This is a genomic window from Microbulbifer celer (assembly GCF_020991125.1).
Lineage (GTDB): Bacteria > Pseudomonadota > Gammaproteobacteria > Pseudomonadales > Cellvibrionaceae > Microbulbifer > Microbulbifer celer.
The window spans coordinates 2,396,333-2,511,675 of sequence record NZ_CP087715.1 but is presented as its reverse complement, the minus strand read 5'-3'; the positions used below and the strand labels follow the sequence as shown (position 1 = coordinate 2,511,675).

Annotated in this window: 87 protein-coding genes and 3 pseudogenes (1 of these 90 cut by a window edge); 62 read left to right on the top strand and 28 right to left on the bottom strand. The window is 58.3% G+C overall.

Features of this window, described 5'->3' with window-relative positions:
* On the top strand, positions 1 to 1,956 hold the 3' portion of the coding sequence (locus LPW13_RS10495; protein WP_230435221.1) for an efflux RND transporter permease subunit. 651 nt of this gene lie to the left of the window's left edge; the window shows 1,956 of its 2,607 coding nt (coding positions 652–2,607); the start codon falls outside the window, past its left edge; the stop codon is at positions 1,954 to 1,956.
* A gap of 232 nt (positions 1,957 to 2,188) precedes the next feature.
* The gene (locus LPW13_RS10490; protein ID WP_230435220.1) at positions 2,189 to 2,788 is read left to right on the top strand and encodes an esterase/lipase family protein; all 600 of its coding nucleotides are present in this window, start codon (positions 2,189 to 2,191) and stop codon (positions 2,786 to 2,788) included.
* Between the two features lie 260 nt (positions 2,789 to 3,048).
* Here the strand turns inward: LPW13_RS10490 and LPW13_RS10485 are convergent, their stop codons facing one another.
* Both LPW13_RS10485 and ypfJ read right to left on the bottom strand, forming a co-directional pair.
* Positions 3,049 to 3,330 carry a peptidylprolyl isomerase gene (locus LPW13_RS10485; protein WP_230435218.1) on the bottom strand — a complete coding sequence of 94 codons (282 nt, stop codon included), beginning with the start codon at positions 3,328 to 3,330 and terminating at the stop codon, positions 3,049 to 3,051.
* Positions 3,331 to 3,442: 112 nt separating this feature from the next.
* Positions 3,443 to 4,354 carry a KPN_02809 family neutral zinc metallopeptidase gene (gene ypfJ / locus LPW13_RS10480; RefSeq protein ID WP_230435216.1) on the bottom strand — a complete coding sequence of 304 codons (912 nt, stop codon included), beginning with the start codon at positions 4,352 to 4,354 and terminating at the stop codon, positions 3,443 to 3,445.
* A 204-nt stretch (positions 4,355 to 4,558) separates the two neighbouring features.
* Between ypfJ and LPW13_RS10475 the strand changes: the two genes are divergently transcribed.
* From LPW13_RS10475 to LPW13_RS18250, 24 genes and pseudogenes are all read left to right on the top strand, one after another.
* Entirely contained in the window at positions 4,559 to 5,137 is a 579-nt protein-coding gene (locus tag LPW13_RS10475) for an LON peptidase substrate-binding domain-containing protein (RefSeq protein WP_230435214.1), read from the top strand.
* A 47-nt stretch (positions 5,138 to 5,184) separates the two neighbouring features.
* Entirely contained in the window at positions 5,185 to 7,890 is a 2,706-nt protein-coding gene (locus tag LPW13_RS10470; protein WP_230435212.1) for a DUF2339 domain-containing protein, read from the top strand.
* Positions 7,891 to 8,022: 132 nt separating this feature from the next.
* Positions 8,023 to 9,312 (top strand): glutamate-5-semialdehyde dehydrogenase, encoded by a 1,290-nt coding sequence (locus LPW13_RS10465; RefSeq protein ID WP_268932634.1) that lies wholly within the window; start codon positions 8,023 to 8,025, stop codon positions 9,310 to 9,312.
* A complete protein-coding gene (gene nadD / locus LPW13_RS10460) occupies positions 9,309 to 9,956 on the top strand; it encodes a nicotinate-nucleotide adenylyltransferase (protein WP_230435211.1) in 648 nt (215 codons plus the stop codon). The genes LPW13_RS10465 and nadD overlap by 4 nt, the downstream gene beginning before the upstream one ends.
* A 32-nt stretch (positions 9,957 to 9,988) precedes the next feature.
* A complete protein-coding gene (gene rsfS / locus LPW13_RS10455; protein ID WP_230435209.1) occupies positions 9,989 to 10,351 on the top strand; it encodes a ribosome silencing factor in 363 nt (120 codons plus the stop codon).
* Positions 10,352 to 10,362: 11 nt separating this feature from the next.
* Positions 10,363 to 10,839, top strand: a complete 477-nt coding sequence (gene rlmH, locus LPW13_RS10450) for a 23S rRNA (pseudouridine(1915)-N(3))-methyltransferase RlmH (protein WP_230435207.1) — start codon at positions 10,363 to 10,365, stop codon at positions 10,837 to 10,839.
* 295 nt (positions 10,840 to 11,134) lie between these two features.
* Complete coding sequence (mrdA, locus tag LPW13_RS10445; RefSeq protein WP_230435205.1) at positions 11,135 to 13,093, top strand: penicillin-binding protein 2; 1,959 nt, start codon at positions 11,135 to 11,137, stop codon at positions 13,091 to 13,093.
* On the top strand, positions 13,086 to 14,231 hold the full coding sequence (gene rodA / locus LPW13_RS10440) for a rod shape-determining protein RodA (protein WP_230435203.1): 1,146 nt from the start codon (positions 13,086 to 13,088) through the stop codon (positions 14,229 to 14,231). The genes mrdA and rodA overlap by 8 nt, the downstream gene beginning before the upstream one ends.
* Before the next feature lie 133 nt (positions 14,232 to 14,364).
* A complete protein-coding gene (mltB, locus tag LPW13_RS10435) occupies positions 14,365 to 15,354 on the top strand; it encodes a lytic murein transglycosylase B (RefSeq protein WP_230435202.1) in 990 nt (329 codons plus the stop codon).
* A gap of 140 nt (positions 15,355 to 15,494) precedes the next feature.
* Positions 15,495 to 16,385, top strand: a complete 891-nt coding sequence (locus LPW13_RS10430) for a septal ring lytic transglycosylase RlpA family protein (RefSeq protein ID WP_277611215.1) — start codon at positions 15,495 to 15,497, stop codon at positions 16,383 to 16,385.
* A gap of 94 nt (positions 16,386 to 16,479) precedes the next feature.
* Positions 16,480 to 17,628 (top strand): D-alanyl-D-alanine carboxypeptidase family protein, encoded by a 1,149-nt coding sequence (locus tag LPW13_RS10425; protein WP_230435200.1) that lies wholly within the window; start codon positions 16,480 to 16,482, stop codon positions 17,626 to 17,628.
* A gap of 368 nt (positions 17,629 to 17,996) precedes the next feature.
* A complete protein-coding gene (locus LPW13_RS10420; protein ID WP_230435198.1) occupies positions 17,997 to 18,278 on the top strand; it encodes an HP0495 family protein in 282 nt (93 codons plus the stop codon).
* On the top strand, positions 18,278 to 18,976 hold the full coding sequence (gene lipB, locus LPW13_RS10415; RefSeq protein WP_230435196.1) for a lipoyl(octanoyl) transferase LipB: 699 nt from the start codon (positions 18,278 to 18,280) through the stop codon (positions 18,974 to 18,976). Before LPW13_RS10420 ends, lipB begins: the two co-directional genes overlap by 1 nt.
* A 3-nt stretch (positions 18,977 to 18,979) precedes the next feature.
* Positions 18,980 to 19,972 (top strand): lipoyl synthase, encoded by a 993-nt coding sequence (gene lipA, locus LPW13_RS10410; protein ID WP_230435195.1) that lies wholly within the window; start codon positions 18,980 to 18,982, stop codon positions 19,970 to 19,972.
* Positions 19,973 to 20,243: 271 nt separating this feature from the next.
* Positions 20,244 to 22,421: a prolyl oligopeptidase family serine peptidase gene (locus LPW13_RS10405; protein WP_230435193.1), complete on the top strand. Its 2,178-nt coding sequence runs from the start codon at positions 20,244 to 20,246 to the stop codon at positions 22,419 to 22,421.
* Between the two features lie 328 nt (positions 22,422 to 22,749).
* Positions 22,750 to 23,916 (top strand): TolB family protein, encoded by a 1,167-nt coding sequence (locus tag LPW13_RS10400; RefSeq protein WP_230435191.1) that lies wholly within the window; start codon positions 22,750 to 22,752, stop codon positions 23,914 to 23,916.
* A 302-nt stretch (positions 23,917 to 24,218) separates the two neighbouring features.
* Positions 24,219 to 24,662 (top strand): hypothetical protein, encoded by a 444-nt coding sequence (locus LPW13_RS10395; RefSeq protein ID WP_230435190.1) that lies wholly within the window; start codon positions 24,219 to 24,221, stop codon positions 24,660 to 24,662.
* Between the two features lie 229 nt (positions 24,663 to 24,891).
* The gene (locus LPW13_RS10390) at positions 24,892 to 26,829 is read left to right on the top strand and encodes a cellulase family glycosylhydrolase (RefSeq protein ID WP_230435188.1); all 1,938 of its coding nucleotides are present in this window, start codon (positions 24,892 to 24,894) and stop codon (positions 26,827 to 26,829) included.
* A gap of 92 nt (positions 26,830 to 26,921) precedes the next feature.
* Positions 26,922 to 28,709 carry a glycoside hydrolase family 6 protein gene (locus LPW13_RS10385; RefSeq protein ID WP_230435186.1) on the top strand — a complete coding sequence of 596 codons (1,788 nt, stop codon included), beginning with the start codon at positions 26,922 to 26,924 and terminating at the stop codon, positions 28,707 to 28,709.
* 276 nt (positions 28,710 to 28,985) lie between these two features.
* Positions 28,986 to 32,255, top strand: coding sequence for a TonB-dependent receptor (locus tag LPW13_RS10380; protein WP_230435184.1), 3,270 nt, complete (start codon positions 28,986 to 28,988; stop codon positions 32,253 to 32,255).
* A 64-nt stretch (positions 32,256 to 32,319) separates the two neighbouring features.
* Positions 32,320 to 36,834: a hypothetical protein gene (locus tag LPW13_RS10375; RefSeq protein ID WP_230435183.1), complete on the top strand. Its 4,515-nt coding sequence runs from the start codon at positions 32,320 to 32,322 to the stop codon at positions 36,832 to 36,834.
* Positions 36,835 to 37,110: 276 nt separating this feature from the next.
* Entirely contained in the window at positions 37,111 to 38,337 is a 1,227-nt protein-coding gene (locus LPW13_RS10370) for a hypothetical protein (protein ID WP_230435182.1), read from the top strand.
* Between the two features lie 487 nt (positions 38,338 to 38,824).
* Positions 38,825 to 39,430: pseudogene (locus tag LPW13_RS18255) on the top strand (TonB-dependent receptor plug domain-containing protein); the annotation flags it as partial.
* 441 nt (positions 39,431 to 39,871) lie between these two features.
* Positions 39,872 to 41,617: a TonB-dependent receptor domain-containing protein gene (locus LPW13_RS18250; protein ID WP_377564454.1), complete on the top strand. Its 1,746-nt coding sequence runs from the start codon at positions 39,872 to 39,874 to the stop codon at positions 41,615 to 41,617.
* Positions 41,618 to 41,623: 6 nt separating this feature from the next.
* Here LPW13_RS18250 and LPW13_RS10360 read toward each other — a convergent pair whose 3' ends face one another.
* Both LPW13_RS10360 and LPW13_RS10355 read right to left on the bottom strand, forming a co-directional pair.
* A complete protein-coding gene (locus tag LPW13_RS10360) occupies positions 41,624 to 42,604 on the bottom strand; it encodes a FecR family protein (protein WP_230435180.1) in 981 nt (326 codons plus the stop codon).
* Between the two features lie 32 nt (positions 42,605 to 42,636).
* Complete coding sequence (locus LPW13_RS10355; RefSeq protein ID WP_230435179.1) at positions 42,637 to 43,188, bottom strand: RNA polymerase sigma factor; 552 nt, start codon at positions 43,186 to 43,188, stop codon at positions 42,637 to 42,639.
* Between the two features lie 349 nt (positions 43,189 to 43,537).
* On the opposite strand from LPW13_RS10355, the gene LPW13_RS10350 reads away from it, so the two are divergent.
* Positions 43,538 to 44,800, top strand: coding sequence for a sugar MFS transporter (locus tag LPW13_RS10350; protein ID WP_230435178.1), 1,263 nt, complete (start codon positions 43,538 to 43,540; stop codon positions 44,798 to 44,800).
* Positions 44,801 to 44,878: 78 nt separating this feature from the next.
* Here LPW13_RS10350 and LPW13_RS10345 read toward each other — a convergent pair whose 3' ends face one another.
* Positions 44,879 to 45,172, bottom strand: a complete 294-nt coding sequence (locus LPW13_RS10345; RefSeq protein WP_230435177.1) for a DUF1540 domain-containing protein — start codon at positions 45,170 to 45,172, stop codon at positions 44,879 to 44,881.
* A gap of 157 nt (positions 45,173 to 45,329) precedes the next feature.
* Here LPW13_RS10345 and LPW13_RS10340 point away from each other — a divergent pair, with 157 nt between their 5' ends.
* Complete coding sequence (locus LPW13_RS10340; RefSeq protein ID WP_230435175.1) at positions 45,330 to 48,932, top strand: PAS domain-containing hybrid sensor histidine kinase/response regulator; 3,603 nt, start codon at positions 45,330 to 45,332, stop codon at positions 48,930 to 48,932.
* A gap of 25 nt (positions 48,933 to 48,957) precedes the next feature.
* Here the strand turns inward: LPW13_RS10340 and LPW13_RS10335 are convergent, their stop codons facing one another.
* Together LPW13_RS10335 and acs are read right to left on the bottom strand one after the other, a co-directional pair.
* Positions 48,958 to 49,665 (bottom strand): response regulator transcription factor, encoded by a 708-nt coding sequence (locus LPW13_RS10335; protein ID WP_230435173.1) that lies wholly within the window; start codon positions 49,663 to 49,665, stop codon positions 48,958 to 48,960.
* An 84-nt stretch (positions 49,666 to 49,749) separates the two neighbouring features.
* Entirely contained in the window at positions 49,750 to 51,711 is a 1,962-nt protein-coding gene (gene acs, locus LPW13_RS10330; protein ID WP_230435172.1) for an acetate--CoA ligase, read from the bottom strand.
* Between the two features lie 257 nt (positions 51,712 to 51,968).
* On the opposite strand from acs, the gene LPW13_RS10325 reads away from it, so the two are divergent.
* The 3 genes and pseudogenes from LPW13_RS10325 to LPW13_RS10315 all read left to right on the top strand — a co-directional run bounded on the left by LPW13_RS10325 (position 51,969) and on the right by LPW13_RS10315 (position 55,465).
* Positions 51,969 to 53,336, top strand: coding sequence for a DcaP family trimeric outer membrane transporter (locus LPW13_RS10325; protein WP_230435170.1), 1,368 nt, complete (start codon positions 51,969 to 51,971; stop codon positions 53,334 to 53,336).
* A gap of 89 nt (positions 53,337 to 53,425) precedes the next feature.
* Positions 53,426 to 53,689, top strand: a pseudogene (locus LPW13_RS10320) (DUF4212 domain-containing protein); the annotation flags it as partial.
* A 75-nt stretch (positions 53,690 to 53,764) separates the two neighbouring features.
* Positions 53,765 to 55,465: a sodium:solute symporter family protein gene (locus tag LPW13_RS10315; protein WP_230435168.1), complete on the top strand. Its 1,701-nt coding sequence runs from the start codon at positions 53,765 to 53,767 to the stop codon at positions 55,463 to 55,465.
* A gap of 86 nt (positions 55,466 to 55,551) precedes the next feature.
* Here LPW13_RS10315 and LPW13_RS10310 read toward each other — a convergent pair whose 3' ends face one another.
* Complete coding sequence (locus LPW13_RS10310; protein WP_230435166.1) at positions 55,552 to 57,537, bottom strand: BCCT family transporter; 1,986 nt, start codon at positions 57,535 to 57,537, stop codon at positions 55,552 to 55,554.
* Between the two features lie 46 nt (positions 57,538 to 57,583).
* Positions 57,584 to 59,569, bottom strand: coding sequence for a BCCT family transporter (locus tag LPW13_RS10305; protein WP_230435164.1), 1,986 nt, complete (start codon positions 59,567 to 59,569; stop codon positions 57,584 to 57,586).
* Positions 59,570 to 59,696: 127 nt separating this feature from the next.
* On the opposite strand from LPW13_RS10305, the gene arfB reads away from it, so the two are divergent.
* From arfB to LPW13_RS10285, 4 genes are all read left to right on the top strand, one after another.
* Positions 59,697 to 60,113, top strand: coding sequence for an alternative ribosome rescue aminoacyl-tRNA hydrolase ArfB (arfB, locus tag LPW13_RS10300; protein WP_230435163.1), 417 nt, complete (start codon positions 59,697 to 59,699; stop codon positions 60,111 to 60,113).
* An 88-nt stretch (positions 60,114 to 60,201) separates the two neighbouring features.
* On the top strand, positions 60,202 to 61,254 hold the full coding sequence (locus tag LPW13_RS10295) for an Ldh family oxidoreductase (protein ID WP_230435161.1): 1,053 nt from the start codon (positions 60,202 to 60,204) through the stop codon (positions 61,252 to 61,254).
* 153 nt (positions 61,255 to 61,407) lie between these two features.
* Positions 61,408 to 62,862: an amidase gene (locus LPW13_RS10290; protein WP_230435159.1), complete on the top strand. Its 1,455-nt coding sequence runs from the start codon at positions 61,408 to 61,410 to the stop codon at positions 62,860 to 62,862.
* Positions 62,859 to 64,058 (top strand): pyridoxal phosphate-dependent aminotransferase, encoded by a 1,200-nt coding sequence (locus LPW13_RS10285; protein WP_230435157.1) that lies wholly within the window; start codon positions 62,859 to 62,861, stop codon positions 64,056 to 64,058. Before LPW13_RS10290 ends, LPW13_RS10285 begins: the two co-directional genes overlap by 4 nt.
* 117 nt (positions 64,059 to 64,175) lie before the next feature.
* Here the strand turns inward: LPW13_RS10285 and LPW13_RS10280 are convergent, their stop codons facing one another.
* The 4 genes from LPW13_RS10280 to can all read right to left on the bottom strand — a co-directional run bounded on the left by LPW13_RS10280 (position 64,176) and on the right by can (position 68,192).
* On the bottom strand, positions 64,176 to 64,946 hold the full coding sequence (locus tag LPW13_RS10280) for a glycerophosphodiester phosphodiesterase (protein WP_230435155.1): 771 nt from the start codon (positions 64,944 to 64,946) through the stop codon (positions 64,176 to 64,178).
* 130 nt (positions 64,947 to 65,076) lie between these two features.
* A complete protein-coding gene (locus tag LPW13_RS10275; RefSeq protein WP_230435153.1) occupies positions 65,077 to 65,613 on the bottom strand; it encodes a flavin reductase family protein in 537 nt (178 codons plus the stop codon).
* A 76-nt stretch (positions 65,614 to 65,689) separates the two neighbouring features.
* Positions 65,690 to 67,372, bottom strand: coding sequence for an FAD-dependent oxidoreductase (locus LPW13_RS10270; protein ID WP_230435151.1), 1,683 nt, complete (start codon positions 67,370 to 67,372; stop codon positions 65,690 to 65,692).
* Positions 67,373 to 67,532: 160 nt separating this feature from the next.
* Positions 67,533 to 68,192 (bottom strand): carbonate dehydratase, encoded by a 660-nt coding sequence (gene can, locus LPW13_RS10265; RefSeq protein WP_230435149.1) that lies wholly within the window; start codon positions 68,190 to 68,192, stop codon positions 67,533 to 67,535.
* Between the two features lie 160 nt (positions 68,193 to 68,352).
* Between can and LPW13_RS10260 the strand changes: the two genes are divergently transcribed.
* The 12 genes from LPW13_RS10260 to LPW13_RS10205 all read left to right on the top strand — a co-directional run bounded on the left by LPW13_RS10260 (position 68,353) and on the right by LPW13_RS10205 (position 83,385).
* Positions 68,353 to 68,553 (top strand): hypothetical protein, encoded by a 201-nt coding sequence (locus LPW13_RS10260; protein WP_230435148.1) that lies wholly within the window; start codon positions 68,353 to 68,355, stop codon positions 68,551 to 68,553.
* Positions 68,554 to 68,595: 42 nt separating this feature from the next.
* On the top strand, positions 68,596 to 69,087 hold the full coding sequence (locus LPW13_RS10255) for a GNAT family N-acetyltransferase (protein ID WP_230435146.1): 492 nt from the start codon (positions 68,596 to 68,598) through the stop codon (positions 69,085 to 69,087).
* A 329-nt stretch (positions 69,088 to 69,416) separates the two neighbouring features.
* Complete coding sequence (locus tag LPW13_RS10250; protein WP_230435144.1) at positions 69,417 to 70,154, top strand: hypothetical protein; 738 nt, start codon at positions 69,417 to 69,419, stop codon at positions 70,152 to 70,154.
* 95 nt (positions 70,155 to 70,249) lie between these two features.
* Positions 70,250 to 71,389, top strand: a complete 1,140-nt coding sequence (locus tag LPW13_RS10245) for a phospholipase A (protein ID WP_230435142.1) — start codon at positions 70,250 to 70,252, stop codon at positions 71,387 to 71,389.
* 33 nt (positions 71,390 to 71,422) lie between these two features.
* Positions 71,423 to 71,827: an NUDIX hydrolase gene (locus LPW13_RS10240; protein ID WP_230435140.1), complete on the top strand. Its 405-nt coding sequence runs from the start codon at positions 71,423 to 71,425 to the stop codon at positions 71,825 to 71,827.
* A 213-nt stretch (positions 71,828 to 72,040) separates the two neighbouring features.
* A complete protein-coding gene (locus LPW13_RS10235) occupies positions 72,041 to 74,032 on the top strand; it encodes an aminotransferase class I/II-fold pyridoxal phosphate-dependent enzyme (protein ID WP_230435139.1) in 1,992 nt (663 codons plus the stop codon).
* A 31-nt stretch (positions 74,033 to 74,063) separates the two neighbouring features.
* Positions 74,064 to 74,375 carry a hypothetical protein gene (locus tag LPW13_RS10230; RefSeq protein WP_230435137.1) on the top strand — a complete coding sequence of 104 codons (312 nt, stop codon included), beginning with the start codon at positions 74,064 to 74,066 and terminating at the stop codon, positions 74,373 to 74,375.
* An 807-nt stretch (positions 74,376 to 75,182) separates the two neighbouring features.
* Positions 75,183 to 75,575 (top strand): Orn/Lys/Arg family decarboxylase, encoded by a 393-nt coding sequence (locus tag LPW13_RS10225; protein WP_230435135.1) that lies wholly within the window; start codon positions 75,183 to 75,185, stop codon positions 75,573 to 75,575.
* A gap of 823 nt (positions 75,576 to 76,398) precedes the next feature.
* Positions 76,399 to 78,525 (top strand): fibronectin type III domain-containing protein, encoded by a 2,127-nt coding sequence (locus tag LPW13_RS10220; RefSeq protein ID WP_230435133.1) that lies wholly within the window; start codon positions 76,399 to 76,401, stop codon positions 78,523 to 78,525.
* Between the two features lie 66 nt (positions 78,526 to 78,591).
* On the top strand, positions 78,592 to 80,454 hold the full coding sequence (locus tag LPW13_RS10215) for an RHS repeat domain-containing protein (RefSeq protein ID WP_230435131.1): 1,863 nt from the start codon (positions 78,592 to 78,594) through the stop codon (positions 80,452 to 80,454).
* 18 nt (positions 80,455 to 80,472) lie between these two features.
* Positions 80,473 to 83,079 carry an RHS repeat-associated core domain-containing protein gene (locus tag LPW13_RS10210; RefSeq protein WP_230435129.1) on the top strand — a complete coding sequence of 869 codons (2,607 nt, stop codon included), beginning with the start codon at positions 80,473 to 80,475 and terminating at the stop codon, positions 83,077 to 83,079.
* 30 nt (positions 83,080 to 83,109) lie between these two features.
* Entirely contained in the window at positions 83,110 to 83,385 is a 276-nt protein-coding gene (locus LPW13_RS10205) for a hypothetical protein (RefSeq protein WP_230435127.1), read from the top strand.
* A gap of 88 nt (positions 83,386 to 83,473) precedes the next feature.
* Here LPW13_RS10205 and LPW13_RS10200 read toward each other — a convergent pair whose 3' ends face one another.
* Positions 83,474 to 83,755: a helix-turn-helix transcriptional regulator gene (locus tag LPW13_RS10200; RefSeq protein ID WP_230435125.1), complete on the bottom strand. Its 282-nt coding sequence runs from the start codon at positions 83,753 to 83,755 to the stop codon at positions 83,474 to 83,476.
* Positions 83,756 to 83,852: 97 nt separating this feature from the next.
* Here LPW13_RS10200 and LPW13_RS10195 point away from each other — a divergent pair, with 97 nt between their 5' ends.
* Together LPW13_RS10195 and LPW13_RS10190 are read left to right on the top strand one after the other, a co-directional pair.
* Positions 83,853 to 84,044, top strand: a complete 192-nt coding sequence (locus LPW13_RS10195; RefSeq protein ID WP_230435124.1) for a hypothetical protein — start codon at positions 83,853 to 83,855, stop codon at positions 84,042 to 84,044.
* Between the two features lies 1 nt (position 84,045).
* The gene (locus LPW13_RS10190; RefSeq protein WP_230435123.1) at positions 84,046 to 84,678 is read left to right on the top strand and encodes a hypothetical protein; all 633 of its coding nucleotides are present in this window, start codon (positions 84,046 to 84,048) and stop codon (positions 84,676 to 84,678) included.
* A 299-nt stretch (positions 84,679 to 84,977) separates the two neighbouring features.
* Here LPW13_RS10190 and LPW13_RS10185 read toward each other — a convergent pair.
* A pseudogene (locus tag LPW13_RS10185) lies at positions 84,978 to 85,342 on the bottom strand (transposase); the annotation flags it as partial.
* A 637-nt stretch (positions 85,343 to 85,979) separates the two neighbouring features.
* On the opposite strand from LPW13_RS10185, the gene LPW13_RS10180 reads away from it, so the two are divergent.
* Entirely contained in the window at positions 85,980 to 86,390 is a 411-nt protein-coding gene (locus LPW13_RS10180; RefSeq protein WP_230435121.1) for a hypothetical protein, read from the top strand.
* A gap of 126 nt (positions 86,391 to 86,516) precedes the next feature.
* Here the strand turns inward: LPW13_RS10180 and LPW13_RS10175 are convergent, their stop codons facing one another.
* Positions 86,517 to 88,175: an acyl-CoA dehydrogenase family protein gene (locus tag LPW13_RS10175; protein ID WP_230435120.1), complete on the bottom strand. Its 1,659-nt coding sequence runs from the start codon at positions 88,173 to 88,175 to the stop codon at positions 86,517 to 86,519.
* A gap of 378 nt (positions 88,176 to 88,553) precedes the next feature.
* Between LPW13_RS10175 and LPW13_RS10170 the strand changes: the two genes are divergently transcribed.
* Positions 88,554 to 89,585, top strand: coding sequence for a glycoside hydrolase family 18 protein (locus tag LPW13_RS10170; RefSeq protein WP_230435118.1), 1,032 nt, complete (start codon positions 88,554 to 88,556; stop codon positions 89,583 to 89,585).
* A 59-nt stretch (positions 89,586 to 89,644) separates the two neighbouring features.
* On the opposite strand, the gene holA is transcribed toward LPW13_RS10170, so the two are convergent.
* The 3 genes from holA to leuS form a co-directional block, all read right to left on the bottom strand.
* A complete protein-coding gene (holA, locus tag LPW13_RS10165; protein WP_230435116.1) occupies positions 89,645 to 90,649 on the bottom strand; it encodes a DNA polymerase III subunit delta in 1,005 nt (334 codons plus the stop codon).
* 24 nt (positions 90,650 to 90,673) lie between these two features.
* Complete coding sequence (locus LPW13_RS10160) at positions 90,674 to 91,192, bottom strand: LPS-assembly lipoprotein LptE (RefSeq protein ID WP_230435114.1); 519 nt, start codon at positions 91,190 to 91,192, stop codon at positions 90,674 to 90,676.
* A gap of 223 nt (positions 91,193 to 91,415) precedes the next feature.
* Positions 91,416 to 94,013: a leucine--tRNA ligase gene (gene leuS, locus LPW13_RS10155; RefSeq protein WP_230435112.1), complete on the bottom strand. Its 2,598-nt coding sequence runs from the start codon at positions 94,011 to 94,013 to the stop codon at positions 91,416 to 91,418.
* 123 nt (positions 94,014 to 94,136) lie between these two features.
* On the opposite strand from leuS, the gene LPW13_RS10150 reads away from it, so the two are divergent.
* The 3 genes from LPW13_RS10150 (at position 94,137) to LPW13_RS10140 (ending at position 96,247) form a co-directional block, all read left to right on the top strand.
* Positions 94,137 to 94,616, top strand: a complete 480-nt coding sequence (locus tag LPW13_RS10150; RefSeq protein WP_230435110.1) for a zinc ribbon-containing protein — start codon at positions 94,137 to 94,139, stop codon at positions 94,614 to 94,616.
* Positions 94,617 to 94,695: 79 nt separating this feature from the next.
* Positions 94,696 to 95,478, top strand: coding sequence for a YdcF family protein (locus LPW13_RS10145; protein WP_230435108.1), 783 nt, complete (start codon positions 94,696 to 94,698; stop codon positions 95,476 to 95,478).
* Positions 95,479 to 95,845: 367 nt separating this feature from the next.
* On the top strand, positions 95,846 to 96,247 hold the full coding sequence (locus LPW13_RS10140) for a hypothetical protein (RefSeq protein ID WP_230435106.1): 402 nt from the start codon (positions 95,846 to 95,848) through the stop codon (positions 96,245 to 96,247).
* 29 nt (positions 96,248 to 96,276) lie between these two features.
* Here the strand turns inward: LPW13_RS10140 and LPW13_RS10135 are convergent, their stop codons facing one another.
* The 6 genes from LPW13_RS10135 to miaB all read right to left on the bottom strand — a co-directional run bounded on the left by LPW13_RS10135 (position 96,277) and on the right by miaB (position 103,716).
* Positions 96,277 to 97,212 (bottom strand): TIGR01777 family oxidoreductase, encoded by a 936-nt coding sequence (locus LPW13_RS10135; RefSeq protein ID WP_230435104.1) that lies wholly within the window; start codon positions 97,210 to 97,212, stop codon positions 96,277 to 96,279.
* A gap of 296 nt (positions 97,213 to 97,508) precedes the next feature.
* Positions 97,509 to 99,113 (bottom strand): apolipoprotein N-acyltransferase, encoded by a 1,605-nt coding sequence (lnt, locus tag LPW13_RS10130; RefSeq protein WP_230435102.1) that lies wholly within the window; start codon positions 99,111 to 99,113, stop codon positions 97,509 to 97,511.
* Between the two features lie 76 nt (positions 99,114 to 99,189).
* The gene (locus LPW13_RS10125; protein ID WP_230435101.1) at positions 99,190 to 100,086 is read right to left on the bottom strand and encodes an HlyC/CorC family transporter; all 897 of its coding nucleotides are present in this window, start codon (positions 100,084 to 100,086) and stop codon (positions 99,190 to 99,192) included.
* Between the two features lie 8 nt (positions 100,087 to 100,094).
* Positions 100,095 to 100,670, bottom strand: a complete 576-nt coding sequence (gene ybeY / locus LPW13_RS10120) for an rRNA maturation RNase YbeY (RefSeq protein WP_329957890.1) — start codon at positions 100,668 to 100,670, stop codon at positions 100,095 to 100,097.
* A gap of 15 nt (positions 100,671 to 100,685) precedes the next feature.
* Complete coding sequence (locus LPW13_RS10115; RefSeq protein WP_230435100.1) at positions 100,686 to 101,747, bottom strand: PhoH family protein; 1,062 nt, start codon at positions 101,745 to 101,747, stop codon at positions 100,686 to 100,688.
* Between the two features lie 589 nt (positions 101,748 to 102,336).
* Positions 102,337 to 103,716: a tRNA (N6-isopentenyl adenosine(37)-C2)-methylthiotransferase MiaB gene (miaB, locus tag LPW13_RS10110; RefSeq protein WP_230435099.1), complete on the bottom strand. Its 1,380-nt coding sequence runs from the start codon at positions 103,714 to 103,716 to the stop codon at positions 102,337 to 102,339.
* 234 nt (positions 103,717 to 103,950) lie between these two features.
* Here miaB and LPW13_RS10105 point away from each other — a divergent pair, with 234 nt between their 5' ends.
* The 3 genes from LPW13_RS10105 (at position 103,951) to LPW13_RS10095 (ending at position 106,753) form a co-directional block, all read left to right on the top strand.
* The gene (locus LPW13_RS10105; protein ID WP_230435097.1) at positions 103,951 to 104,283 is read left to right on the top strand and encodes a DUF1820 family protein; all 333 of its coding nucleotides are present in this window, start codon (positions 103,951 to 103,953) and stop codon (positions 104,281 to 104,283) included.
* A gap of 311 nt (positions 104,284 to 104,594) precedes the next feature.
* Positions 104,595 to 105,971 carry an ABC transporter permease gene (locus LPW13_RS10100; protein WP_230435096.1) on the top strand — a complete coding sequence of 459 codons (1,377 nt, stop codon included), beginning with the start codon at positions 104,595 to 104,597 and terminating at the stop codon, positions 105,969 to 105,971.
* Complete coding sequence (locus LPW13_RS10095; RefSeq protein ID WP_230435094.1) at positions 105,968 to 106,753, top strand: hypothetical protein; 786 nt, start codon at positions 105,968 to 105,970, stop codon at positions 106,751 to 106,753. The genes LPW13_RS10100 and LPW13_RS10095 overlap by 4 nt, the downstream gene beginning before the upstream one ends.
* Here the strand turns inward: LPW13_RS10095 and LPW13_RS10090 are convergent.
* Positions 106,750 to 107,190 carry a VOC family protein gene (locus LPW13_RS10090; RefSeq protein ID WP_230435092.1) on the bottom strand — a complete coding sequence of 147 codons (441 nt, stop codon included), beginning with the start codon at positions 107,188 to 107,190 and terminating at the stop codon, positions 106,750 to 106,752. The genes LPW13_RS10095 and LPW13_RS10090 overlap by 4 nt on opposite strands.
* A gap of 130 nt (positions 107,191 to 107,320) precedes the next feature.
* Here LPW13_RS10090 and LPW13_RS10085 point away from each other — a divergent pair, with 130 nt between their 5' ends.
* The 3 genes from LPW13_RS10085 (at position 107,321) to LPW13_RS10075 (ending at position 110,209) form a co-directional block, all read left to right on the top strand.
* Positions 107,321 to 107,626: a putative quinol monooxygenase gene (locus LPW13_RS10085; RefSeq protein ID WP_230435090.1), complete on the top strand. Its 306-nt coding sequence runs from the start codon at positions 107,321 to 107,323 to the stop codon at positions 107,624 to 107,626.
* A gap of 121 nt (positions 107,627 to 107,747) precedes the next feature.
* Entirely contained in the window at positions 107,748 to 108,539 is a 792-nt protein-coding gene (locus LPW13_RS10080) for a UDP-2,3-diacylglucosamine diphosphatase (protein WP_230435088.1), read from the top strand.
* A complete protein-coding gene (locus tag LPW13_RS10075; protein WP_230435086.1) occupies positions 108,536 to 110,209 on the top strand; it encodes a lysophospholipid acyltransferase family protein in 1,674 nt (557 codons plus the stop codon). The genes LPW13_RS10080 and LPW13_RS10075 overlap by 4 nt, the downstream gene beginning before the upstream one ends.
* A 25-nt stretch (positions 110,210 to 110,234) precedes the next feature.
* On the opposite strand, the gene LPW13_RS10070 is transcribed toward LPW13_RS10075, so the two are convergent.
* The gene (locus tag LPW13_RS10070; protein ID WP_230435084.1) at positions 110,235 to 110,900 is read right to left on the bottom strand and encodes a hypothetical protein; all 666 of its coding nucleotides are present in this window, start codon (positions 110,898 to 110,900) and stop codon (positions 110,235 to 110,237) included.
* Positions 110,901 to 111,232: 332 nt separating this feature from the next.
* Between LPW13_RS10070 and LPW13_RS10065 the strand changes: the two genes are divergently transcribed.
* Together LPW13_RS10065 and LPW13_RS10060 are read left to right on the top strand one after the other, a co-directional pair.
* The gene (locus LPW13_RS10065; RefSeq protein ID WP_230435083.1) at positions 111,233 to 112,714 is read left to right on the top strand and encodes an NfeD family protein; all 1,482 of its coding nucleotides are present in this window, start codon (positions 111,233 to 111,235) and stop codon (positions 112,712 to 112,714) included.
* A 25-nt stretch (positions 112,715 to 112,739) separates the two neighbouring features.
* Entirely contained in the window at positions 112,740 to 113,510 is a 771-nt protein-coding gene (locus LPW13_RS10060; protein WP_230435081.1) for a slipin family protein, read from the top strand.
* Between the two features lie 52 nt (positions 113,511 to 113,562).
* On the opposite strand, the gene pgi is transcribed toward LPW13_RS10060, so the two are convergent.
* Entirely contained in the window at positions 113,563 to 115,176 is a 1,614-nt protein-coding gene (gene pgi, locus LPW13_RS10055; protein WP_230435079.1) for a glucose-6-phosphate isomerase, read from the bottom strand.
* Positions 115,177 to 115,343: the final 167 nt, after the last annotated feature.

Below are 115,343 nucleotides of genomic sequence, written 5' to 3'. Positions count from 1 at the left end.
CAGGAGGAGGCGGCCCGCGAGCGGGTGAAGGAAGTGCGCGGGATCCTGTCCCAGTACGACGATAGCGCCGAACTGTTCCTGGGCGGTCTCACCATGATCACCTCGGATATGATCGCGTTTATCCAGAGTGACCTGGCGGTGTTCGGGGCCGGTATTCTGGCTTTTATCGTGGTTACTCTGCTGTTGATCTTCCGCCAGCCGCGCTGGGTGCTGCTGCCGCTGACCACATGTGTAGCCACCGCGGTGATGATGCTGGGGCTGCTGAGCTGGCTCGACTGGCGGTTGACGGTGATCTCCGCCAACTTCGTGGCTCTGCTGCTGATCATCACGCTCGCCATCACCATTCACCTGGCGGTGCGCTATCGGGAGTATTTTGCTGAACATCCCGAGTGGAATCGCTTTCAGCTGGCGTCGGCCACCGTGTCTTTCATGGCCAAGCCGTGCCTGTATACCGGGCTGACCACCATGGTCGCCTTCATTTCGCTGGTGGTCAGCGGTATCCGCCCGGTGATCGACTTTGGCTGGATGATGACCATGGGAGTGGTGTTGGCACTGGTACTGTCATTCCTGATTATTCCCGCCAGCCTGATGCTGCTGAAAAAGCGCGATGCCGGGCAGGGCGAAGACAATTCCCATGCCTTTACCCAGGTGTTTTCGCGCTTTGCGGAGAATCACAAGTGGGTGGTGCTGGGCGTGGCTGCGCTTGCGGCAGGAGTCAGCGCGGTAGGCATTACCCAGCTGAAGGTGGAAAACCGCTTTATCGATTATTTTGATGATTCCACCGAGATCTATCAGGGCATGCTGGTAATCGACCAGCGCCTCGGCGGCACCATCAATCTGGATGTGGTGCTGGACAAGCCTCAAGAGACTGCCGTTGCCTTTGAAGGTGAAGAGGATCCGTTCGGCGGTGACTTTGGTGATGACTCAGGCGGTGAAGAGGCCGATCCGTTTGCGGCAGAGGATCCTTTCGCAGCGGATGATCCCTTTGCGTCCGGCGGCGGTGCCGGCCAGAGCGTCGATCCCTACTGGTTCACCGTGGCGGGGCTGAACCAGATCGAGCAGTTGCACGACTTCCTCGAATCGCAGCCCGAGATCGGCAAGGTGCAGTCACTGGCGACCCTGTACAAAGTCGCCAAGGACCTGAACAACGGCGGTCTGAATGACTTCGAGCTGGCGGTGGCCCGCCAGAGCCTGCCGCAGGAAATCAATCAGGTACTGGTGAACCCGTACTGGTCGGCCGGCGATCAGCAGGTTCGTATCACCATGCGGGTGAAGGAAACCGACCCCAACCTGCGCCGGGATGAGCTGATTCAGCGTATCTACCACTATGTGGAAAATGATATGGGCATTGCGCCTGACAACGTACGTCAGACCGGGATGCTGGTGCTGTACAACAATATGCTGCAGAGCCTGTTCAAATCCCAGATCCTGACCCTGGGGGCGGTATTTGCCGGTATCCTGCTGATGTTCCTGGTGCTGTTCCGCTCCCTGTGGTTGGCGGTTATTGCGCTGGTGCCGAACATGCTCGCCGCCTGTGTGGTACTGGGCGGTATGGGGCTGGCCAATATTCCACTGGATATGATGACCATCACCATCGCCGCGATTACCGTGGGAATCGGTGTGGACCACGCGATCCACTATCTGTATCGGTTCCGCGAGGAGTTCGCTAAAGACGGCAATTACGTGGCCACCATGCACCGCAGTCACGCCACCATCGGACGCGCGATGTTCTACACCGCCATCACCATTATTGCCGGCTTCTCGATCCTGGCGCTGTCCAAGTTCGTGCCGTCGATCTACTTCGGCCTGTTGACCGCGCTGGCAATGACCGCTGCACTGCTGGGCTCGCTGACCCTGTTACCGTTACTGCTGGTGCTGATCAAGCCGCTGCCCAAGCCGAAAGTGGTGGCACAGCCGGGAAAGCCAGCGATGAACCGTGAGGTCGTGACGAGCTAGTGGTCCATGCGGGAAATTCGGTAACTAAAGCACACAGCTACAGGCTCCAGGGTGGCGTTGAAAAAGCGCAGGACTAGCAGCGTTAATTCAAGCTTTTTCAGCGCCGCCCTGGAGTTTGTGGCGAAGTGATCGGTTACAGAATTTTCCGCATGGACCACTAGTCGCTGGGCCGCGACAGGCGTTGCGGCTGCGGGCTTCTATGCTTTAAGGCGGTAGGGGCAAGCAGGCGTTTGTGAAAGTGCAGCAAAAAAGCAGAGTCGCCATCCTGGTGCCCGGTATCTTTGACCGCGGCAAGTCGATGCACCGGATAAAGGACAATCTGGAAAAGGCAGGTTTCAGGGCACACTACATCAACCTGAAACCCAACAGCGGCTGGCACGGATTGGAGCCGCTGGCGCAGCAAGTGCATGATCTGGTGGAAACTGTGACCGAGCACGGCGAGACGTGTGCCGTGGTCGGCTTCAGTATGGGGGGCATTGTGGCGCGTTACTACCTGCAGAGGTTGGGAGGCACCGCCAGGGTGCACAAGCTGGTGACCATCTCCAGCCCGCATTTCGGCAGTTTCTGGGCGCGCTTTCTTCCCTACAGGGGCGGACGCCAGCTGTGCATCGGCAGCGACTTTCTCAATGATCTCAACCGTGAGATTGCACTACTGGAACCTACCGCACCGGTGTCGATCTGGACGCCCTACGACATCACTGTCGTGCCGCACTCCAGTTCGTGCCTGCCTTTGGGACGTTCCTTTTGCATACCCGTCAGCCTGCATCGCTGGGTGCCCTTGAACAGGAAAGTCATCGAGCTGGTTACCACCGAACTGAAAACCGCCCTGTGAGGATCTGCTGCCCATAAAAAACCGCACCGTGGCGTAATGCTGTTCACTTATGCTGCCAAGTGGCGGCGTCGCTACCGGGTGCGGTCTTGTGAGACACGCCGTGAACCCATCCATGGGGGCTCTTCTGCGAGGTCCCTCTCGCAGAAGGTCTCACAAGACCGCACCCGGTATCGCCGCCTTCGCTCAGACCTTCTTTAAGTGAGCAGCATTAGCACCGTGGCGCGGTTTTTTTATGGGCAAAGAAAGGCGATCAAGCGCAATCAGTCGCTGCGACTGGTCACTTCCAGCAGGTGGTAGCCGAACTGGGTCTTCACCGGACCGTGGACCTTGTTCAGCTCTTCATTAAATACCACCTTGTCGAACTCCGGGACCATCTGCCCCTGGCTGAACTCTCCCAGGTCACCGCCGCTGCGGCCGGAAGGGCACTTGGAATACTGCTGGGCAATTTTGCCGAAATCGGCACCTTCTTCGATCTGTTTTTTCAGATCTTCACACTGGGTTTCACTTTCTACCAGGATGTGGCGGGCTGTAGCTTTTGGCACGGGAATCTCCCTGAGACTAGTTGGATGGAGCGGTTACTTCGAATTCTCGTCCGCTTGAGCGCGCAAGCTTAGCTGCGCCTGCGCGGAAACGAAAGACCGAGATGGATGATGGTTACTGACCGGACAGCGCAGCAAAGGTATTGCACTTGTTCACATCGCCGGTGGTAAAACCCTGTTTGAACCAGTAGGCGCGCTGTTCCGCGCTGCCGTGCGTAAAGGCATCCGGGCTTACCGTGCGGCCGGCACGCCTCTGCAGGTGATCGTCGCCCACTGCGGCAGCGGCGCGCAGGCCCTCGTCTACATCACCGGGTTCCAGCATGCCGCGATCGCGGTTGGCGTAGAACGCCCACACCCCGGCGAAACAATCTGCCTGAAGTTCGAGCATTACCGAAAGCCGGTTGGCGGTGACCTTGTCCGCGCGCATCCGCGCCTGCTGCACTTTCTCCGAGGTCCCCATCAGGTTCTGCACATGGTGCCCCACTTCGTGGGCAATCACGTAGGCAAAGGCGAAGTCGCCGGGGGCGCCGAGCTGTTTCAATTCGTTCAGAAAGCTCAGATCCAGATAGACCTTGGCGTCTCCGGGGCAATAAAACGGGCCCACTGCGGCAGAACTGAGGCCACAGGCTGAGCGCACGGCATTGTTGTACAGCACCAGCTTGGGGGGCGGGTACTGGGAGCCCGCCTGCTGGAACAGTTTGTCCCAGGTATCCTCTGTGTCCGCAAGCACCACCGACACGAATTCCGCCACCTCATCGCTGGGGGCCGGTTGGCCGGGTGTCTGTGTCTGGCTGTCCGGGCCGAGGCTCGGAGGTTCGGTATTGGTGTTGCCCGAGAACAGGTCGCCGCCAAAAAAGTAGAACGCGGCCATCGCCAGCAAGATCAGCCAGCCGAACTTGCTGCGCAGTAAAAAGGGGGCGAGGGCCAGCAGGTTGCCCAGTCCGTCACCACCGCCGGCGCCCCGCGGCGCAGATTCGCCGCGTCGGTCTTCAACATTGGAACTCTTGCGACCTTGGCGCCAACGCATAGGGATACCTCTTGTTCACGGGCCGCTGACCCGGTATCACTCATCACCATCATTGAATTGAGTCTAGATCAGCTGGCGCAATTTTTTGTTTTGTTTGTGACCTGGATCCGTCATGAAATCAGGGGTTCAGGTTTAACGTTATCCTCGTGTCGGTGGTTGGGGTGGTATCTTTGTCGCTGGTCAGAACGGGTTGGGGTGTTTGTTGTGTCGTTGATTCCTCTTTTTCCTCTCAGCATGGCATTGTTTCCGGGCGTCACGCTGCCGCTGCGTATATTTGAGCAGCGCTATCTGCGGCTGGTGACCGACTGTATGAAGACCGATACCGGGTTTGGTGTGGCGCTGATCCGCAGCGGCCGGGAGGTGGGGAGCACGGCCGAGGTCTGGCCCCTGGGGCTTTATGTTCGCATCGTCGACTGGAGCCAGGGGGAAGAGGGGCTGCTGCATATCGAAGTGTCCGGCGAGTCCCGCTTTCGCGTGCTCGAGACTTTCCCGGAAGACGACGGCCTGCTGATGGCAGAAGTGGAATGGTTGCCGGAGGAGGAAACCCATCCGGTACCGGAAAGCTGCGACGGTCTGCTGGCGGTGCTGAATGAACTCAAGGAGCACGCTGGCATGCTGGCCCTGAAGCTGCCCCCGGTAGAAACCGCCGAGGCGCTCTCCTGGCAGCTGGCGCAATTGCTGCCACTGGAAGATGCCACGCGGGTGGAGCTACTGGCGAGCCACGACCCGCTGGAGCGACTGGCAAGTATTGCCGTCAACCTCGACCGTTGGTCCCAGGAATAAAACCGCAGTAAATAAAACGATTACAAGATAAGAGCTACCGAGGACACATGGACGGCGTTGCACTGTTTGGATTACTGATCATTTTCGGCATTGTGGCCGGTGCGGTGCTGGGCATCGTGTCGTACTTCGAGGTGCGCAAGCTGCGTGCCGAGGTCCGCCGGCTGCGCAGCGAGCTGGTTGCTCAGCCCGCGACACCTGCCTGCCCATGTTCCGACGAGGTTCCGCTGCCCCCGTTGGATCTGACGGATGCCGAAGACAAGGCCAATGTGCCGGCTGCCGTGTCCGCCCCATCTCCATCTCCGAAAAAGCCCGCGCCGGAAAACGCGAAGCCATCTGCGGCACATCTCCCGGAGGGGCAGGTCTGGCCGACGGAGTCGGGGACATCCTCACCCGTGCTCGCCGGGTTCTGGTCCCGTCTGCAGCAGCACTGGATGGTTTGGCTCGGCGGTGGCTGTGTCGCACTGGCCGGTATCTTTCTCGCCCGCTACGGTATCGAGCAGGGATTGCTGGGGCCGAAGACTCGGGTAGCGATGGGGCTGCTCACCGCGTTGGCGCTTTATCTGAGTGCCGAGTATCTGCGCCGCAAGACCGGCGAGCCCCATCCTGTCTTTGCCGCTCTCGCCGGAGGCGGCGCCATCACCGCTTTTGCCGCGGTGCTCTCCGCGGTACACCTGTATCAGCTGATTTCCCCGGGTTTTGCGTTCGGCCTGCTGGCGGTGGTCGCACTGATCACCCTGTGGCTGGCGCGATTGCACGGTCCGGTGCTGGCGGCCATTGGCATGCTCGGCGCTTACTCGGTGCCGATACTGGTCTCCAGCGGTCAGGGAAACGTGCTGGCCGCGATGGCCTACGCGCTCATCATCACTGTTTCGGTTCTGCTGTTGCTACGTCATGTCTATCGCGCCTGGTTGTGGCTGGGGTGGCTCGCGGGCGCGCTGCTGTGGTGGCTGATTTCCCTCACCGGAGATCAGGCCGATGGCTGGCGCGGGCCCTATCTGGCCATTCTTGGGTATCTGGCGCTGACGGTGGTGCCGGGTGACTGGCTGTTGCGCGGCAGATCTGCGGCGACAAAGCACATTGAGCCGCTGATACTGCCGAGCCTGCTGGTGCTGGTGGCGGCACAGTGTCTGTCGATTCTGCGCGAAGGCCTTTTATCGTCGGCTGAGGGCTCTTTGCTGGCTGAAGGCTCCATCCCGGCTGAAGGCTCTCTATTGGCTGAAGGCTCTCTCCTGGGAGGAAGTTTCTCGTCCCTGGCATTGCTGACATGGACGCCACTGGCACTGGTGGTATTGATCGGCGCGCGCCAGCGGGCAGGGCTGGCCATCGCCGCCTGGGCGCTGTGGCTGGGGCAGTGTGTGGCCTGGGGCATCTCACGATTGGACCCGGTCAGCGGTGAGTACCGGCTTTCGCCATTCGCGGCGTCGGAGCAGGGGCCGTTCCTGCTGTGGCTGGGCGTTACCGCGGTCGTGTTCGCTGTGCTGTCCCTGCATAACTTCCGCCGCGGTGTGGCGCGCTACTGGTGGGCCTCGCTCGCGGTAATGGCGCCGGTGCTGGCTCTGCTTACCGGATATCTGCTGGCCGGGGATTACCTGTCGCTCTACTGGTGGTGTCTGTACGCGGCCATCATGGGGGCGGTGTTTGTGTATCTGGGCAGCCGTGGAGCGGGCAAAGGGTGGCCCAAATCGATGGTGCTGTGGCTGTTTGCGGCGGGTCATTTCGGCTACAGCCTGGCGGTCTGCCTGTGGTTGCAGCAGGCCAGCCTGACTCTGGCACTGGCGCTGCAGGCGGTCTCGTTGGCGTGGCTGATCCGCCGGTTTGACGTGCCCGCCCTGGGGTGGCTGCTCAAGGGTGTGCTGTTGCTGGTGGTGATGCGGCTGACGCTCAACCCCTGGTTGTTGTCTTATCCCGAGGGCAGCCACTGGTCGCTCTGGACCTACGGCGGTTCCGCCGTGTGCGCCTGGCTGGCGGCGCGGATGCTGGTGCCCGGATTCGTGCCACTGGCGCGCTGGGCCGAGGCCGCAGCGCTGCACCTGTTTGTGCTCGCACTGTGGGCGGAAACTCGCTACTGGCTCTACGGTGGCAATACTTTTGCCGCGGAATACACCTTTACCGAGGCGGTGGTGAATATGTGGCTGTTTGCCGGGCTGGGGCTGGTGTATTACCGCAAGAGCCTGGTCAGCGATCAATTCACTGCCTGGTACGATGGTTACGGTCGCCTGTTGATGCTGGCCGCCGTGATCAACTATCTGTGGATTCTACTGGCTACCGCCACCAGCGAGCCCTGGGCCTGGGAGTCAGTAAGCGGCCGGCCGCTGTTCAACCTGTTGCTGCCCGCGTTTGCCGGGCCGGCGCTGCTGGCCTGGCTCGCCAGCCGCTACTACCTGCCCCAGGTGCGCAAATGGGCGGCTGGGGTCGCGGCTGCCGCGGCATTTATCTGGATCTCTCTGGAGGTGCGCCACCTGTGGCAGGGTAATATCCGCCTGGATACCCCGGCCGAGACCGGAGAGCTCTACACCTATTCTGCGGTGTGGTTGTTGATGGCCGTGGGGTCAATCCTGATCGGCAGCTGGCGCGGGTGGCGCAGCTGCTATCAGGCCGGCATGGCGGTGCTCGCGCTGGTGATCGTCAAACTGTTCCTGGTGGATATGTCTGGTCTGGAAGGGCTGTTGCGGGTTGCCTCCTTCATGGGCATGGGCCTGGCACTGCTGGGAATCGCCTACCTGCACCAGAAACTGGCAGGCCGCGCGCGATAAGCGTTCGCTTACGGTATACTGCGCGGCCTTTTTACCGGAGCCGGGCGAAGCTGGCAGTTTCGCCGGTACTGGAAACCCGGCGGGTGCGGATGGTCGCCCGCCGTGCAAGTCCGACATGCATGGAGACCAGCAGTGAACACAGTCAGCGCCACCGAGCAGCAACAGGATTCCACCAGAGCCCGTATGCAGGCCATGGGCCGCGCCGCCCGCGCCGCCGCCCGCCTGATGGCCCGCGCTGATACCGGCACCAAAAACGCTGCCCTCAACGCCATAGCCAATGAGCTGGACCGTCAGCGACCACAGCTGGCGGCGGCCAACGCCAAGGACATGCAGCATGGCCGCGACAGCGGCCTCGATGCGGCACTGCTGGACCGCCTGGAACTCACCGATGCGCGTATTGATGGCATGATCGAAGGTCTCAACCAGGTCGCCGACCTGCCGGATCCGGTGGGTGAGATTTCCGACCTGAAATACCGCCCCAGCGGTATCCAGCTGGGTAAAATGCGTGTGCCCCTGGGCGTCATCGGGATCATTTACGAGTCCCGCCCCAACGTTACCATCGACGCCGCCAGCCTGTGCCTGAAATCCGGCAACGCCACCATCCTGCGCGGTGGCAAAGAAGCGCTGCACTCCAATGGGGCCATCGCCGCCTGCATCACCGCCGGACTCAAACAGGCAGGCTTGCCGGAAGCCGCAGTGCAGGTGGTCGAGACCACCGACCGCGCCGCTGTGGGCGCCATGATCACCATGTCTGAATATGTCGACGTCATCGTCCCTCGCGGTGGCAAAGGCCTGATCGAACGCATCAGCAACGACGCCCGCGTGCCCGTGATCAAGCACCTGGACGGTATCTGTCATGTCTATATCGACGACCGTGCCGACCGCGAAAAAGCCTTCAATATCGCCCTCAACGCCAAAACCCATCGCTATGGCGTATGCAACGCCATGGAAACCCTGCTGGTGGCGGAAGGGATCGCCAACGAAGTGTTGCCGCGGCTGGCAGCGGCCTACAGTGAAAAGGGGGTAGAGCTGCGCGGCTGTGAAAAGACCCGCGCCATCGTCCCCGACGCACAGCCGGCCAGCGACGAAGACTGGGTCACCGAATATCTGGCCCCGGTATTGTCGATCCGCATCGTCGCCGACATGGACGCCGCCATGGACCACATCGCGCAGTACAGCTCCGGTCATACCGAATCCATCGTTACCGAGGATTACACCCGCGCGCGGCGTTTCCTGGCCGAAGTGGACTCCAGCTCGGTCATGGTCAACGCCTCCACCCGCTTTGCTGACGGCTTTGAATACGGCTTGGGGGCGGAAATCGGTATCAGTACCGATAAAATCCACGCCCGCGGCCCGGTGGGCCTGGAAGGGCTGACCTCGCAGAAGTGGATCGTGTTCGGCGACGGACAGATTCGGGAATGAAAACCATCGCGCTGTTTGGCGGCACCTTCAATCCGGTGCACTTCGGCCATCTGCGTATGGCGCTGGAACTGAAAGAGCTGCTCGAACTGGACGAAATGCGCCTGCTGCCGTCGCGCCAGCCAGCTCATCGGGCAGAGCCGGGTGCCTCTGCCCAAGCGCGACGCGACATGGTGGCACTGGCGGTGGAAAACTGCCCGCAGCTGCAGCTGGACGAGCGCGAACTGAACCGGGAAGGGCCCACCTACACCGTAGACACCCTCGAAGAATTGCGGCAGGAACTGGGGAATAACGTCTCCCTCAGTTTCTGCATGGGACTGGACTCCCTGCTCGGGCTGCCCGCCTGGCACCGATGGGAAAAGCTCACCGAGCTCGCCCACCTGATCGTTGTCACCCGGCCCGGCTGGCAGATCCCGCAGGGGGGCGAAGTGGCAGAGCTGCTCGCCCAGCACCGCGGCGAGCCCGAACACCTGCGCAGCGAAGCCGCCGGGCGGATACTGTTGCGGGAGCAGACCCTGCTCCCCATCTCCGCCACCGGCGTGCGCAAACTTATACGCAGTGGCCGCTCCGCGCAGTACCTGCTGCCCGAGCGGGTGTATGAATACATCCAGGCTCACAGGCTCTACCAGCGCCGCGAGCAACTGTAGAAAATTACCATGAACAGAAACCAGTTGGTGTTATGACTGATATCAAGAAAATTGCCGTAAATGCACTGGAAGACCTCAAAGGGAAAGACATTGTCGCCCTCGATGTCTCCGAACTCAGCGACGTGATGGATACCCTCATCATCTGTACCGGTACCTCCACCCGGCAGGTGAAATCCCTCGCCAACAACGTCGTTGAAGACGTCAAGGAAGCCGGCGTCCGCGCGATTGGCGTGGAAGGCATGGAGCAGGGCGAATGGGTACTGGTGGACTATGGCGATGTCGTGATTCACGTCATGCAGGCGGAAACCCGCAGCTTCTACGACCTGGAAAAACTCTGGTCGATGATGCCCAACTCCCGCGATGGCGGTGATGGCAGCGATCCCCACCAGGACTGACCGCACGCCCGATGAAAATCCGAATCATCGCCGCCGGTGGCAAAATGCCGGGCTGGGTGCAGGAAGGCTACAGCGAGTACGCCAAGCGCCTGCCCCGTGAACTGACCCTGGAAATCGTCGAGATTCCCCTCGGCAATCGTGGCCAGAAAAATTCCGCCGCACTGGTAGAGAAAGCCCGCCAGAAAGAGGGCGAGGCCATGCTCGCCGCCATCAACCCCAGAGACCATGTGGTCGCATTGGAAGTAAAGGGCAAAGCCTGGAGTACCGAGCAGCTCTCCCGGGAGCTCTCGGGCTGGCAGATGTCCGGCGACAACGTGTGCCTGCTGATCGGCGGCCCCGATGGCCTGTCACCGGCGTGTGTGGCGCGGGCCAACCAGAAATGGTCCCTGTCCGCCCTGACCATGCCGCACCCGCTGGTCAGAGTGCTGCTGGCCGAACAGCTCTACCGCGCCTGGACCCTGCTGGCGGGGCATCCGTATCACAAGTGATTCTCTCTTTGGTTGATGACCTCTGAATGAATTAATTGGACTGCAATGGCTGTGAAGGTGCCGATGCCGGGTGCTGCTTTGTGAGACCGTCTGCGGCCAGGACGGCCGCAGCCGAGCCCCCAAGGATGGGTTTACGGCGTGTCTCACAAGGCAGCACCCGGTAGCGGTGCCGCCTCGGACCGGTGAAGCAGCCGATCCACAAATAGTGACCACATTACCCATTAAAGGGACCTTTTGTGTACACTCCGTGGTCAAATTCAGCGCCACACCTGCACCCTGATAACTGAACGAATCGATGTCAGATAATCTGCGCCTCAAAGACCCTTACTCGGAACAGCGACTGTTTCGCAACCGCATGGCGGTGGCGATTGTCGGTGTTGTGGTGCTGATCGGGGTACTGGTCGTGCGCTTCTACAACCTGCAGGTGGTCAATTACGAGAACTACCGCACCCAGTCCGACCAGAACCGCATTCAGGTGCGTCCGGTCCCCCCCACCCGTGGCCTGATCTACGATCGCAACGGCCTGCTGCTGGCAGACAACCGCCCCAGTTACACGCTTTCCATCGTGCGCGAACGGGTGCATGACCTGGATGCCACGCTCGAACTGATCGGGCGTCTGGTGCGCCTCGACGACAGTGACGTGGAAAAATTCAAACGCCGCCTGCCGCGCCGCCGCCCCTTCCAGCCAGTGCCCCTGCGCTATCGCCTGACAGAGGACGAGATCGCCCGCATCAGCGTCAACGAATTCCATATGCCCGGGGTGTCGGTCGAAGCAGAACTGGTACGCTATTACCCCGAGCGGGGACTATTTGCCCACAGTGTGGGCTACGTCGGCCGGATCAGTGATCGGGATCTGGCGAAGTTTACCGAGGAAGACGTACGTCGCTACAGCGGTACCCAGAGTATCGGCAAGGTGGGGCTGGAAGCCTCTTATGAGGATGTGCTGCTGGGGGACGTGGGCTACGAGAATGTGGAAACCAATGCCCGGGGCCGCGTACTGCGGGTATTGGAGCGCCAGGACCCCAAGCCCGGTTCGGAGCTGACCCTGTCACTGGATGCGCGCCTGCAACAGGTAGCGACCGAAGCCCTGGGAGAAAACCGTGGCGCGGTGGTCGCCATTGATGTCAAAACCGGTGGTGTGTTGGCCTTTGTCAGTCAGCCATCCTTCGATCCGAACCTGTTTGTGACCGGTATCAGCTTCAAGGACTATCGCGCGCTCAGTGACTCTTTGGATGTTCCCCTGTTCAACCGCGCCGTGCAGGGGCAGTATCCGCCCGGATCCACCCTGAAGCCTATGATGGGGCTCGGCGGCCTGGCGGCCGGAGTCATCAAGAAAGACACGGAAATCAAGGATCCCGGTCACTACAAGCTGCCCAATGACCCGCGCATCTATCGCGACTGGAAGCGTTGGGGGCACGGCGACCACGTAGACCTCATCCAGGGCCTGGCGCAGAGTTGTGATGTGTTCTTCTGGGATATGGCCGCACGCTGGAACATCGATGGTATGCACGATGTAGCCACTCGTTTCGGACTCGGTGCCAAAACCGGCATCGATCTGCCCATCGAGCGTGCCGGACTGTTCCCGTCCCGGGCCTGGAAACGCGGCGCGCGCGGTGCGCCCTGGTTCCCCGGCGACAGCCTGAATGCCGTGCTGGGGCAAGGTTTCGTGCTGGCCACGCCACTGCAGCTGGCGGTAATGACGGCCACCATTGCCAACCGCGGCACCCATTTCCGGCCCCAGGTGGTGATGGCCGTGGACGGTATCGAGCAGCCTCCTGAGGTGCTGCACCATGTAGAGGCGAAGCCCGAATACTGGGATCTGGTGTTCGAGGGGATGGAGGCCGTTGTCTACAGCCTGCACGGTACCGGCAAGAGAGCTGGCAAGGATCTGGACTTCAAGGTGGCGGGCAAATCCGGCACCGCCCAGATTGTCGGGATCGCCCAGGGCGAGCGCTACGACTCCGAGGCGCTGAAAGAGCGCCACCGGGACCACGCGCTGTTTATCGCCTTCGCACCGGTGGATGATCCGCAGATAGCCGTCGCAGTGTTGGTGGAAAACGGTGAGGGCGGTGGCCGGGTGGCTGCGCCGGTGGCGAGGGAAGTCCTGGCGGATTGGGTCGGGCGCCCCCTGGAGGAAACCGCCAGCCGGATGCCGATTGGCTGGCATCCGCCGCTGATGCCTGATGCCGCTTCCGCAGCCCCCAACGTATCCATTCTCCCGAAAATACAGCAGGAGATCAGCGCCCGTGGCTAGTCGCGATTATATGCATCGACTGCCGGATGCCGGCAGTAGCCTGCGCAGCCCGGTGAGTTTTTCCCGGCGCTGGCACATCGACGTACCGTTGTTATTGTTGCTGATGTTGTTGGCCTCGGTGGGGCTGGGGGTGCTGTACAGTGCCTCCGGAGAAGAAATCCACTACGTCAAACGTCAAGCCGTATTTATGGGCGTGGCATTTGTTGGGATGTTGATCGCCGCGCAGATTCCACTGGAATTCTATCGCCGCTGGTCACCGTGGTTTTATCTGGCTGGATGCTGCATGCTGGTGGCCGTGTTATTTTTCGGAGTTGGCGCCAAAGGTGCGCAGCGCTGGCTGCAGATTGGCGGCTTCCGCTTTCAGCCGTCGGAAGCCCTCAAGCTCGCGGTGCCCATTGCGGTGGCGGCCTACCTCCACCAGCGCAGTGCGCCCCCGTCATTTCTGACCGTCATTGGCGCGTTGGCCATCGTTGCGGTGCCGGCACTATTGATCGTACGTCAGCCTGATCTGGGTACGTCTATTCTGATTGCAGCCTCTGGCCTGTTCGCCCTGTATCTGTCCGGCCTCAGCTGGAAAATGATCGGCGGTGCCGGCGTGGTGGCGCTCGTAGCCGCCTGGCCCATGTGGCACTGGGGGCTGCGGGACTATCAGCGCCAGCGGATACTGACCCTGTTCAATCCCGATGCAGATCGCCTCGGCGCCGGCTGGAATATTTTCCAGTCCAAAGCCGCGATTGGCTCTGGAGGCTGGGCCGGCAAGGGGTATATGCAGGGCACTCAATCCCAGCTCGACTTCCTGCCGGAAAGTCATACGGATTTCATCATCGCGGTGTTGGCGGAAGAATGGGGCATGCGCGGCGCGCTGCTACTCCTTTTACTCTATCTGTTGATCATTGCGCGCGGCATCTATATTAGTCTTATGGCCCAGAGTGTATTTGGCCGTTTGCTGGCGGGAAGCATCACACTGACTTTCTTTGTCTACGTGTTCGTCAACATCGGCATGGTCTCGGGACTGCTGCCGGTAGTGGGGGTACCACTGCCGCTCGTGAGCCACGGTGGGACGGCAGTCGTTACCCTGATGGCGGGCTTTGGAATTCTGATGGCTATCAGTACGGAAAGACGCAGAGTGCTTTACTGAATCCCGAAGTCACGGATTCTGGTAAAAATGACGACTCTGCTGCCACTTTTTGGCAGCTTTGCGGTCATAATCCCGCATTCAAGAACAACGGGATACAGGAATAGCGCACTCTATGAATACAGGAGCGGTAATTTTGAAGTGGACCACAGGATTGTTGGTTGGGCTCGGGATGGTACTTACCGCCTGTGCCCAGGATCGGGATCACGGAGAAAACGCACAGGCACTGGCCTTTGTGGATCGCATGGTGGAAGAGCACAACTTCGATCGCGAAACGCTCATGAAATTAATGCGGGAATCAAAGCGAAAAGACTCCATCCTCAAGGCCATCAAGCGTCCTGCCGAAAAAGCCAAGCCCTGGAACGAATACCGCAAAATCTTCCTGACCAGCGCCCGTATCAGCGGCGGTGTGGATTTCTGGGACAAAAATGCCGAGGCGCTCAAGGCGGCGGAGGAGAAATACGGTGTGCCTCCAGAACTGATCGTCGCCATCATCGGCGTCGAAACCCGCTATGGTGGTAATATGGGCAGTTATCGAGTGCTGGATGCCTTGTCTACACTGGCGTTCAACTACCCGCGGCGCTCGCAGTTCTTTACCAAAGAACTGGAAAACTTCCTGTTGCTCACGCGCGACCAGAACGTGGATCCGACCACGCTCAATGGCTCCTATGCCGGCGCTATGGGCTTCGGCCAGTTCATGCCCTCCAGCTACCGCCACTACGCGGTGGACTTTAACGGTGATGGCAAGGTAGATATCTGGACGGATACCGAGGATGCCATCGGGAGTGTGGCCAACTATTTTGCGGAGCATGGCTGGAAAGCGGGTGAACCGATCACGGTGATTACCCAGCCACTGCCCAATGCGGATATGACCGTGGTTAACGATGACCTGAAACCCAAGTGGACCGTAGGCCAACTGGCAGAAAAGGGGTTCCCTACCACGGCGCAGGTCACCAAAGATATGCCCGCCAGTGTGTTCTCTCTGAATACGGATAATGGAAAGCAGTTCTGGATCGGGCTGAACAATTTTTATGTGATTACCCGCTACAACCACAGCCGCCTGTATGCGATGGCGGTCTATGAGTTGGGGCAGGAAATCATCAAAGCTCGCGGTGGTCGTTCCTGAAGGGCGTTCGTCGAGCAATATACTATTTATAAATGGATTCACTTGTAGATAGATCAGCACCAGCGCCCATGTAGCGCCGGTATAAATAACAGTATGATCGCGGTTGCGGGCAGCAGTGGCGCCTGTGCCGGGGGGAAGACATGACAAAAACTCTATTCAGGCTTGGCACTGCCTGTGCCCTCGCTATGTTAGGTGCCTGTAGCACCGCACCACTGCCGAAAGATTCGCAGACCGGCAACGAGAAAAACGACGTGCCGTTCGATCAGTTGCGCGACAGTGGGCCCGATGTGCCGGTGGATATGCTGGCAACACCGGAGGTGACACCGGTACGGGAACCGATCGGTGTTGCCGGAAACAAGTCGCCCTACGTTGTAGCCGGCGTCAAGTACCGGGTGCTTCAGGGCGCCAAAGGTTACAAAGAACGCGGGCACGCCTCCTGGTATGGCACAAAATTTCACGGACGTAAAACGGCCAATGGCGAGGTGTATAACATGTACGCCATGTCTGCCGCGCACAAGACTCTGCCTCTCCCCAGTTATGCCAAGGTCACCAATCTGGATAACGGTCGCAGCATCATTGTGCGGGTAAACGACCGTGGTCCTTTTGTGCCCGGGCGCATCATCGATCTCAGTTATACCGCGGCACAGAAGCTCGGCTATGTCGACAAAGGCGTGGCGCGCGTAGAAGTGGTCGCACTGGACCCGGATTCCCTGCCCAGTGCCACAGAAACCCTGGCTGTAGAAAAAGACGCCGCGGCGCGCCAGGCACTACCGGAAGATGCCAGCTTCAAGCTGCCTCCAAACACTTTCCTCCAGGTTGGCGCCTACAGTTCTTCCAGCCAGGCGGAGGAAATCCGTAAACAGCTTGCCGCCGCATTCGGCTATCCTGTATCCGTCAGCCCGGTGAAGAGGAGTGGAAAAACCCTCTACCGGGTGCGGATCGGGCCGATTGCCCAGCAAAGGGCACTGGCGGCACTGCGAGAGTCGGTCGAGCAGAAGTCGCTGGGGCAGCCCCAGGTAGTGGTGGACTGACCCGTCAACTGCTGCTCAGGTCGTAGACCAGTGCGCACGCCCGGCTGGATCCGGGTTTAGACAAACCTGAACGTAAGGAAATAAAGAGATACCCATGTTCAAACGCTTATTTGCCAGTCTGCTGTTGATTGTCAGCGCCAATATAGCCCACGCAGACAAACCGCTGATACCGGCTCCGCCGCAACTGGCCGCCACCGCTTACCTGCTGATTGACGCCCATACCGGGCAGGTCCTGGTTGAGCACGATGCAGACAAGCAGATTCCGCCGGCGAGCCTTACCAAGATGATGACCAGTTACATCGTCTCGGAAGAACTTGAGAAAGGCGGTTTAAAAGAGCAGGACCTGGTGAACATCTCGGAGAAAGCCTGGCGCAAGGGCGGGTCCAAAATGTTCGTTAAAGTCGGCGAAAAGGTGCCTGTCATCGATCTGCTGCGCGGTGTCATCGTGCAGTCCGGTAACGATGCCAGTATTGCGCTGGCAGAACATATTTCCGGCAGCGAAGAAGTGTTTGCCGAAGTGATGAACCAGCATGCACAACTACTGGGCATGGAGGACACCCACTTCGTCAACGCCACCGGCTGGCCCGCAGATGGACACCTCACCACGGCGCGGGATCTGGGTAAGCTGGCGCGTGCACTGATCCAGGATCACCCCGACCACTACGAGCTGTACTCTGAAAAGTACTTCCGTTTCAACGGTATCAACCAGCCCAACCGCAATCGTCTGCTGTGGCGCGACCCCGCAGTTGACGGCATTAAAACCGGCCACACCGAAGAGGCAGGCTACTGTCTGGTTGCCTCCGCGGTCAAACGCGGTATGCGCCTCATTTCCGTAGTGGTCGGTACCGAAGGCGATGAAAAACGCGCCGCTGAAACCCAGAAACTGCTGGCTTACGGTTTTCGCTATTACCAGACCCACAAGGTTTATGGCGCTGACGATGTGCTACAGACCGAGCGCGTATGGGGCGGCAAGACCGACAGCGTTGGCGTAGCCGTGAAAAACGATGTATTCGTGACCATTCCCCGCGGCGGCGAAGAAAGCATTAAGGCCGACCTGATCGTGGATGGTGAACTGGAAGCCCCCCTGGCCAAGGGCCAGCAGGTGGGGAAAGTGATTGTGACCCTGGACGGTGAAACCGTCGCAGACGTTCCTGCGGTGGTTGCTGAAGAAGTGGAAAAAGCAGGCTTCTTCAAGCGTATCTGGGACTCTCTTAAGCGCTTTGTGATGGGACTATTTAAGTAATTCAATACCGCTAGTGAGATCTAGTGGCGCTGCGGCTACCGGGTACAGCTTTGTAAGACACGCCGTGAACCCAGTCCGGCCGCTTCAACGCGGCGCCTTCGGCCCATGGGGGCTCTTCCGCGAGGTGGCCCGGCCGCTCCATGTATTCACGGCGCCTTCGGCCCCTCTCGCGGAAGGTCTTACAAAGCTGTACCCGGTAGCAGCACCTTCGCTTCGGCTTTCGCTGTATAAATCACATGATCGTGCTCAAAGGTCAGTTTTGTCCCGGCACCTGTCCACTCCCGCTTCCCCACTGTATAATCGCCGCCCGGCCGCAATCCCCCGGAATCCCCGGTTTTAGTCCAGACCTGCGGCCTTGTGAGTGTGGTATGACCCAAGATTCAGAGCAGCAGCCTCCCAAGATCGAGTTTCCCTGTGAAGACTACATGGTCAAAGTCGTGCGCGATGCGGATGACGACGTGCACGAATTTGTGCTGGAAGTCATGCGCCGGCACGCGCCGGAGCTGGATGAAAGCAAGCTCAAGCACAAGCCCAGCCGCAACGGCAAATTCACTTCAGTGACCTTCTATATCGTCGCCACCGGCGAACCGCAGCTGCAGGCACTGTTTGATGAGCTCAAAGCCCATCCGGGCGTGCACATGGTGCTGTAATGGCCGATCAGAGCGTCGCGATTTTTGACCTCGGCCGGCGGGATTACGAAACCGTCTGGCGTGCCATGGCCCATTACACTGACACCCGTGGCAGCGACGCCCGGGACCAGATCTGGTGCGTCGAACATCCTCCCGTATTCACCCAGGGCCAGGCCGGCAAGGCCGAGCATCTGCTGAATACCGGGGATATTCCCGTGGTGCAGGTAGATCGGGGCGGCCAGGTGACCTATCACGGTCCCGGTCAGCTGGTGGTCTACCCGCTGCTGGACCTCAGGCGCAGCAAGATCGGGGTGCGTGACCTGGTGACCGCGCTGGAAGAAGCCACCGTGGCGATGCTGGCAGAGTACGGCATCGCCGCCGCGCCGCGGGCAGATGCGCCCGGCGTCTACCTCACCGACGGTCCTCGCGCCGGCAACAAGATTGCCTCCATCGGCCTGCGGGTGCGCCGCGGTTGCAGCTTCCACGGTATTGCGATCAATATCGATATGGATCTGGCACCGTTCCTGCGCATTAACCCCTGCGGTTACGCCGGTATGCAGATGGTGCAGATGGCAGAAGTCATCCAGCCGGTGCCCGCGTGGAAGACCGTGGCCGATCGCTTTGTTGCCGCGTTGCAACAGGCCCTCAAATTATCCAACGCCGGCTGGGAGCCGATGGATGAAACTCTCTTTGCGGTACCCGAACCGAATCAGGAATAAGTAATGGCTGATAAACCCGAAATCGTCCCGGTAAAACGCACCCGCCGCCTGCAGCAGGGGGAAAAACTGCGTGACGGCGAAAAGGTGGAGCGTATTCCGGTCAAGGTCATCGCCAGCGACCAGACCCTGCGCAAGCCGGACTGGATTCGCGTGAAAGTCCCCTCGGTAAAAGCGTCCAAAGAAGTGGAGCGCATCAAGAGTATTTTGCGCTCACAGAAACTCGCCACCGTGTGTGAAGAAGCCAGCTGCCCCAACCTGGGTGAATGCTTCAGTGGCGGCACCGCCACCTTCATGATCATGGGCGAGATCTGTACCCGTCGCTGCCCCTTCTGCGATGTGGGCCACGGCAAGCCGAACCCGCTGGATCCGGAAGAGCCCAAACAGCTGGCAGAAGCCATCGCGGCCATGAGCCTGCGCTACGTGGTGATCACCTCTGTGGACCGGGATGACCTGCGCGATGGCGGTGCCCAACACTTTGCCGACTGTATCAGGCAGTCCCGTGAATTGTCGCCCAACCTGCAGGTGGAAATCCTTACCCCGGATTTCCGCGGTCGCATGGACGTGGCACTGGACATTCTCGAGGCCGAGGCCCCGGATGTATTCAACCACAACCTGGAAACCGTGCCGCGCATGTACCGGGAGTCCCGCCCCGGCGCCAACTACAAGTGGTCCCTCAAACTGCTGCAGGAATACAAAAAGCGCCGCCCGGACGTCCTCACGAAATCCGGCCTGATGGTGGGCCTTGGCGAGACCAAGGAAGAAATCTTTGAAGTGCTGGACGATATGCGTGAGCACGACATCGACATGCTCACCATCGGCCAGTACCTGCAGCCGAGTAAGGAGCACCTGCCGGTACAGCGTTACGTTCACCCGGACGAATTTGAGGAATACCGCCGCTACGCCGAACAGATCGGCTTCACCCACGCCGCCTGTGGCCCGATGGTGCGCTCCTCTTACCACGCAGATAAACAGGCTCACGGCGAAGTGGTGAGCTGAGCTCGAGAGGCTCCTCTTACCTGAATGGCATCCGATTGCGCCCGGCAGTGTCCCTGTCGGGCGTTTTTGTTTCTACGAATGGGTGTTTTATAGCTTCCAGTTTCCCAATATTTATCCTGCATCCTGTTGGTTTTTCCACAGAATATGTTGCCCGGGTATTCTGGCTGGAGAATTGCTTGCAGTTTGGTGCCGGATTGGGTTTTCTACCCCATCGTGCAATAAGTGCATTTTTCGTCAAACGTTTTACATAAAACAGCAATAAGAGATGCCGATGAACAAGCTCACCCTGGTCGCCGCAGTCAGCCTGCTGGCCGCGTGCTCTGGCGATAACGCCGTTGAAGGAGCACCGGGCGGTGTAAAGGCACAGCCTGAGACCTCCACTACCAGTACCCAGATGACAGCAATGCAATACCCGGACACCCGTAAAGACGACGTAGTCGATACCTACTTTGGCACCCATGTGGCGGACCCTTATCGCTGGCTGGAAGATGACCGCAGTGAAGAGACCGAAGCCTGGGTCGAAGCACAGAACAAGGTGACCTTCAGTTTCCTGGATCAAATCCCTTACCGCGACGATCTGAAGAATCGTCTTGAAGAACTGTGGAACTACGAGAAAGTGGGTTCCCCGTTCAAAGAAGGGGATTACACCTACTTCTACCGCAATGACGGACTGCAGAACCAGTATGTGGTGTGGCGCAAGAAGGGAGATGGTGAAGCGGAAGTTTTCCTGGACCCGAACACATTCAGTGAAGACGGCACTACTTCGCTGGCAACACTTGAGTTCTCCAAAGATGGCTCCATTGCCGCCTATGCGATCTCCGAAGGTGGCAGTGACTGGCGCAAGATCATCATCATTGATGCAGAAACCAAAAAGGTATTGGAAGAGCCACTGGTAGACGTGAAGTTTTCCGGTATTTCCTGGAAAGGGAACGAAGGCTTCTACTACTCCAGTTACGACAAGCCCGAAGGCAGCGAGTTGTCTGCAAAAACCGACCAGCACAAACTCTATTTCCACAAGCTTGGTCAGGCGCAGTCTGAAGATCGGCTGGTATTTGGCGGCAAGCCAGAGGAGAAACGTCGTTACGTTTCCGGCAGTGTGACCGAAGACGATCGCTATCTGGTGATTTCCGGTGCGACCTCCACCTCTGGCAATGATCTGTATATCCGCGACCTCACTAAAGCAAATGCGCCGTTGGTGCAGGTGCTCGACGATTTCGACTCTGATACCTACGTACTGGATAACCAGGGCAGCAAGCTGTATCTGGTCACCAACCGCGAAGCGCCGAACAAAAAAATCGTCACCGTCGATGCCGCCAATCCCACTCCGGACAACTGGCAGGACTTTATTGGTGAGACCGACAATGTGCTGACCGCCTCCACCGGTGGTGGCTATGTGTTTGCCGAGTACATGGTGGATGCGTTGTCAAAAGTCTATCAGTACGACTACGATGGCAAGCAGGTGCGTGAAATCGAGCTGCCCGGTCCGGGCAGTGCCAGCTCCCTGAGTGGTAAGCGCGAAGACAAAACCCTGTACTATTCGTTCACCAACTACAAAACCCCGGCCACCATCTTTGGGTTCGATGTAAAGCAGGGTGAGTCCAGTGTGTATCGCAAGTCGGGCGCTCAGTTTGATCCGGCGCAGTACGAGTCTGAGCAGGTATTCTACACCTCCAGGGACGGTACCAAAGTGCCGATGATGATTACCTATAAGAAGGGCCTGGAGCGCAACGGCAAAAATCCGACGATTCTGTATGGCTATGGCGGCTTCAATATCAGCCTGACGCCGTCATTCAGTATTGCCAACGCGGTATGGCTCGAGCAAGGCGGTGTGTATGCCGTTCCCAACCTGCGCGGTGGCGGTGAATACGGGAAAAGCTGGCACGATGCGGGTACCAAGCTGCAGAAGCAGAATGTGTTCGATGACTTTATTGCCGCCGGTGAATACCTGATCGAAAAAGGCTACACCTCCAGTGATTACCTCGCGATCCGCGGTGGCTCCAACGGTGGCCTGCTGGTTGGCGCGGTGATGACCCAGCGGCCGGACCTGGTAAAAGTAGCGCTGCCAGCAGTGGGTGTGATGGATATGCTGCGCTACCACACCTTCACCGCTGGTGCGGGCTGGGCCTATGACTACGGCACCGCGGAAGACAATAAGGAAATGTTCGAATACCTTTACGGTTATTCCCCGGTACACAATGTAAAAAATGGTGTGGAGTACCCGGCTACCCTGGTCACCACCGCCGATCACGATGACCGTGTCGTGCCCGCGCATTCGTTCAAGTTCGCCGCGGAACTTCAGGATCACCAGAGCGGCCCTGCTCCGACGCTGATCCGCATCGAGACCAACGCTGGTCACGGTGCCGGCACGCCGGTATCCAAGACGATTGAGCAATATGCGGATATTTTCGGATTTACGCTTTACAACATGGGTGTCCAGACCCTGAACTGATAATGACATAAGCCCGGCAGCCGCCGGGCTTTCTCCTGTTTCTGTGTGAACAAGTCCACCTTCACATTGCCCTGCCTTTCGCATCCTTCCTCTTTCGTTCGTGACACCCGTCCACATTTTTAACAAATTGGCTTCTGGATCATCTTTCCACGGGGTTGTTTTCAATTCCAGACACGTTGCAACTAAGCGCATGTACATCGCGTATGTACATCAATGATGTATGGCGCCGGAAATACTCTTTTACTGCAAGGTCGGAAAATTGGAGATATCACTGCCAGTGGTCAATCACCTCGCTGTGGGAATTAGCAGGCTTTTTGGATTTGCCAGTATGTTGTGTTTCGCTTTTTCCATGTGTGTTTCCGCACAGGAGTTGGCATTCAGCAGCAAAGTGATGGGGCCGGTTTCCAATGTGGTCACTTACTCCGCAGATGGGAAATTACAACAGGTTACCGACAATATCCGCTGGCGGGATGTGGATGCGGATATCTCCAGTCTCGGCGCTGTGGCCTTCTCTTCCAATCGCGAGGAGAGCACTGAAATTGATATTCACCGGCGCACGGAAGCGTTCGATATTTATTGGGCGCCGCAGAGGGGAGGAGCACTGGAGCGGCTGACAAAAACACCTGGCAATGAAATGTTGCCGCGCTTCAGTCCCGACGGGCGCCGGTTGGCCTATGTCTACGAGCGAAGCCAATTACTGGTTCAGGCACTTCCCAAAAGCGACACGCCGGATAAAAAAGGCAAGTCTCCACAACCCGTATTTTCTGCCGGCGAGATTCTTGATTTCGCGTGGTCACCAGATGGCAGCAGTTTTGTAATCGCCATGCGCTCTGAGACGGGGGCTGCGCTGATGCTGCTGAGGCCGGCGTGTCATTCGAGTGAAGATCCAGGCGTGAGCGGCAAGTCGGGTGACCACTTCCCCAGCAATGATGCGATCCCATTTATCCCCTCGGTACTGAAAGAATTTCCGCGGCTGGGCGCGCAAGCGGAAGGCTCTTGCCCGCAGTGTGGGAGTGTGACATCGCTGGCCTGGTCGCCGGATGGCGAACGCATCGCCTACATTCTTCATCCCGACGAGGCGGGGGTGCGTACTTTGCGAGTACTCGCGTTACAGGGGCGGGAGGATGTGCCGGTTTCTGATGCCAGCCATCAGGTACAAAGCCCGGTGAGTTGGTCCGCAGACAATAAGTCTCTGCTGTACTCGGCACTGGTGGATTACCGCTATTTCTACGACGAGCGCAATCATCGCAAAGTATATGAAGGCAGCATGCAGGTGTTTCACACGGACCTGGATGGTCATCGTGAGCCCTTGGCCGGGGCGGGTGGCGCAGCCCGCGCGCCGGTTTTTTTTGGCGACTCGCAGATAGCCTATCTGTTTGCCGAACAGCTTGATGCGAGAAAGTATTCGTTGGTTGTGCAGGATCTGCAGGGCGGCGAGAGACAACGGATATTCGACGATGTGTCGAAAAAATCTGTGCTCGCCGTGCGTAATTGAGCCTGTTAAGGATCTATCTGATGTCTGCTGATCGAACTGAACAATGGATTCGCGACCGGCTTATGCCAGTCCTTTTTTTGGGCGTGATTGCACTGCTGGTGTGGCTGTTCCTGCTCAACGGATCGCAAACCCCGGTGACACAAACTGCACGGCCGGCGACTGAGCCCCCTGTTTCCAACACCGCGGCGCCAGCGGAACGGCTGCGGAAAGGCGGGGCAGAGACCAATTCAGCAATTACGTCGAAACAACAAGCGTCAACGCCGCCAGCTCCGGTTTCAGCTGCACAGCTGGAAAGGCGAGAGGTGGATTTGCTCGGCGTCTCCATTCACTTGCACGAGCTCAGAACCGCCGGGGACTCCGGAGATGATGGAGAGCTGCGCAATATCGAGTTTTTTATTCGTGAAGGAATTCGACCCCAGCGGCTGTTTGATGACAACAGCCAGGTCGTCACCGGTTACTGGCCCCTCTACCACAACAATGTTGGATACGGCGCTGTGACCCAGCGCATTCTTTACCAGTTTGTGGAACGGGATAGCAATGGTGATGGACAACTGTCTACAGCCGATCGAAGTACCCTCGCCGTGAGTCTGCCCGATGGCAGTAATTACCGGCAGTTGGGTGGCGCCACCGGTGAAGTGCTGGATATGACTTATCTCTCGGAGCGGGGAGAACTGTTGGTCGACATGCTGGATGGTGATCAGGTGGTACAGCGGATGTACGTCCTGGCTGAAATGACGTCTCAGTAGCTGTGGAACCGAAAAATCAATAAAAAAATCTCACAGGATTTAACAGGAAGAAGAGGTTCTGAAGCGCAGCAGTACGGGTGGGCGGCATCCGTTGTGCAGGGAAGGGGTATGGCAGGAAGCCAGGTGCGAAGTAAATCGGAGTGTGCCGTCACTACCGCTTGGTAGTAACCGGTGAGCTTGCATCAAAAAATAATTCGCACATATTTCATAGCGACTGGAGAGAAGCGAAATGAATCGTAAGTTTGTAAAAACCGGCCTCGCATTGTGGCTGGGGCTCGCCTCGGGTTCACTGATGGCGGCGGAAGCGGAAATGCGTGTCCTCAATGACTGGGGAAGTGGTTTCCAGGGGGAAATCGTAGTCGTCAATGACGGCAGTGAACCGCTCACCAATTGGTCTGTGTCTTTCAACATGGACGTTGATATCAGCAGTCTCTGGAATGGGGTAATCGAGTCCCAGAGTGCCAGCCAGTATGTTATCAGTGCTGCGGCCTACAATAATTCCATTGCCCCGGGCGCGGAAGTCTCTGTCGGCTTTACTGCCAACCCCGGTGGTCAGCCGATTCCGGATGTCACGGTAGCAGGCGATGGTGGGGGCTCATCCTCCGGTGGATCCTCCAGCAGTAGCTCTTCGAGCTCTTCTTCATCCGGTGGTTCCGGCTCTGGCGGTAGCTCTTCCAGCTCCTCGGGCTCATCCGGTGGCTCCGGTTCCGGCGGCAGTTCTTCCAGCTCTTCAGGTGGCAGTTCCGGCGGCGAACCTACTGGTGGCCGTTTCCGCGTGGACGAAACCGGCAATATCACCAAAAACGGTGAAGTCATTCCCATGAACTGTGGTTCCTGGTTCGGCCTGGAAGGACGTCACGAGCCGTCTGACGATCCCGATAACCCCAGTGGTGCACCCATGGAGTTGTACATGGGCAATACTTTCTGGGCCAATAACAACGCCGGAACCGGGCGTACCATCCAGCAGACCATGAGCGAGATCACCGCCATGGGTGTGAATGTGGTGCGCTTCCCGGTTGCGCCGCAGACCCTGGATCCCAATGATCCCCAGGGCATGGGCGATGTACTGAAAAACCACGAGTCTGTGCTGGTACCGAATGCCCGCCAAGCGATGGAGGAATTCATCATCGCTGCCGACGAGAATGGTATCGAAGTGATGCTGGATATTCACTCCTGCTCCAACTATGTGGGCTGGCGTGCGGGCCGACTGGATGCGCGTCCGCCCTATGTAGACCGCACTCGCGATATGTATGACTTCCCGCGGGAGGACAGCTCCTGTGCCGCCACCAATAACCCCGATGGCGTTACCAATATTCAGCCGTACGACCGTGATATCTGGCTCGACAACCTGCGCGAGCTGGCCAGCCTGGAACAGGAACTGGGTGTCGACAACATCATCGGTATCGATATTTTCAACGAGCCGTGGGACTACACCTGGGAAGACTGGAAAGCTCTGGTGGAAGACGCCTACGTCGCCATCAATGAGGTGAACCAGGACACGCTGCTGTTTGTGCAGGGCATTTCCGCTACTGCCAATAACCAGGACGGCACCCCGGAAACCATCACCCAGGTTCCCCACGGTGATGAATCCACCAACCCGAACTGGGGTGAAAACCTGTTCGAAGCCGGTGACAACCTGCCTGACGTTCCCCGTGATCGACTGGTCTGGTCTCCGCACACTTACGGCCCGTCTGTATTTGTACAGGCCAGCTATATGGATGTAGCAGCGCAGCCAGAGTGTGAAGGCCTTGAGGGCGATGAAGCCGGTGATGCCGGTTGTAACATCGTGCTCGATCCTGAACATCTGCGCCTGGGCTGGGAAGAGCACTTTGGCTATCTGCGCGATCAGGGTTATGCGGTCGTGGTAGGCGAGTTCGGCGGCAATATGGACTGGCCGGAAAAAGCCACCCTGCGCGATCAGGCGCGCTGGGGACACATCACCCCGGGTATTGATCAGCAATGGCAGGAGATTTTTGTCGATTATATGGTCGAGGAAAATATCCAGGGCTGCTACTGGTCCATCAACCCGGAATCCGGTGATACCGGTGGTTGGTACGGCCACGCGTACGATCCTCAGAGCAACACCACCGGTTGGGGCGAATGGCTCGATTTCGACCAGCGTAAAACCAACCTGCTGAACCGCCTGTGGAGCAACTCTTCCGAGTAATTCCCCGCGCGACAATACCGGTGCCCCGCAAGGGCACCGGTATTCTTTCAGCAAAAATATTCCGATAAAAATAATTGGAACGGATAGCGATAATGAATTTTTTCACAGAAAGAAATACGACCAGGCGATGGTTGTATGCGGGCCTCGGCAGTGTGGCCTCCCTGTTGTGGGGTGCCCAGGCACTGGCCGCACAGGCGAGCATGAATATCGTCAGCGACTGGGGTGGTGGTTTTCAGGCAGAAGTCACCGTGGTTAATGATGGCACCGAGCCACTGACAGACTGGAATCTGTCTTTCGATATGGCGGTGGATATCGATAATATCTGGAACGGTGTTGTCGAATCCCACAACGGCAGCAGTTATGTGCTCGCCTCCGCGGGTTACAATAATGAAATTCCCGTGGGCGGCCAGGTCACCATTGGTTTTGTCGCCTTCCCCGGTGGCCAGAGCGCAGTGGAAATCAGCGTAGACGGCGAGGGCGGCAGTTCTTCCGGTGGCAGCTCGTCCAGCAGTTCTTCCTCTTCCAGCTCTTCTTCCTCAAGCTCCTCTTCTTCGAGTTCGTCTTCGAGTTCGTCCGGCGGCAGCTCATCCAGCTCTAGCTCCAGCTCCTCGGGTTCCGGTGGTAGCGGCAGCTCCGGTGGCCGTCTGGATAATCCCTTCACTGCGTCCAGTAACTGGTATGTGAATCCGGACTGGGCCGAGAATGCCATGAACGAGCCCGGCGGCGCGGCGATTGCCGACGTGAGCTCCGCGGTGTGGATGGACCGCATTGGCGCACTCACCGATGGTCGCGGCCTGCGTGGACATCTCGATGCGGCACTGGCCCAGGGCGCCGACCTGTTTATGGTGGTGGTGTACAACTTACCCAACCGCGACTGCGCCGCGCTTGCGTCTAACGGTGAACTGCTGATCGCTGAGAATGGCTTTGAGCGCTACCAGACCGAATACATCGATCCGCTGGTAGAGGTCCTCGCAGACCCGGCTTACGCCGATATAAATATCGTCACTATCATCGAAGTGGATTCGCTGCCGAACCTGATTACCAATATCAGCCTGCCGGACTGTCAGGAAGCGGATGGCCCCGGTGGTTATCGCGACGGTATCCGCTACGCGCTGAACCAGTTGGCGCCGCTGGATAATGTTTATTCCTACGTGGACATCGCCCATTCGGGCTGGCTTGGCTGGAGCAGCAACTTCGGTCCTGCAATCGACCTGATCGGCGATGTGGTGGAGTCCACCGATGCAGGCTGGGACAGCGTTGCCGGCTTCGTCACCAACTCCTCCAACTATACTCCGGTGGAAGAACCTTACCTGCCGGATCCGACCCTGAACGTGGGTGGCCAGCCGGTACGTGCAGCGGATTTCTACGAGTGGAACGACTACCTGGAAGAGCTCACCTTTGCCCAGGACTGGCGCGAAGCCATGGTTGCCCGCGGTGCTCCGGAAACCCTCGGCATGCTGATTGATACCGGCCGTAATGGGTGGGGTGGCGCGGATCGGCCCACCGGCCCGTCCACCAGTACCGACCTCAACACCTATGTGAGTGAGAGCCGTATCGACCGCCGGGTGCATCGCGGCAACTGGTGTAACCAGCCCGGTGGTGTGGGATTCCGCCCGCAGGCAGAACCGGCGCCGGGCATCGACGCGTATGTGTGGGTGAAACCCCAAGGGGAGTCCGATGGTGTGAGCGATCCCAACTTCACACCGGACCCCAACGATCCGGCCAAGCGGCACGACCCCATGTGTGATCCATATGCCCCGAACCGCTACGACAGCTCCGTCGGCACCGGTGCCCTGGACAACGCTCCGCACGCGGGCCGCTGGTTCCCGGAAGCCTTCCAGGTGCTGGTAGAAAATGCCTACCCGCCGTTGGAGGAATAATCGAGCGCGGTAATAAAACCGCAGCACAACAGCAGTAAAGAAAACCGGCGACTCCCGCCGGTTTTCTTATTTCTATCAACACCAGTTTGTTGATAGCCCGTCCATAAAACCTTCACCAAATCTTCACGCTTTTCCTGTCGCCGATTGCGCCCCGCATCGTCTTTGAAGGCGTTGCTTAGCGCGTATCCGATAAAAACGCCCGACAACAATCAGTCACGATGGCCCGCACGGCGACGCCATCGATTTTTTATTTTTCAGGTTTGAAGTGGGGGAGACATGGGATCTCGACTTTCTAAAACGCTACTGGCCAGCGCCATCGGGCTTGCCGTCGGCAGCCAGGCGCAGGCCGCGGCACTCAGGTTGGAAGTATTCACAGACGGCAAGCCCCAGGGTGCGGCAGAAGTGCTGCTGAACGGCGAGCAGATCGGCACCACCAACACCGGGGAAAAATTCTGGCACAGCGACCTGACGGGCGGCCGCCACCATCTGGTGCTGCGTATGGGCGAGGAGGAAATTCCCTACGACTTCTCCATCAGTGAAGACCAGGCGGCACTGGTTACCGTCAATCGCGCTTCCGACAGTGGTGAAACCACCCACTCCCTGCAGCGAGTGGATATGGATCAATTGCACCAGGACGGTGGTGTAATTACCGGCCTGATTGAGTCTCAGGAAAACCTCGCTCCGGGCCTGATTCAGGGCACCGTGCTCAGCAAGGATAACCAGGCCCCGCTGCGCAACGTCACCGTGAGCGTGGTCGGCAGTGACGTAAGTGCGGTGAGCGACCGCTACGGCAAATTTGAGCTGGAACTGCCCCCCGGCGTCTATCAACTGCAACTTGCCCACAGTGATTACCGCCCCAGCCAGCTTAACCGGCTGCGGGTACTGCCGCAGATGAACCTGGCAGTGGATGTGGCGATGAGTACGGCAGATGTGTTCGCTGGCCCCGGGAACAATACGGCCACAGGCGGTGCGATCGAAGAGTTACAGGTGGTGGGCCGCTACCTGCCCGGCAACCCCATCGAGATCGAGCGTATTTCTTCCTCCGTGGTGGACAGCATCGACTTTACCCAGATCTCCCGCTTTGACGATTCCATGGTCAGCAGCGCGCTCAAGCGCGTGGTGGGGGTCTCCCTGGAAGATGATCGCTACGCGGTGGTGCGCGGTATGAAAAGCCGCTACCAGTCGACGGATTTAAACGGTGCCACCCTCCCCAGCACCGATCCCGCCCGCCGCGACCTGCCGCTGGATATTTTTCCCGCCGGCATCATGCAGGGCCTGAGCCTGCAGAAAAGTGCTACCGCCGATGTGCCCAGCAGTGCCACCGCCGGTCATATCAGCATGAAAACCCGGGATATCCCCGAACAGGGCTTTTTCAAATTTTCCTACTCCGCCACTCGCGGCGATATGCACGGTGATGACCTGCTGATGTCTGGCACCGAGGGCGACCGCGACTGGCTGGGTATGGACGATGGTAGCCGCGAACTGCCGGAGGAGCTGAAGCTCACCCTGAACAAGTGGGTGGATATGAAAAGCGGTGAAAGTGGCTACGGCGGTTTCGATGAAGACGCCATTATCGCCATGGGCCAGAGTATTCCACACAATAAGATCCAATACGGCGAGGCCCCCATCGATTCCTCCATGAGTTTCAGTGGTGGCGACAGCTGGGAGCTGGGTACCCAGCGCCTGGGCGTGATCGGCGCCCTGCGCTACGCCAACAAATGGAGCAGCAACACCAAAACCAATTTCCGCTACCTCAAAACGGGTGAAGGCGAGCACGAACGCATTATGCTCCGTGATCTGAGCGAGGTGCAGGACACCAACAATGTGATCGATCTCAGTGCCATGCTCAACCTGCAGTGGGATATCAACGACCGGCATCAACTGGGCCTGAACAATATTGCCCTGCGCCATACCACTAGCTCTGCGGAGATTGATACCAGTTACCAGCCACCGAGTTCTGACACTCCACTGCAGGAAAATGATATTGACGCGATCAAGCGGGAGACCTATGAGCGCATCAAATCCCAGCGCGTAGACTGGATCGAGGAGCAGCTGCTAAGCCATCAACTGTGGGGCGAGCACGCGATCGCGTTGCCTTCCCGCTACCTGGGAGAATTGAGTGTCGATTGGCAGCTGATGGAAGCGGCCACGGAATACGACCGTCCCAACGCCAGCCGCTATACCTATCGCAGTTCTCACCGTAACAGCTATCAGATCTTTGATGGCAGCGTCGGTGGCCAGTACAACGTCTGGGAAGCCATGGAAGAAGACAACAGCGGGCATCGCGTGGATGTTGAGTTGCCCATCGAAGATCTGTACGGCATTTCCCTGACGTTCAAGGCTGGAACCAATGCGTTACAACGGGACCGCGACGGCGTATACCAGTATTACACGATCAAGGGCGCCAATCAGCTGCCCGAAGAACAGCTGGAAAACCCAGATCCTACCCAAGTATATGCGCCAGAGGATTTTACTTCTCTGGGAGGAGACGACAGTGGTATCTATCTCAGTATTGGCAATAAACTGCCAGACGATGATGTAGGTTTTACCGGCGACAGCTATTTGGTGGAACAGGACTTCACTGCCAACTACGCCCTGCTGGAAGCCAACCTCTACGAAAAACTCAAAATCAACCTGGGCACACGTCGCGAGACTTTCCTACTGGAAGGTGAGCAATATGCCTACACCCCGGAGCCCTTGACAGAATTGCTGGACGAGGAGCGCAATACCCCCTCGGTCAGCTTCACCTATCTGTTTAACGATGCCTGGCAACTGCGCGCGGCCTGGTCGGAAACCGTCAGCTGGCCGGAAATTTTCGAGGTGATGCCGCGCACCTTTACCGATATCGAAACCCTGGAGCGCTACCGCGGCAACCCGGAGTTAAAGCCGGCGGATATCGAGAATATGGATCTGCGCCTGGAGTGGTATCCGTCCGATACCGAGTCCATCACCCTGGCGCTTTTCTCCAAAGACATTACCAACGCGATTGAAAACCGGTTTGATCGAATCGGTGATCAATTCGACTACTACACCTTCGACAATGCCGGGTTCGCCGAGGTAACGGGCATCGAGCTGGATATGCGCCGGGAGTTTGTGTTGGGTACCGATCAGGGCCACGAGCTGTTTGTGCAGTTCAACTACACAGACATCACCTCCGAGGTGGAAGTTACCGAGGGCAGTCACGTGTTTGCCCAGCAGATCGAGCGCCCGCTGCAGGGGCAGCCGGAATATATCGCCAACCTGCAACTGGGCTACGACCATGTGGATACCGGCCAGGAAGTGACCCTGGTGTTCAACCGCAAGGGAGAGGAGTTGGCGGTGGCCAGTGCCGGTAACAATGCTACCCCTGCCAATGTGTATCGCCTGGCCTACAACGACCTGCGGCTGATCTACAAAAAGAACTTCCTGAGCGGCCTTTCGCTCTCCGCCTCGGTGGATAACCTGTTGGACGAAGAGCATGTACTGGAGTACGAGGATTACAACACCCCATACCTGCAGTACGCCAGCGGGCGGCGCTTCAAGCTCAAGGCCAGTTACGATTTCTGATCAATACAACACACAATTTCGGGCCGCGTGTGCCCCAAAAAATTCAAGACCATCAGGTGAAATTATGTTGCATCACAAAAAAACATCGGCAGCCGCCCCGGGCCGCCCCGGCGCAGCACTACCGCAGCGCCTTGCACCGCTGTTTGGCCGGAGCCTGCTCAGCCGCGCCTTCCTCGCCGGTAGTATCGCCCTGTTACTGGGTGGCTGCTCCGGCGACGTCTCCAATGAAGTTGCTCAGGAGCAACCCCAGGACCTGGCCCTGCAGCAGTGTGAACTTGCCGACAACGGCGTAGTGGGCACACCCACCGACCCGATCATGGTCAACGGTGTAGAAACCCAGGCCTGCGTACTCAATACGGATATTGGCCAGCAGGAAGAGGTGATCCTGAAGCGCAGCCACAATTACCAGCCACTGGTATGGGTGCTGGACGGCACCTATGAAATCGGCCTCAGCAAAAGTTACGCCACCCTGGCAGAGCTGCAGGCCGACCCGGTGTACTTGTTGCAAACTGACGAAACCCTCTACGCCAAACCCGGTGCCGTGGTGGTGGTACACCGCAACGCGCGGCTGAGTGCCGATATTGCCTCCGTGGATGACGACAATATCGGCGGCGGCGAATGGGGCGGGGTTGTGGTCAATGGCTTTGGCTACCACCCGGATTGCGGCAGCAGCGTCAGCGCCGACAACTTCTGTAATATCCAGGGCGAGTGGGGCTATTTTGGTGGCCTCTCCCAGACGGAGAGCCTCGAGAAAGTCGTATTGCTCCGCAAAGACAATCTGAGCCAGACTGCTTTCCGCACTGGCTTCAATGGTTTCGCCGCGGAAGCCGGGGGCGAGGTCGATGGTGCCACATTGGATGCAGCCATTACCTTCAACGCGCCGCTGCTGGGGCAGACGTTTGACCCTCAGGGTGTCTTTTACAGCGCCAAGTCCGGTGTCACCCTGAACGGTGGCACACAGGAGCTGAGCCTGTTGGCCAAGGGCAACCGGGATCACGCCGTGCACTGGCACAGCGGTTTCTCGGGCACGGTAAATAACAGTGTTATTTACCACCAGGGGGAAGGCGCGGCCCTGCAAGGCGAGCAGAGTGCCATGACCGGCGGTGCCTGGGCCGGGCTGGATACTGGCGAATCCCCCGGCGTGTCGATTTCCGGTCTCACCCTGGTGGATCAATCCCTCAATGCCGGCAGCGCAATTGCACTGGCCGGTGGTGGCAGTATCCGTATTGATAATGCGGTGGTGCAGGGCTTTAACCACTGCCTGGAGATTGCCGATGGCAACACCCAGGTGGCATTGGCCAACAGCGCCCTCTACTGCACGGAAACCAACAGAGCCGCAGAGGATGGCAGCAACTACGCGCAACAGGTGTTGGCGGCGGGTGAAAATATTTACACCCTCAATCCGGACCTGACCCCGGAGCTGGCCATCAGCAATACCGCCATTGCCGGGGTTACCGGTGGCAGCCTGCCAGCATCCGGTTCTCTGGTGGAGCGCTTCGGTCTTGCGCTCACCTATGCGGACTGCTACGGCGCCGGCACCCTGTTGGAGGAAACGGTGATCATTGGCAGTGGCACTTACCGCGTGTGTGAACTCCAGGGCCAGCACGCGGGCAACCTCTACTTTGATAACGACATCAATGGTGAGCTGATTGTCTGGCGCATCAATGGCGCACTCACCCTGGGGGAAGACTTTGCCGACCTGGAAGCCGCGCAGCAACAGGCGCGCCTGCAAGCGCCCCACAATGTGATTCTGGATAGTGATTCCAGGGTCCAGCTGGCCGGCAGTGCATCCATTATCGTCAACCCCGGTGTGGCCCTCCGTGTGCAGGGCAGCAGTACCCGGTCGGTGGAGCTGGCACCTGCCGACGGCGAAAGCGGCTGGGGCGGTATCACCATCAATGGCCTGGCCGACAGCTGCGACAGCGATGAGCTGTGCGCATTGGCTCAGCGTCAGTTTGTGGATATCAACTACCTGCGCCTGCTGAATGCCGGCAACGGCCAGCCGGCACTCACCCTGAAGGAGGTCAGTGAAGCCGGTGCAGTGCATTACCTGGATATTGCGGATTCCGCCAGTGCGGGCCTGGCCCTGAACGGCGGCGCGGCGAATATCAAAAACCTGCTGGTAGCGGATGCCGCCGGTGACCAGGTGCAGTGGAGCAACGGTTACCGCGGCACCCTGCAGTACGCCATTCTGCAGGCCGGCGAGGCCAGCCATGGCCACGCCCTGCACGGTCGCAACCGCGCAGAGGACCACGATGCCGCGCCGCGCTCGCGCCCGGTACTGGCGAACATTACCGCCAAGGGTTCCGATAGTGCCGACACCGCCATCCTGCTGGAGCAGGGCAGCGGCCTGTTGCTGTACAACTCGGTAGTGGCGGACTTCAACACCTGCCTGGATATCGACGACCCGGCCACCAACAGCCTGCAATCGACCGACCCGGCGCAGATCCACTTTGACAACGTGGTGCTGGACTGTGACGCCACCGTCTCCGCTGAAGAAGAAGAGAGCGGCCAGGACTACGCTGCCACCACCCAGAGCCAGAGCGGCGTATATGAAGTAGCCGCAGTACTGGACAGCAACTTTGTTGCCACGGGTGAGGATATTCCGGGCATTGAATCCAGCATTGATTTTTCCCTTGCCGGCGCCAGCGCCAACTACCTGAATGCCGGTGTGGGCTATATGGGCTCGGTGCGGGATTCCGTGGATGACTGGTATCTGGGTTGGAGTGATTCTGTAGGGGTTTTGCTGGCGGCGGAGTGTGATTTTCAGGGCGTGCTGGAAGACGATTATGTGTACACCACCGGAACCCGGTATGTAGTGGTTGACCCGGATGGCCACAACATAACGGAAGGTCGTGATCACTATCCTCGCTTCAACGTGTGTGGCCTGCGCGGCACCATCACCGAAGATTTCGTACTCACCACTTATACCGGCCGGGACGCAGTAGCTGTAGAAAACGGCGAGCCAGTGGTGGACGTTGTGCAGGTTACCGTGCTGGATGATGAGGGAAATTTCTTTCCCCGCGAGCTTGAGGTTGAACGGGACCCTCTGCCTACGCTGTGGTTATTGAATGGCCTGGTTCGTGTGGGTGAAGGGCACCTGGAAATTACCGACCTGGCCCAAGTGGAGGCGATGAAAGCCGATCCGGTAACTCTGGGTATAGAGGCTTCCGCGATTGTTATGTCATCACACAATGGTGGCTTGCATGTAACCCGGGGCGGAGAGCTTCTGGTGATTGGTGGCGAGAGCATTGTCGACGAGGAGGAACCAGATGCGTTTGGTCCTGTTAGTATGCTCGGGTTGCTCGAGTTTGAACGAGTAAATAGCTTTACGGTTGGTGAACCACTAGACCAAGATGTACTTCCTTGGCGCGGTGTGATTGTCGATGGGTTTGGCCGCAATAATCAGTGTCCGGATGCCATGGCCGAAGCCGGTAGCCGTATCTGCAATATCAAAGGTGAATTCGGTTATTACGGTGGCTACGATAACGATCACGGCAACTTGCATATAGAAAATATGCATATGCTCGGTGGGTTTTTCCAACTCAACAGCGTTGGTCGAGGTGGGCTGGTTGAAAACCTGTACTTTAGTGGAGATTGGGAATACCTGAACCCTGTGGACTATGGTGTTTCTGCAATCGCAATTGATGGCGGCGCAGTTAATATTCGCAACCTCCAAGTGAATGATCCGGAACCGGTGTGGGGCAGCCATATCCGGTGGAATCACGGTTATCAGGGCACAATGCAGTTCGTCAGCCTGGTTTGGGCCAATGAACAGGATGATGCGGATGATATCCCTGACTTCAAAATGGTGTCTGAGGGTGGCGATGGAAAGCCGTACTTTTCCCAGGTGGCTATTCGGGGGCAAAATGGAGCGCCCGGGCATGAAGATGATCTGCCTCGTTCCATGCCCACAATTGCCAACCTGACCCTTGAGGGGTATGAAATTGACCCACACGATTTTGGCGATGGTTTAAGTGCGATGGCGGAACTGAATGGCGGTTCAGGCCTGTTTCTATACAACAGCTTGATGGGAACCGACAGCGCGGATTTTGAAGAGGAAGATAAAAACCCCAACCCTCATTCTCCCGGCTATGGGGAAATGATGGATTATTGCTTGAGAGTCGATGAAACCTCTGCACCACTTTTGGGTACGGAAATTGTTTTTAATCAGGTGGCAGCAGACTGCACAGAATTCTCCAATAACATGGTATTCAACAATGCTGTACAGGATAACTTTAGTGTTACTGAAATTATCGGGATTCCTGGAAATGTAGCAAACTCTGCTACCGTATCTGTTCCCGGACGTGCGAATCATGATATTTACCGGATCGACTGGGCACTCTCTGACGATACTACGGATACTGATTTTGATAATGATCTGGAAGGTGTGGCGGTATTTGAGGAATGGAGGGCTATAAAGTACCCGGTGGCAAATGTCGTAAATCTCGGGTCCGCAGAATCAGATTATTCTTCCTCTAAGACCGTTGATATGGGGTTTGTAAAAGAGTCGGAGTATCTGGGTGTTTTGGATTACTTTATTCCGATTGAGGCTGGTTTCGATATTGTTGATGATTGATGGTTTATAATTGATTCTTTTGTTGGCCGGGCTTTCGCCCGGCTTTTTGTTTTTGTAAGGAAATATTCATTAGAATAAATGTCGCACGTTTCTGTTTTTTCCGTCTCTATATTTTATGGGTTTTCTGTTTTTTTTAGTTCATTTTTATTTTTATTTTTCTGTTTTGGTAATGTTATCGAAATTTTGTATGGGTATGGTGGATTTGCCTGGTTGGTTTTTCAGGTTTGATTTTTCGGTTTTTCTTACTTTTCAATTTTATATTTGGAGTGAATGGAAATGAAAAAGACAATCTTGTCTTTGAGCTTGATGCTCTTGTCTGCCGGTTCCTTTGCGGAAACGACCCTCGGTCTTGACGGCGAGTGTAACGAAAATGGGACCTATATTGATGAAGTGAATTTTAACGGCGGTGATTACGTTCGTTGTGATCTGCCTGCCAGTATTGTTGAAGACGATACTGTTGTTCTTGCAGTTGAGAACGAAGACGGTGATCCAATCGTCTGGACCCTGCCGGGTATCGTCGTCGTCGGTAACGGCAACACCCAGAACGCCAACCCCGCCACCGTAGACAAAACCGTACTGCAGATCGAAGCCGGTGCCCAAATCGCCGGTGCGGTGGAAAGCAACTCGGCACTGGTGATTTCCCGCGGTGCACAGATTGATGCTCAGGGTAGCAACCTCAATCCGATTGTATTTTCTTCGCTGGACGACAATATGGATGGCTCCGGTGAGTGGGGCGGCCTGGTTCTCGCGGGCTTCGGTGAAAGCAACAACTGCCCGAGCTCTGCCGGTGTGGATACCTGTGAAATGGAAGGCGTGGCCGGCGGTTATTACTACGGTGGCGGTAAGTACCTGAACACCAGCATGAGTAGCGGTACCCTGTCTTACGTGGTGATCGCCGAGGGCGGTCACGAAGTCGCGACCGCTAGCGAAATCAACGGTCTGACCCTGTACACCGTCAACGACTCTACCTCTATTTCCAACGTGCATGTGCACAACAACCAGGACGACGGTATCGAGTTCTTCGGTGGTAATGCTGCCGTTTCCAACCTGTGGTTGACCTGTAATGAAGACGATAGTGTGGACTGGGATGAAGGTTTCCAGGGTTCACTGACCAACGTCAGCATTCTGCAGGACAACGGCGCCGACCATGCGTTTGAGCTGGCCAACAATCCCAATACTTACGGTGCTACCCCACGCGCCAAAGGCATGGTGGAAAATGTGACTCTTACGCTGAATAAAGCTGGCGATTCCATTGATGTACCGTTCAAGTTGAAAGAAGGCACCGATGCTTCTTTCGAAAACGTGGTAATCGACTCCAACTACACCGGTGTGTGTGACGATACTTCCACTGCCTACACCGGTGGTTCCACGGTATTCACTACGCTTGAGTACAGCTGCTCCGCCGGTAACGCCAATACTTCTGCCAGCATGCACCTGCCGGCCTCTGGCAGCGCTACTGGCTTCTCTACCGCTTCATTCTGGAGCGCGCCCGCTTGTAACTGATTGTTGCCCCCTAACACAACAATCAGAGTCCCCCTTGCGCAGCCCTTTGGGCTGCGCCTTTTTTCTCGCGCTGTAATTATTTACGCCAGTACGGAGTCATTCCCGGCCAGTAGCGTTATACCGGACTTGATCCGGAATCCAGCTCCGTGGTGATGGATTCCGGCATTCGCCGGAATGACGAGTGACGAGATTCGCGTTGCCGCCCGTCCGTTTGTCATTTTTCTGCAACGCCCCTCTGCCAGCATGGCCATTCGCTGGCATAGAAAAATCCATAAAGCGCTCTCCGGGGTTGTTGCTTCTGAATATTCCCTGCCCGATCTTAATCCGCGCGCTGGCGCGGTCGTATCTGTTGCTCTGTGTGCCGGGGCTGATTTTTGCTGCGGGGCAGGTGGCCGCGCACACAGTTAATGAGGTGTCGGCGGATACGGAAGGCTGTACTTTTCACAACAACAATAACAAAAGTCGCAATATCAACCCGGCGTCACTGATGCGCGCCCTGGAGCAACTGAGCGCCGAGGGCGGGTATCGGCTGGTGACCAGCCCGGATCTTGTAGAAGGGCGGCAGGTGTCAATACCAACGGCCTGTGAGCGCTTTGAAGTCCGCGCGCGCCAGCTGCTGGCACCTCACGGCCTGGCGTTTTCCATAATCGATGGGACACTGGTGGTATTCCGGGAAGCGCAGAGGACGTCCACAGGGGGAGCCGCCGTACAACCCACACCGCCAACAGCGCAGCTTTCAGAAGTGCGTGTAGAGGGCCGCCGCTATCGCCCCGGTGACACGCTCAGTGAAGATGGCCGCTACGGCAGTTACGCCGGCGGCGCCGATGCGGTGGTGGCGTTGCAGGATATCCAGCACCTGGGTATTACCGATCTCGCATCGGCACTGGCACTGGTGTCCGGGGTAAAAATGGAGCAGCAGCGCTACGCGGTGATTCGCGGTATGAGTGGGCGCTATCAATCCGTGCGTTTGAATGGCGCCGCCATACCGAGCCTGGACCCTTCCAGCGAGCGGGTACCGCTGGATATTTTCCCGGTGCATATTCTCAACCAGGTGGACCTGCACAAATCCGTATTCGCCGATGCCCCGGGTAGTGCCAGCGCCGGGGTCCTGAATATTGAAACCCGCCGTATTCCCGAGCAGAACCAGCTTACCCTGGTGACCGGCGGAGCCTACCGCAGCGGCACCAGTGGCGAAGCGGTACTGCGCGGGCATGTGGGCGCGCAGGACTGGCTGGGGGTGGACGATGGCGGCCGCGATTTGCCCGCGGTGATTGCCGACAGCGCCCACCTGGGCCATCCGGATGTGTGGCCCGAGGGGCCGCGGAAGGCGGCGGGGGAGGCCATTCCCACGGACTATGCCCTGCGCACCGGCAATGCTGGCGCCGATACCCTGGCTCATATCAGCGGAGGCCGCGCCTGGCGAGCCGGGCAACATCGCTGGGGCCTGAGCGGTGCTCTGGGGTACCAGACTGATTGGCAGCAGCTGGCGGTGGAATCCAGCGTATTGCAGCGTCGCAGTACGGTTCGCCAGGATATGGGGCAGGGTGGCGAGACTGGGGCGGACACCCTGTATGCCAGCGAGGCCTCCCGCCACCGGCGCCTGGATCACACCGTCAATGTCAGTGGCTTGCTGGCCCTGGGCTACGGGTTTGACGAGCGCCAGCATGTTGGCGCCAATCTGTTGCTGTTGCGCCAGAGCACCGACCACAGCCAGCAGATCCTCTCCGAGGCTTTCAGTGCTAACGGCAGCACGCTGGGAAACGGCGAGGAAACCCTGCGCAGCCTGTTTAACTGGACCGAGCGGCAGATGGCCCTGGGGCAGTTATATGGCAGCCACACGCTGGGTGCGGACGATGAGCTGGGGGCAAACTGGCACCTGACCAGCGCCCACTCCGATTACCAGCGCCCCTACGATGTGAGCTACCGCTACCACCGCCAGCAGAACGGCTCCTACCGCTTTGAGACCGGCTCCGAAGGTTTCGGGGTGGGCTGGGAGGCGATGGAGGAGGAAGCCTTGAGCGCGGGCTTCAGCCTGGCTACCAGCTGGTCACTGGGGGCGGATTGGTCCGGCGAGGTAAAGTGGGGACTGGACGCGCTGCGGGCGCGCCAGGACGGCTACCTGTTGGACTACACCTTTATCGCCAAGGGGGATATCGATGCGGATCAGGTATTGATGGAACAGAACGATCCCGCGCAGATTCTCACCCCGGATAATATTGTCGGCCTGCCGGGAGAGGATGGCTTTCTGCTGGATAACGTCTCCGACCTGGGGCTGACGCCACCGGCGCTGGATGGTGGTTTTTACGCCTCGGAACACCGCAACCGCGCGGGCTACCTGCTGGCGGATTTCCATTTCCGGCACCGTTGGCAGTGGCTGCTGGGCGCGCGCCACGAGCGCGACCGGGTGCGGGCGGATTTCTGGGACGCGGCGCCGGAGGCCTGGGTGCCGTTGCTGGATGAGCGCACCGATCTGTTTTCCACCGCCCTGCGCTACTCGCCCTCGGACTCGCAACAGTGGCACCTGGGCTACAGCGAAACCGCCGTGTGGCCGGGGGTGAATGAATTGATGCCGCGGCGCTACGAGGATGTGGAGCTGCGTATCCAAATGACCGGCAACCCCAACCTGGAGGCGGCGTGGGCAGAAAACTGGGATCTGCGCTGGCAGTGGCAGGACGAGGAGCGCGGTGTACGAGCCAAGTTGCTGGGGTTTTACAAATCCATCGACAGTGCCATTGAGGGGGTATTTTTTGATCCGGTGATCTCCAGCGATCGCACCTTCAATGTCTTCACCTACGTCAATACGGAGGCGGCCACCCTCTACGGTTACGAATTGGAGCTGGACTGGCGGCGCCTGTGGGCAGAGGCTCACGAGCTGTCGGTGAAATCCAGCTTTGCCAGACTGGATTCCGAAGTGGACATTCCTGCGGAGGTGGGGCGCGAATCCGGTGAACGGGCGATGCAGGGGCAGCCGGAGTATCTCGGCAGTGTGCAGTTGCGCTATCAGCACCTGCACAGCGGCCAGCGGTTGTCGCTGACTTATCAACAATCCGGCGGCGAGCTGTATATCGTCAGTAATACCTTCGACGTGCCCTCGGTATACCGCCGCCCCCGCGGCACCCTGTCTCTGGCTTACAACCGACCGCTGTTAGCCGATGCCAGCATCGCTTTTGCGGTCGAAAACCTGCTGGATGACGACCACCACTACCAGCAGGGTGGGCAGACGTTTTTACGTTACCAACAAGGGCGCCGCTACGAGCTGCGCTTCAGCTACGACTTCTGACCCCTCTCATTGCTCGCGCAGTACCACGGCATCCGCGGTGTGCTCTACCTGCAGGCGGTGCAGGCGCGCGAGGATTTCGATATTGCTCTCCATCTTGTCCAGGGCAAAGCTGCCACTGACCGGTAGCCGGGCGGCGCCGCCGCGGGCGACGATTGGTTTTTCTGCATAGCGGTTGAGTTCGGTGAGCAGTTCCGCCAGCGGCAGCTTGTCGGCCTGTACCTGGCCGTCGAGCCAGCTGCGGTATTCCTTGAGATCAAAGCTTTCCACCTTGGCCAGGCGTTGCTCGCCGATGCGGACCCGGTGGCCGGCGGTAACTTCCACACGTCGCTGCGGGGATTCCAGCGGGTGTACCGCGACGGTACCTTCGAGTACCACCAGTTCGGTCATACCACTGCGCTGGTCCACCTCGAACACGGTGCCGAGGGCGCGCATGGTGGCGTGACGGGATTCGACGGTGAACGGGCGCTGGCGATCCTTGGCCACACTGAAGCGGGCTTCGCCGTCGTACAGGCGGACCTGTCGCGCGTGCTCGCCGTACTCCACCGCAAGGCGGGCGCTGGCACTCAGGTCCAGCTGGCTGCCGTCGCTCAGGGTATGGTGCGCGGTCTGGCCGTGGGCGGTGCGGTAGACCTGGCTTGCGGGGGCCGGTTGTGTGTTGTCCAGCAACAATTGGGTACTGGCCACTACGGCCAGTACGCAGGCGGCCACACTCAGTGCGCCGCGCAGGCGGCTGCCGCGCTGCCAGGCTCTGGGGCGGCTGGGGTTGGCGGCCTCGCTGCTGGCCATGAGGGTGACTGCCTGGTGGAACTCGGGGTGGTTCCAGAGGTTGTTGACGGAACGGGCCTTTGCCTTGCGGGCGGGAGTCTGTTCGAGCCAGGCATTGAAGTGATCCCGATCGCTGGCACTGGCGGCTTCGGCGTCGCCGTGGACTAACCAGCGGTAGATACGTTCTTCTTCGTGGCGGCTGAGTTTCTGGTTGCGGTGCATAGTCTGTTTGCCTCCGGAGCTGGGTGCGCGAGTTAGTCGCTGTGGTGGTCCAGTTGTTTGGCCAGCGAAGCTTCAATGGCGCGCAGGGCCCGGTTGAGTTGCTTTTCCACCCCTTTGGCGGTGAAGCCCATGCGGCGGGCAATCTCGATATTGGTCATTCCGTGCAGCTTTCTCATGATGATGATGGTTTTGGTGTGCGGTGGCAGCGCATTCAGTTCTTTGCTGACCAGGGCCAGGCAGCGTTGGTCGTGCAATTGCTGATCCGGCGGCGGGAGATCGCCAGGCAGCCCCTCGCCGCCATCGATTTCATCGAAGTTGTCCATGGGGCGGCTGCGGCGCAGATCATCGTTGATGACGTTGATGATGATTCGGTACAGGTAGCTCACTGGCTGGTCGGGCCAGGGGCTGCCCTGGATTTGTCGGGCGAGTCGCAGCATGGCTTCCTGGTAGACATCTTCCACATCGTTGGGGTCGCGCACACGGTTGCGGATAAAGTGCAGCAACCTGGGCCTCTCCGATGAAAGCTCGTCGAACAGGGCGTGATAGGCGAGGTTTGTGTTGTCCATGGCTTCGTTGACGGGCACTGGGGTGTCCTTGCGCCACTCCGTGACTGCTGGTTATTGGTCGTTAATCCTAATGACGGAATATGACCAGCAGTGCGACATTGATATTTATTATTGAAATTAGCTGTTGTGATAGTTTTCCCTGGTTTTCTCAGTCGGGTCGGTTCCAGTTTGCACCGCGGCACAAGTGGGACGTCGGGAAAACAAAGTGGTACGGGGGCATTTCGGGGCTGCGTGCTACGCTCGCGGCGTTTAAACCGAGATGTGACCGAGATGTGAGAGCTGCGGGTTGAGTGTGCGGGGTTGGTTTTGCCGCTGTCGCCCGTTAAACGATGTAGCAGCACAATAACTATCATAAGAGGTGAACACTATGGCCGGGATCCAGGCTCCAGTGACCGACGTCAATTCTTCTTCTGCCACGGACGCCGGTGGCAACTTCCGATTTGCACTTACGGCACTCACAGTGCTGTTCTTCATGTGGGGCTTTCTGACCTGCCTCAACGATATCCTGATTCCCCACCTGAAAGCGGTATTTGACCTGAGTTACACCCAGGCGATGCTGATTCAGTTCTGTTTCTTTGGCGCCTATGCCACTGTATCTCTGCCGGCTGGCGCGCTGGTGAAGCGTATCGGCTACCAGAAGGGCATCGTGGGTGGCCTGATGGTTGCGGCACTGGGCTGTTTACTGTTCTACCCGGCAGCGGAGAGCCACTCTTATCCGGTATTTCTGGGGGCGCTGTTTGTGCTGGCTTCGGGGATTACCCTGTTGCAGGTTTCTGCCAACCCGTATGTGACTGCGTTGGGTGATCCGGCCACGGCTTCCAGCCGCCTGACCATGACCCAGGCGTTCAACTCTCTGGGGACCACCCTGGCGCCGTTCTTCGGCGGTGTGTTGATCCTGTCTGCCGCCACCGTGGGGGCCGAGGCTCTGAGCGCAGATGCAGAGGCGGATGCGGTGAAAGTGCCCTACCTGATGCTGGCGGGTGTACTGGCGGCGCTGGCGATCATCTTCAGTCAGCTGAAATTGCCACAGATCGAGATGCACGAAGACAAGGCAGTGGCGGAAGAGGGCAACTCCGTGTGGTCCCACCGCCACCTGGTGCTGGGTGCTGTGGGTATCTTTGTGTACGTGGGCGCGGAAGTGTCCATCGGCAGCTTCCTGGTGAACTTCCTCGGCCTCGACAGCGTGGCGGCGATGGAAGAGGCCAAGGCAGCGCACTACATCGCCTATTACTGGGGCGGCGCTATGGTCGGCCGCTTTATCGGTGCGGCAGTGATGCGCACCGTTTCGCCGGGGCTGGTGCTGGCGTTCAATGCGGTGGCGGCGATCCTGCTGGTATTTGCCGCGATCCTCGGTGCCGGTGCGATGGCCATGTGGGCGATCCTGCTGGTGGGCCTGTTCAACTCCATCATGTTTCCCACCATCTTCAGCCTGGCGCTGCAGGGCCTGGGCAAACAGGCGGGGCAGGCGTCTGGTGTGCTGTGCCTGGCGATTGTGGGTGGTGCGATTGTGCCGCTGTTGCAGGGTGTGGTGGCGGATACCGCCGGCCTGCAGATCTCTTTCCTGGTACCGGTGGTGTGTTATGCGTATATCGCCTACTACGGCCTGAAAGGGTCCAAGGTGGCGCACTGAACGAAATAGCGGTTTGATACAAAAAGGGCGGGGAGCTTTGCGGCTCCCCGCCCTTTTTTTGTCAGGTCTGAGCCCGTTTCAGTGAGCGTAGGTCAGGCAGTTGACGGAATCGCCGTTGTAGCCCAGCTCAATCTCGTTGGCACTGCACTCAAAGTCCACATTGTGGTTACAGCCGGTGACCTTGCAGGCGCCTACGCCGGCAGACCGCTGCCGCTTGGTGTGATGCGTATTGCTGAAGAAAGTATCGCAATCCGGGTCATCCGGGCCATCGCCAATGGTAATCGCACGGGCGTGGCAGGCGGAGTCGGTGTTGTAGGCACATTCGATGGCTGCACAGCGGCTGACTTCGGGCATATCGGTTGCAATGATCATGTCGCGAATCTCGTTGCATTATCGTTAAGTGAAATACTCCCGTTTTTGAGACTAGTTCAGTATCCGTTAGCCTGACAGTCAAAGCCGTTGAATACGGTGCCTGTGGGCCAGGACCTTTCGCTAATTGCCTTCTCCGGCATCGTTCGGGTATACAGGTGTGAATGTTCTTACGCCATCTGAACCCGAGGATCTGATGATCGGCAAGCCCCTCCTGCTGTTTTTCGCCCTGTTGTACGTGGCCCTGCTGTTTGTCGTCGCGTGGCGGGCGGACCAGCGAAAACAATGGATGCAGCGCTTCCGGCCGATCATATACGGGCTCACCCTGGCGGTGTATTGCAGCTCCTGGACCTTCTTCGGGGCGGTTGGGCAATCGGTCAGCGATACCTGGAGTTATCTGCCGATCTACCTCGGCCCGATTCTGCTTTTCCTGTTCGCCGGCGGTTTTCTGCGCAAACTGGTGCAAGTGGGAGAGCGCCAGAAGGTTACGTCCATCGCAGACTTTATCGGCTCCCGCTACGGTAAAAGCCGCGGCCTGTCTGCGCTGGTAACACTGTTGGCGATCGTCGGCAGCCTGCCGTATATCGCCCTCCAGTTGCGCGCTGTGACCATGGGTTGGGAAGCCATCGGCGGCAGTGGCGAGGGTGGGAGCTTCGTTAACCTGGATACCGCGCTTGCCACGGCACTGCTGATGGGGCTGTTTGCGATCCTGTTCGGCACCCGACATCTGGAGGGGCGAGAGCGCAACCAGGGGGTGGTGGCCGCGATTGCCATGGAGTCGCTGGTGAAGCTGCTGGCATTCGCTGCGGTGGCGGTGCTGGCCCTGTGGTTATTGATGTCTGGCGGCGGCGGGGTGGATGTGCCGCGCGCAGACTGGGCGCCGGAATTCCAGGGAGGGATTCCGGATGTCAATTTCTTCACCCAGACCCTGCTGGCGATGGCCGCCATTATCTGTCTGCCGCGACAGTTTCATATGGCGGTAGTGGAATACCGCAATCCGGATGATCTGAACACAGCGCGCTGGTTGTTGCCCGCTTACCTCGTGCTGTTTTCGGTATTGATCCTGCCCATTGCACTGGCCGGCCAGCCGCTGGTGACGGCGGGACTGAGTGCGCCGGACAGCCTGGTTCTGACGCTGCCGCTGCACAGTGGCCAGAACGCGCTCACCATGTTGGCCTATATCGGCGGTTTTTCCGCCGCGACCGGGATGGTGATTGTTGCCGCAGTGACCCTGGCGGTGATGGTGTCCAATGAGCTGGTGGCGCCAGTGTGGCTGTACCTGAGCCGCTACACCCGGTTGACCGCGGTCTCCCTGGGGAAACACCTGCGTTTGATCCGTCGGGTGAGCATTCTACTGCTGATGCTGTTGAGTTGGGGCATGCACCAGGCCATTACCGGAATGGAGGCATTGGCCTCTATCGGCCTGCTGTCCTTTGCCGCCGCAGCACAACTGGCTCCGGCGCTCATTGCTGCGCTCTACTGGCCCCGCGCGCATCGGCGCGGCGTCTGGGCGGGGCTGATCGCCGGTTACGGACTGTGGCTGTATTGCCTGGTGCTGCCTGCGACTTTCCCCACCGCTGATCTATTGGCGCAGGGGGCGTTCGGCGTCGAGTGGTTGCGGCCACAGCAGTTGTTCGGTCTTTCGGGGCTGGATCCCCTGAGCCACGGGGTTTTCTGGAGTCTGCTGTGCAATGTGGTGTTGCTGCTAGGGGTGTCCATTTTTTCCCGTCAAAGTGAGGGCGATAGCCATCAGGCGGCGGCCTTCGTGTCTCCGGAGCAGAGTGGCGAACCGGTGCCGGATATGGTGCCTACCGGTATCCGCATGGGGCAGCTGCACAGCCTGTTGCAGCCTTTTGTGGGGCGCGACCGGTTGGAGGAGATCTGGAACGATTTCGAGCAGCGCAGTCAGCAGCGCCTGCTGGCGGACGATGCCGCGCCGCGATTTGTGATTGGCGAAGCGGAGCGCACGCTGGCAGGGATTGTCGGCTCGGCGGCAGCGCATCAGGTCATGGGGCTGCTGCACAGCAATCGGCCGCTGAAACTCGAAGACATTGCTCGGCTGGTGGACAGCACCTCAAAGCGGTTGCGCTTCAGTCAGGAACTGCTGCAGACCACGGTGGAAACCATCAGTCAGGGGATCAGTGTGGTGGACGCGGATCTCAGGCTGGTGGCCTGGAACCGTCAGTATCTGGAACTGTTCGATTATCCCGAGCGGCTGCTGTACATCGGTTGTCCGGTGGCCAATCTCTACCGGCACAACGCGGAGCGCGGGCTGTACGGAGAAAGTGAGGATTTACAGGTATTGGAGGCCCAGGTGCAGCGGCGTATCGATCTGTTGCGCCATGGCAGTGCGCACCGCTTCGAGCGCCGGTTGCCCTCCGCTGCCATTGTTGAGGTGCGCGGTACGCCCATGCCCGGCGGAGGCTTTGTCACCACATTTACCGATATCAGCGAATACCGGGCGGCAGTGGACGCGTTGGAAGAGAACCGTCGCAGCCTGGAAGACCGGGTGCAGCAGCGCACGGCGGAATTGTCCGAGAGTAACCGAGCGCTGCAGCAGGAGAATCGCCGTCGCGCCGAAGCGGAGGTGAAGATCCGCGAACTGCACGCGGCCAAGACCCGTTTTCTCGCCCATACCAGTCACGATCTGCTGCAGCCGATCAATGCGGCACGGTTGTTGATCGCCTCGCTGCAGCAGAAAGCGGCAGTTGGCAGCTGGCGGGAGATGGGCGACGATATTCACTATATCGACAGCGCGCTGACTTCCGCCGAGCAGCTTATCGGTGCCCTGCGGGAAATCAGCCGACTGGATGCCGGCAGTCTGACCCCGAAGCGCACCAGTTTCCCCCTGCGACAGCTGCTCGATGGCCTCAATGCGGAGTTCTCCGCACTCGCCAGTGAGCGGGGGCTGTCCCTGCGCTATGTACCTACCGATGCCTGGGTCTATTCAGATCGCCACCTGCTGCGACGCATCCTGCAGAACTTCCTCAGTAATGCACTGCACTATACATCCCGCGGACGGGTGCTGTTGGGGGTGCGCCGGTGCACTGAAATCCCCCGGGGCGGCGAACAGCAGGGGGTTCTGGAAATTCAGGTCTGGGACACGGGGCCGGGCATCGCCCGCGATGCCCGTGAGCAGATATTCGACGAGTTTGTGCGTCTCGGGAGCGGCGAGCGCGCCACCGATAAAGGGTTGGGACTGGGGCTGGCAATCGCGCGCCGCAGTGCGGATCTGCTGGGGCACCGTCTGCGCCTGGAATCCGTTCCCGGCCGCGGATCCATGTTTGGTATCCGCGTGCCGGTGGGCGAAATACAATCCGCGCCGGTGCAGGCGCCCAGCATCGGCGGTAGCGCCAGTCTGGCTTCTGCGGCGGTGCTGTGTGTCGACAACGAACGTCAGATATTGCGGGGCATGGAGAGCCTGCTTACCGGCTGGGGCTGTCGGGTGGTTACCGCGGTGTCACTGGACGAGGCTCTGGCGCGCTGGCCGTACCCAACGCCGCCGGCGGTGGTGATCGTCGATTACCATCTGGACTGCAAAGCGACCGGTATCGACGCCCTGGAAGCGCTATGTGCACACTGGCAGGTCGCGTTGCCCGGTATATTGATCAGTGCCGATACTTCAGAAGCGGTGCGCAACAGCGCCGCCGAGCGCGGTTGCTTCTATCTGGCTAAGCCGGTGAAGCCCGCGGCACTGCGCAACCTGATCCGGCGCCTGGTGCGCAGCGGGCAGGGGGTTGAGCAACCGGTGGAAAAATTCTGACTGGGTTGCCCTGAAAATTAAAGACTCAATTGAGCGGTTTTGACCCGGGGCGCGCAGGTGGGGCAAACTGCCCGGGCGCTTCCACATCCAGGCTGCCGAGGGCCAGCACTGCCTGGGTGCGGGAGTTGACATTCAGCTTGCGGAACAGTGCCGTGAGGTGTGCCTTGACCGTGGCCTCGGTAACCTGCATTTCATAGGCGATCTGTTTGTTCAGCAGTCCTTCTGCGAGCATGGTGGCGACGCGAAACTGCTGTGGCGTGAGGGTGGCGATCACGTTCACAACGCCGCTCTCATCGCTGTCGGCGTTACCGCCTTCGTGGCATTCTGCCACTGCCGGTGGCAGCCAGATTTCTCCCGCCAGGCTCAGCTGTAGCGCATCGGCAATTTGGTCCACCGGGGCGGATTTGGGCAGGAAGCCACAGGCACCGTAGTCGATGGCGCGGCGCATGATCTCCGGCTTTTCATTGGCCGACACCACCATCACCGGCAACTGTGGGTACTGGCCATTGAGGAAAATCAGGCCGCTGAAGCCGTGAGCGCCGGGCATGTGCAAATCCAGCAGCAACAGGTCGCACTCCGGGTGTTCCGCCACGCACTGTTGCAGGCTCTGCATGTCGCTCGCCTCAAATATGGTCGCGCTGGGATAATTGTGCTGGATCGACTGGCGCAGAGCGCCGCGAAACAGCGGGTGATCGTCCGCGATGATGAACTGCCGGGCGGTATTAGGATGCATCGCTTTACGTCCCCTGCATTTTGGTGAGGCCGCCACTTTACGAAGAAAGTGGCGGCCGCGCCAGAGCGTGTGCGAAAGGGCGCCTTATGCGCTATCTGAGACGGCAGCGCGGTTGGCCACCAGCTCATCCACGACGCCGGGATCGGCGAGGGTGGAGGTATCTCCCAGCTGATCGCACTCATCGGCGGCGACCTTGCGCAGGATGCGGCGCATGATCTTGCCGGAGCGGGTCTTCGGCAGCCCCGGCGCCCACTGGATCACATCCGGGGTGGCGATGGGGCCGATTTCGCTGCGCAGCCAGTTGCACAGGGTTTTGTGCATGGCGCCGCTGGGCTCGACACCACTGTTGAGGGTGACGTAGACGTAAATGCCCTGGCCCTTAATATCGTGGGGATAGCCCACGACGGCGGCCTCGGCGACGGCTTCGTGTGCCACCAACGCGCTTTCCAGCTCTGCGGTGCCCATGCGGTGGCCGGATACGTTGAGCACATCGTCCACCCGGCCGGTGATCCAGTAGTAGCCGTCTTCATCCCGGCGCGCGCCGTCGCCGGTAAAGTACATGTTGTCGAAGGTGCTGAAATACGTATCGGCGAAGCGCTGGTGATCCCCGAATACCGTGCGCATCTGCCCCGGCCAGCTACCCAGCAGCACCAGATTGCCTTCGGTGGCGCCTTCCAGAATATTGCCTTCATTGTCCACCAGCGCCGGCTGTACGCCGAAGAAGGGGCGGGTGGCGGCACCGGGTTTCAGGACTGTGGCGCCGGGCAGGGGCGTGAGCATGGCGGCACCGGTTTCCGTCTGCCACCAGGTATCCACAATCGGGCACTGGCCGCGCCCGAAGTTCCGGTGATACCACTTCCACGCCTCCGGGTTAATGGGTTCACCCACGGTGCCGAGCAGGCGCAGGCTTTTCAGATCAGCTCCGGCTACGGGCTTGTCGCCCTCTGCCATCAGTGCGCGGATGGCGGTGGGGGCGATGTACAGGATATTGATGTCGTGGTCGTCGATGATCTGCGCTACCCGGGTGACATCCGGGTAATGAGGGACACCTTCGTACATCACTGTGGTGGCGCCGTTGGCCAGCGGACCGTAAATGATATAGCTGTGGCCGGTGATCCAGCCGATATCGGCGGCGCACCAGTAGCGCTCGCCACGGCGGTAATCGAAGACGTACTCGTGGGTGATCGAGGCGTAGGTGATGTAGCCGCCGCTGGTGTGCACCACGCCCTTGGGTTTGCCAGTGGAGCCGGAGGTGTAGAGGATAAACAGCGGGTCCTCCGCGCCCATCACTGCCGCCGGGCAGTCGTCACTCTGGGCGGCCACCAGATTGGCGTAATCGCGGTCGATCCTGTCATTCCAGGGTGTTTCGTCATCCGTGTAATTGACCACCACCACATTTTCCACGGTGGTTTCCGAGCACAGGGCCACGGCCTTGTCCACGTTCTGTTTCAGGGGTACCGAGCGGCCGCCGCGACGGCCGGCATTGGCGGTAATCAGGGTGCGGGAATTGCCGTCGTCCATGCGCCCTGCCAGCGCTTCGGGGGAGAAACCGGCGAATACTACTGAGTGCACGGCGCCGATACGCGCGCAGGCGAGCATGGCGACGGCGGCTTCGGGAATCATCGGCATGTAGATGGTCACTACATCGCCTTTCTGCACACCGAGGCTTTTCAGGCCATTGGCAAAGCGACACACCTCCCGGTGCAGTTCGCGGTAGCTGATTGCTCTGGAGGTACCGGGTTCGTCGCCCACCCACAGGATGGCGGTGGTGTCGGCATGCTCTGCCAGGTGCCGGTCGAGACAGTTGGCGGCCACATTCAACTTGCCGTCGGCGAACCAGCGAATATGCAGGTCGTCTTTGGCAAAGGAGACATCTTTTACCTGAGTGAACGGCTCAATCCAGTCGATACGCTGCGCCTGTTCGCGCCAGAAACCGTCGTTGTCTTCAATGGAGTGGTTGTAGAGCTCGAAGTAGCGCGCTTCGTCCAACAGGGTGTTGGCGGCGTAGGCTGCGGGGACAGGGTAGGTTTCACTGTTACTGGTCACGGACCGGCCCTCTTCATCAATGCGGTTTTTATCGGTGTTTTGCTTTTCAGGGGCATTTTGTCATCGCGCCGGCGACGGCACGTATTAGACAAAAGTCGAAAGGCGGTGGATGCCTGCGCCGGGTATGATCTCCGGGTATAGACATTGGTCTTAATTCATCCCCGATTTAGACCAATGGTTAATACCGCGGTTATCCGTGACGTTGTTTGCTTGGACTTGCGTTATCCAAATGGCAAACAAACGGCAAGGACAAAGTTATGACGGTGAAAATAATAAAAAACCGCAAACTGGCCGGTGCAGTGGCGCTGGCAGCGATGGTGAATGGTTTTCCCCTGATGGCATTGGCCCAAAACGAGCAATCAGGTGTAATGTTAAGTGAAGTGTCCGGTGAAATGTCCGCGAAGCAGCTACAGCAGCGGCTCGCCGAGCTGCAGGCGCGGGTGGACGCGCTCACTGCGCCCCCGGCCGAAATCGAAAACCCGGAGCCGGCAAAGGCCCCGACCTTTGGCAACACGAATATCCAGATTGGTGGCTACGTCAAACTGGACAGTATTTTCAGTGACTATTCCGACGGCAGCGGTGCTACCGCCGGTGTGGGAGAAGACTTCCTTGTACCGTCCACGATTCCGGTTGGTGGCGCGGTCAGCGGCGAAGGTGGCGATGTGCACTATAACGCCCATGCCAAGTCTACCCGGCTGTTTTTCAAGTCCGCGACGGATGTGGGGGCGGGCAGCGTGAAGACCCATATCGAGATAGATGCCATGGCCGGTGCCCAGGGCGATGAACGTATCAGTAATTCCTATGCGCAGCGTCTGCGCCACGCCTACGTGGACTGGGAAATCGATGGCGACCGTTCGCTGCTGGCCGGTCAGTCCTGGTCAACATTTTTCAATGTGGGCGCATTGCCGGAGGGGCTGGACTTTGTTGGCCCGGTGGGCACGATTTTCGAGCGACAGCCGCAGATTCGCTATACCCAGAGCATTGGCAGCGGCAGCCTGCAGGTGGCTGCCGAGAATCCGGCCACCACTTTGTATAACGGGGCGGAAAACCCCTACGACGATAACCGCCGCCCGGACCTGATCCTGCGTTACAACAACCGCATTGGGGATCTCAATTATTCCATTGCGTCCATGAGTCGGGAACTGGCCTACGACCGCACCGATGCTTCCTCTGAATCGGAGCAGGGACACGCGGTCAGTCTTTCCGGTAAATGGCAGTTGGGTCGCGACGATCTGCGCTTTATGTATAGCTACGGTAATGCGCTCGGTCGTTATCTGGGGCTGAACAGCTACCGCGCCGGCATCATCGATCCGGTCAGTGGCGATATTGAATTGATCGACCAGCACGGTGGGTATATTGCCCTGCGACACTTTTGGAACGAGCAGTGGCGCAGCAACCTGGTACTTTCAGCAACTGCAGCGGATAACCCGGGGTTGGTTGCCGATACTGCGCCGTCTTCTTACCAGAGCCTGCACGTGAATCTGATGTATTCGCCGGTGCCGAAGATGACACTGGGTGGTGAGTATATTTTTGCCAGCAAGTCGGTGGAGAATATCAGTGGCCAGTTGGCCGATGATGAGGGAGACATGCAGCGTATGCAGCTGTCGGTGAAATATAGTTTCTGAGTCGGGTTGTATTTATTCTGTACAGTATTTTGTGCAACACCGATTTGGCGTCAATCCGATAATTCCAGAATAAATGAGGAGTGAAAACGATGAGTTTCAAAAACAAGCAGCTTGCCAGTGCCTACTGGCGGGAAAACATCAAACTGATGCTCAGCTTGCTGGTGGTCTGGTTTGTGGTTTCTTTCGGCTGTGGCATTTTGTTTGTCGAAGAACTGAATCAGATCCGCATGGGGGGCTTTAAACTTGGGTTCTGGTTTGCCCAGCAGGGCGCCATCTATGTGTTCCTGGTGCTGATTTTTGTCTACGTCTACAAGATGAATCAGCTGGATCAAAAGTACGGCGTGTATGAAGAAGATGACGTTGCAGAAACGGCTGGCGATGCCAATGTCGGCGGTGAAGCGCCACAGTTGCAGGGGGAGCACTGAACCATGGATGTCCAAACACTCACTTTTCTGATCGTCGGTGCGACTTTCCTGGTGTATATCGGCATTGCCATCTGGGCTCGCGCCGGTTCCACCAATGACTTCTATGTGGCCGGGGGCGGTGTGCATCCGGTGGCTAACGGTATGGCAACTGCGGCGGACTGGATGTCTGCAGCCTCCTTTATTTCCATGGCCGGCCTGATCTCTTTTATGGGGTATGACGGCACTGTTTATCTGTTGGGTTGGACCGGTGGCTATGTGCTGCTTGCCCTGTGCCTGGCGCCCTACCTGCGCAAGTTCGGCAAGTTCACCGTGCCGGACTTTATCGGTGACCGTTACTATTCCCAGGCGGCGCGCACTGTGGCGGTGATCTGCGCGATCTTTGTCTGCTTTACCTATGTGGCGGGGCAGATGCGCGGTGTGGGTGTGGTGTTCTCCCGCTTCCTGGAAGTGGATATCGTCACCGGGGTGGTGATCGGGATGGGCGTGGTATTTTTCTACGCGGTGCTCGGCGGCATGAAGGGCATCACCTATACCCAGGTTGCCCAGTACTGCGTGTTGATTTTTGCCTACATGGTGCCGGCAATTTTCATCTCCATCATGATGACAGGCCACGCCCTGCCGCAAACCGGTTTTGGCGGCATGCTCTCGGACGGCACCTATCTGCTGGACAAGCTCGACGGTCTCTCCACGGAGCTCGGGTTTGCGGAATATACCTCGGGGACCAAAAGTACTATCGATGTGTTCTTCATTACTGCCGCACTGATGGTGGGTACGGCCGGTTTGCCACACGTCATCGTGCGCTTTTTCACCGTGCCGAAAGTACGCGATGCGCGCAAGTCCGCGGGCTGGGCGCTGCTGTTTATCGCGCTGCTGTATACCACTGCGCCGGCGATTGCCACGTTCGCGCGGGTGAATATGATCGACACCATCAATGGTCCGGACGGCCAGGGCACGGCCCACGCGGAGGCACCCAGCTGGATCAGCAACTGGGAGGAAACCGGCCTGATAAGCTGGGAGGACAAGAATGCCGACGGCAAGATGTTCTACTCCGGTGACGAACGCAATGAGATGTCTGTGGACCGCGACATCATGGTGCTGGCGAATCCGGAAATTGCCGATCTACCGGCTTGGGTGATTGCGCTGGTGGCAGCCGGTGGTGTGGCTGCGGCCCTGTCCACTTCCGCGGGGCTGTTGTTGGTGATTTCCACATCGGTTTCCCATGACCTGTTGAAACGCAACCTGATGCCGAGGATTACCGAGAAGCAGGAATTGCTATATGCCCGAGCTGCCGCAGCGGTGGCCATCTGTATCGCCGGTTATCTCGGAATCAATCCACCGGGCTTTGTCGCGCAGGTGGTCGCCTTCGCCTTCGGGCTTGCCGCATCGTCGTTCTTCCCAGCAATTATCATGGGGATTTTCTCCAAGCGTATGAACAAGGAAGGTGCGATTGCCGGTATGCTGTCGGGGATTCTATTTACTGCCGCCTACATCGTGTACTTCAAATTCATCAATCCTGCGGCCAACACACCGGACAACTGGTGGTTTGGTATTTCACCGGAGGGTATCGGTACCCTGGGGATGATCATCAACTTTGCTGTCGCCATTGCTGTGGCCAAGGTGACTCGCGAAGCGCCTGAGGATGTACAAGAGATGGTAGAAAGTATCCGCTTCCCACAGGGGGCTGGACAGGCCAGCGCCCACTGATCAATCCGTTTATGTGACCTGCTTGAGGCGAGCCATGTGCTCGCCTTTTTTTATGTGGCGCTGGTTTTATGTGGCGCCGGCAGAAATTACCGCAGAGAATGCAGGAACTGCAGATGGCGCTCGTACTGGTTGAGAATATCCGTCAGCAGCTGGTCCGGCGTCCAGCCCATCACATCATAATCCTGACCGCCCTCGCTCAGATGGACCTCCGCGCGGAAATACTTGTCCGGCGAACCATCGTCGTAGTTATCGTCCAGCTCGGCGTCGAGATTGGTAGCGTTGGGCTTTAAATGGGCCTTGGGATGGATGGAGTAGACAAAATCCACTTCATCGCCTTGTAGAACCAGCAACTGCGCCACATGGTTATCCACTTCCACCCGGGTAATGAATCCACTTTTTTCCATCTCGCTGGCAAAGCGCCTCAGTGCGGGCTCGCCTACATCATCGATGTAGCCGCGCACTTCTTCCAGTGACGGCAGGGTAATCAGGTTTTTCAGGCGACGTTCCCAGGTGACCGGATTGCGGGCGCTGACCGGCGCCACCGGCGCACTCTGGGAGTCCCGCTTGGCGGTGTCCGTTCGCAGCGCCTTGATCAACCCGTATATGGCGGCAAGCAATATCAGCGAAAATGGTAGTGCGCTGGTAATGGCCGCGGTCTGCAGGGAGGCCAGCCCCCCGGCCAGGAGTAGCGCAATGGCGACCACACCGATGATTGCGGCCCAGAATATCCGTTGCCATGCCGGCGTGTCGTCGCGGCCATGGGAGGCGAGCATGTTCATCACCATGGCGCCCGAGTCCGCCGAGGTGATGAAAAAAATCACGACCAGCACGATGGCCAACAGGGAGAGCGCTTCGGAGAATGGGAACTGTTCCAGAAACTGAAACAGCGCCAGAGACTGGTCCTTCTGGATAATATCCGCCAGCGACTGCAACCCCTCATCGGCAATCATCCGGATCGAACTGTTCCCGAAGACGGTGAGCCACACAATGGTGATCAGCGTTGGCATCAGCAACGTGCCAATGGTGAATTCGCGGATAGTACGGCCACGGGAAATACGTGCAATAAACAGCCCTACAAATGGCGACCAGGACAGGCACCAGCCCCAGTAGAAGATGGTCCAGCCACCGATCCAGTCTGTGGGCTTGTACGCGTAGAGGTTAAAGGTGCGGTCTACCAGTACCGATAGATAGCTGCCGATATTCTGAACCAGCGCCATCAGCAGAAATACGGTGCTCCCGAGTACCAGAATCGTCAGGCAGAGTAGTGCGGCGAGCCCCATATTCAGTTGCGAGAGGCGCTTGATCCCCGCATCCAGGCCCACAACCACCGAGGCGGTTGCCAGGGCTGTGGTGACCACGATCAATATTACCTGGGTGATTTCGCCGACGGGCACGCCGAACAGGTGGTTCAGGCCGGCGTTCATTTGCAATACGCCAAAACCGAGGGTGGTGGCAACCCCACACACGGTGCTGACAATGGCGAATACATCCACAGCGTGACCGATGGGGCCGTGGATCTTCTCGCCGATCATCGGATAGAGCGCGGACCGCAGTGTCAGTGGCAGGTTGTGGCGATAGCTGAAATAGCCGAGGATCAGGGCCACGCCGGCAAAAATTGCCCACACATGGAACCCCCAGTGGAAAATACTCAGCACCATCGCCTCACGTGCGGCGTCGACGGTGCCGGGCAGGGCGTCCGGCGGATTCATGTAGTGCATCACCGGTTCCGCCACCCCGAAGAACAGCAGGCCGATACCGATACCCGCCGAGAACAGCATGGCGAGCCAGGACCAGAAACCATACTCGGGCTTTTCATGCTCCGCGCCCAGCTTGATATCCCCAAACCGGGACAGACCGATGACCACCACGGTTACCAGGAGAATGGCCACGATCAGTACGTAGTACCAGCCCATGTAATCGACGATGTCCGCCTGCAGTGCTTTGAAAAACTCCGTAGCACGTTCGGGAAATATCACCGCAAAGGCGACCAGCAGCATCAGGATACCGGTGGCGCTGTAGAACACCGGTGGGTCAAATTTTGCTTTACCGTCGTCAGTGGTACGCAATTTCATGGACAAGCCCTATGTATGCAAGAACCGGTCGGGGATCGAGGGTCTCTTATCGCAGTGTATGCAGGAACTGCAGGTGGCGCTCGTACTGGGAGACCATATCCGTCAGTAACTGATCTTTGGTCCAGCCCATGACGTCGTAGTCCTGCCCACCCTCGTAGAGATGGACCTCTGCACGAAAATAGATATCTGGAGAACCGTCATCGTGGTCGTCTGACAGTTCCTTATCCAGATTATTGGCGTCCGGCTTCAGCGTCGCCTTGGGATAAATACCGTAAATAAAGCCTGTCTCATCCCCCTGGTGGATATCCAGTTGTACCCAGTGATTCTTTTTCTCGGTCACCGTGGCATCGTAACCACTCTTTTGCATTTCTGCGGCAAATTCTTCCAGTGCCGGCTTTCCCACCTCGGCAATATATTCATGGACTTCTGCCAGTGAAGGGAGCTGGAGCGCATTCTTCAGCCGCCTCTGCCAGCTGACCGGGTTGCGCGCACTGATCGGCGCCACCGGCGCGCTCTGGGTATTGCGCTTCATAGTGTCTGTGCGAAGCGCTTTGACCAGCCCATACATGGCGAACAGCAGAATGACGGAGAAGGGCAATGCGCTGGCGATCGCAGCGGTTTGCAGTGAACCCAAGCCGCCGGCCAAAAGTAGTGAAATGGCGACAATGCCGATCAGAAAACACCAGAAAATACGCTGCCATACCGGTGTATCGTCGCGTCCGTGAGACGACAGCATATTGACCACCAGTGCGCCGGAATCCGCCGAAGTGACAAAGAACACCACCACCATGATCACCGCGACGAATGAGAACAGGCCTGAGAGTGGAAATTGCTCCAGAAACTGGAACAGCGCCACGGACTGGTCTTCGGCGACGGCCTCACCCAGGGAAGTCAGGCCCTCATTCAGAATCATGTGAATGGCAGAGTTACCGAAGAATGTCATCCACAACATGGTGATGATTGCCGGTACCAGCATTGCACCGAAAACGAACTCCCGAATGGTGCGCCCGCGGGAGATCCGCGCAATAAACAGGCCGACAAAGGGCGACCAGGACATCCACCAGCCCCAGTAGAAAATGGTCCAGCCACCCAGCCAGTCAGTGGGTTTGTAGGCATAAAGGTTGAAGGTTTTGCTTACGATTTCGGAGAGGTAGCTGCCGAAGTTCTGCACGAAAGCCTGCAGCAGGTACACGGTGCTGCCCAGGACCAATACCATCAGCAGCAGCAGACCGGCGAGTATCATGTTCAGTTCGGACAGGCGCTTGATACCGGCGTCCAGCCCCATTACAACGGAAACCGTGGCCAACAAAGTGGTCACTACAATGAGCACCACCTGCACCATATCGCCTACCGGCAGACCGAACAGGTGGTTCAGGCCGGAATTGATCTGCAGAACGCCGAAACCCAGCGTGGTGGCAACGCCACAAACGGTACCGACAATGGCAAAAATATCCACCGCATGGCCGATGGGGCCGTGAATACGCTCGCCGATCATCGGGTAGAGTGCCGAGCGCAGGGTCAATGGCAATTTATGCCGGAAGCTGAAATAGCCAAGAATCATGGCCACGATGGCGTAGATGGCCCAGGCGTGGAAGCCCCAGTGGAAAAAGGTCAGTACCATCGCCTCACTGGCGGCGGCTGCGGTACCGGTCTCTCCCAGCGGGGGCTCGAGGTAATGCATCACCGGTTCGGCGACACCGAAAAACAGTAGCCCGATCCCCATGCCGGCGGAAAACAGCATGGCGAACCAGGACCAGAAGCTATAATCCGGCTCTGCGTGCTCCGGTCCCAGGCGGACCTCACCAAAGCTGGATAGCCCCACGGCAAGCACACCAATCAGGATCACTGCGACTACCATGACGTAATACCAGCTCATATATGAGACGATGGCATTTTGCAGGCTTTGAAATTGCGTGGTAGCGCCCTGCGGAAAAACTACTGCGTAGAACACCAGCAGTGCGAGCACTGCGGTAGCCACGTAGAATACGGGCGGGTTAAAGTGGGCTTTCTCGGTCGTCTGGCTGTTGTCCACTGGGGTAAATCCTGTCTGCTGAATGACCGTCCGGAAGTGATCTCAGGCGCCGACTCTTACTAGAGCATAGTTGAAAGGCTTTGCTGGGGAACCTTTGGTACTCTGTTGAATAACCAGCCGGCTATACATGTTGATAATTTCTAATCACATCACCATATCCGAACACGAAATCACCTGGAACGCGGTGCGCGCCCAGGGATCTGGCGGGCAGAACGTTAACAAGGTTTCGTCGGCAATTCACCTGCGTTTTGATGTTCAGGCCTCCAGTCTGCCGGAAGAAGTCAAGTCCCGGGTGCTCGCCTTGCGCGATCAGCGGATCTCCAGTGATGGAGTCGTGATCATCAAGGCGCAGCGCTTCCGCACACAGGAGAAAAACCGCACGGATGCCCTGGAGCGTCTGCGAACATTGATCCTTAGCGCGATGAAAAAGCCGAAAAAGCGTGTTCCCACAAAGCCTACCCGCGGATCCAAAGAGCGACGATTAAAGTCGAAAGCGCGTCGCGGACAAGTGAAATCCCTGCGCGGGAAGGTACCTGATCACTGAGGTGTTGTAGTCACCTGCCCATTACTCAGCAAGGGCATTCAAACCAAGAGATTGTCAATCAGAGTCGCCAACCAAACGGGAGTAACCCATGGCTGAACGTTTTCGTGCCGATGCATTACAGGCTTTTGCCCGCGACGTGTTCGCTTCCACCGGGCTGGATCGCGAACGTGCCGATACTATGGCCGGTGTTTTTTTACAGGCCGATCTGATGGGGTTTACTACCCATGGTCTGAACCGGGTGGCGAGTAATCTGGGGTGGCTGAAGTCCGGGGAGTCCCGCAAGACGGGAGAGCCCAACATGCTGGCGGACCGGGGAAACTGCTTCAACTGGGATGCGGATTTTCTGCCCGGCCCGTGGGTGGTGACCAAGGCGGTGGAGCAGGCGCTGGAGCGTGTACAGGAACACGGTGTAGTCACTGCCACCATCCGTCGCAGTCAGCATATAGCCTGTCTGGCCGCCTATCTGCCGCAGATTGTCGAGCGCAATTGTGTTGGCATCCTCACCTGCTCAACCCCGGCGGAAAATACCGTTTCGCCGCAGGGCGTGAAAACGCCGCTGTTCTCCGCCAATCCCATTGCATTCTGCGCACCCGCCGGGCAGTACCCATTGCTGTTCGATATCAGCATGTCGGTGACGGCAGGGGGATATGTAGCGCGCGCTGCGCGGGAGGGCAAAAAGCTGCCTGCACAATATCTCAAAGACAGCAGTGGTCAGCTCTCCGATGACCCGGCGGCATTTCAGGACGGTGGCAGTATTCTACCGGTGGGCGGTGCGGATCACGGCTATAAAGGAGCGGCGCTGTCAGCGATGCTCGAAGTGCTTTCCATGGCACTGTCCGGTTACGGTCGCGCGGATGATGTTCAGGAAGATGACGAGGCCAACTCTGTATTCCTGCAGATTATCGATCCCACCGCATTTGGCTCGGAAAATGCATTTCTAAGACAGACAGCGGCCCTGCTGCAATTGTGGGAGTCCTGTGAGAGCGACGACGGCGATCCTGTGCGGGTGCCCGGAAAGCGCGCCTGGGGGCAGCGCCAGTCACAGCTCGCAGAGGGCGTCCAGCTGTATCCCTCTGTGCTTGCGGATCTGAAAAAGGTCGCCGAGGAAACCGGTATTCCCATGCCGGAAGCCATTGGCTGACTGCGCGTTATATTGGGTGCTGCATCGGGTTCTGTATCGGGGCGGGCTGTTCTACCTGCATTTCCCGGCTAAGGCGCGAAATAGGTCTACATTTGGGGGAAAAGGACAACTGTCATAAAAACAACTGCCAACAGAATAGGGAGTACGGTAATCGTGAGCGACCTGGTTCGTATGACTGCGCTGGAGCTGTTACAAGGTTATCGTGAGAAAGCATTTTCTCCGGTGGAAGCGACACAAGCGATGCTGGACCAGATCCGGCGCTGTAACCCGATCGTCAACGCGTACAACCTGGTCGATGAAGAGACCACGCTTGCCTACGCCCGGGAGTCCGAAAAGCGTTATCAGTCCGGTGATACCAAAGGCGTCCTGGACGGGGTTCCGGTGGCGATCAAAGACGTATTCCTGACGCCCGACTGGCCCACCATCAAGGGGTCGAAAACCGTCGATCCCAAGTCCACCCTCGGCAAAGAGGCGCCCTGCGTTGCGGCACTCAACCGCAATGGCGCGGTACCCCTGGGGAAAACCACCACGCCGGAGTTTGGCTGGAAGGGGGTTACCGACAACCCGGTAGACGGTGTGACCCGCAATCCCTGGGATCCCAGCAAAACCGCCGGTGGCTCCAGCGGTGGCAGCGCCGCCGCAGTACCGCTGGGTATGGGGCCGCTGGCACTGGGTACCGATGCCGGTGGCTCTATCCGTATTCCCGCCGGCTTCAGCGGCCTGGTGGGCCTGAAACCGAGCTTTGGTGAAGTGCCGCACTGGCCTGCCAGCCCGTTTGGCACCCTGGCCCATGCTGGTCCCATGACCTGGACTGTGGCCGACTGCGCTCTGATGATGAACGTGCTCACCGAAGCGGACTGCCGGGATACCAATGCCATTCCCCGCCGTAACATAGATTATCTGGCAGAGATCGAAGGTGAGCCTGAGCAACTGCTGAAAGGTGTCAAGATTGCCTTCAGTGCCACTCTGGGCTATGTCCAGGTGGATCGCGAAGTGGAAGAGACGGTACGCGAGGCGGCGCACCTGATGCAGTCGCTGGGTGCGGAAATTACCGAAGTGGCACCGGGCTTTGACGATCCCCTGGCGGCATTCGGCCACCTGTTTTACGGCGGTGCTGCCAATGCCCTGCGCAATATCAGCAAAAAACAGCGCATGATGATGGATCCGCAATTGGTGGCGGTGTCCGAAAAGGCATCTCAGCTTTCCATGCTGGATTACCTGGAAGCGGTCAACGAGCGCGTGGCCCTGTGCGAGCGGATGGCCATGTTCCACAAAAAGTACGACCTGCTGCTGACCCCGACCCTGCCGATTACCGCTTTCGAAGCCGGCCGCGAAGTGCCGCAGGACTGGCCCAGTACCCGCTGGCCGTCGTGGACGCCTTACACCTATCCATTCAACCTCACCGGGCAGCCGGGCATCTCGGTACCCTGCGGATTCTCATCCTCCGGCATGCCTATCGGCCTGCAGCTGGTGGCAGGGCGCTTCAATGATACGGCGGTACTGCGCGCAGCCCAGGCCTACCAGTTGGCGGCGCCGCTCACCGACAAGCGCCCGGATCTGTTTTACGAAAGCTCTCAGGAGGGTGCGGAAGAGGGGAGTGAGGTATGAGCAGGCTGGATTTTGATTTTTACGAATCGGAAGATCCGGTCTGGAACCCCGCACTACTGACCATCCCGGTTCCGGGGATCCGCAAGATGGTGAATCTTGCGGCCACCATGAACGACGTGATTCATCTCTCCATCGGGCAACCGGACGCGCCCACGCCACCTCATGTGGTACAGGCAACGGTGGAAGCACTGCAGGCGGGCCAGACCGGTTACACCATGGATGCCGGATTGCCGGAACTGCTGGATGCCTTGGCGGAATACTACGGCGAGCGTTCTGGACGGTATATCTCACCGGAAAATATCCTGGTGACCACCGGTGCCACCGAGGCGATCTATCTGGCGCTCACGGCAGTCTCCGCACCGGGGCGGGAATTCATCGTGCCAGACCCGTCTTTCATGCTCTATGCACCGCTGATTCGCATGAATGGCGGTGAGGTGAAGTACGTTCCAACAAGAGCAGAAAACAATCATCAGCTGGATCCTTACGAAGTCATCGACGCGATCGACAACAATACTCATGCGATTGTGCTCAATTCACCGAGTAACCCCACCGGTACGGTTTATCCGCGGGAAACGGTCGAGACCATTGTGCAGGAGGCGGCGTATCGCGGGATCTATGTCATCAGCGATGAGGTATACGACCACCTGATCTACGACGACCGGGATTACGCGAGCGTGCTTTCGTGCTGCTCCGACCTCGATCATGTGATGGTGATGAGCAGTTTTTCCAAAACCTTCAGCATGGCGGGGATGCGTATCGGCTGGTTGATCGCCAGTCAGGGCGCGATCCGCAAACTGCGCCGTTACCACATGTTTACCACCACGGTGGCCAATACGCCGTGTCAGTGGGGCGGGGTGGCGGCCCTGCGGGGCGATCGCAGTTTTGTCGACGATGTGGTGAACACCTACAAGCGTCGCCGCAACCGGCTGGTGGAGTTGGTAGATCAGACCCCGTTCCTCGAAGGCTACGTGCCAGATGGGGCGTTTTACATGTTCCCCGCATTGCCCGAAGGTGTAAATGGCAATAACGTCGCCCTGCGACTATTGCGGGAGACGGGGGTATGTACTATTGCCGGCGACACCTTTGGTGAAAGCAGCCGCAATGCCCTGCGCTTCAGTTACGCGACTTCGATCGAAAATATCGAGCGCGCGTTTGAGCGTATTATTCCGTGGATGGAAAAGCAGGACTTCGGTTGATACAGCGAGAATAAATGGCGAGCCGGTTCTATGTACCCGGCCACAAAAAGTATGGCCACTAAAACGGGCAGGGTGCCGTGAGCACCTTGCCCGTTTTTTATGTGAAGCCCACAAAAATCAGGGGAGGGGAAAGTTACTGTCGCTGCCTGCCAATTGCTCTAGCATCATTTCCGCAGTTCGCGACTGGTTGTAATCCATGATCAGTTGCGGCTCGTCGGTAAAAACCCCGTCCGCCCCCATGGCCGCAACCAGCTCCAGGTCGTGGCGGTGATTGACGGTAAACACATAGTTTTTGAACCCGCGCTGGCGGGCGTCGGCAATGATTTCCGGGCACACGAAATTGAGGCTGTGATGAATGGAGTAGGCCTTGAGCGGTTCGCCCAGTGCGGCCAGATCCAGGGGGACCCCATCCACCAGAGCACCGCGGCGCACCTGAGGCAGGCGTTGCAGGCACTCGTACACCTGGCGGTGATCGAACGATGAGAACAGGTACTGTTCAAAGGTGGCATTGTTGTCGCGCACGTAGGATTCCAGCACGCGGGTGGCCAACTCGGCGCAATTGGGGCCCTTGAGTTCGATATTGAGCTGCACATGGTTGCCCACCAGCTCCAGTACCTCGTACAGGGTCGGCACCTGTTCGCCGCCGGGCAGCAGCCGCTTGCGCACTTCGGCGGGGGAGAGGTCGGTGAGCAGCTCCTGACCGGCCAACAGGCGGCCCAGGCGGCGGTCGTGTTTGACGATCAGCTCGCCGCCCACATTCCACACATCGATCTCGACCCCGTCGATATCAAATTCGAGGGCGTGGGTAATGGCCTGCAGCGTGTTTTCTGTAGCGCGCTTGGGGTAACCCCGGTGGGCAAAACAGAACAGGGTGTCGGCATCTTGCATAGTGACATCACCAGATTGGAACCCGAACCAGCCTGAAGCTGGAGGTCCCTAGCGTGTACCTGAAGTATGACGCTCAGGTTACAAGGTGGCCAGAATTTTTGGCAGAGGGGAATCCTGCGCCACGGATGTTTTATTCCCCGGCGAGCGCGCGATAGCGACCGCAATGGAAGACCAGTGGGTCACCGCCTGTGGCAGAGAACTCTACCACCTCACCCAGCAGGATGGTGTGATCACCGCCGTCGATGTTCTGGACGCGACGACAGTGGAACAGCGCGGCACAGTCATCGAGTTGGGGAATGCCGCCGGGGCCAGTATGCCATTTGACCTGACCGAACTTGTCGGCGCCGCGACCGGCAAACAGGTTGGAAACGTGCTGTTGATCGCCCTTGAGTACGTGTACCGCAAAGCCTTGACCCTGGGTGAAGGCGCTGTAGCTGAGGGCGCTGCGGTCGATACTCCAGAGGATCAGGGCCGGATCGAGGGAGACGGAATTGAAGCTGTTGACGGTCATACCCACGGGCTCACCGCTGCTGTCGACGGTGGTCACTACTGTGACGCCCGTGGTGAACTGGCCCAAGGTGTCGCGCAGGGCGCGGGCGCGCTCGGCGGGTGTCTGTCCTTCCGGGGTGGTTTCAGTGGCGGTGGCGGGGTTGGTAGATACCGTCATACTTCGATCAAAATCTGTTCAAAAAATGTGCTGGCCGCCATTCTACGGGAAAAGCGGCCTGTTTGCGTGGTTTTCTTTAATCCATCAGGGGGCGACACGCGCTGACCAGCTGATCCCGTTCGGTGATGGCGTTGCCGGTCAGAGCAAACCCCAGCAACTGGCCATCGGGCCCATGGAAGCGGGCGGAGACGCCATCCGGGTGTTCCCGAACCTGCCACTGGCCCTCACTGTCGGCCGGCGGTGGGCACACGGTGGTGGGACGCAGGGTGGTTTTGACGGCAACTGGCAGGCAGCCATAGTGCACCGCGGTATCGGTGCCACTGAGGGTTTGTGCCAGGGCGCGCGCGCTCTGGGTGAGCGGGGCGACAAAGTAGAGATTGTGGCCGTCTACCTCTGCACAATCGCCGAGCGCGAAGATATTCGAGTCACTGGTGCGCAGTGCGCGGTCGGTAACAATACCGCGATTGACGGTCAGCCCGGCTGCCGCCGCCAGGCCGGTATTGGGGGTGAGGCCGAGGGCTGCCAGGGCGATATCGGCCTCAATTTTGCGGCCGTCCTGCAGTTGCGCCACGACTCCACGCCCTTTGCGCACCAATCGGCTGACTCCGCTACCGAAGTGGAATCGCGCGCCAGCGGCTTCCAGTGCGCGCTGGATATCGCGCCCGGCCGCTTCCGGCAGCAGTGTCGCCAGTGGCCAGGGCTGTACATCGACCACGTCGACCTCGTAGCCCGCCTGGATCAGGTCGTTGGCGAACTCGCAGCCGATCAGCCCGGCGCCGATCAACAGTACGCGCTTGCGGTTGGCCAGCGCGGTGCGGAAGCGGCCGTAATCATCCAGGCTGTTGATGCGGAACAGGTTGGTGTGGCCGTCACCTTCGATAGCGGGCAAGGCGCTGCAGCTGGCACCGGTGGCGAATACCAGCCGCGAATAGCGCAGTTCGGCGCGGATGCTGCCGCTATGGGATACCAGCCCCACGGTCTGTTGTGTGCGGTGGATTTCGGTAACCTGAGTGTGGGTGAGAATGTCCACATTCAGCTCTGCCGCCACTGTCTCCGCGCTGCTGCTGGCCAGTTGGGCCGGCGTCTTGCCGTGGGCGAGTGACGCAGAGAGCAGGGGCTTGGAATAGCTTGTGCCATTGTCAGCGGTAATCAGGGTGACCGGGGTTGTCTGGTCCAGCTTGCGGAATTCCTTCGCCAGGTGGTAACCGGCGAGGCCGGTACCAATGATCACCAGTGGAGCCAGATCATCCCGAAGCGCCGCTGATGCCGGACTTGCGGCGGCGCCGTCTGCGGGGTCCTCAGCCGGTTTGCTGACCAGCACCATGTCGAACTCTTCCTTGCTGACCCCGCACTCGGGACAGGTCCAGTCGTCAGGGATGTCTTCCCAGCGCGTTCCTGCCGGGATACCTTCTTCCGGTGCGCCTTTGGCCTCGTCGTAGACCCAGCCGCATACCATGCACTCCCAGATACGGTGGGCGGTGCTTGCGCTGGACGTATTGGTATCATCCGCGGCGGTAGTGGTGGTACGGGCGGGCGAATGCGCGGGCGACTGGCCAGGAGAGGGCTGTGCGCTGGAAGTCTCAGCAGTGACTGCCACCATGGAAAACTCATCTTTGCTGGCGCCGCACTCCGGGCAGCTCCAGTCATCGGGGATATCCTCCCAGCGCGTGCCGGGCGGAATACCGTCATCGGGTGAGCCTTTGGCTTCATCGTACACCCAGCCACAGATCTGGCATTCCCAAACGCGGAAGTCGGACATGGATACCCCTGGTTACAGCATCAATTCGAACGGAAATAAATTTGTGAACACACGAGGTGAGCCAGTCATGGATCACCCGTGTGGAAGAGGGGAGTGTAGGGAAAAACGCCACTAAAGTTAACGCCGGGCGATTGCCGACCTGCAGATAGTTAACCCAGGGTCAGCGCGCTTCGCCCCGCTCGGCGATACTGGTGAGGGCGCGGTGATACATGTCATTGAGCTGCTCGGTGCTCTCAATGGTCACCTGCAGGTCGTTTACCAGGCCGTTGCTGAGGCCGTAGAGCCAACCGTGTACCGACAGGTCCTGGCCATTTTCCCAGGCATCGCGTACCGGACTGGTCTGGCATACGTGGACCACCTGCTCCAATACGTTCAGTTCGCACAGCAGGTCTACGCGCTCTTCCTCCGGAAACCGCTCGATCAGGGTGTGATGCTTGTCGCGCACATCCTTGATATGGCGCAGCCAGCTTTCAATCAGTCCAAGCCGGGCATCCTCCAGGGCGGCGCGCACACCGCCACAGCCGTAATGGCCCACCACCATGATGTGCTTGACCTTCAGAACCTCCACCGCGTACTGGACTACCGACAGGCAGTTGAGATCGGAAGGAACGACAACGTTGGCCACGTTGCGGTGAACAAACAGTTCGCCTGGCAGCAGGTCGACAATCTGGTTCGCGGGTACGCGGCTGTCTGCACATCCAATCCACAGGTATTCAGGAGATTGCTGCTCGGAAAGCTTGAGGAAGAAATCCGGCTTTTCTTTGCGGGTAGCTTCGGACCACTCGCGGTTCTTTTGCAGAAGGTTCTCGAGTTGGGACAAGGCACTGCTTCCGGTTATTGAAAGGGATGCGCAGAATATCGTTTTTTACCCGAAGCCGCCAACTGGCTGCGATTCGGAATGGTCACGACCCCGTGGGATGGCGCCGGGTCCGTCGCTTCTGCTAACCTGCAGCCATCAATCACAAAACGGGAAGGGGGTTATGGCTGTGCGCAATAGAAAGGTGCGTCGACCTCGCCGACTGAACAAGCACGATACAACCCTGGTAAGAAGACGCAAGAAAGTGCGCTGGTTGCTGGCACAGAGAGTGCGGGTACGGAACTATCGCCGCAAGTTTATGCTCGCGGATAATGACAAACAGCCGAGCCCTCCAGACAATAACACTGCGGGCGAGAATGAGTGAGCCTGACGATATAACAAAACAATCATTCTTCCAGGAGTTAATTTGAGTACTGATACGCTAGAGCTGACCATTGCCGACTATCGTGATCCGTCCGATGCCGCGGATCTTGTAACTTTGATGGACGAATACGCACAAGACCCATTCGGCGGTGGCGAGCCGCTGAATGAGCGCTGCAGGCAGGAGTTGGCTAACAAGCTCGCGGAGTTCCCCGGTGCGTTTACGGTTCTTGCCTATAGAAACGGGAAGCCGGCGGGGCTCGTGAACTGCTTTATGGGGTTCTCCACATTCATGTGCAAGCCCCTGGTGAATATTCATGATGTGGTGGTGAGCGAGTCTGCCCGCGGGGGCGGAATCTGTACTGCAATGTTTGAAAAGGTCGTGGAGGAAGCGCGTGCGCGCGGGTGCTGTAAGATCACGCTGGAAGTGCTGGAGAAAAACCTGCCGGCACAGGCGGCGTACCGCAAAGTGGGTTTCAAACCCTATGCGCTGGACGAGTCTTTTGGCCAGGCAGAGTTCTGGCAGCGCTATCTGTAACTATCCTCAAGCAGCTTTCTTGCATTCCTGAAATCCGTTTACCAACTGTTCTTTCCCGACTGTTTTCAATAGGCCGGCATTCACTGTCGGCTAATATCCTCAGCTCTTCCCGCCTTCCCGCCTCGGCTATGTAACTATCGGAACTCAAAAGCTGTTTTCTCGTTGCGGTCGCGGGGCGCTTATTGAAGCGTAAACAATCGTAAATTATTCACAAAACCCCGGCAAAGCCCGGGGCTTGTGCAATACTTTTTACAGGTTGGAGGGGATTTTTTATGCATCAATATTGTGCGAACACGCCTCCGGATTCATTGACTGCATCAAGAGTGATCATGGACGAAAATCTTATGCGAATGACAGCTACCCTGGCGCAGGGGCGCTATCAGTATAGTTGTGATGGTCGCATCATGCCGGTTCAGGATGATTGGCAATTGGGCCGTAATGCATCGGGACAGCAGTTGCTGGTCAGCCGCCGGCATGTAGGCGAGCAGGGCAACGGCATTGAGGTTCGGGCATTGATGGATACCGGCCTGGTTACCGAGTCCCGTGTGACCTGGCGGGATGAGGTGGATGAAGTCAATGCGCACTATCGGCTGGCACCGCAATCGGAAAAACGGCCGGCAATGGGGGATCCGATCGAGGCGGAGTGGACCGGCCCCAATGGGCTGCAGCGCAGTATCGTCGAGGGCGACAACCGTCTCCTGTTTCCGCTGATGCGGATTTTCATGGGACCGCTGCTGTTGCGCCTGTGCGATATGGAGTTTGGGTGCGAGGTTGTCGCCCCGGATATCGTCGATCCCTCCCAGCGTGGCAAACTGCTGGCTCCAAGAGTAAGCCACCGACGGGCGGCGATGATGCCCGGAGACGCCAATATTCAGGGCGTGCATGACTTGGGGGAAGATATTGCGGTCTTTTCCTATCAGGGGGATGAAGCAGAGCGCGATGCGCACTGCTTTGTGGACCCGCGCGGGCTGCTGGTCGGTTATGACTGGCCCAGCAGTACTGGTCGGTTGTGGCAGGTCCGCCTGAAGGACCTGGAGTGGTCACCCCAGCTACGTGTACTGGCTTGAAGATGAGAGCCTAAACCCGCCAATTTTACGACCGGCCACACGTTTCCTTCTCCCATAATGTGTACACTGGCGCTTGGATAATTTCTGGAGCGCCAGTGTTGTTTAGTCTGAATCGCCTTTCTCGACCTGATTCCCTGACTTCCCTGTTATTTATCTGCTGCTTTGGGCTTACCGACGTCGCGGTGGCATCCGCGGATGTGTCCGAACCTGTGGAGCCGGATCCCGCCCAGCAGGCCGAGTCGATGGATGACCGTCTGCGTAGTGAGGAACAGCGACAGCAGAATTGCCTGCGAGAACAGATGTTGACTGCACCGGCGGACATCACTCTGGAAGAAATGCGCATCCACTGTCAGCTGCAGGAGATTCGCGGGCCTGAAGCCCAGCAGGAGACGCCGGCATTTGCCACCGCGCCGGACCCCGAGTCCCCACAGGATACGCTGGTCAGTGAACGTACCCAGGCGATCCGCGAGGCCGCCAACAATCCATTTACCCTGGCGTCGCACAAAACCAATTACCTGCTTCCCGTGACCTATAATCCCTCACCCAATAAAGGGGGGCTGGAGGATTACGACGTCGACGATCAGGTCGATCTGGATTCCATCGAAGTGCAGTTCCAGCTTTCTGTGCAGGTCCCCATCTGGCGCGGCTTCCTCGGCAAGGCATCCTTTATGAGTGTCGCCTATACCAACCGCTCTTTCTGGCAAGCATACAATTCCGATAATTCCTCGCCCTTTCGAGAAACCAACCACGAGCCGGAGTTGATCATGACCTGGCTCAACGACTGGTCTCCGTTCGGCTGGCAGAACGTGGCCAATCAGGTGGCGTTCAATCATCAATCCAACGGCCGCAGTGAGCCGCTATCCCGGAGCTGGAACCGAATCTACGCCAATTTTGTGTTCGAGAAGGACCAGTACTACTTTGCGCTGAAGCCCTGGTACCGCATCCCGGAAGATCGCGAGGACGACGACAATCCCGATATCGAATATTACCTGGGCCATTTCGAGTTCACCGGTGGTATGAACGCGGGTGAGCACAATGTGTCGATGATGCTGCGCAACAACCTGCGCTCGGAGAACAAGGGGGCGGTGGAACTGCGTTGGAGCTTTCCCATGGGAAGCCGGGTGCGTGGTTACATCAAGTACTTTAATGGCTACGGCGAAAGCCTGATCGACTACGATGAATCTGTGCAGACCCTGGGCATTGGATTTGAGCTGGCGCGCGGGGTCGGGAGCTGATCGATATCGAGCAAACGGGCCCGGGAACCGCGGATGGGATTTGACGATACCTATAAATTGAGCGCGCACGCGGTGATCTGTAACGATGCCAGCGAAGTTCTGCAGGTTCGCGCCACTTACGCGGATAAAACCTGGGGGCTGCCTGGCGGTGCACTGGATATCGGTGAAACCGTGCACGAGGCCCTTCACCGGGAGTGTCGGGAAGAGCTGGGCCGGGATGTCATTATTGACTACCTCAGTGGCGTCTATTACCACCGTGTATACAACTCCCATGTTTTTATCTTCCGCGCACATTTCCTTAGCGATGGGGATATTGTTCTGTCGCCGGAACATTCCGAGTTCGCATACTTCTCCCTGGATGATCTCAGTCCGGTGCAACGGGTGCGGGTGCAGCACTGTTTGCAGTTCAATGGCGAAGTTCAGAGCGCAAAGTTCTGAACTCGCGTCGCTTTATGACCATTCATTTTGTATGCGGGATTGATCTCCACACTTCTCTCTGAATCCTGAACCCGCCAACTCATTGCTTGTGGCCTCATTTAGTATTGAGCACGCCTCTGATCAAGTCCGCGCTGCCTCAGCCCGATTGATGCAGAGTCTCACTAACTTCTATGCTGAAAGATAAGAAGAATTGCGATGGGTATGGAATTGACAATGCCTGATCTGGGCAACCTGAGTGATGGACATCCGCAACTGGAGTGCCGGGTTGCACTGGTCAGTAATGACCGCGACCTGAGCAGTAGTTGGGTGAATGCACTCAATGCAACGGCTGCGCAACACGAAAACCCCTTCGGGCTGCGCTTTGAAGCCGTGGCTACTGCGGCGCTGGAAAAGCACCTGTGCAGCGAAGACCGCCTGCAGGCGCTGATTATTGATGCCGGCTGCAGCCCGGACGAGCTGAAGGACGCGGAACTGCTGGCAGACCGGATGCACGAACTGCGCGCGCAGCTGAATGTGTTTCTGGTGGCGCAGGATTCCTTTCTCGACGGACACGGTGGCGCACCGGCGTCGGTACGACAGCGGTTTGACGAACTGTTCGACCGTCGCGAGGGCAACTTCAACCACATGTTCCGCCTGGTACAGGCGTTTATTGCCCGCCGTGCGTCGACGCCGTTTGCGGACACCCTGAAAGAGTATGTATTCAGTGCCCGCGATGCCTGGCACACCCCCGGCCACTCCGGCGGTGACAGCCTGCGCAACAGCCCCTGGGTGGGGGATTTCTACCGCTTTATGGGTGAGCACGTCTTCAATACCGATCTTTCTGTATCGGTTCAGGTGCTCGACAGCCTGCTGGAACCACACTCGGTCATTCAGGAGGCGCAGGACCTTGCCGCGCAGGCTTTTGGCGCGGAGCAGACCTTCTTTCTTACCAATGGTACGTCCACCGCCAACAAAGTAGTGATTCAACAGATCCTGGGCGGTGGTGGAAAGATCATTGTCGATCAGGCCTGTCACAAGTCGGTGCACCACGCAGTGGTGATGAACCGTTGTGAGCCCGTGTATCTGAAGTCTACCCTGCACCCGCAGTTTGGTATTTACGGCCCGGTATCCCGGGCGGATATCGAGCTGGCGCTGGACGAGCATCCGGATGCGGGCCTGCTGGTGATCACCTCGTGCACCTATGACGGTCTGCGCTACGATCTCAAACCGATCATCGAGTCCGCCCACGAGCGGGGGGTCAAAGTCCTGATCGATGAGGCCTGGTACGCCCATGGCTATTTCCATACGCAACTGCGGCCCACAGCCCTGGAGTGTGGTGCAGACTATGTTACCCAGAGCACGCACAAGATGCTGTCGGCGTTTTCCCAGGCGAGTATGATTCACGTACAGGATCCGGATTTTGACGAGTACCGCTTCCGCGAAAACCTGAACATGTACGCGTCTACCAGCCCTCAGTACATGATGATTGCGAGCCTCGACGTGGCCCGCAAACAGATGGTGATGGAAGGCTTCGGCCGCCTGCGGCACTGTTTGCAGATGGTGGAAACCCTGCGCCGGGAAGTCGATGCCACCGGCGTGTTCCGCGCGCTGACGCGGGAAGACCTGATTCCCCCCGCGCTGGAAAACGACAATATCCGACTCGACCCTACCAAGGTCACTATTGACGTTTCCGGCAGTGGATATTCCGGCAAAGAGATCCAGGTCAAACTGTTCGATCAGTACGGCATTCAGGTGGAGAAAACCACTTACAACACCGTGAGTGTGCTGGTGACACTCGGCAGTACCGAGAGCAAGTTATTGCGTCTGGTGCACGCGTTAAAACAACTGGCACGCAACCCCCGTCGCCGCAGCCATATCAGTGCCAGCCGACGGCTGCCGGAACTCACCCGTCTAACCTGTCTGCCGGCGGATGCCTACTTCGCCGACACCGAAGAATTACCCTTGATGGACAATGGCGTAGCGGCAGAGAAAAAACTGGTAGGGCGCACCTGCGCTGACGAAATTGTTCCCTACCCACCCGGTATCCCGGTTCTGGTGCCTGGGCAGGAGATTTCTACCCAGATCGTGCAGTTTCTGCAGCAACTGTTGCAGGGGCAGAATGCCACCGAAATTCACGGGCTGATTTTTCGCTCCGATGAACCCATGTTGCGGGTTGTCTGCCAATCGGAAAAATCTTCAGGGAAAGGCGGCAAGGCGGAACGCTAGTTCCATAAATGGCCGCAGGGGAGGGAAGCCAATGCCGCAGGGTGAAACCAACAGCCCCGAGTGTATCCTGCTGGCCGGCGCCAGTGGCGGTCTTGGCGCGATCTTGTGTGAGGAACTGGTAAGACGTTTCCCTAGCGTGCTGCTGCTTACCGTCAGCCGTTCGGAGCTGGCCCCCATTTCCGCAAATCACCGCCAACTGCGCGCGTCTATTGCTGACGAGAGTTCTCTGGAACAGGTGGGCAACTGGCTTCGGGTGCAGCCCGTCCCGAACTGGGTAATCAGCGGTTGCGGAACGCTCCACTGGTCGGGGACAGCCCGGAAAAAATCTGCAGCAGTGCGGTGACGAAGCACTAGTCAATAGCATCTCTGTCAATGTGCTGACACACCCCCACCTCGCTCAGGCACTGGCACCGCTGCTTAAAAAGCGGTCGCCACTAGTCTGAGCCTCACTGTCGGCAAAAGTCGGCAGTATCGAGGACAGCCGCCTGGGCGGCTGGTACAGATATCGCGTGAACAAAGCGGCGCTGAACGGAACCTCTCGATCGAATGGAGCAGAAAGGTGAGGCATACTGTGTTGTGGCGATACACTTGGGAACCACCGACACACCACTTTCCAAATCTTTCCAGAGCAATATTCCTGACGGCAAACTCTATTCGCCGACACAGAGTGCACAGCGTATTGTAGCGGTGCTTGAATAGTTGCAGCCGGAAGACAACGGCAGGCTACTGTTCTGGGATGGTACGCATGTTCCGTGGTAATGATTGAACCAAGACGGGTTCTTGGCACCAATTGGTGGGTTAAACGCGGTGCATGAAAACTCGTGCGCCGGCTGTGTTCTAAAGAACGGATAAGCTCAAAGTTGACTGGTTTCCCTCAGGGGACCATAGGCCCTGACCAAGTATCGCCGCTGATATTCCTAGGGTAGCCACTATCCACCGAGTCTCTACTGATGTCGTAGCGCAGATAGCGCTGATAGGTCAGGAAGATATATGCGCGGCTGCTGTTCCACTTTTGAGCGGCGGAGATTTCCGTGGCGTAGGCACCTATACCCGGCCAAGTGCTGTTGTTCACCGGTTTGGGATAGCCACCGTCCAGTCTGTCAGATCACATGTCATAACGCAGGTAGCTGCCAACCGCACCGAGAGTAAATTGCTGCGCCTGATCCACTCCCTCAAACAGCTGGCCCGCAACACCCGCAAGCGCACTCACGCGGGTTCGCCGCGGCGCCAGCCGGAATTCACCCGCTTCACCTATCTGCTGGGGGATGCCTATTTCGCCGATACTGAAGAGCTGCCGCTGATGGACAACGGCACACTGGCGGAGAAGCAACTGATCGGCCGCACCAGTGCCGACGAAATCGTGCCCTATTCGCCGGGTATTCCCGTGCTGGTGCCGGGGCAGGAAATCTCGGTGCAGATAGTGCGGTACCTGCAACAGTTGTTGCAGGGCCAGAAGACCCACCGAGACCCACGGCCTGATCTTCCGCTCGGACGAGCCGCTGCTGCGGGTGGTCAAGGAGGAGGGCAAGAAGAAGCCGGGTAAGAAGTCCGCTGCGAAACGGCGCCGCCGAGCTGTGAACTAGTGCTTCCGTCGCGTTGAACCCTATTGGCCCGGTAGGCGATATCGAGTCGCTCATGCCTGCCCAGGATCAGGTACCTGTTCAAGGTGATGATCAGCGCATCCTTGTCGACACGGTAGGACAGGTCGAGCCGATCGTCGACCACGGAGAGAATTTCTTGTGTTTGGGGGAAAAGACCTGCTCACGGACCCAGTCGGCGGTAGCGGAAAATTCGATCTCCACCATCCCGGTAGCGGACTTGGACGAAAGTTCGGTGTCAGCCGAGCCTTGTAGTGGATGAAATCCACTGGGCTATTGGCCATGGCCGCGCAGCTCGCCATAAGCAGCAGGGTTGCGAAGGCTGAAGCCGCTATGGAACTTCATTTACTTCGAAAGTCCGTAAACCAGCCACGGTAGAGATTCGCCATTTGGTGCCGATTTATTGGCTCAAGTAGCAATTTCCTATCAAAAGCTCCCCTCGCAACCAAAAATTGACGCGAAACTCATCCATTTGACTGGTAGCGCTATCAAAACTTTCCTCGATTTGTGGTTTTATTCTCCGCCAGTAATCCAAATTGCGCAGACAAATCTTGGCCATTGCACACTCAAGAATAAATTTTGATCGCTTTCGGGTTTTGGGGGGATCCCTGCAGGCTCAGCGATTTTTCCATGCGCAGGCGTTTGGTCTGTGCCTAGCCGGGTTGGAGAGCACAGACGGCGCCCGCATTCTTTGAGAGTTAGCAGGTTAGCGCTAACAAATACTGTCGCTCTGAACACTTGGTGGCAGAACAATAGGGAGAATCATGGATGAACGCTTCGCTTGAGGTCGATGTGCGTGGGCGCAGATCGCAGGGATCCTGCGGCGACGGAGGTCGTGCGGTTCTTTACTGGATTGCGGCGGGCATCTGTATTCTCCTATCCGCAGCGAGTTGGGCCGCATCGACCAGCTACGAATATGACGCTCTGGGTCGTTTGCACAAAGTCACGCGCGACGATGGCACGGAAACGCTGTATGAGCTCGATGCCGCAGGTAATCGCACGCAGGTAAGTGATCTCGCCACGCCCGGCGCGCCGCCATCTGTCAACGTGCCGGTGAACAGCAGCACCGGCAGTTACAGGATCACATGGACAGCACCGTCAGAGACGTTCACCGCATACGAGTTATACGAGTCGACGAGTTCTACATTCAGCACTCAAACACGGGTCTACAGCGGCGCAGCGCGGGCCAAAGAGATCAGCGGTAAGGTTGACGGCAGCTACTACTACCGTGTGCGCGTATGTAATGAAGGCTTGTGCAGTGAATATGCAGCGGGTGCGAACCCTGTTGTAGTTGCATTCCCACCGGGCACGCCTGTCTCGATTGCGGTGCCCACTATAAGCAGCTCTGGCGACTACCCCATCGGCTGGGGTGCGCCATCTAGCGGGACTGTGACCGCCTACGAGCTGTACGAGTCCTCAAGCTCGAGCTTTACATCGCAGACTCGTGTGTATAACGGGAGTGACCAGGGGTGGGGCGCTACGAGCAAGAGCACCGGCAACTACTACTATCGTGTCCGCGCATGTAATGGCGCGAGTTGCAGCGACTACACGACAGGCGAAAACGGCGTATCCGTGGATCGGTCGGCGCCGAGCAGTCCCGGTGCTTTGAGTTTAAGTGTCGATGGCACAAGCGTGATGGCAAGCTGGGGTGCCGCCACGGACAACATTGCGGTCGTTGGCTACCAGTATCGGCTTAACAGTGCGGCGGTTTGGACCAATAAGGGCAGCGGGACCAAGCAGGGCCTGTCTGGACTCGTGGATCACACGACGTACATCTTCGAAGTGCGAGCGCTCGATGCGGCCGGCAATGCGGGGCCTTCGGTCTCTAAATCTTTCACAACCGGCTCGGCGGCACCTGCGCCACCCAGCGATCTGGATGCGAGACTGATGGCAGATTGCGCATGGAATGTGACGTGGAGTGCATCCGCTGGAGCCACCTACTACGCGTTCGATGAGACGAATGCCGCACAACGCAATTTGACGACGCCGTCCACCATCGTCAACTGTCCGGTGGGCAATCCTGATGGCAACAAACCTGAATGGGTGCAGGCCTGTAACAGCATTGCATGCAGCACCAGGTCGTACTTCTTCTCGTCGGACACCACGCCCCCGTCGCGGCCGGGCATTCCCACATTCAGCGCAGTGACGCAGTCGAGTGCCACCGTAACCTGGACCGCATCCAGGGACGCTTCAGGCGTGGCAGGCTATCGATATCGCCTCAATAGTGGATCCTGGGTGTCGATCGGCATCGGAACGACGGTGGGGCTCACCGGACTGTCTGCCTCAAAGACGTACACTTTCGAGGTACAGGCACGCGATGGCGCTGGAAATTACAGCACGTCCAACTCCGCATCGTTCAATACACCTGCGGCGCCTGACACGACATCGCCTTCGGCTCCGGGGACGCCTTCGTTTAGTAATGTCACCTCGTACTCGGCCAGTGCGAATTGGGTGGCCGCATCCGACAACATTGGTGTCACCGGCTACGAATATCGCCTCAACAACGCGCCCACGTGGACCGCGCTTGAGAAGGTTCTCGCCGTCAATCTCGTTGGTCTCAATCAGCTCAGCACATATTCATTCCAGGTGCGCGCCCGCGACGGCGCCGGCAACGTCGGTCCGGCGGCGAGTGGTTCATTTACAACGTCGAGCGCAGCACCACCTGCTCCCAGCGGACTTTCATATTCGCAGGTTGCGAATTGCTCGTGGAGGGCGAGCTGGAATGCAGTCAATGGCGCCACGACATACGAGCTGAGGGATACGAGCGGCACTGTGAAGACACTCACGGTGACGACGGGATACATATCGTGTCCATACAACAACCCCGCTGGCAACAAGCCCAAGTGGGTTCGAGCTTGCAATAGTGTGGGTTGCGGCACGCGCGCTTATTTTTGAATGGAGCAAGATCGGATGGAGGTGATACACAGAGGACGGTCCTTCGGTTGGGTGTTGGTGGTGCTCGTGGCGGTTTCCGCCGCGGCGCAAGCGGTGGACATCGAGCGACCCAAAGTACAGATCGTCGACGAGTTCGGGGTCAATATGGTTACGGGGCAGGTCACACACGGCCTCGACACCGTGAGCATTGGTGGCGCGATGGGATTGAGTCATCGGATTTCCGTGTATGCGAACGACTTTGCCTTTCTCAATTATCGCGGCTTCAGCGATAACTTGCGGGCACAAACGCGCTACGTGAACTTGTCCCAGGAGGCGACCTATTCCCCGAAGGCTGTATTGCGTGTGAGTGACTTCGTGGACTCTGCGGACTTCAGAGTCGAGGTCAACGGCGCGCGTGTAGAGCAGTTCCATAGCACACCGCCCCCATACACCTATATCGCAGTCGGCGACGAGCGGCACACGCTGGTGAGTAATGGCGCGCTGCTCGAGTGGACCAAGCCCGACGGGACCATTGTGAAGTTCACGCGCGCGGCCAATGCGGCGGCAGGCGCAACCGGCCTGCTGAGTGAAATCATTCGTCCGAACGGGTTTACGATCACGGTCACGCCTGGCGGTATGGGTATCCAGTCCAACACGGGATTTCAGCTCAAGAGCATCTACGCCCAGGATAGCCGCCCGATGGATAAGCCAGACAACCCGGATCTCATCGGTGTGCCGACAGCGCTTACGTCCGCGGCATCGGGCTGGTCGTCTGCCAACCCCAAGCAGGTCAAGGCGATCAACAATGCGGTGGAATTCTGCGCGCCGACAGCGCAGGACTGCAGCTTGACCAACCCCTGGCCCACCGCAACCTTCGATTGGCCCGCCGGGATGCCCAGAACGATGTTCATTGGCGAAAGCACAGTGAAAGTGACGGATGCACAAGGCGGTATCACCAAGTATCGTTTCAGCGCCTACGACCTGGCATACAGCGAGTCGGGCGTGGTGGAACCGTACGTGCCGGGTACGGAGTTTTCGCCACGACTGGTAGGGATAACGCCCGCGGGAAGTAACAGCGAACACTTCACCTACGACTTCAAGAATATCTTTACATTTAACGACAGCATCATTGGCTCCTGGGTGCATCGAGCGCGGACCGCCGGGGTCGTTACCAAGGCGACGAGCCTTGATAGGCCTAGCGGCTACTCCATGTTGCAGAACTACATGGGGAGTGCCACCGTCAACAACGGCGGCGGGGGAGTGACTAACGTCGTCTTGAGCAGCGTTCAAGGCAACCCGGACGCCATCAGTTTCGCAAACACCGAAGATGGCCAAATCAACTTTGCGCCTTCAGCGAGGAATTGGCCCATCGACTTCTACAAATTGTCCGGTCCTCCGGAACGGTACGAGTACACGCGCGGCAACCTGACGAAGGTGAAGTATCTCATCGACGGCGTCTACCGTACGCACCGGGAAGCGAAGTATCCGGACAACTGTACGAGTACCACGCGCAAGACTTGCAACAAGCCCGTGTGGATTCGTGATGCTAACGGCAACACGACAGATTACACGTATCACCCCGAGTCGGGTCAGGTTGCCACCATCACCTATCCCCCGAACAAGCACGGCATCAGGGCGCAGACACGCTACGAATACACGTCGCTGCGAGCTCAATACTTCAACAGTGGCAGCAGCAAGATCAGCGGTACGCCGATCTGGATGAAGACGGCGGAAAAGTACTGTATCAACAGCAGTTCTGCCGGTAATGGCTGCGTTGGCGGAGACGAAGTGATAACGCGCTTCGAGTACGATCACGACAATCTGTTGCTGACCGGCGTGACGGTCTCGGAGCCGGGCGGCCCGACGCTGCGAACCTGTTACCAGTACGACATCTACGGTAACCAGATCGGCGTGACAAAACCGAAAGCCGGATTGAGCCAGTGTAACTAACGCCGCAGGGAAAGCCCCATGAAAATAAGAACGAATACCATGCATCGCTCTATTTGCCTGCTGCTTGCCGGACTGTGGGCCATCGCAGCTAATGCGGCGCAAGTGGAGCTGCCGTACACCGCCGTCAGCCGCTACAGCCCCGGAGGGCAGCTTCTCGGCACCATCGCGCCCGATCCGGATGGCGCTGGTCCGCTGCACTACGCTGCCACGCGCTACACCTACGGCACGAGCGGTACGACGAAGAGACTGCTGCTTAAGGTGGAAAGTGGCGAACTCAGCACATGGCTGGATGAGACGGTCGCACCCGCGTCCTGGCCGGGGTTCTCCGTCTTTATCACCACGCAGTACACCTACGATACATACGGCCGCAAGGTCACCGAGCGGGTGATCGGCAAGAATGGGCAGGCCGAATCGCTGACTCAATTCAGTTACGACACTTGGAATCGGGTGGAGTGCAAGGCTGTACGCATGAACCCGGCCAGCTATGACTTGCTCCCCGCGAGTGCCTGCACGCTGGGCGCGGAAGGCAGCTATGGGCCGGACCGGATCCATCGCTACACTTACGACACGCTGGATCAAGTGCTCACCGAAGAGCGTGCGGTGGGAACGGCGCTGCAACAAACCTACGTCACCAATACCTATGACCACCGACTGCTGACCTCGCAGACCGATGCCAACGGCAACCGCACTGAACTGCGTTACGACGGCTACGCGCGTCTCCAGCGTCGCGTGTATCCCTCGCCGGTCACCGCGGGCGCGGTCAACGAGAGCGACTATAACGAGTATGGGTACGATGACAACGGCAATCTCACTCACGAGCGCAAGCGTAACGGCGCCTCGATCACGAATACCTACGATAACAATAATCGGCTGACCTTCAAGGATCTCTCCGACAATACCTACTCCCCGGACATCAGTTACGACTACGACCTGCGCGGGTTGACGCTATCCATGCGCTTCGGCAGCGATGCGGGGCAGGGGATCACCAATGTTTTCGACGGCTTCGGCCGACTCATGTCCGCCACGACCAGCGTTGGTGGCACCACCCGCACACTGAGCTACCGGTACGATGCGAACGGCAACCGCACGCGCGTGACGCATCCCGACGGTTGGTTCTTTGAGTACGGCTTCGATGGCCTCGACCGCCTCGCCAGCCTGGGCGAGTCCACATCCACCTCCCCGAGCGCCAGTGCCGCCACGATGTTGTCGTTCGACTACCACCGCGGCGGCGGGCGCTGGCATATCTTGCGTATCGGTGGTGCCACAACAACGTACCTGCAGGACAATGTCGAGCGACTGGAAAGTTTCACGCAGGATTTCTCGGGCAGCACCAACGATCTCACCAATGCGTTCACCTACAATCCGGCGAGCCAAGTCACGTCACTCACGCGCAGCAACGATCTGTACGAGATGCCCGGAGAGGCGAACCGGACGGGCACCTATGTTCCGAATGGATTGAACCAGTACACGGACATCGCCGGGCAGACGATCGCTTATGACACAAACGGCAATCTGACCAGCGATGGCTCGGTCACCTACACCTACGACATGGAGAACCGGCTTGTAGCCGCGAGCGGTACGGTCGATGGTCAGAGTGTCAGCGCGAGCTTCACCTGGGATCCACTCGGTCGACTGCATCTGGTCACGATCAACGGTGACACCCGCCGCTTCCTGTATGATGGCGATGCGCTGGTCGGGGAATACAGCGGCTCGACCCTAACCCGAAGATACGTGCATGGGGATCAGGTCGACGAACCACTGGTGCAGTACGACAGCGCGAGCATTGGCGCAAGCTATCGTCGTTACCTACACGCTGACCACCAAGGCAGCATCATCGCGCAGAGCAGCAACACGGGAGGTGTGCTGCTCAGGAATGCGTATGACCCGTACGGTATTCCGGCAGCAAACAATGACGGAAGATTTGGCTACACCGGGCAAGCGTGGCTCAAGGAGCTTGGGCTGTATCACTACAAGGCACGGATGTATCATCCGAAGCTTGGGAGGTTTTTGCAGACTGATCCGGTTGGGTATGAGGATCAGATGAATCTTTATGCTTATGTGCATAATGATCCGTTAAACCTCGTAGATCCGACTGGGCAGTTTGCATGTGGCGGAATTTGTATCGCATTGGTGGTCGCGGCCGTATCAGCTTCGGTCTCAGTAGGCACGGACGTGGCTGTTTCTAAAATGACTAATACGCCTCTTAACGGGGCGGACGTTGCTCGTAACGCTACGGTGGCGGCGGCGGTCTCTCCAATAAAGGGGCTCAAAGCAACAGGAGCGGGAGTGATTGCAGCCACTTCGGAAGTAGCCGGAGGTATCGCAAAAGGAGATAGCGCTTCCGAAATTGCCAATAGCGCGACGGCTGCTGGATTAGGAGCAGCAGCAGGTACCGCCCTTGGGAATACGAAGGCTGGTCAGATGGTCGCAGATAAAATCGGAGACGCATTAGGGAATGCTGCTAAAAACGTAGGTGGAGACAGCGGTGGAAACACTGGCTTCGCGGTGGGACAGGCTACAGGCTCTGCGCTGGAGGGAGCCGCAACATCCGCTCCCGTTACTGAAGCTGTTAAAGCTGTAGAGGTTAAACCAGCCACCTGTCTACCCGCAAATCCACACTGTTAACTCGGTCTTTCAGGTCCTCGGGGCAAATACATGGTTAACCTTTTATCTAAAGTATGCAGACTGTATTTACATTTGGCCGCAGGGATATTTGTTGTAGTCGCGGGTGTGTTGACAGTGTTAACGATCTACGCATTTGTCGTAAATAATCTATCGGGCAGTGAATTTAATACAGCCATATTGTTAGAAAGATTAAAAATACTTGCTGCACTCACCATTACTCTTCCACTCGTAATACTTCTTGTTATCGGTTTTTTTCGCGGAGTCTTCAAATTATTAGGAGTTGAAGCCAATGAAGAAGATAAATAGCAGGGGGCGTGGGTCAGGTCTTTGGTTTTGAACCCAGCAAAAAATTACCAAAGCCCCGGCAGAGTGATCTGCCGGGGCTTTGTCGTGATCAAGCGGACTGCTGCTTGATCAGCGCCTCCAACACCTCCGAAATAACCTTCTGCCGGCTTCTCGGCATAAGACTGATTTGCTCGATCTGACGTTGCAGGGCGGGTGCGCGCCCCCGCTTGGCGGGCATCTTCTCCATCCCCAGCAGTTGCTCCAGGGACACCGAAAACAAGGTGACCAGCGTTGGCAGCATGGAGACCGGAATCTTCCGGTTGCCGGCCTCATAGGCGGCGACCAACTGTTGGGAAATCCCCAGTACCTCGGCCAGTTCGGCCTGTGTCATCCCCTGTTCTTTAGTTGTTAATGAGCTCGGCGACCAAGTGGCCGGGCGGCGCGTGACGTTCAGAACCAGTGATGGCACAAGAACTGTCCCGGATATCGTGACGAAAGAAAAAGGAATTGTTGAAGTAAAATCCGGCAACGGCCAACTTACCCAAGGACAGAAGAAGCTTTTTGATGATGTGAAGGCGGGACGTGAAGTTACGCCGGTGGGTGAAAATGCAAGAAAGGCCGGTTTAACTCCTGGAGAACCTATCAGGATGACAAGCTGTAAACTGGAGCGGAGATGCTAACGTGGCGCAGACTCAGATGAATAATCGGTGTGACCGTGTTTTCAAGCAGGAGGTGTTGAGAAAATGCTACGAAGCGTTGATGGCTGTAGGGTTTACCCGCTATCGCAAGGAGGCTGTCGACTGGCCGCTTGAAGATGGTTTTCATTGCTGGGTGGGGCTCAACGAGGCTCTTTACGATGAATACTTTGAAATCAACCCGTTTGTCGGCATTCATGTAGTTCCCCTTGAGAAGCTTTGGAGTGTTCTGAAAGAACGAAAATACGATCGCGGTGTAGCAACTTACGCCCTTCACATGGGGCTACTGTCACCACATGAACCGGTCTTTCACTTCACCCGCCAAACTGACATTGAGGCCGAAGCCGAGCGGCTGGCGAAGCTCTATCTCGATGTAGGCTTGTCCTACGCCAAATCTATTGCAAGCTATGAAGCCTTGCTGCCGTTGTTACAAGACCGTGTTGATATGCTCGGAGCATATCCTGAACGGGTGGCAAGCTGTCTTTATCTGATGGGGCGTCGGGAAGAAGCCCGCCAGTTCACAGAAGATTTTTTAGAGAAGGAACGAAATTACTTTGAGAGATTTGCTGTTCCATTCCTGGAAAAACTGGCCACTGAGGAGGCGGGCAGGACTCGCTAAATCCCAGGCTCATCCGTTTTAGTAAAGTAAAAGGGGCATAGGGGTCGCGTCTTGACATTACGGGGTCCGGGGTCAGGTCTTTAGTTTTGGATCAAGCAAAAATTATCAAAGCCCCGGCAGGACAGCTTGCCGGGGCTTTGTCGCTTAATAGAATCGATAGGGTTGGACTTCAACAAAACCGCCTGAGTGATGCGGTGGGGTCAAGTCTTGACATTACACGTTACTCACGAGCAGCAACGATCTGTACGAGATGCCCGGAGAGGTGAGCCGGACGGGCACCTATGTTCCGAATGGATTGAACCAGTCATGTCAGCGATGTGGGTGTGGATGTCCTGGTAACTGTTACCCAGAGCGAACAGGGCAATGACCTTGCGCTCCAGTTCATCGGTAAGATGCGTCTGGTGCTTGTTGACGATCTGCGGTTCAAAGGTGCCAGTTAGATCACGTGGTGTGTCCAGCTTGAAGCGCCCCGCAGCGATCTTCATGGTTTTGGAGGTGCGGCCGTTCTTGCGGTTGGGCTAATCCTCGCTGGCGAGCTGCTCCGCCTGTATAGTGGCTTCTGTGAGCTGTTTGATCAGGGGAGGATGCCATCTTTACCGCTGAGGTCTTTGCCCTCGCTCAGTGCTTTGATGGTGGCGTCCGTGTCGAAAGTGGGCTTGGTCATAGGTCATCTCTTTTTTGCTAATGGTAAAAAAATGACACAGAATTCTGAACACTGCCGGACGTTTGCTCTTACCGGGCTCCCCGTTGACTTCAAAGGCGCGCCGGGCGTTGTGCTTGGAATCAGGCTTTCCAACAACGCCTTGGCAATCTTCCGTTCCTCCTCGTCAAACTGGCCCAGAGCCTCGACTGATCAGCACTGGATGCACGCCGTACGTTTACGCAATCTCGTTGTTCGCCTTGACACCGCGTACCGTCTCCAGATCCACTTTAGCCTTGAATTCGGGCTTGTGTGTCTTGCGCTTTCTTGTTTTACTCACTGCTATCATCCTCCATGGATGACAGCCTAAACTACTGAGTGCGGGCTGTCTCAGATCTGGGCTCCACTATAGCCGGCAAAGCGGTGGCGAAAACCAAAGAGAACAAGTCGAAGTCATAACGTCGAGTGAGTAAACAGCCGGACACTGTGAAGGCGGGCTGAAATAAAAACCCGCCGTCATTTGGTGGTGTACTGTTTGTGCTATTACTTTTCGCTTGACAATAGCTGTCACAATACTGGTATTGTTTCCGAAATGTGTTGTTCTCATTCGCATGAGGTGTTTTGCGCCAATTCAGGACATGGAAACCTTTAGGGAAGCTCTATGGAGCAGTGGAAGGCAGTCATGAACGCCGCCAATCGTGCCTATCAGGAAGGGCAGGAGAGCGAGGCGGAAAAACTTTATCAATCAGCGTGCCAGCTCGCGATCCCATTGCTTGGTGAATGGGAAGATCATGAAGCCGCGGTGGCAATGCTGTCGGTGAGCAACCAGAATCTGGCGGATCTGTATTTTCGCCAGAGCCGGTATGACGAAGCGCTGGTGGTTTACGGCGGGTTACTGCGTCAGCTTACAGAACTCAGCCAGCAGGAAAACGACAATAGCCGGCTCGCCCATTTCGCCGAATGCGCGTTGCAGAAAGCGGGCACAGAGCTCTCCCAGGAAGTCCGCCGGCGCGAACTGGCACTGCCGGAAAGTAATCCGGACCTGGATCAGATCCGCGCCTTGATCTCCTGAGTCTTTAGCTAGTGTGGTGGTGTGCGGTAGTAGTGTGCAGAGAGGCGCGTGCCGGGCAAACCGGCACTATTTCTGATTGGGTGAGCGGTGCCCGGTCAGTGTCGAGATTCTTATTTTGTTTGTGTGTCAGCCAACGAGTGGATTGCCGCGTTCGATAATGGTTTTTACATCCACGCCGAGAGGCAGGGTTCCGGTATTGCCAACGCCTTGAGTGCCGAGTCGCGAGGCTATAAAGCCTTCCGCCACCGCGCTGCTGTCACCTTGCATCAGCAGGTTCGCCTGCATCGTCAATGCCAGTTGGTCCACAATATGACGGGCACGGTATTCGACCTGATCCATGTCGGAAAGCTGACTTTTGAGGTGGGTCAGGGCCCGATCGTAACGCAGGTCGTTGCCCTTGCTTTGGTGCAATACGTCGTACCAGTTGGTGAGAACGTCCGGTGTTTTTGTCAGTGCGCGTAGTACATCTAAGGCCTGGATATTGCCGGAGCCTTCCCAGATGGCGTTGATGGGGGCATCGCGATAGAGGCGGGCGGTAATAAAGTTTTCGATCACGCCGTTGCCGCCCAGGCACTCCATCGCCTCATAGGCGTGGTGCGGTGTGCGCTTGCAGATCCAGTATTTCCCCACCGCGGTACCGAGGCGCATCAACAGTTTCTGTTGCGCGTTGTCGAGGTTGTCCATGGCCTGGGCCATGCGCAGTGTCATGGCAACGGAACCCTCGACCTCCAGTTGCAGGTCCGCGAGCACATTCTGCATCAGCGGCTGGTCAATCAGGGTTTTGCCGAACGCGCTGCGCTGACTGGCGTGGTAGATGGCCTGCAGCGCGGCCTGTCGCTGACCGCCGGAGGAGCCGATCATGCAGTCGAAGCGGGTGGCAGAGACCATCTCGATGATTGCGGGCACGCCGCGCCCCTCTTCACCCACTAGCCAGCCGAGAGCGCCGCGCATTTCGATTTCAGACGATGCGTTGGAGACATTGCCAGCTTTGTTTTTCAGCCGTTGTACCTGAACCGGGTTCTTGGTGCCATCCGGCCGCCAGCGCGGTACCAGAAAGCAACTCAGTCCGGCGTCGGTCTGTGCCAGCATCAGGAAGGCGTCGCACATAGGTGCCGAGGTAAACCACTTGTGACCGACAATCTCGTAGGCGCCGTCACCGATGGGCGTGGCGGTGGTGGTATTGGCGCGGACGTCGGAACCGCCCTGTTTCTCGGTCATACCCATACCGATGGTGAGGGCACTTTTTTCTGTGTGCGGGCGGTTGCTGGGGGCGTATCCCCGTTGGGTTATTTTCGGCAGCCAATCTTTTGCCAACGAAGGTGTCAGCTTGATGGAGGGCACCGAGGCAAAAGTCATGGTTACCGGGCAGCCGTGGCCTGCTTCCAGCTGGGAGTGAAGGTAGTATTTGGCGGCGCGGACCACATGGGCACCGGACTTGGGATCGGTCCACGGCGCGGAGTGCAAACCCTCGCTCAGGGCCAGTTGCATCAGCTGGTGATACGCCGGGTGGTAATTGACCTGATCTATCCGGTTGCCCACGCGATCGTGCGGCTCGAACTCCGGTTTGTAGTGATTGGCCTGGAAACCGCGCTCGATCCACTCCGGGCGACCGCAGACTTCACCGTAGCGCTGCAGGTCGTCTTCCCCCCAGTGTCCGCCGTTGCGCTGCACAGCCTCGCGCAGTGCGGTATCTCCGGCATAGAGATTGTGGCCCTGTAGGGGACTGGGTTGATTGATGACCGTATGTGTACTGGCCAGCGCGGACGGGGATTGGTCTTTGCTCATGGATTGACTCTCGCTCTTCTCTCTTAGACCCGCAGACGGATACCGTTACCTGGCCCAAGGTTAGTCACCCGGGCCCGGGTTCGCCGTTTATCCTACGCCCTTATCCGGGAAGGCACTTGTCTTTAGGTGTCGGCAGTGTTGTCTGCTCGCGCCAAAATGCGTAGTGCACTGGATTCACGCGCAACTCCTTGAAGAATTGACAGCGTTGTCACTCTGGGCTTGTTGACGATAGTATTCAGCATCTGATCTGAACATAAAAAAGGGAACGTCATGTTGCGTTATTTGGTGTATTTCTGGGGTGCGTGTTTGGGATTGAGTCTTCTATTGAGCGCTGGGCCCGCGTTGGCAGGGGAAGGGGAAACGAAGCCGGCGGCGCCAGTGAGCCCGGACTCGCTGGCTGTGATGGGGTACTACACCGGAGATGGCCGGGGTCTGGAGCGGTACGATTTCAATAAACTGACTCACCTGATCTACAGCTTTGTATATCTGGATGGCAATAAAGTCGGTTTTCGCGATGAGGCCGCAATAGAAGATTACCGGCGACTTCTGGCGCTTAAAACGCGTTATCCGCACCTCAAGATTATGCTGGCGCTCGGCGGCTGGGGCGGTTGTGAGCCCTGTTCGGATGTCTTCTCATCCGCTGAAAACCGCCAGACTTTTGCCCGTTCTGTGAAAACGGTATTGAACGAAGTCGGCGGAGACGGATTGGATCTGGATTGGGAGTATCCCGCAATCGAGGGGCATCCCGGGCATCCGTACAAGCCGGAAGACCGGGAAAACTTTACCGCGCTGGTACGGGCACTGCGCAATACGCTGGGGCAGGATTATCTGATTACCGTCGCCGCCGGTGGTTTCGATGAGTTCCTGGAAAAATCTCTCGACTGGAAAGCCATCGCCCCTTTGATCAATAGTGTCAATCTGATGAGCTACGACCTGGTAAATGGGTTCAGTACGGTGACCGGTCACCACACGCCGCTGTATTCCACCGCCGAGCAAAAGCAGTCCACGGACAATGCGGTGCGGTTTTTGCTGGATGCCGGCTTTCCGGCAAACAAGATCGTGATTGGCGCGGCTTTCTATTCCCGGGTGTGGGAGGAGGTGGAAAAAACCGGGAATGGCCGTTTCCAAACCGGCAAGCATGTACCGGGTTTACGTTATTCCCAGCTGGCGACAGAGTATCGTCCGGAGAATGGTTACCAGCTGTTGTGGGATCAAAAGGCGGCAGCGGCCTACGCCTACAATGCGGAAAAGCAGCGCTATGCCACATTCGATACGCCGCGCTCGGTTACGCTGAAAACCCGCTATGTCAAAGAGCTTGGGCTCGGCGGCATTATGTTCTGGGAATTACCCGGTGACAGTGATGACGGTGCCATGGTGAACGCGATTTACACAGAAAAAATGGCTCGGTGAGCTTTTAAACTGGATGCGGTAAAACCGGTATCGCGATGCGAAACGTGGCGGTGCCGGTTTCAAATACTGCGCTTGCCCGACAGGTTGAGGGTCAACTCCAGCAGGCCAGCCCAGGGATCCATTTCCCGCCCGCCCTTGATGGCGTTATCCACGGCGCGGGCGCGCAGCAGAAAACTTTCCAGGTGGCTCGGATGCAGGCGCTGGCAGGCGGCCTGCACCAATGGTTGGCGCTTCTGGATGCGCACCAGGCGATTGAGGGGCTGGCCCTCGTCGAGTTTTTTCTGGATTTCGAGCAGGCTGCGGATTTCCCGGGCAATGGCCCAGAGCACGACGGGCGCTTCCACGCCTTCCGCGCGCAGTCCCTGCAGGGTTCTGACCGCGCCGGCGGCGTCCGCGGCCAGCGCCTTGTCGATCAGGCCGAATACATCGTAACGGGCGGAGCTGGCCACGGCGTTGCTCATGGTTTCGGCGGTGATGACGCTGTCATTGGCCAGCAGTTTGAGTTTTTCAATTTCCTGACTGGCGGCCAGCAGGTTGCCTTCCACCCGTTCGGCGAGGATCTGGATGGCTTCCGGCTCGGCATTGAGCCCGTTGGCGCGCAGGCGCTGGTGAATCCAGCGCGGCATTTCCGAGGCGTCCACCGGCCAGATCTGTACCAGTACACCTCTGGACTCCAATGCTTTGACCCACTTGCTGTTGAGCTGGGAGCGGTCGAGTCTGGGTAACACCAGTAGCAGCAGGGTTTCGTCGCTGGCGTTGTTGGCGAATTCCTGCAGGGCCTTGCTGCCTTTGTCGCCTGGTTTGCCGCCGGGCAGGCGCAGTTCAATAATTTTCTTATCCGCGAACAGGGACATGCTGCCGGCGGCGGAGAGCAATTGCCCCCAGTCGAAGTTGTTTTCGCCATGGAGCAATTCCCGTTCGTTGAATCCCAGTTTGCGCGCGGCTTCGCGGATGTTGTCGCAGCACTCCTGAACCAGCAGGGGCTCGTCCCCGGTTACAACGTAGAGGGGGTAGAGGCCCTGTCGGAGGTTTTGTGCCAGCTGGCGCGGGTTGATACGAGGCATATCAGGGGCTCAGGGCGAAGTGGTTCAAGGGGTGACGGTGCCGTCGGTGACCGGGGCACTGATGTCGATCCGGCGTAGGCGGTCAATGATGCGGCTGATCAGTTCGCGGCGCATTTCTTCCCGCTGCAGGCGCTCCTCTTCACCTTTACTGACGACTTCGTCGTCGTCCCATTCGAGGGTCCGGTAGACGTCGGCTTTGGCTTCGGTGAGCAGGTCGCGGCCGGTGTTGTCGCGCACGCTGTATTCGGCGCTGGTGATGAGTTCGTATTCGGAGGCGCGGCCGCGGGCGTCGACGGAGACGGTACGCTTTTGTTCGGTCTCACTGTGGATGGTGAGGACGTAGTCGGCTTCCGTGGGGGCTTCGGCCAGGGGTAGGCCGCTGGTCTGAAGCAGGCTGGTGATGGTTTCCGCAATATCGCTTCTGGGGTCTTCGGTGGCGATAAAGAGTTTGCTGCCCGGCGGGAAGTTTTTCGGTGCGCCGCGGAGGTGCCAGCCACAGGCTGTGATGGTTACGGCCAGGATTATTGTGATTGTGCGGAGCATTTTGGTTTTCATCTTGGTTCGTTTTTTTGCTGATGCTATGGCGGCCGGGCACCGGGGGACAGTTTTCAGGACCGAGCTAGGCGCCCCCCTGAGAACCCATCCCTGGGCGCTGCGGCGCAAACATCCTGTTTGCGACGCTCCTGAAAACTGTCCCCCGGCACCCGGCCTTCGCGTCTGGCTCTTGTGCTTCGTAAGCGAAGCGCATCCACCATTTCTCGGCTATTTAATTGGCAACGATATTGACCAACTTGCCGGGTACCACGATCACCTTACGCACGGTTTTACCATCGGTAAACTTCTGTACGTTTTCGTCTTCCAGCGCCAGTTTTTCCAGTGTCTCTTTGTCGGCATCCGCGGGCACTTCCAGCTTCGCGCGCAGCTTGCCGTTGACCTGAATCACCAGGGTGATACTGGAGCGCACCAGGGCTTTTTCATCGACTTGCGGCCACGGGGCGTCGACCAGTTCGTCGCTGTTGCCGAGGGCTTTCCACAGCGCGTGGCTGATGTGCGGGGTCACCGGGGACAGCAGCAGTACGGCGGCCTGCAGGGCTTCGCGCTCTACTGCGAGCCCGTTGGTGGAATCTCTTTCGGCGATCTTACCCACTTCATTCAACAGCTCCATCACCGCGGCGACGGCGGTGTTGAAGGTCTGGCGGCGGCCGTAGTCGTCGCTGACTTTCTGGATGGTTTCGTGAGTCTTGCGGCGCAGCTGTTGTTGCTTGTCACTCAGGTTGTCGACGTCAATCTGAGCACTGCCATCACCGGCTTCTACGTGGCCGTGAACGGTTTTCCACAGTTTGCGCAGGAAGCGGCTGGCGCCTTCAACGCCGGAGTCGTGCCATTCGAGGGTCTGCTCGGGGGGCGCGGCGAACATGGTGAACAGGCGCACGGTGTCGGCACCGTATTCCTGTACTGCGGCGTGGGGGTCGATGCCGTTGTTCTTGGACTTGGACATTTTGACCACGCCGCCGGCAACCACTTCTTCACCGGTGGCGCGCTCGATGGCCTTGATCGGTTTGCCTTTGTCGTCGCGCTCTACGTCGACCGCAGTCGGCGCGATCCAGGTTTTGTGGCCGTTGTCTTCTTTGTAGAAGGATTCGGCCAGCACCATGCCTTGGCACAGGAGACGTTTGAAAGGCTCGTCGCTCTTCACCAGGCCTTCGTCGCGCATCAGTTTGTGGAAGAAGCGCGCGTACAACAGGTGCAGGATGGCGTGTTCGATGCCGCCCACATACTGGTCCACCGGCAGCCAGTAGTTGGCGCGCTCCGGGTCGAGCATGCCTTCCTCAAAGTCCGGGCAGGTGTAGCGGGCGTAGTACCAGCTGGACTCCATAAAGGTGTCGAAGGTGTCGGTTTCGCGCTCTACCGCTTCGCCGTTGTATTCGTCTTTGCGCCACTGGGGGTCGGCCTTGATCGGCGAAGTGACGCCGTCCAGCGCCACGTCTTCCGGCAGCAGGATCGGCAGTTTTTCAGCCGGTACCGGGATTTCGCTGCCGTCTGCGAGGTTGAACATGGGGATGGGCGCACCCCAATAGCGCTGGCGGGAGACACCCCAGTCGCGCAGGCGGTAATTGGTGGTGACGCGGCCTTTGCCGGCGGCCTCTAAACCGTCGGCGATGGCGTTGAAGGCGGCATCGAAGTCGAGGCCGTCAAAGCCGCCGGAATTGACCAGCACGCCTTTCTCTACAAAGGCTTCTTTGTCCAGGTCGATGGCTTCGTCACCAGTGGGCGCGACTACCTGCTGGATGGGCAGGTCATATTTTTTGGCAAATTCCCAGTCGCGCTGGTCGTGGGCGGGCACCGCCATTACCGCACCACTGCCGTAATCCATCAGCACATAGTTGGCGACCCAAACCGGGACTTCTTCGCCGGTGAGCGGGTGGACAGCCTTAAGCCCGGTGTCCATGCCTTTCTTGTCCATGGTGGCCATATCGGCCTCGGACATGGACTGCTTTTTGCACTCGGCAATAAACGCTTTCAGTTCCGGATTGCTCTCGGCCAGCTCCAGAGCGATCGGGTGCTCTGCGGCCAGGGACACGTAAGTCACTCCCATCAAGGTGTCCGGGCGGGTGGTGTAGACGTCGAAGTGGTCCACACCGGCAATGGTCTTCGGCAGCGCGAACGCCAACTCTACGCCCTTGCTCTTGCCGATCCAGTTGCGCTGCATGGTGCGTACCTGTTCCGGCCAGTCCGGCAGCTTGTCCAGGTCTTTGAGCAGCTCTTCGGCGTAGTCGGTGATCTTGATAAACCACTGGGCCAGCTCGCGGCGTTCTACGGTGGTGCCACAGCGCCAGCAGGCACCGTCTTCCACCTGCTCGTTGGCTAGCACGGTGGCGTCGTGGGGGCACCAGTTCACCGCGGAGTTCTTTTTGTATACCAGGCCTTTCTTGTAAAGGCGGGTGAAGAACCACTGCTCCCAGCGGTAATAGGACGGCTGGCAGGTGGCCAGCTCGCGGGACCAGTCAAATCCGAAGCCGAGGGCTTTCAGCTGCCCCTTCATGTAATCGATATTGGAATAGGTCCACTTGGCCGGTGCGGTCTTGTTCTGGATCGCGGCGTTTTCCGCCGGCAAGCCGAAAGCATCCCAGCCCATGGGGTGCAGCACGTTCTTGCCCTGCATACGCTGGTAGCGGGAGATCACGTCGGTGATGGTGTAGTTGCGCACGTGCCCCATATGCAGCTTGCCGCTGGGGTAGGGGAACATGGATAGGCAGTAGAACTTGTCCTTGGCGGGGTCTTCCTTTACCTCGAAGCTTTTCCGCTCGGCCCAGTGTTCCTGGGCGGCGGCTTCGACTGCGGAGGGGTTGTACTGCTCTTCCATCTGTGGGGAACCTATACTCTGTGACTCGATCTATTGGGACATTCCGACCGGAACCCGTTCTTGCGGCTCTGCCAACCGCCTGCGCGGTTCTGTCGGAAAACGGCGAATTATAGGAGGGATAGGGTGAGTAAGAAACCTAAACAGGCCGGGAAGGTCGCGAATCCCGAACTTCCGGATGAAGATGGCAAGCTCTCAACCGAGGCGCGCCGGGATCTGGAGCGGCTGGTAGAGGGGGAGTTGGCGGTGGAGGATTTAACCGCCAATCGGGCTGCGTTCCTGAAAGCCTGGCTGAAAGATGACCTGCACCGGGCTGAAGATTACTTCGATGAGCTTGAGTACGAGCTGCGGGTTCTGGAAGAACGTACCGGCGACTGGCTGCTGAATGCTGCCGATCCCACCAAAACTGCGTGGCCGGCACTGATGCGCTGTATCCGCCGCGGAGAGCCATGGGCGCTGGCGGGGGAGACCGTGACGCGGGGGGAAGAGCTGCAGTGCCTGGGTTGTGGCTATCGCGCCTTGCCCGAAACTGGGGCCCAGATTACGCCCTGCCATCGTTGTGGCTACGGCTGCTTTCGCCAGATCAGCGGTGGTCTGACCGAATAGCTCCGAGCCGAATGACTGCTGCCGCCTCACCGCGTCAGAAGTGGGGCTTACAATAACTTTTTAATGCTGCAAGCCGCTTATGGAACTGCAAACCGCTCTCACGACGCTCGTAACCCCACCCATGGCACCACTCGTCGGGCTGGTGCTGGCACTGGTGTTCTGGTTTTTCCCCGCCTCCAGCCCTTTCGCAAAACTGTCTCTGCCGCTGGCTATGTTCTGCGTCCTCTCCCTGTGGGCCTGCGCAACACCCGTATTCTCCGGCTGGCTGGGTCGGCAGTTGGCGGAACAGCAGCGGCCGGCACCGGATGTAGAGCCCGGTGCTCTGGTGATTCTCGGTGGGGGGCGCAACCGGGATGGGGAAACCGGTAACGAGCGCCTGTCCGCTGCAACGCTCGAGCGTGTGCACTGGGGAGCGGCCAAAGCACCCGAGGATCTGCCGATTCTGGTATCGGGCGGCCGAATCTATGAGCAGGAGCAGGCCTCGGAAGCCCGCATGATGGCGGAAGCGCTGGAGAATTTATATCAGCGCCCGGTAAGTTGGCGCGAGAATTGCAGTCGTTCAACGGCGGAAAATGCCTCCAATTCGGCGGCACTTCTCCACGACGCCGGGGTCGAAGGCGTACTGTTGGTGACGCACTGGTGGCATATGCCCCGGGCTGCCGAGAGCTTCGCGCGCGCCGGTCTGCAGGTGATTCCGCTGCCCGTGGGCAGCCCGGGAGAGCTGGTTCCCCGCGGTGAAGCCGGCTTGCTGCGTTGGTTGCCCAGTGCCTCGGCCCTGTTGCGCACCCAGGTATACATCCGGGAGCTACTGGCAGATCAGTGGTATCGATGGCGCCCCCTTCCCACGGTACGCCACTGTTGAGCGTTTGTGGGAATGTCAGGTGAGAGTCTGGCGGTGAACAGGCCTGCGTGACGGTGGGTTGACCGAAGTGAACCAACCGTCCGCGCCTGGCGGTTGCCGCCGGAGAGTGAGAAAACTAGACTGTGCGCCGAACCGGTTACTTATGTAACTGTTTCGGCCGCTGAAGGCATTGGTGTACAGGCGGATCTGCAGATCTGCCGTTGCGCCGAGGTGTTGTTAAACAGGATGTATGAAGCGGCCAAAATAGTAGAAGCAGTCTACAACCGGCACTTTCCGTCGAGTTGCCGCAAGAACGGCAGCCGCGCGGCGGGACCCTGGAATGTCCCCCTGAAATAACAACATAACAATAAAGCGAGGTACTGTTCCAATGACGGGTATTCCTACTTCCCTGTCTCCATTGCAGTTGCACAACCGTCTCAATCGACCGGTGTGGATCGGCTTCAAGCTGACGCGCCGCGGTAAGCGGCAACTGGTTCTACTGTCCTCCGGTAGTGAAGGCGGTGCACAGTTCAGTAAGAATTTTGCCACCTTTGTGGGGCAGATCGTGCGGGAGTTTGAGCTGGATCCGGAACAGACGGATTTTGTGGAACTTCGCCAACCCAAAGCCTCCGAACAGCAGATAGAAAGTGATACTGGTCACGCCTGGTACCGCTGGCATGCGCAGTGGGTGGGGTCGGCGCCGATGGAGTGCCAAGCGGACCCCGTGACCTCCGAGACCGCTCTTAGTTATCTTGAACAGATTCTCTCGGACGATAACGCGGCCGCCTGATTACTATCTAGTATCACTAGCTAGTACCACTAGCGGCTTTTGGGATGGGCGCGGCTCGCAGCGCGGTCGTTACTGCCACGCCCCAGTAGATCAGACAGCGCGCTTTCCAGCGTAGGAAACTCAAAGCTGTAGCCGCTATCCAGGGCTACGCGCGGCTCCATTTTCTGGCTCGCCAGCAGCAGCTCTTCGGCCATTTCTCCGAACATGAGCTTGAGCGCCCACGCCGGGGTGCGTATCAGGCAGGGGCGATGGAGTTGTCTTGCCAGCAGGCGGGAGAAGCTGTTGTTGGTGACTGCTTCGGGAGCGCAGGCGTTGAAAGGGGTGCAAAGCCGGTGATCAATGGCGTGCAGCAGCAGGCCGACGATATCCTCCTCATGAATCCAGCTCATCCAGTGCTCGCCGCTGCTCATGGGGCCGCCGAGCCCGAGCCGAAATGGTGGCAGCATTTGCTTGAGCGCCCCGCCGCGGGTGGAAAGCACAATCGCCGTGCGTGTGATCCCCACACAGATACCGGCGTCCTGAAGCGGCTGGGTTGCCGCTTCCCAGTCTTTGCACAGGTTCGCCGCAAAGCCGCCACCCGGGCCACTGCTTTCCTTCAATAGATCGCCGCCGCGGTCCCCGTAGTAGCCCACCGCCGATCCCGACAGCACATACCGCGGCGGCTCTTTGAGGTCCAGTATCCAGCGCACCAGCGCTTGGGTGAGCTCGAGTCTGGAGTGGCGGATTTCCCGCTTGTTTTTTCTGGTCCAGCGCTTGGAGATGGTCTCGCCCGCCAGGTTGACCACAACATCCACCGGGCCCTCAACTTGCCGTAAATCTTTCACGCCAGTGGCGGACTCGCCGCACAGGCGGCGTACCTTTTCCGGGTTGCGACTGAGAACTGTCAGGGTATGGCCGCGCGCAAGCCAGCGGGCGCAAAATAATTGGCCTATCAGTCCCGTGCCGCCAGTAATTAAACAGTGCATAAATCGGGCGTCCGTGCCGCACATCCATGGAATGCGCTTCGGGTTTTCATTCTGTTGCGCACCGGCGTATTCCTGTACTCCCGATGCCTGGACGGCGAATAGACGGAAGCAACAAGGTGTGCCCCCGTGTTTCACCGGCTGAATATCTCAGCATAATAGCAGCCGTATGCCGCGTTGCCGGGCTTTCACGCAGTGTAGGTGAAAGCAGACGGCAGCGGGGTGTAAACAGTGCCCCCGGGAGGGGGCAGGTAGGAACGAGCCCGATAAGGGGCGGGGGTCCGAGGGCGGGCCGTACGTCAGTCCGCAGTGTCGCCGCTAAACTCGGGCTCGGGGTAGGCTGACGGCTTTCGCTGCCATATCCAGGCGGATAACAGCATGACAATGGCGAGGGCGAGAATCCCCCACACGCCGTAATGCATGAACGGTGTGAAACCAGTGCGGCCCTGTACTTCACCGGTCAGTGTGGCCTGCTCGAACTGGGGCAATTGCTGCAGGATCCGGCCATCGGGCGCCACAATGGCGGTAACCCCCGTGTTGGTGCCCCGTACAAGGTAGCGCTGGGTTTCCAGTGCGCGCATCTGCGCCATCTGCATATGTTGCAGGGGGCCGATAGAGCGACCGAACCAGGCGTCGTTACTGAGGGTCAGCAGTACGTCCGCCGCGCCAGCACTGCTGGCCACCAGTTGGGGGTAGACGATTTCGTAACAGATCAACGGGGCCCAGGACAGCGCGCCGGCGCGCAGCGGCTGCTGGCCCTCCGGGCCCGGACGGATGAAAGACGTCGGCAGGTTGAAGAATTCGATGGTGCCGCGGATCCAGTCCTCCAGCGGGACATACTCGCCAAACGGCACCAGGTGGCGCTTGTGGTAGACCTGTTGTTCGTGGCCGAATACGGCGGCGGAATTGTGGATGATACGCCGCTGATCCTGCTCCGTATCATAGAGAACGCCAGTGATCAGATCGGTATCGGTTTCCTCGGCGTTGCGTTGCAGTGCTTCCATCAGGTTGGGGGCCTGGTGGTACAACAGCGGTAGTGCCGCTTCCGGCCAGATGATCACGTCCACATCCTGCTTGTGCAGTGCTTCGGTGGCGGTGTGGTAGCGGCGAATCGTCTCACCGCGGAATTCCGGTAGCCACTTTTTCTCCTGGGGAACATTGGCCTGAACTAACCCGAGCCGCGCGACGTCATCTTCCGGTGTTGTCCATTGGGTCTCTTTCAGTGCCAGCCCCACAGGCCAGGGGATCAGCGCCGTCGCAATCAGTGCGACACTTGCCGGTGCGTGCAGCGGTGTCAGTGCGCCGCGCAGGGCGAGGGCGATGACCGCAGCGGTAAACGCCAGTAAGATGCCAATACCGTATACGCTGCCCAGTGGCGCCCAGCCTGCGAGCCAGGTCTCGAGGTGCCCGTAGCCGGCGAACAGCCACGGAAAGCCGGTAAACACCCACGTTCGGCACCACTCGCTGATAAACCAGAGTGCCGCGAAAGCGAGGGCGAAGCTCAGCGGACGGGCGCGGAAACGGCCGATGGCCGCAAAGGGCAGCGCAAACAGCAACCCCATGATGGTGACAAAAGCGCCGGTGAGGACGACGCCCAGAAACGGCGAAGAATTACCGAAATCCGTAATCGATACGTACACCCAGGAGCCACCGGTGACGAACAGGCCAAACCCGTAACAGAATGCGATCCATAAACCGCGCCGTGCGGTGAAGCGGGTGTTTGCGTCGTCGTTGCGAAAGCTGCCCGGGGCCAGCAGCCAGGCAAAAATCGTGATCGATAGTAGGCTGCACCACCAGTAATTGAATGGTGCCAGGGAAAGCGTCAGCAGGCCGCCGGCAACGGCGCCGATCACTGAAGCGGTAAGGCGGGGAGATTTGATCAGGGCGGTCAGCAGTCTGGACATAGATTCGGGCTGCCAGCTATATCAGCGGCTCCCGGTACGGCGGCCTGTTCGCGGCATGCCGTACCGGATTCCAGGGTTAATCGTCGCCGTGCGCTCGATGACGTTCCCGGCTCACCCGCAACAGGTGAATCTGCCGGTTGTCTGCGTAAAGCACGCGGAACAGGAAATTACCCATCTGGGTTTTTTCATCGCGCCCCGGCAGGTGACCGAAGGACTGCATGATCAGACCACCAATGGTGTCGAATTCTTCATCGCTGAATTCGCACTCGAAATATTCATTGAATTCCTCGATGGGGGTAAGTGCTTTCACCACAAAGTCATTGTCGTTGACTTTGCGGATAAAGCTGTCGGCCTCTTCCTCATCGGTCTCGTCTTCGATCTCGCCGACGATCTCTTCGAGAATATCTTCAATGGTCACCACGCCGGAAACGCCACCGTACTCGTCGATGACGACGGCCATGTGATAGCGGTTCTCGCGGAATTCCCGCAGCAGAATATTGAGGCGTTTGCTCTCGGGAATGATATTGGCCGGGCGGATAATATCCTCAAGGCGGAACTCGTCGAGATCCTTCAGCATCAATGGCAGCAGGTCTTTGGCGAGCAGGATGCCGCGGATATCATCGATGCTCTCGCCCACTACCGGGAAGCGGGAGTGACCGGATTCGATTATCTTGGGCAGAAATTCCTTCGGATGGTCTTCAATGCTGACCACAACCATCTGCGAGCGCGGAATCATGATTTCCCGCACCTGTTGGCTGGATACATCCAGCGCCCCCTCGATGATGGACAGGGCTTCGGCGTCTACAACTTTGTTTTCCGCCGCGTCCTTGATGATTTCCAGCAGTTCATCGCGGGATTTGGGTTCTTGTGAAAAAGCACCCAGTATCTTCTCCAACCAGTTTTTCTCCCCCGTTCGGGGACGGTTGGAAGAGGAGCTACTTGGGGGTTCGTCGGTGGTCATAGATGTGGCCATACTCCGCGTTACTCGTCGGTTCCGTCTGAAATTCTGTCTACTTCGGCGCTTTGCGCCGGTTCTTGTTCGGGGGTGTGCTCGGTATAGGGGTCGTCGATACCCAGCTGCCCCAGAGTGCGGGTTTCGAGATTTTCCATGATCTCGGCCTCATCGTCCTCGATATGGTCATAACCCAGAAGATGCAGTGTGCCATGGACCATCATGTGTGCCCAGTGGTCCGCCAGTGCTTTGTGCTGCTGTTCCGCCTCCCGCGCCACTACCGGGGCACAGATTATCAGGTCACCGAGCAGGGGAAGCCCCAGCTCCGGCGGGATGTCGGCGGGAAAAGACAGCACGTTGGTGGGCTGGTGTCTGCCCCGGTACTGGCTGTTGAAGGCCTGGCTCTCTTCTTCATCGACGATGCGCAGGGAGATTTCAGCCTCGCTGCGGTGATCGCCCACAGCAGCAGCTGCCCACAGGGCGAGTTGTTCATCGGTAGGAAGCTCGGGCCGCGTGAAAGCCCGCTGCACATCCAGCGTGAGCCGGGGGGCAGCGGGTCCGGGCAGGGGGCCGTCCGGAGTGGCCGGTGTACGTGATTCGGTCATTGTCGGGCACGGCGGCTAAGCCGCGTCTTCTCCGCGGGATTTGAGCGCGGCCGCCTTGCGCGCTTCCCGCTCCGCTTCCACTTCCGCTTCGTGCACGTCATAAGCTTCTACGATGCGCTGGACCAGCGGGTGGCGCACCACGTCTTTGGCGCCGAAGTGGGTGAAGCTGATGCCGTTTACATGGCTCAACACCTCGATGGCGTGGCGCAGGCCGGAGGCCTGGCCGCGAGGCAAATCCACCTGGCTGGGGTCGCCGGTGATGACCGCGGTGGAGCCAAAGCCGATCCGCGTCAGGAACATTTTCATCTGCTCACGGGTGGTGTTCTGGCTCTCATCGAGAATCACGAACGCGTTGTTCAGGGTGCGACCGCGCATGTACGCGAGCGGCGCCACTTCAATCACGTTGCGCTCAATGAGCTTGCCCACGGTCTCGAAGCCGAGCATTTCATAGAGGGCGTCGTACAGCGGGCGCAGGTACGGGTCCACCTTCTGGCTGAGGTCGCCGGGCAGGAAGCCCAGTTTCTCGCCGGCCTCTACCGCCGGACGTACCAGCAGGATACGTTCTACCTCGTCTTTCAGCAGCGCTTCCACGGCGCAGGCGACGGCAAGGTAGGTTTTACCGGTACCGGCGGGGCCGATGCCGAAGTTGATGTCGTTGGTCTGCACTGCACGGACGTATTTGCGCTGGTTCAGACCGCGGGGGCGCACGGAACACTTTTTGGTACGGATCAGAACGACCTGGTCACCTTCGCCTTCTGCAATCTGCTGCTTGCCATTGACCAGCTCTTCCACATCAGACTGCTGCAGGGCGAGATGAATCTCGTCCGGAGTGAGGTCTTCTTTGGCTCCGGTTTCCCGGTAGAGGTTGTTCAGGATTTCGCCGGCTGCGCGGGCGGACTTTTCGTCGCCATAGAACGCAAACTGGTTGCCGCGGTTGCGGATCTCGATATCCAGTCGCTGTTCTATCTGGCGCAGGTGTTGATCAAATTGGCCACAGAGGTTGGCCAGGCGGCGGGCGTCGTTGGGCTCCAGGGTGATGCTGTGAGCGAGGGCTTGTGTTTCCAAATTGGTTTCCATGCACCTTTTGTCTGGGGGTTCAGTCTGTAGGTTATACCCATTTCCCTTGTAGGGGAAAGGTCGGTTTGTGACGATTGGGTTCTAACCGGTTCCGCGGCTTATAACACCGAAGTATGAAGGTTTGAAGATACGGCCTTCCAGCGCCCCAAATCCCACCCGTAGGAACCTGCTTGCAGGCGAATCCTGTGCGCCTTGTTGCAGGTTCTTATTGGAGCTTCGTAGCCGAATTGTGGCGGCTCTGCTACCGATAGTCCTTTGTGAGACACGAGCTAGGCGCCCCCCCGTGAACCCATTCATGGGGGCTCTTCCGCGAGGTCCCTCTCGCGGAAGGTCTCACAAAGGACTATCGGTATCAGCGCCTTAGCCTCGAGCTTGCTCCAATTACCGTCCCAAAGAGGTTGGGACCGCACTGCAGTCGAAGCTAAGGCGCTGCTGCCGGGATTCGTTTCCGGGACCGTACGCGGCCATGGATGGCCGCGTCCGAGCGCACAGGGATGTGCTTGTAGCGTGTCCCGGAAACGAATCCCGGCAGCAGGGCCGCCTAGATCTAGTTAACCGGGCGCCCGGAATTCGCAGTCTGGGCTCAAGGTTAATTCAACAGCCCATCCAGCTCAGAAGCCACCAAAGTGCCGCGCAGGGAGTTTGGCAGCGCTTCTTCAATCAGCACATCGGCAAACTTGCCGATCAGTTCCATCTGGTCGCAGCGGAAGTTGACCACCCGGTTGTTCTCAGTGCGGCCCTGCAACTGGCCGGGGTCTTTTTTGGAGACGCCGCTGACCAGAACACGCTCTACATTCCCTACCATGCGGCGCGCTATTTCGGCTGCCTGCTGGTTGATACGGTGCTGCAGCAGCTGCAGACGCTTCTTCTTCACCGCTTCCGGGGTCTCGTCCGGCAGGTCTGCCGCCGGCGTGCCCGGGCGCGCGGAATAAATGAAGCTGAAGGAGATATCAAAGCCCACGTCTTCGATCAGCTTCATGGTGGCCTCGAAGTCGCGCTCGGTCTCGCCGGGGAAGCCGATGATAAAGTCCGAAGACAGGCAGATGTCCGGTCGAATCGCCCGCAGGCGGCGGATTTTCGACTTGTACTCAAGGGCCGTGTGGCCGCGTTTCATCGCCATCAGGATACGGTCGGAACCGCTCTGGACCGGCAGGTGCAGGTGGTTCACCAGCTCCGGCACCTCGGCGTACACATCAATCAGGGCATCGGAGAACTCCACCGGGTGGGAGGTGGTGTAGCGAATGCGGTCAATCCCATCGATGGCTGCCACATAGGTGATCAGCTCGGCAAAATCCACTACCTGGCCATCTTCACCGTCTGCACGGTACGCGTTTACGTTTTGGCCCAGCAGGTTCACCTCGCGCACGCCCTGATCCGCCAGGTGGGCCACCTCTTCCAACACATCCGCTACCGGCCGGCTGACTTCCTCACCGCGGGTATAGGGCACCACACAGAAGGTGCAGTACTTGGAGCAGCCCTCCATAATGGAGACAAACGCGCTTACGCCGTCGGCTTCCGGCTGCGGCAGGCGGTCGAACTTCTCGATCTCGGGGAAAGAGACGTCCACCACGATGGCGCCACTTTTCTGCTTCTTGGTTTCCATCATCTCCGGCAGGCGGTGCAGGGTCTGCGGACCGAATACCAGGTCGACATAGGGCGCGCGCTTGGCGATGGCTTCGCCTTCCTGGCTCGCCACACAGCCGCCGACGCCGATCACCAGCTCGGGATTCTTTTCTTTCAGGTGCTTCCAGCGGCCCAGCTGGTGGAACAGTTTTTCCTGTGCTTTCTCACGGATAGAACAGGTGTTCACCAGCAGCACATCGGCATCTTCCGGGTCATCCGTGGGCACCATTTGGTGGGACTCGCCGAGAAGATCCCGCATGCGGGCGGAATCGTACTCGTTCATCTGGCAACCGTGGGTCTTGATGAAGAGCTTTTTCACCGGTTTTTCGGACAGTTCGGATGACATAGTGAACCTGAATATTAAAAAAGTGTGCTGATCAAAAACTGGTCAATTTTAAAGGTGGGGCATTATACCGGCCGACCGGGGGGCTGCATAGACGCCGACCTGCGAGAGTGCTACTCTTCCGCGCTTTTCGCGGCCTGGCCCGCGGTTTTCCCCCTATTCAGTGCCGTCAAGCACGAAGCAGGACACTAGTATTCACGGGGCATTGCGTTATCTGCCCCCCATCCAGAGAGATCTATGGCCAACCCGATCTACAAAGTGATTTTCCACAACCAGAATCAGGTGTACGAGCTCTACGCCCGCGCCATCTATCAAAGCGAGATGTATGGCTTTATTGAGGTGGAAGAGTTTGTGTTCGGTGAGAAGTCGCAGCTGGTAGTGGATCCGAGCGAAGAAAAGCTGAAAACCGAGTTTGATTCGGTCAAGCGTTCCTATATTCCCATGCACAGCATCGTCCGTATCGACGAGGTGGAGAAAGAGGGCACCGGTAAGATTGTCGAGGTCAAGGGCGACAAGGTGACCAAGTTTCCGTTTCCGTCTCCCATGGGGCAACCCAGAGATACGGACTGAGAGACTATCGGGTTTTCAGTGCAGACAGGAAACGGGCCTTCGGGCCCGTTTTTTTTGGCGCAAATATTGGGGGCACTGGATGTAACGTCATGGACATGACGTTGGCGCCTGTATTTGCCGTTCACTGCCATTTATCGCATCTGCGCCGGATGAGGGCCACAGGCCGCGCCCGGGGGCTATGCTGAAAGAGGGAATCTGTGCTGCGCGTTCATTGAACAAACGCTGCAGCCCCGTGCCTGGTAGCAGGGGGCAGGGCAAAATCAGCGCCGACCCGAAACCTAAAATGTAGTGGATGTTTTTAGGTACACGTCATGACCTCAATACCGGCAACCAAAAGTGCCATCTCGGCCCTCAAGATTGAACAGCGCGTGGAACGCGATGTGAAAGCGGGCATCCCCGAAGTTGATCGCCGCAACCACACCGAAAGCGAAGAGAGCATGCGCTCCTACGTGGCGCGGGAGATTATCGGCCGCGTGCACGAGAACCGTCAGTCCGAGCTTGACGCAGAAGTGCAATCGCGCAGTGAGGTGGAGATTCGCCAGCTGCATCAGCAGATCCGCAATACGGAATCCCTGATTGAGAAAAAGCTCGGTGGACTCGTGGCCGGGTTGGTCAGCAGTCTGAAGCGCAATGCCCGGGACCTGTCCGCGGTGCGAATGGATCTGGAAATATTCAAGCATCGCAACGAGCTGACCCGGGAGGCGGTCTACCGCGAGTCGCGAATCCTGCATTACTCGGTCATTTTCTTTATCGTCATTTTAGAGACCCTGCTGAACGCTTTCTTCCTGTCCAAGGGCAGCGAGCTGGGGCTGGTGGGTGGGTTCTTCCAGTCTTTTATCATTTCACTGGTCAACCTCGGCTTCGCTGCGTTTATAGCGTTTGCGCTGCGAAACTGCCTGCATATCGATTATCTGCGCAAGGCCGGGGCTGCCCTGCTTCTGATTGCGGTTATTGGGGCCGCGGCAACCTTTGTGTTCGGTGTGGGGCATTACCGAGAGGCGCTGGAACAGGATCCTTTCACCGCATCACAGATGGCGATCGCCAGCTTGTTGGCAGAACCGCTGGGGATACGCGATTTCAATTCCTGGATCATGGTGATCGTCAGTGGCATCGCCCTGATTCTGCTCGCGGCCAAGTTCTTTCTCGTGGATGATCGCTATCCCGGCTATACCGCCATCACCCGCCGCGTGCGTGGCTTGGAAGACGCCTGGAGTGAAGGGTACGAACAGGCCGTCGAGTCGATCAATACAGCGGCGGAAGAACTGCAACAGGAACTGGCAGAAAAAGAGAAAGCGATACGTGCGCAGTTTATCCAGTTCAAGGCGAGTATCGAGCGCAGCGACGAGATTCATCGTCATTATCGAGAAGATATCGTCAAGGCTCAGGGATTGCTGGATGAATTGATTCGCTATTATCAGTCCTACTCGGCGCGGATGATGAATCGACGCGCCGCCTATTTTGGCGAGCTTCTGCGTTTCGAGCTGGACAAGTTGCCACAACTCAATACCGCGGGTCTTGAGCAGCACAGGCGGGATCTGTCCGAGTTTGAGGCGCTGTTGGAAGCGTTGGATCAGGCCTATGCGGCGGCCACGGAAACCATCAATGCGCGCTGTGAGTCCGCGCAGGCATCGCTTACGGCGCTGGTAGACAAGCTGGAAATCGAGCACGGTCTGCGGAGGGCGGGATGAGGTCAGGGACCCGTCGTCTCTCGGCTGAGGATCGCAAGGGCGTAATCATTTTTGCCGCCGGCAGTGTGATCCTGCTGGCGCTGGTGGTATTTGCGATGGTTGTGCTGCGCGCGCCGGAGAGGGATTACAACCGGGTGACCCTGTGCAATGACAACCTGCCCCGCGCCGAGCAGCATCTCGTTGTGGTCGACGCGTCCGATACCCTGTCTCCCCACCAGCGCCAATTCCTGCGTGCCCATCTCTCCGGCCTGCTGGACGCAGCGGCAGTGAATGACCGTTTTTCCATTTTCGTGCTGGACGAGCGTTATCACGGCTTGTCGGACCCGGTGGTGGACCTGTGCAAACCGCCCTCGGGGGAAGACGTCAATGCGCTGACGGCGAATCGACACTTCGTGCAGTCACTGTACCGCGAGCGATTTGAGCAGCCTCTGGATCGGGCCATCGCCGCGGCGGTGGCCGCCGGGGAGCAGCCGGTGTCGCCGATCTTTGAGGCGCTGTCAGATCTGGCGGCACTCAACCGGATCGATCCGGCGGCGCAGAATGTACGCCTGACTATCGTCAGTGACATGATCCAGAACTCCCGCGCCGGCTCCGTCTTCAAACGCGGCGCCGCCGCCATCGATCAGTTACCCCTGATTGATCTGCGGCGGGCCAGCACCCGTGTTTACTGGCTGGATCGGGAGAAGTACCAGCAGTACCAGACTGCCGACCTTGAGCACAGCTGGCAGGAATATCTGGGCAGTGTTTCCCGCTTTGAGCAGATCCAGCGGGTGCGGGATTAGCTCTGGTGATCGCCGGTGCTGCTGAAGGTCTGCCCGGAAATCGCCGGATGGTAGATGGGCTGCACCGTGTTGCCTGCGGGATCCAGGCAGTAAAAGCTCCTGGCGCCATCCTGGTGGTCGTGGGGGGCACTGACCATCGGTACTTCTGCTGAGCGCAGATAGTGGTACCACTGATCCAGCTCTTCTGCGCTGTCCACCACAAACCCGAAATGATCCAGCGTTCCTCCTTCCGCTTTCTCCGCGCCCTGTAGATCTCGCGATAGCGACAGGTTGTCGTTACCCAGGGTGAGGTACACCAGATTGTGATGGGGGCGGAACAGTACCTCCATACCCAGCAGGTCGGTATAAAACCGTTCACAGGCCTCCAGATCATTGACCCGAAATGCGATATGGCGCATTCCGTTCAGTGGGCGCTTGGGGCGTTCGGGGACTGACATGATCTCTCCATAGTCGGTACAGTTTATCTTGAATATTGTATACAATAACTGTGTGCAATGTCGACCTGTCACGCCAGTGTGAAGCTCGACATAGAGCACCACAAGCTGGATGACAAATGGAGGGGAAACTGTGTTCTGTATTTTTATCAAGGTGACGTTGAAGCCCGGGTGTAAAGACGCGTATCTGAAGGTGATTCGTCAGAATGCCGCTGCTTCTGTAGAAAACGAGCCAGGCTGCCATCGTTTCGACGTGCTGGAGGATCGGGAAAGCGAAAGTCTGGTGTATCTGTACGAGATATATGCCAGCTCCGAAGCGTTGCAGGCACACAAGGAAACGGCGCACTACCGCAAGGACCGCCCGCTGATCAATGAACTGATCGCGGAGCAGGAGGTGATCCGCGCAAATGTACTTCAATCGGTCCCCAGGGTGGGATAAGAGGTCGCCAAGGCGTAGGGCTCAGCTGTCTGAAGCCTGTGCAATATAACCTTCAACAAATGGCCGCCAGTTTGTAAGAAAACTCAAGCAAAGTTTCACAAACCAACGATGGGACTTGCCAATGAGTAATCGATATCGCGCACTGTGGATCTCCGATGTACACCTGGGCAGCCGGGACAGCGAGCCGCAGCGGCTGGCGGACTTTCTCGCCCAGAACACTGCCGACACGGTCTATCTGGTCGGCGATATCTTCGATATGAAGGCCCTCTCCCAGGGAAAGGGCAGTTGGTGTCACGCGTCCAGCCTGTTGCTCGGCATGCTGTCTGAAATCAGCAGCCGTACGCCGGAAGTCATTTATGTTCCGGGCAATCACGATGCCCCCATGCGCAGCTGGGCTGGTAAACGCCTCGGCAATATCCGTGTGGAGCGGGAGTGGACCCATACCACCGCCGATGGCAAGCGCTACTGGGTCACCCATGGCGATCAGTTCGAGCACCACATCCAGATCAATCCCGTCAGTTACCACATCGGCGACCAGAGCTATTACCTGATGCTGCGCGTTAATCGCTGGATCAATTATTGGCGCAGCCGTTTTGATATGCCCTGGTGGTCCCTCGCCAACCACGTGAAAAATCGCGTGAATGCCGCGCGCAAGATGATGAACAAATTTGAAGATGTCGCCATCAATGAAACCGGCCGTCGCGGTTTCGATGGTGTGATCTGTGGGCATATTCACCGGGCGGGTATCCGCCATAGTGGCGCAGGAGAGCAATCGGTTACTTACGCCAATTGTGGGGATTGGGTTGACTCTATGACCGCTGTAGTAGAAGAGAAAAGTGGTGCACTGGATATTCTGCACTGGCACCGCACACCCAAGATCGCTCGTATCATGACGGAGGCGGTAGCGGCATGATACAGCTGGAAAACCTGTTACAGAGTAACTCCTGGTATAGCGCCGCGCCGAAAAGCCCGACCCGTCGGCTGGTTTCGGCGACGATGAAGAAAATCTGCTGCGAACAACAACTGCAGCAATTTGGCCGGGACTTCCCGCACCTTGGTGGCCTGGACTTTATTCGCCAGGTATTCCGCTCGTTCGATTTTCATTACGACATCAACCCGGCGGAGCTGGAACGCATTCCCGAATCAGGGCCTCTGGTGATCGTTTCCAATCACCCGCTTGGCAGTCTGGACGGGCTGGCGCTGATTGATCTGGTTGCGCGGGTGCGCAAGGACGTGAAAGCGGTAGCGAGCCAGTTACTCTGGAACATCGAGCCGCTGCGCGGTTACCTGTTGCCGGTGGACAATTTCAACGGCCGTACCCGCCGTGAAGATGTGGAAGGTATCTATGCGCACCTGAATAAAGGTGCTGCCATTATTGTTTTTCCTGCGGGAGAGGTTTCCAGGCTGACTCCGCAGGGCGTGCGCGACGGACGCTGGAATCCGGGCTTTATCCGCTTTGCGGATAAAGCTTCGGCGCCGATATTGCCGATACAGGTACGCGGCCGCAATTCGCTCTGGTGGTACGGCCTGTCAATGGTCAATAAGCCCTTGTCCACCCTGTGGCTGGTGCGCGAAATGTTCAAGCAGGTACATCGCGGCATTGATATCCGTATCGGCACACCGGTTTCACCGGAACACTTCCGCAGTTGGCCCATGGCGCCCCGCGCCCAGGCCAAGCTGTGGAAAAAGCAGGTTTACCGCCTGCACAAGGGGCCCAGTGGCCTGGCGCCGGAGCCGATCGCGGGGGCAGAACCGGTCGCCGACGTTGCGGCCGTGTTGGCTGGCTGTGAAACCCTCGTCGCGCAGGGGGGATTTGAAGTGAAACTCTACCGACAGCAGGCGGATTGCCCGGTGATGCGCGAACTGTCACGATTGCGTGAGATCGCCTTTCGCGCCGTAGGAGAAGGGACCGGCAATAGCCGCGACTGGGATGCCTTCGATGCCTACTACGATCACCTGTTACTGTGGGATCGTGCGCGGCAGCAGGTGGCAGGCGCTTATCGTCTGGTGAGCACTAACGGGCTCGCTGCAGACAAAATCTACAGCGCCACCCTGTTCAACTATTCCGGTTCACCGGAAGAGTGTCTGCCGCACTCCGCGGAGCTGGGCCGCAGTTTTCTGTTGCCGGAATACTGGCGTAGCCGGGGCCTGGATCTGCTGTGGTGTGGTATCGGCCAGTGGATTCAGCGCAACAATTGCCGCTACCTGTTTGGCCCGGTATCCATGCCCGGTAATTTCTCTCGCCGCGCCAAATCCGCCATTGTGCGCTATTTCCTGCATCACTTCTCTACCCAGACTCCCATGGGTAATGCGCGCCTCCCGTTTGTCGAAGAGCGGAGTGATCTGCCGTCACTCAACGGCGACGCTTATGAGGACATGCTGCAGTTGAAAGCGATATTGAAAGAAGAGGGGGTAGTGTTGCCACCGCTTTTCAAGAAGTACACCGCGGTCACAGTCCCGGGCGGAACCAGCTTTCACGCGTTCAATATCGATCCGGATTTCTGCGATTCCGTGGACGGCCTAGTGGTGGTGGACCTGAAAAAGATGGATCCAAAATTCGCCCGACGCTACCTGGCGAGCTGATTTCACGATAGATAATGGGCCGGTTTCAGGGAATGCCGTACTTTTCTGCAAGCCGGTCGATATCTTCCTGTGTTCTGCGGCGCTCGCTGCAGTTGATATTGAATCGTTGCGTCACGTTGGTTTCATTGCCTGCCGGTAACAGTTTCTTAAACTCCCAGCATTTATTGCCTCGCTGAATGAACACGCCGTTTTCAGTTGCCTGGTTAGTATCGCGGGTTTCAAACTTTTGCACCCTATTGCGCGCTTTCTGAAGTTGCTGTGACAGCCTGGGGTCGAAAACCGTCGAGCGGGATTTGGCGCCGTCCGAGTGGCTGGCTGAATTCCCGGGAGGCTCTGTCAGGTTCTGCGATTTCTTTTCGGGTACACCCGCGGGCTCTGGCCGGAGCGCAGGTTGTTGTTTCCGGGAGGTCGGTTTGGATTCTGGAATGGCCTGCTTGGGAAGCGGGGCTGGTGGCGTTTCGGGGCCTGTCGCCCCTGGATCGGGCGATACTGGATTCGATGTAGCCGGACGCGACTGCTTTGCAGGCTCTTCGGCCTCGGGGGTAGGTCGCTCCAGTGAGCCGGGCATATTGCGGTCGTGTGATTCGAACGAGAGCTTTATCCGCAGTGGATCCGGCCTTGATGGTGTTGCTGAATAGAATTGAACCGGGACAAACAGCGCGACACCGTGCAGGCACAGCGCAACCCCCAACGCGACAACCGTTCGCCGACTCTGCCCCCGGTGGTATTGGGGGGGTACAAAATATGTGGCGGGATATGACACGATTGGTTACTGCGATCCGTCTGCTGCGATGATATTTTCGGTGCTGATTGCGGAATTGATTAAGTGACTCGTAGCGGTATTCCATCCAATGGATTGGATGTCCCGCAACTGAGGGAGTTCCGTATAAGTAGAATTTGTCGGTATAAAGCGCGAATTCGGTCGACGCAGGGACGACAGTGGGCGCCTGATTCCCTCCATCTCCTGGCCAGTCTGTTACGCTCATATTTCCATTCTCCCGCTTCCGCCCCCGGAATAATCCTATGATCAAGCGGTTGTCGAAAGGCGTTGCCTTCTGGTTGCTGCTGCTGGTAGCGCAGTCTCTTTCACTGTCGCTGTCGCTGTCGCTGGCGGCGCAGGAGTCCGACCTCGATACCGATGAGCCACATATTGCGGAGCTTTCCATATCCGGTGCCATCGGGCCGGCCACTACCGATTACCTGGTGCGTACCAGCGACGAGGCGAGAGAGAAAGGCGCTCAACTCATCATTGTGCGCCTCGATACGCCGGGCGGCCTCGATGCGGCGACACGAGACATCATCCAGCACATTCTCGCCTCTGATATCCCCTACATTACTTACGTCACGCCCGCCGGTGCTCGTGCCGCCAGTGCCGGTACTTATATTCTCTACGCAAGTCATATTGCCGCGATGACACCATCCACCACCCTCGGCGCCGCCACACCGGTGCAGATGGGGGGCATGCCCGGGCAGGATCCTCAGGGAGATGCACCCGGTGAAAGGCCCGAACAGCGCAAACCCAAGCCAGAAAAAATGGAAGGTGATACGGGCGAAGACGGAAAGCAGGGGGAGAGTGAGGGTGCCGATGGCACTGAATCCACCCCGCCGCCCAAATCCACCATGGAGCGCAAGGTCATCAACGACTCGGTCGCCTATATCCGCGGCCTGGCCAACCGCCGTGGACGCAATGCGGATTGGGCGGAGAAAGCGGTGCGCGAGGCAGCCACACTGACCGCAACCGAGGCGCAGCAAGAGAATGTGATCGATATTGTCGCCGAGAACCGGACTGACCTGCTGCAGCAGGTGGGCGACAGGGAAGTAGCAATGGCATCCGGCACACGCAAGATCGACCCGGCAACCACCAGGTTACCGGTGGTGGAATACAGCCCGGACTGGCGCAACGAGCTGCTGGCAATCATTACCAATCCGCAAGTGGCTTATATCCTGCTGTTGATCGGTATCTACGGGCTTATTTTTGAAGGTTACAGCCCCGGCGCCATGGTGCCGGGGATCGTGGGGGTGATCAGTCTCCTGTTGGCACTCTATGCGCTACAGGTTTTGCCCATCAATTACGCCGGCCTGGCATTGATCGTAGTGGGGGCGTTGCTGATTGCGGCGGAATTTTTTGTCCCCAGCTTTGGCGCGCTGGGGATTGGCGGGGTGATCGCATTGATTATTGGTTCGGTGATGCTGATCGATAGCGATGTACCGGGTATGCAGGTCTCAAAAGGTTTGATTGGTGCGATTGCCGGCATCAGTGGTCTCGCGTTGATGGGGCTGCTCTACGCCGTGGGACGCAGTCTGCGCAAACCGAAGGTGGCGAGCAATAAAGCCATGGTCGGGCGCACTGGCGTGGTAGCGGAGGTGACACCAACACTGTTGGTGAAAATCGATGGTGAAATCTGGATGGCTCACAGCGGTAGTGATTTGAGCATGGGGCAGATGGTACAGGTAACGGCGGAGCAGGGGTTGCGGTTGGAAGTGAAACCCGTGCAGCCGGAATAAAAATTGAATTTCAGGGAGCATGTTTATGGTCAGCTATTTTTTCACCCTGCTGGGGCTGGCAGTTGTTCTGCTGGTGATGTACGCGATCCGGGTGCTGCGGGAATACGAGCGCGCGGTGGTATTTTTTCTGGGACGTTTTCAGTCGGTGAAGGGGCCGGGTCTAATCATTATTATTCCGGTGATCCAGACCATGGAGCGGGTGGATCTTCGCACGGTGGTGATGGATGTGCCGACGCAGGATGTGATCAGTCGCGATAACGTTTCGGTGAAGGTGAATGCGGTGGTTTACTACCGGGTGATCGATCCGCAGTCGGCGATTATCAATGTGGAGCATTATGATGAGGCGGTGAGCCAGCTTTCACAGACGACGTTGCGGTCGGTGCTGGGTAAGCATGAGTTGGATGAGATGCTTTCCGAGCGGGATAAGTTGAATGTGGATATCCAGAAGATTCTGGATGAACAGACGGATGCCTGGGGCGTGAAGGTGACCAATGTAGAGATCAAACATATCGATCTCGACGAGAGTATGATCCGGGCCATTGCCAAGCAGGCAGAGGCGGAGCGTTCGCGGCGGGCGAAGGTGATCCACGCCGATGGTGAAGCGCAGGCGGCGGTGAAACTCACCGAGGCGGCTAGGGAGCTGTCGAAGAACTCCAATGCGATTACCCTGCGGTATATGCAGACGTTGATCGATATTGCCGGCGAGCAGAATTCCACGATAGTGTTCCCGCTGCCGATGGATCTGATCAACCCTCTGTTGGAGCAGCAGGTTAAGAAAAGCCCTGGTGCTTCGTAGATAGTTTTTGCCGCCACCCAGCTACCTGAGCGGCGGCCACTGAGCAAAAAAGTTACTTCAATAGCATCTTCAGCAGATTGGCCGTAGACCCATCCCAGTCCGCAGGAATATCTCCCTCGATGGCATCGTGCACAGCATTGCCCAGCACTTTACCCAGTTCCACACCCCACTGATCAAACGGATTGATATCCAGCAGCGTGCCGAAGGTAAATACCTTGTGCTCGTACAGCGCCAGCAGACTGCCCAGGTGGAACGGATCCAGCTTCTCGGCGATCAGGGTATTGCTCGGGCGGTTACCCGGAATCACCTTGTGCGGCGCCAGGTGGTGTACTTCTTTATGGGTGTGCCCGGAAGCCTCCAGCTCCTGGCGCGCCTCCGCAAGGGACTTGCCCTGGAGCAGCGCCTGACTCTGGCTCAGGCAGCAGGCCAGCAGCCACCGGTGCTGCTCTTTCAGCTCGGAAGTGGGTTCCTTGATCGCCACAAAGTCGGCGGGAATCATATCCGTGCCCTGGTGCAGCAACTGGTGGAACGAGTGCTGGCCGTTGCTGCCCTCGGCACCCCAGATCACACTACCGCTTGGGTAGGTAAGCGGTTGCGCATCGCGGGTAACGCGCTTGCCCAGGCTCTCCATATCCAGCTGTTGCAGCCACGCCGGGAACTTGGCCAGGCGCTGTGCGTAAGGAAGAACCGCAAGGCTGCCGGCGCCCCAGGTCTGGCGATACCAGAAGTGGATCAGCGCCATCAGTACCGGCAGGTTCTGCTCAAACGGCGCTTCTGCAAAGTGCGTATCCATGGCGTTGGCACCGGCAAGCAGCTCGCTGTACGCCTCGAATCCGCAGGCCAGGGCAATGGGCAGGCCAATGGCGGACCACAGGGAATAGCGACCGCCCACCCAGTCCCACATCGGGAAAATATTCTGCGCGGCGATTCCGAAATCCAGTGCGGCAGTGATGTTGCTGCTCACGGCGACAAAATGCTTTTCCAACTCCGACTCTTTGCAGCCTGCATCCATCACCCATTGACGGGCCGAGAGCGCGTTCTGACGGGTTTCCAGCGTGGAGAAGGACTTGGAAGCGACGATGAACAGGGTCTCGTCAGCGGGCAGTGCAGCGATGGTATCGCTCAGGTCAGCGCCGTCGATGTTGGCCACGAAGTGTACATCCAGCGCTTCCTGGTGCCAGGGGCGCAGGGCTTCACACACCATACGCGGGCCCAGGTCGGATCCGCCGATACCGATATTGACCACATGGCGGATGGCCTTGCCGCTGAAACCGGTCCATTCGCCGCTGAGCACGCGCTCTACAAACGCTTTCATCTGCGCGCGGCACTCGGCCACCGCCTGTTCGTGCTCTGTCGTGGGTTCTCCCTGGAAACGCAGAGCGGTGTGCAGGGCAGGGCGATGCTCGGTGTTATTGATGTTGGTGCCGGAAAGCAGATCGTTGATGGACTGCTTCAGATTCGCAGTTTCCGCATATTCGAGCAGCAGTGCCAGGGTGTCTTCCCGCAGCAGGTTCTTGCTGTAATCCAGATAGAGGCCCGCCGCCGATGCGCTGAATTGTTGCGCGCGTTCGGGAGATTCTGCGAACAGTTCACGCAGCGACCAGTGGTGTTGCTTCTGGTGCTGTTGGAGTTTGGCAATAGCTGCTGTGAGTGGGAGTGCGTCCATGAGTATGTATAGCCGTTCTTGTAGTAAATTTACAGGCGCAAATATTAACCACAAATGACGCATACGGCCAGCAGATCATGTGGCTCGATCACGGGATGCCGGTGTTTTCTACAGGAAGTTTATCCGTCAACAGGAAGTGGCGGTCGTTGACCGGGCATGGTGTTATG

Coding starts and splice junctions, on each gene's coding strand:
- LPW13_RS10235 (WP_230435139.1), top strand. CDS start 72,041: ATGCCTGATCTGGGCAACCTGAGTGATGGACATCCGCAACTGGAGTGC.
- LPW13_RS10315 (WP_230435168.1), top strand. CDS start 53,765: ATGGATGTCCAAACACTCACTTTTCTGATCGTCGGTGCGACTTTCCTG.
- LPW13_RS10420 (WP_230435198.1), top strand. CDS start 17,997: ATGACCCAAGATTCAGAGCAGCAGCCTCCCAAGATCGAGTTTCCCTGT.
- LPW13_RS10160 (WP_230435114.1), bottom strand. CDS start 91,192: ATGCTCCGCACAATCACAATAATCCTGGCCGTAACCATCACAGCCTGT.
- LPW13_RS10180 (WP_230435121.1), top strand. CDS start 85,980: ATGGAGCAGTGGAAGGCAGTCATGAACGCCGCCAATCGTGCCTATCAG.
- pgi (WP_230435079.1), bottom strand. CDS start 115,176: ATGGACGCACTCCCACTCACAGCAGCTATTGCCAAACTCCAACAGCAC.
- LPW13_RS10145 (WP_230435108.1), top strand. CDS start 94,696: ATGGAACTGCAAACCGCTCTCACGACGCTCGTAACCCCACCCATGGCA.
- LPW13_RS10470 (WP_230435212.1), top strand. CDS start 5,185: ATGGACGGCGTTGCACTGTTTGGATTACTGATCATTTTCGGCATTGTG.
- lnt (WP_230435102.1), bottom strand. CDS start 99,113: ATGTCCAGACTGCTGACCGCCCTGATCAAATCTCCCCGCCTTACCGCT.
- LPW13_RS10080 (WP_230435088.1), top strand. CDS start 107,748: ATGAGTAATCGATATCGCGCACTGTGGATCTCCGATGTACACCTGGGC.
- lipB (WP_230435196.1), top strand. CDS start 18,278: ATGGCCGATCAGAGCGTCGCGATTTTTGACCTCGGCCGGCGGGATTAC.
- LPW13_RS10310 (WP_230435166.1), bottom strand. CDS start 57,537: ATGAAATTGCGTACCACTGACGACGGTAAAGCAAAATTTGACCCACCG.
- LPW13_RS10205 (WP_230435127.1), top strand. CDS start 83,110: ATGGTTAACCTTTTATCTAAAGTATGCAGACTGTATTTACATTTGGCC.
- leuS (WP_230435112.1), bottom strand. CDS start 94,013: ATGGAAGAGCAGTACAACCCCTCCGCAGTCGAAGCCGCCGCCCAGGAA.
- arfB (WP_230435163.1), top strand. CDS start 59,697: ATGTTGATAATTTCTAATCACATCACCATATCCGAACACGAAATCACC.
- LPW13_RS10275 (WP_230435153.1), bottom strand. CDS start 65,613: ATGACGGTATCTACCAACCCCGCCACCGCCACTGAAACCACCCCGGAA.
- rlmH (WP_230435207.1), top strand. CDS start 10,363: ATGAAAATCCGAATCATCGCCGCCGGTGGCAAAATGCCGGGCTGGGTG.
- LPW13_RS10350 (WP_230435178.1), top strand. CDS start 43,538: ATGGCCGGGATCCAGGCTCCAGTGACCGACGTCAATTCTTCTTCTGCC.
- LPW13_RS10325 (WP_230435170.1), top strand. CDS start 51,969: ATGACGGTGAAAATAATAAAAAACCGCAAACTGGCCGGTGCAGTGGCG.
- LPW13_RS10065 (WP_230435083.1), top strand. CDS start 111,233: ATGATCAAGCGGTTGTCGAAAGGCGTTGCCTTCTGGTTGCTGCTGCTG.
- LPW13_RS10405 (WP_230435193.1), top strand. CDS start 20,244: ATGAACAAGCTCACCCTGGTCGCCGCAGTCAGCCTGCTGGCCGCGTGC.
- LPW13_RS10140 (WP_230435106.1), top strand. CDS start 95,846: ATGACGGGTATTCCTACTTCCCTGTCTCCATTGCAGTTGCACAACCGT.
- LPW13_RS10260 (WP_230435148.1), top strand. CDS start 68,353: ATGGCTGTGCGCAATAGAAAGGTGCGTCGACCTCGCCGACTGAACAAG.
- LPW13_RS10400 (WP_230435191.1), top strand. CDS start 22,750: ATGTTGTGTTTCGCTTTTTCCATGTGTGTTTCCGCACAGGAGTTGGCA.
- rsfS (WP_230435209.1), top strand. CDS start 9,989: ATGACTGATATCAAGAAAATTGCCGTAAATGCACTGGAAGACCTCAAA.
- LPW13_RS10095 (WP_230435094.1), top strand. CDS start 105,968: ATGAGGTCAGGGACCCGTCGTCTCTCGGCTGAGGATCGCAAGGGCGTA.
- LPW13_RS10230 (WP_230435137.1), top strand. CDS start 74,064: ATGCCGCAGGGTGAAACCAACAGCCCCGAGTGTATCCTGCTGGCCGGC.
- holA (WP_230435116.1), bottom strand. CDS start 90,649: ATGCCTCGTATCAACCCGCGCCAGCTGGCACAAAACCTCCGACAGGGC.
- LPW13_RS10280 (WP_230435155.1), bottom strand. CDS start 64,946: ATGCAAGATGCCGACACCCTGTTCTGTTTTGCCCACCGGGGTTACCCC.
- LPW13_RS10250 (WP_230435144.1), top strand. CDS start 69,417: ATGGACGAAAATCTTATGCGAATGACAGCTACCCTGGCGCAGGGGCGC.
- nadD (WP_230435211.1), top strand. CDS start 9,309: ATGAAAACCATCGCGCTGTTTGGCGGCACCTTCAATCCGGTGCACTTC.
- LPW13_RS10390 (WP_230435188.1), top strand. CDS start 24,892: ATGAATCGTAAGTTTGTAAAAACCGGCCTCGCATTGTGGCTGGGGCTC.
- LPW13_RS10385 (WP_230435186.1), top strand. CDS start 26,922: ATGAATTTTTTCACAGAAAGAAATACGACCAGGCGATGGTTGTATGCG.
- LPW13_RS18250 (WP_377564454.1), top strand. CDS start 39,872: ATGGGGCAGGGTGGCGAGACTGGGGCGGACACCCTGTATGCCAGCGAG.
- lipA (WP_230435195.1), top strand. CDS start 18,980: ATGGCTGATAAACCCGAAATCGTCCCGGTAAAACGCACCCGCCGCCTG.
- LPW13_RS10335 (WP_230435173.1), bottom strand. CDS start 49,665: ATGCATCCTAATACCGCCCGGCAGTTCATCATCGCGGACGATCACCCG.
- LPW13_RS10375 (WP_230435183.1), top strand. CDS start 32,320: ATGTTGCATCACAAAAAAACATCGGCAGCCGCCCCGGGCCGCCCCGGC.
- LPW13_RS10090 (WP_230435092.1), bottom strand. CDS start 107,190: ATGTCAGTCCCCGAACGCCCCAAGCGCCCACTGAACGGAATGCGCCAT.
- LPW13_RS10100 (WP_230435096.1), top strand. CDS start 104,595: ATGACCTCAATACCGGCAACCAAAAGTGCCATCTCGGCCCTCAAGATT.
- LPW13_RS10270 (WP_230435151.1), bottom strand. CDS start 67,372: ATGTCCGACTTCCGCGTTTGGGAATGCCAGATCTGTGGCTGGGTGTAC.
- LPW13_RS10125 (WP_230435101.1), bottom strand. CDS start 100,086: ATGGCCACATCTATGACCACCGACGAACCCCCAAGTAGCTCCTCTTCC.
- LPW13_RS10135 (WP_230435104.1), bottom strand. CDS start 97,212: ATGCACTGTTTAATTACTGGCGGCACGGGACTGATAGGCCAATTATTT.
- LPW13_RS10285 (WP_230435157.1), top strand. CDS start 62,859: ATGAGCAGGCTGGATTTTGATTTTTACGAATCGGAAGATCCGGTCTGG.
- LPW13_RS10370 (WP_230435182.1), top strand. CDS start 37,111: ATGAAAAAGACAATCTTGTCTTTGAGCTTGATGCTCTTGTCTGCCGGT.
- LPW13_RS10425 (WP_230435200.1), top strand. CDS start 16,480: ATGTTCAAACGCTTATTTGCCAGTCTGCTGTTGATTGTCAGCGCCAAT.
- LPW13_RS10360 (WP_230435180.1), bottom strand. CDS start 42,604: ATGCACCGCAACCAGAAACTCAGCCGCCACGAAGAAGAACGTATCTAC.
- LPW13_RS10175 (WP_230435120.1), bottom strand. CDS start 88,175: ATGAGCAAAGACCAATCCCCGTCCGCGCTGGCCAGTACACATACGGTC.
- ypfJ (WP_230435216.1), bottom strand. CDS start 4,354: ATGCGTTGGCGCCAAGGTCGCAAGAGTTCCAATGTTGAAGACCGACGC.
- LPW13_RS10210 (WP_230435129.1), top strand. CDS start 80,473: ATGAAAATAAGAACGAATACCATGCATCGCTCTATTTGCCTGCTGCTT.
- LPW13_RS10295 (WP_230435161.1), top strand. CDS start 60,202: ATGGCTGAACGTTTTCGTGCCGATGCATTACAGGCTTTTGCCCGCGAC.
- LPW13_RS10380 (WP_230435184.1), top strand. CDS start 28,986: ATGGGATCTCGACTTTCTAAAACGCTACTGGCCAGCGCCATCGGGCTT.
- LPW13_RS10105 (WP_230435097.1), top strand. CDS start 103,951: ATGGCCAACCCGATCTACAAAGTGATTTTCCACAACCAGAATCAGGTG.
- LPW13_RS10345 (WP_230435177.1), bottom strand. CDS start 45,172: ATGATCATTGCAACCGATATGCCCGAAGTCAGCCGCTGTGCAGCCATC.
- miaB (WP_230435099.1), bottom strand. CDS start 103,716: ATGTCATCCGAACTGTCCGAAAAACCGGTGAAAAAGCTCTTCATCAAG.
- LPW13_RS10075 (WP_230435086.1), top strand. CDS start 108,536: ATGATACAGCTGGAAAACCTGTTACAGAGTAACTCCTGGTATAGCGCC.
- mrdA (WP_230435205.1), top strand. CDS start 11,135: ATGTCAGATAATCTGCGCCTCAAAGACCCTTACTCGGAACAGCGACTG.
- LPW13_RS10060 (WP_230435081.1), top strand. CDS start 112,740: ATGGTCAGCTATTTTTTCACCCTGCTGGGGCTGGCAGTTGTTCTGCTG.
- LPW13_RS10200 (WP_230435125.1), bottom strand. CDS start 83,755: ATGACACAGGCCGAACTGGCCGAGGTACTGGGGATTTCCCAACAGTTG.
- LPW13_RS10115 (WP_230435100.1), bottom strand. CDS start 101,747: ATGGAAACCAATTTGGAAACACAAGCCCTCGCTCACAGCATCACCCTG.
- ybeY (WP_329957890.1), bottom strand. CDS start 100,670: ATGACCGAATCACGTACACCGGCCACTCCGGACGGCCCCCTGCCCGGA.
- LPW13_RS10240 (WP_230435140.1), top strand. CDS start 71,423: ATGGGATTTGACGATACCTATAAATTGAGCGCGCACGCGGTGATCTGT.
- LPW13_RS10430 (WP_277611215.1), top strand. CDS start 15,495: ATGACAAAAACTCTATTCAGGCTTGGCACTGCCTGTGCCCTCGCTATG.
- LPW13_RS10220 (WP_230435133.1), top strand. CDS start 76,399: ATGAACGCTTCGCTTGAGGTCGATGTGCGTGGGCGCAGATCGCAGGGA.